Here is a 112146-nt window from a genome sequence, read left to right as displayed (position 1 = left end):
CTTGGCCGCTACCTGGGTGTAGCCGGGGCAACCCACTGCCAGGTGGTAGACGTGGCTGTTGCGGTTGCCCAGCACCGAGCCCGGCGCCCCCGCATTGGCCTGGCCCGGCTTGCCTGGTGCCTGGGCGGGCGCCGCTTGCGCCACGCCAACCCCGCTGGGTTTGTAATCAGCCGTCCACTTGCGCTGGCCGCTGACGAAAGGGTTGGCATGCCCCATGATCGCGGCGATGCGGCGGTCGCGCTCCTTTTCCCACGCTGACACCGGGTACTGCTTGTCCCAGGCCATCAGCACTTGTTGCTGCTGGCGCGACATGTTCAAGCGATAGCGGTCGTACATGTAGAACGTGGTACGCGCCACCAGGCCTTTGACTTCGTCACGGGGCTCGGCGGCACGCTGGGCGAAATCCACCTTGGTGGTGCACTGGCCGTATTCGCCGGCGTTGCCGCTGACCATGCCATAGTTGAAATTGCTGCGGTCGCCATTGACCTCACCCACGGCTGGGTACAGGTTGAACAGGTCGGCCTCCATGGCGCGGAACACCGGGTCGCTGTCCACGCAATGCTCACGCCCACCGTTCTTCCAGCATTGGCGCTGGTTGCCGAAGGTATAGGCCGGCACGATGTGTTCCCATTCGGTGCGCTCGGCGCGATTTTGCTGCTTGCGCGTCTGATAGCCGCACGACGCCGCATCGACCCGCCCACCGGACTTGCCGACCCAGGTCCATTTGCAGCCGCAATACAAGTCGCCCATGGCGCTGCTGGCTTGGTCCAGGTACACCTTCTGCTTGGCCACGACCTTGGCCTCGGTGAAGGTGGCAGGGGGTGTGGCCCACGCGGGCAAGCTAAAGGAAAACAGTAGAGTTACGGCATAAAGCAGTGATTTCATGAGAGAAAATATTCAAATGCGAGGACGCGCATTGTAATACTTTCATCGTCATTGGCCAGCACGCCGGGCATACCCGGCGAGCTGGCAAAGGCCCACGCTACTTGAAGCCTGCCACCGCGTGCGGGATATACGGCGCCTGCAGCCGTGCCACTTCATCGGCGCTCAACTGCACCGACAGCGCGGCCAGCGCATCATCCAGATGGGCGGGTTTGGAGGCGCCGACGATCGGTGCGCTTACGCCGTTTTTGCCCAACACCCATGCCAGCGCGACCTGGGCCATTGGCACACCCCGTTCGCCGGCAATCTGCTCGACTACATCGATGACCCGGCCATCTTCGACCTCGGTATCTTTATAGAACGACTGCCCGGACAGATCGCTACGGGTGCGGTCGGTCTGCTGGCCGTTGGGGCGGGTGAGGCGGCCGCGGGCCATCGGGCTCCAGGGCAACAAGCCCACGCCTTGGTCCAGGCACAGCGGGATCATCTCGCGTTCTTCTTCGCGGTACAGCAGGTTGAGGTGGTTCTGCATCGAAACTAAGCGGCTCCAGCCGTTGCTGGCCGCCACCTGCTGAGCCTTGGCGAACTGCCAGGCATACATCGACGAAGCGCCGATATAGCGCGCCTTGCCAGCCTTGACCACGTCGTGCAGGGCTTCCATGGTTTCCTCGATGGGCGTGTGGTAGTCCCAGCGGTGAATCTGGTACAGGTCCACATAGTCGGTGCCCAGGCGCGCGAGGCTGGCGTCGATGCTGGCCATGATCGCCTTGCGGGACAAGCCCTGTTCATTGGGCCGGTGGGTGCCTTGCCCCATGTTCGGTGGGTAGAACACCTTGGTGGCGATGACCGTTTCTTCACGGCGCGTGAAGGCCTTCAGCAGTTTGCCGACGATCACTTCCGACGTGCCGGCAGAGTAGCTGTTGGCAGTGTCGAAGAAGTTGATGCCTTGCTCGACGGCATGGCGAATGATCGGCCGGCTGGCCTCTTCGCCCAAGGTCCAGGGGTGGGTGCCGGCATCCGGTTCGCCGAACGTCATGCAACCCAGGCACAGCCTGGAAATATCCAGGCCGGTGCTACCCAGCTTTACGTACTGCATCGTGATCTCCTTGGAAGGGGAAGGAATGAACCCAGCCTGCGGCTGGTGCTGACGGTAGTGAGTTGAGCAATGGGGGGAGGTTCATCGAACGCCGTGTGACGGTGAACCTACCCCTGCCCAGCGCCGCTGCCGGGTCAATGACCGCCACGCATCCGCCGGGCGACCAGATAGATACCCAGCCCGACCAGCGCGGTAGCCGCGCCGATGTAGCCGGTGCTGGTCCAGCCCATGCCGGCGGTAATCGCCATACCGCCCAACCAAGGCCCCAGCGCATTGGCCAGGTTGAACGCGGCATGGTTCGACGCTGCGGCCAGGCTCGGCGCTTCATGGGCAATGTCCATCAAGCGGATCTGCAACGGTGCCGCCAGGGCGATCATGGTGCCCACCAGGCCGATGCCCAGCAGCAGGCTCCAGAGCGCCTGCGCGGCGACGGTGAAGAACAGCAGCACGCCGATCGACCATACCAACACCAAGCCCACCGCACGGAACTGCAACCGGTCGAACAGCTTGCCGCCTGCAATGTTGCCAACGATACCGCCCACACCGAAGGCCGCCAGGCCGAACGGAATCCACTGCGGCGCGACCTGGGTCACTTGCAGCATGGTCGGCGCCAGGTAGCTGAATACGCAGAACATGCCGGCAAAGCCAATGGCCGCGATGCCCAGTGCCATCCACACTTGCGGCAGGGCAAAGGCGCGCAGTTCCTTGCGTGGGTCGCTGCGCACCTCATCGTGCGGCTGGGGCACGAAGCGCCAGACCAGGCCAATGGTGCACAGGGCGATCACGCCGACCAGCACGAAGGCCGAGCGCCAGCCAAAGTACTGGCCGAGGAAGGTGGCTACAGGGTTGCCTAGCAGCATGGCCAGCGTCAGGCCCAGCATCACCCGGGCCACGGCCCCGGCACGCTGGTCCTTGGCAACCATGCTCGAGGCCACCACCGCGGCGATGCCAAAATAGGCACCGTGGGGCAGGCCGCTGATGAAGCGGAAAGCCACCAGGCCGCTGAAGGACGGGGCGAGGGCGGTGGCCAGGTTGCCCAGCGCATACAGCAGCATCAACAGCAGCAGCATGTGCTTGCGCAGCAGTTTGGCGCCCAGAATCGCCAGGGTCGGCGCACCGACCATGACCCCCAGTGCATAGGCACTGATGGCGTGGCCCACTTGCGGTTCGCTCAACTGCAGGTTGCTGGCAATGTCGGGCATCAGGCCCATGATGGAAAATTCACCGGTACCGATGGCGAAGCTGCCCAGCGCCATGGCGGCTTCCATCTTGGCGACGGCGCTTTTGCTGGGCGACGGGGGGAGTTGCTGGACTGACATCTGAATCCCTTGTTGGGCCTGTATTGAAACATGCTGAAACGTTCAAGGCGGGATGATAGTCAATCGGTGGGCGTAACGTCGAGGCAACGCCGCCGCTCAAATCAGGGGCCAGGCCCCGGTCAGCGCTCCAGGTAATGCGTTTGCGCGGCGAAATCGATGAAGCGTTTGCTGGCCAGCGACAGGTATTCCCCTGAACGCCAGCACAATCTGAAGCTCATCTGCTGTGCTGGCCGGAAGGGCACGCCGACAATGCCCGGTGTACGCTGCTGCACCGAGCGCAGCAGGGTGGCCACGCCCATGTTGTCCAGTGCTGCCTGCACCACCAGCGAGACGAAATTGCTCTGCAGGGCCACTTGGTAGGTAATACCGTGTTCGGCGAAAAATGCGTCCAGCAGGTGGCGCTGCACGAACGTCCGGTCGAATACCACCATGTCGGTGTTGCGCAAGTCTTCGGCGGTGAGAAATGCCTTGCCGGCATAGGGGTGGTCGGGGTGCATGCACGCCAGCATCTCGTCGCTGCCCAGCAGGATCGACTCCTTGTCCTGCGGCACGCGCCGCGATTCCAGCAACGCCAGGTCGATTTCCCGTTGTTCGAGGCGCTGGCCGATGTCGGCGGCGCTGCCCTCGAACACGGTCATGGCGATACCGGGGTACGACTGACGGAACGCGTTCATCAAGCCTGGCACGTAGTGCAGGCCGAACATCGGCGGGATACCCAGGCGCACTTCGCCGCGCTTGAGGTCAGCCATGTCGCGCAGCTCCTGCCGGGCCACATCCATTTCGCGCAGGGCCGAGGCAATGCGTGGCAGAAACTGCTCGCCTTCGGCCGTGAGCAGCACCTTGCGGGTGGTGCGGTTAAACAGGGTCACACCCAGCTCTTCCTCCAGCCGGGTAACCGCCATGCTCAACGCAGGCTGGGCAATGTGCAGGTGTTGCGCTGCTTTGGTGAAGCTGCCTTGGCGGACGATTTCGACGCAGCAACGCAGTGCCTTGAGGTTCATTGGGGCGTAAGACCTTTCCTAGTCAGTGCATTTATAACGAACTGTGATGCCACGCATCATAACAATATATTTATTATTATTAACCAGAGGGCCTACGATGCGCGCCACTGAGACCCCCTGCAACATCTCAGTCACGCAGCCGATCTCGCTGCAATCCCCCAAAGATTTTGAGGTAGTACCCTAAATGGCCAAGGCCGCCGATGTCGTTGTGCAATGTCTGGAAAACGAAGGTGTCGAGTATGTATTCGGCATCCCTGGCGAGGAAAACCTCGACCTGCTCGAATCCCTGCGCAAGTCGAAGATCAAACTGGTACTGACCCGTCACGAGCAGTCTGCAGGCTTCATGGCGGCTACCTACGGCCGCCTGACCGGCAAGACCGGCGTCAGCCTGTCGACCCTCGGCCCGGGTGCCACCAACCTGGTAACGGCCAGCGCCTATGCCTACCTGGGCGGCATGCCGATGATGATGATCACCGGCCAGAAGCCGATCAAGAAGTCCAAGCAGGGCCGCTTCCAGATCATCGACGTGTGCGGCATGATGGACCCCATCACCAAGTACACCCACCAGTTCGCTTCGGCCGACAACATCCCTTCGCGCATGCGTGAAGCCTTCCGCCTGGCTGAAGAAGAAAAGCCGGGTGCCGTGCACCTGGAACTGCCGGAAGACATCGCCGCCGAGCAGACCGACGCGCTGCCGATCCCGCGCAGCCTGCACCGCCGCCCACTGGCCGAGCACGTGGCCATTGAAGCTGCCATCGAGAAGTTGCGCACCGCACGTAGCCCTATTCTGGTGATCGGTGCCGGCGCCAACCGCAAGATGACCGCCAAGGTCCTCAAGCAGCTGGTCGATAATACCGGTATCCCATTCGTCACCACCCAGCTGGGTAAAGGTGTGGTTGACGAGCGCAGCCCGCGCTTCCTGGGCAACGCCGCACTGTCGTCCGGCGATTTCGTGCACCGTGCGATCGAAGCGGCGGACCTGATCGTCAACATCGGCCACGATGTGATCGAGAAGCCGCCGTTCTTCATGGTGCGTGGCGGCACTGAAGTCATCCATATCAACTTCCGTTCCGCCGAAGTCGATGCCGTGTACTTCCCGCAGGTTGAAGTGATCGGTGATATCGCCAACGCCGTGTGGCAGATCGCTGAAGGCCTGGGCGACACTTCGCACTGGGACTTCACCCGCCTCATGGCGATTCGTGAAGCCAACGAAGCGCAGATCGCCGAAGGTGCCGACGATGACCGCTTCCCGGTCTACCCACAGCGCCTGGTGGCCGACATTCGTCGCGTGCTGCCGTCCGAAGGCATCGTGGCCCTGGACAACGGCATCTACAAGATCTGGTTCGCCCGTAACTACAAGGCGCACAAGCCGAACACCGTGCTGCTGGACAACGCCCTGGCGACCATGGGCGCCGGCTTGCCATCGGCCATGGCTGCACACCTGGTCTACCCGGATCGCCCGGTGATTTCGGTGTGCGGTGACGGCGGCTTCATGATGAACAGCCAGGAGCTGGAAACCGCCGTGCGTCTGGGCATGCACATCACCGTGGTGATCCTGCGTGACGACGGCTACGGCATGATTCGCTGGAAGCAGGCCAACATGGGCTTCACCGATTTCGGCCTGGACTACGGCAACCCGGATTTCGTCAAGTATGCCGAAGCCTACGGCGCCAATGGTCACCGCGTGGAAAGCGCCGACGGCCTGCTGCCGCTGCTGGAGCACTGCATCAAGACCCCAGGCGTGCACGTGATCGACTGCCCGGTCGATTACAGCGAAAACGACCGCATCCTCAATAGCGAGCTGCGTGAGCGCGCGCTGGCGGTCTGAGCCTGGGCAGCCCACCTTGGTGGGCGCGTCCTGGCGCCGTGAAAGGGCCAGCGCAATGCGGCCCTGAGTCTCCAGCTGACGCTTTGGGGCTGCCTGCAGGGTGGCCCCAATCATTTCACCGGCAGGTCGCTGCGCTCAGCCCTCAGCCCGAGGGCCCCGCCAAGCAGCAGCGGACAAGCGCTCGACAAAGAAATCGGCCAATGCCTGCACCTTGCGTGGCCGACTCCGCGCCGAAGGGGTGACGAAATACAGGCCGCCCTGGGTCATGCTCCATGCCGGCAATACCCGTTCCAGGCGACCATCGGCCAGGTAGTGCGCCGCAATGAACTCTGGCAGTTCAGCAAGCGCGACACCTGCCAGCAACGGCGCCACCAGTGCATCTGAGTTGGTGACCCGCAACGGTCCTCGCGGTGTTACATCCTGTTGCGTGCCATCGGCGTGGGTAAAACGCCACACCTGGCTGCGGGCGCGGTAGGCGTAGCTCATGCACGCATGCTCGGCCAGTTCGCGCGGGTGCGCAGGGTGGCCATGCTTGGCGAGGTACCCGGGTGCCGCCACCAGGTACTGGGTCACTGCGCAGATATGCCGCGCCACCAGTGAAGAGTCGGGCAGGGCGGCAATGCGCAACGCCGCGTCGAAGCCGTCAGCCACCAGGTCTACGGTAGAGTCGGACAAATGCAGGTCCAGCTCCAGGCCGGGGTAACGTGCCAGCAATTCTGGCAACAGCGGTGCCACCCAGCGCAGGCCGAACGACATGGGGATCGCCAGGCGTACCAGCCCGCGCGGTTGCACCGACCGTTCCAGCGCTTGGCTCTCCATCTCTTCGGCCTGGCGATACAGCGCGCTGGCCTGGTCCACCATGCGCTGGCCAAACTCGGTCACCGACAGCTGGCGTGAGGTGCGGTTGAACAGGCGCCCACCCAGGCGCTCCTCCAGGCGGGCCACGGCCCGGGAAACAGTCGGCACCGACACGCCCATGGCCCTGGACGCCGCAGCGTAGGAGCCTTCTTCTGCGACTTTGGCGAACATCGCCAAGCCTTCGAAATCCGGAATTCTTGCCATTTCAATTCTGCAATGATGACTTTCAAATGATTCTATTTTGAAATTACCTGCAGGTCGATACGCTTCTCCTCACAGTCACTCACCCACACTGACGGGAGAAACACCATGAGCAACAAACTCGAAGGCAAAGTCGCACTGGTCACTGGAGGCACCACCGGCATCGGCCTGGCCACCGCCAAACGCTTCGCCGAGGAGGGCGCGCATGTCTACATCACCGGGCGGCGCCAGGCAGAGCTGGACAAGGCGGTGGCGCTGATTGGCAACGCGACAGGGGTGGCAGTCGATTCCACCCGCCTGGATCAGCTGGACCAGCTCTATGCCCGGATCGGCCAGCAGCATGGGCGCCTCGACGTCCTGTTCGCCAATGCAGGCGGCGGCAGCATGCTGCCACTGGGCGAAATCACCGAAGCGCACTACGCCGACACCTTCGATCGCAATGTGAAGGGCGTGTTGTTCACGGTGCAAAAGGCATTGCCGCTGCTGTCGCACAACGCCTCGGTCATTCTGGCCGGCTCGACCGCGGGTAGCTCGGGTACGGCGGCCTTCAGTGTGTACTCCGCTTCCAAGGCCGCCGTGCGCGCGTTGGCCCGCAGCTGGATCCTCGACCTGAAGGACCGCGGGGTACGGGTCAATACGCTCAGCCCTGGTGCCACCCGTACGCCCGGCCTGGTGGAGCTGGCTGGCCCGGACGCCCAGCAACAGCAGGGCCTGCTCGATTACCTGGCCGCCCAGGTACCGCTGGGCCGGGTCGGCGAACCGGTGGAAATTGCCAACGCTGCAGTGTTCCTGGCCAGTGACGATGCCAGTTTCGTCAACGGCGCCGAGTTGTTCGTCGATGGGGGGCAGGCGCAGATCTGACGGGGGGGCACCCTCGCGCTAGCGAATGGGCCGCCTGTCTCCGGAGGAGTACAAATGTACTCCTTGAGCAGAAGCGCTTGAAGCGGGGTGGGATCAATGCTCTCATCCCGCGCCTGCGCTTATGGGTTTTGAACGATGAACCGTCCGCTGTTTGTTTCTCTCGATGGCCCTAAAGGCACCGGCAAGACCACCTTGCTGGAGGCCGTTACGCAAGCCCTCAGGCTGGGCGGGCACAAGGTGGTCCGCCTGTGCGAGAGAAACAACGATCCCTACCGCGGCGATACCATGGCCGTGGTCAACAGGCTGGCTCGCAACCCTTGCCTGACGCTGGAGCATGAGGTTTGCCAACGCTTTGCCGACAGCCGTGCCTGGATTTCCCGAAACGTGCTGCCCCGGCAACCGGCCGGCAGCATCATCCTGATCGATCGCTGGTACCCGTCGGACGCAGCCTTCCGCCGCAGCGTGCCGTTCGCGCAGATCCTGCAGTTGAACCTTGAGCGCGGCGTGCAGGTGCCTGACCTGCACGTGGGCGTGGTCACTGCCGCCGAAACCTCCTGGGCCCGGGCGGCTGCGCGCACCCGCGGGCTGCGCAGTACCGTCATCCACACCCTGGATGAACAGGTAGCCTGCACCGAGGCGTTCGAACGTGCGGTTGCCGAACAGGGCTGGGTGCTGTGCCGTAATGAAGGCACCATCGAGCAGGCGAGCTGCCAGATAGTGGCTGAAATACACGCAGTGCTGCGGCAGGTGTAAGGGTCCACCGAGGCGGTATCTGCGCCTCGTGCTCGCGGCGGATGTGCAACTTGGCTGCCCGCTGGCACCACCCGCTGAACGCCTGCTTGGCGCTAGAAGAACGTATAGCGCCCACCGACCTCCACGGTGCCGAGCTTGCGGCTCACCCTGTGCATCGAAGCGAAAGAGCGTCAGGAACGCCAGGAGCGGCCTATTCGGGAGGACTGACCACCAGCGTTGCCCAGCGCTGCCGGCCAGCGCCCCAAGCCCGGCTCAAAGGCTCAGGAGTTCGGCCACGGGGAACTGGTTGGTTGTTTTCATCTCGCGCAATGACAGGTTCGACCTGATACTTGCCACGCCGGGCAGCTTGCGCAGCACCTTGTCGATGAAGCGGCTATAGCTGTCCAGGTCCCGAGCGACAACTTGAAGCAGGAAGTCGGCTTCGCCCGTGGTGTTGTGGCAGCTCAGCACCTGCGGAGCCGCCGCGATGATCTTTTCGAACTTTGCAGTCGCCTCTTCGCTGTGGTCGGTGCAGGAAATCTGCACGAACGCCATCACCCCCAAACCCAGCTTCTTGCGGTTGAGTATGGCCTGGTAGCCCTCTATCACGCCGCTCGCTTCCAGCCGCTTCTGCTTCCTCCAGCATGATGCCTCACTCAGGCACACCTGCTCGGCCAGCTTGACGTTCGACAGCCTGCCGTCACGTTGCAGCCTGTCTGCTATTGCAATGTCTACTTTGTCCAGTGCCTCGGCCATGCGCAAATCCTTCAGAATCAATGAGCTTTTTGAAGGTTTATTTCACTTGTGCACCCATGTCAACCGAACTCTGAAAGGTAATTTCAGGCGGTTTCTTCATACTGATAGGCGCCGAAAGGCGCTGCTCGGGCGCTGCCGGAACCACGACTCATCCAACCGTTTTCAGCAGGGGTAAAAGTCATGAAAGCTGTCGTCTACGAAGCCTTTTCTCAGCCACCGCGTTTGATGAATATCGCCGATCCAAGCCCGGAGCGGCATGGTGTGGTGATTGAAGTCAAAGGCACAGGCGTGTGCCGAAGCGACTGGCATGGTTGGAAAGGCCACGATCCGGACATACAGCTGCCCCACGTTCCAGGCCATGAGCTGGCAGGCGTGGTCGCTGCCGTAGGCGGCGATGTGACCCAGTGGAAGGTGGGTGACCGGGTAACCGTTCCGTTCGTAGGCGGCTGTGGCGCCTGTGCGCAGTGCCACAGTGGCAATCAGCAGGTGTGCCACACCCAGTTCCAGCCCGGTTTTACCCACTGGGGGTCTTTCGCTGAGTACGTGGGTATCCATCAGGCGGACCTGAACCTGGTCGCCCTGCCTGAAGCCATGGACTATGCGACTGCAGCCAGTCTGGGTTGCCGCTTCGTCACTTCATTCCGCGCGGTGGTGGACCAGGGCAGGGTCGGCGCAGGCCAGTGGGTCGCGGTGCATGGCTGCGGTGGCGTGGGCCTTTCGGCGGTGATGATCGCCCAGGCCATCGGTGCCAATGTGGTCGCAATCGATATCGCGGATGACAAGCTGGCACTGGCGCGGGCACTGGGCGCCGTGGCAACCATCAATGCCAGTCAGGTAGCGGACGTGACGGAGGCGGTGATGGAAATCACCCGGGGCGGCGCACATGTGTCGCTTGACGCATTGGGCCACCCGACCACTTGCTTCAACTCCATCAACAACCTGCGCCGTCGCGGCCGGCATGTACAGGTCGGGCTGATGCTGGCAGACCACGCCCAGCCTGCGATCCCCATGAGCAAGGTCATTGCCCATGAACTGGAGATCTACGGCAGCCATGGCATGCAAGCGCATCGCTACGATGCCATGATCGAGATGATCAGTTCGGGCAAGCTGGCCCCTGAAAAGTTGGTGGGCAAGACCATCAGCCTGGCCCAGTCCATCGACGCGCTGATGAACATGGACCGCTTCGATACCGCGGGTGTGACCGTGGTCACCGAGTTCTGATGCGCCAGCAACGGTGGCTGGCATTGGCTACTGCCGACGCTGGTCGTAAATCGCGGACAAAAGATAGCCCGCTGCTAGACGGGCCAATGGGAACTGCTATCACACGTAGGGATGACTCAACGATCGCCCATCGCTTGTGAAAAATGAGTCAAAAAAAGGTGCCGAGCTTGTGATCCCGCTGGGTGGCGTATGGGGCCCCATTGACATGGGCGTGACCGTTCGGTGCACTAACCCGTGAGCCCGGCCTGGAAGTGAGCGGCAGCGCGCTGGTACAGCAGCGCTGCCATCTCGGCCCTGGTTTCAACGGTAATGGCAGCCGCATGCGGGGAGAGAATGACGTTGGGCAGGGTGGCGAGGCGGCTGTCGACTGCCGGCTCGCTGGCGAATACATCCAGCGCCGCGGCTGCGATGACGCCTTGGCCCAACGCCTGGATCAGGTCATCTTCCGCGACCACGGAGCCGCGCGAGATATTGATCAGCGTGCCGGTGCTGCCTAGCGCCTGCAGCACCCGGCTACCGACCAGCCGGTCGGTGGCGGGGGTTGCAGGGCAGCACAGCACCAGCACATCACACCAGGCCGCCAGTTGCTCGATGTGATCGAAATAGGCAAGCCCGGCTGCCGGTTTTGGCCTGGGCGTGTGGTAGCCCACCTCAAGCCCCAGCCCCTGCATGCGCTGGGCCACCAGCGTGCCTATCTTGCCCAACCCCACAATGCCGACTTTGCTGCCACTGACGCGGCGGGTGGGCGTGAAGGCTTCCTTGCCCCACTGGCCGGCCCGGACGAAGCGGTCCGCCTGGGTGACCCTGCGCTTGGCTGCATACAGCAAAGCCACGGCGTAATCAGCGGTGTCTGTGGTAACCGCGTCGGCGGTATTGAACACCTCGATGTGCCGTGCTGCCGCTTCAGCCAGGTCGATACGGTCCAGGCCGGCACCGTTGCACAGGATCAGCTGCAAACGCGGCAACCGGGCCATCTGCTGAGCACTGGCACCGACCATGCTGGTGGTCACGGCCACTTCGATCTGCTCGGGCGCTTCGGCCTGCGCGATGGGGCACACCTCGAAGCGCGCCCGCAGGCGGCGCTCCAGCATGTCGGGGATGGGCCCGAGATTGACGATGGTCGGCATGTTCAAGGGTCCTTACAGGTAGGTTTCGCCTTGCCGCAGCAGGCATCAGTGCCCGCAATAGGTTGGCATGCGTTTTTCCAGGAAGGCAGTCATGCCTTCTTTCTGGTCTTCGCTGTCGAACAGTTGCACGAAGGCGCTTCTTTCAAGCTTCAACATGCTATGCAGGGGGGCGTCCTCACCGGTGGCCAGCAGTGCCTTGATCGCCCGCACGGCCAAGGGCGGCTGAGCGGCGATACGCGCGGCGATGGCACATGCGCGCTGCAGTGCAGCGCCTTCGTCACACACTTCGGAAAGCATGCCGGCATTGAAGGCCTGTACAGCGCTGAGGGGTTCACCTGTGAGGGTGAGCAACGCCGTGCGGTACTTGCCGATGGTGCGCAGCAGGCGCTGGGTGCCGCCTGCGCCTGGCATGATGCCAACGTTGATTTCCGGCTGGCCGAGGCGCGCCGTGCGCGAGGCAATAATGATGTCGCAGGCCAGGGCCAACTCACAGCCGCCACCCAGGGCGTAGCCCTCGATCGCGGCGATCACCGGCTTTTCGCAGCGGTCGACGACTTCGAACAGGCGTCCGGTTTGCAGGGCCGTGTTGAGTGGGAGTCATGTCGCGCATCTCGGCGATATCTGTGCCGGCGACGAAATAGCCACCTGCACCGGTGATCACCAGGGCATGCACGCGCGGGTCGCCTGCCAGTGCCTCTACGGCCTCGGCCAGCAGCTGTTTGATTTCCAGGTTCAGGGCGTTGCGACGCTCTGGCCGGTCGAGGGTGATGATGGCGTAGCCATCTGTGTGAATCTGCTGGTGAACGGGGTTTGTCGAAGTCATGTTCGGGCTCTATTCAGCGTGGGTTCCAGGGCGTGTTGGTCAGTGCCTTGCGGCGCAGCAGCGCATTGGCGCGGTAGCGGCCATCGGGGCAGGCGCGGGCCAGGTTGTCCAGCACGGTGACCACGTTGTGGTTGCCGAACGCGTCGGCCCAGGCCAGCGGGCCCACCGGGTAGTTGACCCCCTTGAGCATGGCGAGGTCGACCGCCTGCGCGGTGGCGATGCCTTGGCTGACGGCCTGCGCCGCTTCGTTGGCAAGCATGCACAGCGTGCGTGTCACGACCATGCCCGCCACGTCGTCGATGATGACCACCTGCTTGCCCAGCGCCTGGAAGAAGCCAACCACGCTATCCAGGGAGGCGCGCCTGCAGGTGTCGGCGCCGCTGAGCACGACCAGGGAGGCTGCTTCAAGGTGGGTGGAGGCGTCGAACAGCACGACCTGATCGAGTTCCTGGGCGGTCGCCAGCGCGAGGGCAGTCAGCCCGAGGCTAGGGCGTACCTGCACGCCGTCGACCATCAGATAGCCGTCGCCGTTGTGCCTTTCGATGTGGCAGCCACGTTCCTCGGCCAAGCGCCGAACGGTTTGGGCCCCAGGAAAATCGCCAAATTGCTGGACCAGCGTCGGTTGCGGGCAAGCGGCTTCATAGGTGATGCCATCGGGCGTCGAGCCCGGGTCGTAGCGGTAGAAGCCGCGGCCGGTCTTGCGGCCCAGCCACCCTGCGTCCACCAGTGCTTTCTGGGTGAGCGAAGGGCGGTAGCGAGGGTCCTGGAAGAAGGCGTCGTAAATGCTTCGCGTCACCGCAAAATTGGTGTCGTGGCCGATCAGGTCCATCAGCTCCAGCGGCCCCATGCGAAACCCGCCTGCATCGCGCAACGCGGCATCGATCACTGCAGCAGGCGCCACCTGGTCTTCCAGGCCCAGCAGGGCTTCGGCGTAGAACGGGCGGGCCACGCGGTTGACGATGAAGCCTGGCGTTGACTTGCACTCGACTGGGCATTTGCCCCACTGGGTGGCCAGTTCGCTGACCTGGGCTACCACGGTTGTGCAGGTGGCTTCGCCTTTGACCACCTCGACCAGCGGCAGCACCGTTGCCGGGTTGAAGAAATGCATGCCGACCATGCGCTGCGGCCTTTGCAGGGTTGCCGCGATCGCCGTGATCGAAATGGAGGAGGTGTTGCTGGCGAGGATGGTGTGCTCGCCGACCACTGCTTCGAGTGCGCTGAACAGTTGTTGCTTGATTTCCAGGTTTTCGATGATGGCTTCCACCACCAGTGCGCACGCCGAGAGTTCGCTCAACTCGGCTGCCAGGGTCAGCCGGGCCAGGCATTCGTCCCGTTGCCGGGCAGTCAGGTGCCCGCGCTTGACCCATCGATCCAGCGAGGCGGTGACGCTTTCGGCGCCCTGGGTCAGCGCTTGCTGGCGCGTGTCGTGCAAGTACACGGTATGCCCGGCTCGCAAGGCCACGGCGACGATGCCCGCACCCATCGTGCCTGCCCCTATGATGCCAATGCTGGCTGTTTTGCTCAGTGCGGTGCTCATGCCTGATACCCGTGTGACAGTGTGCGAATGATGCCAACACTGTACGTACACGAGGCCTTAAAGGTCAATAGGATGACCTATAGAATTAACTGCCAATAGACCTTAAAGGCTAATAATGCAAACCTATGGTTTATGCGATACTGCCGCCGCGCGATCAAGGTATGCCCCACGGGCTCACAGACGAGACGAATTGATGAAAGACCTAGATGCATTGGCCAGCAAGTCAGGCATTGATTTCAGCCGCAGTGGCGTAGCCCGCTACATCCAGCTGGCCACGTTGTTCCGCCGCAGGATCGAGCAAGGCTTGTGGCCGGTAGGCGGGCAGATACCCACGGTGGATGACCTTGCCGCGGAGTGCAGCGTCGCACGCGCAACGGTGCGTCAAGCGCTGGACATCCTCGAAGAGGACAAGCTGATACGGCGCTTCCGTGCCAAGGGCACCTTCGTCATCCAGCAGCCACAAGAGCAGATGTGGTGTGAAGTGCCCACCGACTGGTCGGGCCTCTTGCTGTCACCGGAAGGGGTCACGACAGAGGTGCTGTCTTTCGACGTCAAGGCCCAGCCTGTCAATGTGCAGCACAAGATCGGTGAAATGGCACCGGAGTACCGGTGCTGGCGGCGCCGCCATCTGCGCGAAGGCAAACCGTATTACATCGGTAACGCATTCATCGATGCGCGGCTGGTGCGCAAGATTCCGGCGAAACTGCTTGAAACCCACACTACCTTGCGAATCCTCAAGGACCTGCCCGGCCTGACGCTGAAGGAAGTGCACCAGACGATCACCATTGGCACGGCAGACCTGGCGACTGCAGAGGCGCTGGAGATCCCGCTCAATGCCCCGGTTGCCTATTGTTACCGGTCTGCCATCGATGACCAGGGGCGGTTGGTGTTCGTCGGGGATGGGGTATACCGAGGTGACGTGGTCAGGCTCGACGTCAAGGTCAGCGTATGACTGGCGGGATGACGCTGCATTGGTCGCCACTGTCGCCGTTCGTGCGCAAGGTCATGTGCGTGATCCATGAACGCCGGCTGGCAGGCCAGGTGCGCTGTGTGCGCACCAAGGTCTCCCGGTACGTGCCCAATGCTGCGCTGCTGGCGATCAACCCGTTGATGCGCATTCCAACACTGGAGCTGGGTAACGGCTCGGTGTTGTTCGATTCTGTGGTGATCTGTGAATACCTCGATACCCTCGGGCACGGCCCGGGGCTGTACCCGCAGCAGGCCGACAGGCGTTGGCAAGCCTTGCGCTGGCAGGCGTTGGGCGATGGCTTGTGTGACACGCTGATTGTATGGCGACATGAACGTGAGCGGCCCGAGGCTCAACAGCAGCAGGACTTCCTGCACGCCAGCGCACTCAAGCTCTCATCGACCCTGCAATTGCTGGAGCATGAGGTGGCGCAACTGGATACGGTTGCCTACGGTATTGGCCATATCGCGATCGGCTGCGCCCTGGGCTACCTGGCGGTTCGCTTCGCCGACGTGTCGTGGCATGCCAGCCACCCCCAGCTTGCCCAATGGCAGCAGCGCTTCGAGGCGCGCGAATCCAGCCAGTTGAGCGCGCCTGCGCACGCCTGAGAAAAAATCATTGCCCGGGGGATGGCAAGCGCTTTTCAGATAGGTCTATACTGAAAAGGTCATAAAGTTAGCACATAGGATCAAAAGTGACCTTTGTCTCTACTCCCCACCCGGCAAGCCAAGCGATGACCCTGCACTGGTCGCCGCGCTCACCGTTCGTACGCAAGGTGATGATCGTACTGCACGAAACGGGTCTGCTCGACCGCGTCACCTGCGTGCGCAATGTCGTGGGCATGAACCAGCTCAATGATCAGGTCATGCTGGATAACCCCTTGAACAAGATTCCTACGCTGGTGCTGGCTGACGGCCGCAAGCTCTACGACTCGCGTGTCATCTGTGACTTTCTCGATGGCCTGCACAATGGCACCAGGCTGGTCCCGGCCGACCGCGCCCGGTACCTGCAAGCCATGACCTGGCAAGCGCTGGGTGACGGTTTCATCGATGTGCTGTTGCTGTGGCGCAACTGGTACAACGACCGTGGCTTGCCCCACGACTGTGCCGACGACCCCTTTCTCAATGCCTTCAACGCAAAATGCCACGCCGTGCTCGCCGCCCTGGAAGCCCAGGCAGCCGAGCTTGAAGCCGCACCCTTCGGGCTAGGCCATATCGCCATCGGTTGTGCGCTTGGCCAGCTGGATTTTCGCTGGTCATTCATTGTCTGGCGCCCTGGCCACCCGGCCCTGGCGCACTGGTATCAGCAGTTCCAGTCGCGCCCCGCCGTGGTCGCGACCGCAATTCGTGATGACAACGCGCCGAGCGCCACCTAACTCTGGAGTCCATAACATGGCAGGCCCACTTTCACATATCCGCGTTCTCGATCTGAGCCGGATCATGGCAGGCCCCTGGTCGGGACAGGTTCTGGCTGACCTTGGTGCTGACGTAATCAAAGTCGAGCGCCCCGAGGTCGGGGATGACACCCGTACCTGGGGGCCTCCCTTCCTGAAAGACCAAGCAGGCAACGCGACGAAAGAAGCCGGCTACTACCTGTCGGTCAACCGCGGCAAACGCTCGGTCACCGTCGACCTGGCGGACCCGGCCGGGCAGCAGGTGGTCAGGGAGCTGGCGGCCGCGTCGGATATAGTCCTGGAGAACTTCAAGGTCGGTACCTTGAGCCGCTACGGCCTGGGTTATGACGATCTCAAGGCGGTAAAGCCGGATATCATCTACTGCTCCATTACCGGGTTCGGGCAAACCGGACCCAAGCGTGACAACGCCGCCTACGATTTCATGATCCAGGCCATGGGCGGCCTGATGAGCGTGACCGGGGAGCGGGACGACCTGCCGGGCGGTGGGCCACAGAAGGTCGGTATCCCGATCGTCGACATCATGACCGGCATGTATGCCACCGTGGCGGTGCTGGCTGCACTGGCGCACCGCGAGCGCACCGGTGAGGGCGAGTATATCGACCTGGCCATGCTGGATGTGCAGACGGCGGTGCTGGCGAACCAGGCCATGAACCACCTGGTATCGGGCAAGACCCCGCAGCGCGCTGGCAATCGCCACCCGAACATACAGCCACAAGATGTTTTCAAGTGTGCCGATGGCCACATCGTGCTGGCGGTAGGCAACGACGGTCAGTTCCGGCGGTTCTGCGAAGCGATTGCAGTGCCAGCACTGGCCGACGACCCCCTGTATGCCACCAACCAGGCCCGGGTCGACAACCTGCCGTCCTTGCTGCGCCTTATCGCCGAGCGGCTTGCCGAGCGCCCGCTGCAGGAATGGCTGAGCGCGCTGGAAGCAGCCAAGGTGCCGTGCGGGCCGATCAACACGGTGCCCATGGTGTTCGCCGACGAGCAGGTCCAGGCCCGAGAAATGCTGCGTCAGCTGCCCCACCCACTGGCGGGCGTGGTACCGCAAGTGGTAAGCCCGATTCGCATGCGCAATGCCAGCCTGGATTTCAACCGTGCACCGCCGCTGTTGGGCCAGCACACGGCTGAGGTGTTGCGTGAGCTTGGCATCACGATCCCTGTTCCATCCGCCGCCTCGCAGGAGTGAGTCATGGCCAGAATTCCGCTGTTTGATGCCCGCACCATGTCCGAGGCGCAGGCTGAAGTTTATGAAGCCGTTGTCCGTGGCCCCCGCGGGCGCCTTGTGGGCCCTTTGCGGGCCGCCATGCATAACCCGGTGCTGGCTGACCGCTGGCAGCGCCTGGGCGAGGTACTGCGTTACGACACGGTGCTGCCCAAACGCTTGAGTGAACTGGCGATCCTGGTCACTGCGCGGCGCTGGAATGGCCAGCTGGAATGGCATATTCACGCCGACGACGCAGCCAAGGCCGGGTTGCAGAGCACGATCATCGACGCCATTGCAGCAGGGGAGGCACCGGTGTTCGACGACTCGGAGGCCTGGGACATTTATACCTTCGCCCGGCAGATGCAACTGCATGGCGACGTTCAGGAAGACGTGTACGAGCGCATTCATGCGCGCTGGGGCACGGTGGGCGTGGTCGAATTGTCTTCGGTGATCGGCTACTACACCTTGGTTGCCATGACCCTGAACGTGCACCGTATTCCGTTGCCCGATGAGGTCAAGGCGCCCCTGCAAGTGGCAACCGATGCCCAGTGCGGCTTACCGCGTTTGACAGAGCCGGCGCCGGCGGTTTTCCAGGCTGGCGCACACCCTGCGATGGGGGAGCGTTGATGGACACCATTGAACCGCGCATGCCGGCGCACACCGCTCGAAGCGTGCCGGCGGGTGCCTGTGACGTGCACTGCCACGTCTTCGGCCCGCTCGATACCTTTGCCACCGGCCCGGCCACGTATGCGATTCCATTGGCGGCGCCCTCGGTCTATCGCCAGATGCTGGACAGCGTCGGCCTGGACCGGGGCGTGCTGGTGCAGCCGGCACCTTATGGCACCGATACCCGCGCCCTGGTCAATGCCCTGGGTGAGCTGGCCGGCCGGGCACGGGGCGTCGCCGTTGCCGATGCGAGCATCAGCGACGCCAGCCTCGACACCTTGCATCAGGCGGGTGTACGCGGTTTGCGCTTTATCGAGATGCTCGACCCCAGCAGCGGCAAGCGTTACGCCGGCAGCATAGGCGTCGATACCCTGTGCCAATTGGCGCCACGCATGCGCGAACGGGGCTGGCACGCGCACATCTGGGCCAAGGCCCAGGACTGCCCGCGTGTCTTCGAGACGGTCAGGCATCTCGATATGCCGATCGTGTTCGACCACATGGGGCAATTCGATGTGGCGGCCGGCGTGGAAGGTGCGGCGTTCCAGCAGTTTCTGGCCCTGCTCGACAGCGGCCAGGTGTGGGCCAAGCTGTCGCTGTGCCGGGTGTCCCGTCAGGCACCTGCATACGCCGAGCTGCAGCCATTCCACCAGGCCCTGGTGAACAAGCGGCCAGACAGGCTGCTGTGGGGGTCTGACTGGCCCTTTGTGCGCATGGCCGAACAATCGCCGGACGTCGGCCAGTTGCTGGACGTGTTCATGAACTGGGTAGGGGACGAAGCGATCGTTCGTCAGATCCTGGTGGACAACCCTGCTCATCTTTTCGGTTTCGACAGTAAGGAAAGCGCGTGATGCAAGATTTGAAGCTTGAGATCAACGAGGGCGTGGCGGTCGTCACGCTGGACCGTGCACCGGTGAACGCAATCACCTTGGCCCACTACCAGGCTATCGGCGAACTGTTCACCCGCCTGGGAAACGACCCGGCGGTCAACTGCGTGATTTTCACCGCTGCCGGTGATCGGGCCTTCTGTGCTGGCCTGGATCTGCACGAGTTCCTTGCCGCGACCGTCGATGAAGACCCTGCGCGTGCGGCAGTCGTGCGGCAATGTTTCGCGGCGGTACGCCAGTGCGCCGTGCCGGTGATCGCAGCGGTGAACGGCCCTGCGTTGGGTGCCGGAACCGTGCTGGCGGCAGTCTGTGATATCCGCCTCGCCAGCGAACGGGCAAAGTTCAGCATGCCGGAGATCAACGTCGGCCGCTGTGGCGGCGGCGCGCACCTTGGGCGTTTGATCGGGCAGGGCAACCTGCGCAAGATGTTCTTCACCGGGCTGCCGATCGACGCCGCAGAGGCGCTGCGCATTGGCCTGGTCGAGGAGGTTCTGGCGCCTGAGGCGCTGATGTCGCGGGCCCAGGAGCTGGCCCGGCTGATCGCGAGCAAGAGCCCGCTGGGCTTGCGCATGGGCAAGGCGTCGCTCAACGAGATCGAGTTCATGCAGGTCGAAGACGGCTATCAGGTCGAGCAGGGCTTCAGCACCCGGCTGATGGCGACCGAGGATGCCCGTGAAGCGACCCGGGCTGTGGTGGAGAAGCGCGTCCCGGTGTTCGTCGGGCGCTGATCAGGCGGGGTGGCGCAAAGGGAGATCAGTGATGATCTCCCTTTTTTCGTCATGCTTACCGAGGTAAGCCATCAGCCCAATCGGCAATGGCGTTGGCGGTTTCCAAGGGCTTCTCCGCCGGCAGCGCATGGCTTGCATGTGGGATGACCTTGATCGTTACCCGATCGCCGAACTCCTCCTTGGTTTCCATGCGCGAGCGCTCGGGCCGGAAGGGGTCGGCGTCAGCCTGCAAGTCCAGCATCGGGGCGCTGCCGCCTGCCCAGTAACTTTCCTTGGGGGTATTGCCACGTGCCTCCCGCTGGCTTTGGGTGACCTGCGGGTGCCACCCGGTCAGCCAGGGGCGCGGATCATTGCCTTCGGCGAAGAAGGCCAGGCGCAACGCGGCGAGTTTTTCATCCTCGGGCGTTTGCTCGGCGTTGATCCGGGTGATGGCATCGGACAGCTCGCTGGGCCACTGGCGTGCGCCACCGGCAAGCAGCACGATCCCACGCACAGCCTGTGGGTGGTCGCTGGCGATGGTCTTGGCGATCCACTGGCCGTACGCATGCCCGGCAACGATTGCCGGGCCGCCTTCGGCGGCGATCACGTTGGCGAAGTCGTCGCCGAAATCGTGGAACGTCACGTTTTTCATCGGCCCTTTACTGCCTGCCACCCCCCTGGGCTCGGGCAAGACCACGCGATAGCCGCGGCGCACCAGTTGCTCGGCCAATGGGGCGAATTCGGCGCTGCCGCGACCAGTGGAGGCCAGGATCATCACCAGCGGCCCCTGGCCCTGTACCGAGTAGGCGATGGTGGCGTCGGCATGCTGGATGGTACGGTGGGCGATGTTGTCCTGCGACCAGGCGGCCGGGGCGAGCGCAATTGCGCACAAGACACTCAGAGGGGCGACTAATTTCGACAGTTTCATTGAACACCTTCCGGTTGGGGAGAAGCCCCTGCCCCCCACCCGCCAGAGCGTGGCCGGCGTGGGGGAGGGTGGAATGAGCTGGATCAGAACTTGAAGCTGTAGTCGACGATCAGGCGGTCCTGGTCGCTGTTGCGCTGGTAATTGCTGCGCAGCACGCCATGGCGCCAGCGCACGGCGAGGTCCTTGAACGTGCCGCTTTGCACCACGTAGCCGATATCGGTATCCAGTTCCCGCTCGCGGCCATCGTGCTGCACCCCGACGACGTGGGCGTTGTCACTTTTCACATAGCGCACGGTCAGCATCAGCCCGGGAAGGCCGGCAGCCGCGAAGTTGTAGTCATAGCGCGCCAGCCATGAAGCCTGGTTCTGCTTGGCGAAGTTGGTCAGCATCATTTCGGTGTGCAGGTAGGTGGCTGTATTTTCCAGCTGCGGGTATGCGCCTTTGCCATCGACCTTCTGGTAGCCGGCCTGCAACGTGTGGCCGTTCCACTCGTAGCCGAACAGCCCGCTGTACACCCGGTTGTCGATAGCGCCGGCGTCGCCAGCGCCGGCTTCCCGGGAAGCGAACAGCCTGATGTCGCTGACCAGGCGCCCCGGCCCCGCCGGCAACTTGCCTTTGATGCCGACGAAGTGTTGGCGGTAGACGTCTTCTAGCTCACCGATGTTGTAACTGAGCACCACATCCTTGCCCAGCGCGTAGTCTGCTGCGGCGTATTTGAAGTCGCGGTTGTCGGTGCGTGGGTATTGCCCGTTGGCGTAGGCGATACCGATGCCCTGGTAATCGGTGGAGTCCCGGTGGCGGGCGCGGTCGAGCCTGCCGGCGCGCAGGGTCAGCCCGGTGATCGAGGTGTTGGTGACCTGGGTGCCGCGGAAGTCCTGAGGGAACAGCCGGGTGGTGCTTGGCTGCAACACGCCCAGGCTCGGGTTGATGGTACCGACCAGCACTTGCGTGTCCTGGTACAGCCTCACCTTCGCGGTGAGGGCCAATTTGCTGTATTCGTCCTGTGACTCGCGGGCATAGCTGGGGCCACCCGGGCGGCTTTCGGCGTTACGCGGCAGTAGACCAGAGCCGCTTCGCTGCGGACTTGAGTCGAGCTTGAGGCCGTACATCAGTGCTGCATCCAGGCCCAGGCCAATGTCGCCTTCGGTGTAGCCGGACTGGAAGCGAAAGGTCAGGCCCTGGGCACTTTCTTCGACGCGGTTCTGGCCGCTGCCATCGCGGTAATCGTTCTGGAAATAGAAGGTTCTGGAGTCCACCGAGGTCTTGCTGTCATCGAGAAAAGCGGCTTGTACGCCTGACGACACGGCGAGGGTAAGTGTGGTCAGCGTCAGCAGCTGCCGGTTCAGGTTTGTTGTCATTGTTACCTGTCCTATGTGGGGGCGTTTCTATCGGCTGGCATCGCGTCAGCCCACCACAATTACCGGCGAGGACGGCCTAAAAGTCAATAGGCTATAAAAATGACCTATTGACTTTTAGGTCGTGCAGCGGTCTCATGGGATCACAGCAAGCGCCCAGGGCTTGGCTGATAGCCGTACACTGAGCGGCACGCTCGTGTGACGGCAAAACCGATAACAACAACAGGGCAACCCACAATGATCACAGCGCGCGAAAGTGCAGATGCCGTCCAGGCTTACACCGACGAACAGTTCGCCCAGCGGACGTTCGCCCGTGTGAAATGGAAGATCCTGCCACTGCTCATGATCTGCTATGTCTTGGCACTGATTGACCGCAACGTCATCGGCTTCGCCAAGCTCGGCTTCATGACTGACCTTGGTTTCGGCGAAATGGTGTACGGCATCGGCGCCGGCATTTTCTTCGTCGGCTATATCCTGTTCGAGATCCCCAGCAACCTGATGCTGCAGCGCATCGGTTTTCGCAAGACGGTGCTGCGCATCATGATCATGTGGGGTATCGCCTGTGCGGCGTTCTCCATGATGCAAAGCGAAACCATGTTCTACATCCTGCGCTTTGCGCTGGGTGTGGCCGAAGCGGGCTTCTTCCCGGGGGTGTTGCTGTTCCTCACGCTGTGGGTGCCGCGTAACCGCCGAGCCAGCGTAACGGCGATGTTCATGGCTGCGATCCCTATTTCCGGCATGATCGGCGGGCCCTTGGCGGGCGGCATCATGCAGCACCTGGACGGTTTGTTCGGCCTGAAGGGTTGGCAGATACTGTTCCTGGTCGCCGGCCTGCCGGCCTGCGTGATGGGCGTTGCCACCTACCTGTTGCTGGACAACTCGCCCAAGGAAGCCAAGTGGCTGTCCGAGCAGGAGCGCCAAGTCATTCTCGACGAGTTGGCGGCAGATGACACCAGCAATGCCAACGAACACCATTCCCTCTGGGGGGCGTTCAAGGACAAGCGCGTGTATGTGCTGGCGTTCACCGCACTCGCGGTTTTCAGTGGCGCAGTGGCGGCTGCATTCTGGGTGCCGACCATCATTCGCAAAACGGGCATCACCGACCTGTTCCATGTCGGCCTGCTGTCGGCACTGCCGTTCATGGTGGGTGTGATCGCGCAGTACCTGGTGGGCAAGCATTCGGACAAGGTCATGGAGCGCCGCTGGCATGTGGCGATCTGCTTGAGCATTTCGGCGCTTGGCTGGTTGACCCTGGCCATTCTGCAACCCAGCACCACTGTCTCGGTGATTCTGCTGATCGTCGCCACCGCATCGGTTCTGGGTGCGACCGGTCCGTTCTGGACATTGCCCGGCAGCCTGCTGACCGGCAAGGCAGCAGCGGGCAGCATCGCCCTGGTCACCACACTGGCCGGTGTCGGTAACGTGTTCATGCCGGCGCTGGTGGGTGCACTGATCGATCTGACCGGCAGCATGGCCGCATCCCAGGCCGCCTATGGCGTGCTGATGCTGACCGGCGCCGCGATGATCCTGCTGGGCACCCCGGCTGAAGCCGGCAAGCCCGTCGTTAAAGCCCACTGACGAGGAAGTGTTCCTGGGCTGTGCCCGGTGAGGACAACCGCAATCGGGCAGTTGCCTGCGGCGAAATGGTGTTGGCCATTGCCGTTGGGGTCGAGTCGATGTCCAGAGCACCGTTTGTAATGGGCAAGGCTGAGGCAGGGCGGCCGGCGCGGCTTGGCCACGATGTGCGTTGGGGTCGGCCAGGGCCTGGTGCTGGCCTTTGAACGCGTTTGACGCAACACCTCAAGCCAGGCTTGCCTGGCTTCTTACAAGAACAATGCTGAGGAGCCTGTAATGGGTACCATCTCGTCGGACTTGCTACGCCAAGTGACTGCCGAACTCTATGAGCGCTCGCTGAAGAAAATCCCTGAAGACACCAAGCGCGCGCTTGCCCAGGCGAAGGCCGTGGAGCGCAATCAGACCGCAAGCCAGACCCTGGACATCATGATCGCCAGCGCACGCGCGGCGGAAGAGGAAAATCATTTTGTCTGCTCCGACTCGGGCGTGCCGGTGTATTTCGTCAAGGTTGGCACCAAGGTCAATTTCGATGGGCCGGTGAAGCAGGCCATCACCGATGGTTTCAGCGACCTCGTCGCCACCATCCAGCCACCCATGCTGGCCCATGTGACCAACCCACTGACCCTTGAGCGTGGCTACGCGGGCAAGGACATGCCCATCACCACCTTCGAATTGATCGATGACGCTGACTACGTCGAGATCACCTGTTCACCCAAAGCCCTGGGCTCCGGGCGCTGGGCAGCACTGGAAATCTTCACCTTTCCAAGCCTTGAGGACATCGAGCGGTATGTCATGGGAGTGGTCCTCAAGGCTGGCCCTCAGCACTGTCCTCCGGTGGTGATCGGTGTCGGGATTGGCGGCACCTTCGACTACGCCGCGAAACTGGCCAAGCAGGCCATGCTGCGCCAGATCGGAACATCCAACCCCGAGCCAGTGCTGGCGGACATGGAAGAACGCTTGCGCCAAGCCGTCAATGCCACAGGGTTCGGCCCCATGGGTACCGGGGGGGATAGTACGGCCATGGCGGTGCACGTGGATTACGCGTCCGGCCATGGTTTCACGCCGGTGGCGGTGTGCTTCAACTGCTGGATCAACCGACGTCGTTCCGCCCGGATCCACCCGGACGGTCGCGTCGATTATTTCGAGTGAGGAACGCCCTATGAAGCGGCTTCAAGCGCCATTTGATGAAAACGCTATCCGTTCCCTTCGTGCCGGCGACCTGGTGGTGGTTGACGGCGACGTGGTGATCACCGCCGGCCTGCCCACGCACCAGCGGTTGATGCACTGCCTGGAAAGCGGCGAGGCCCCCCCTGTCGAGTTGCGCGGCCAAGCGCTTTTTCATCTTGGGGGCTACAGCCAAGGGGAGGGCGAGCGTTTCGAGATGCTCTACATCAACCCCACGACCAGCACCCGGTTCAACCCGTACATGCCAACCTTGATCGAGGGTTTCGGCCTTCGGGTGGTCGGCGGCAAAGGTGGCCTGGATGAACATAGCGTCGAGGCAATGAGGAAGGTCGGGTGCGTATACCTGTCCTTCCTGGGTGGCGGCTGCACCTTGCTGTCCCGGGCGATTCAGCGGGTTGTCGAGGTCGGCTGGCCGGAGATGGTCACCCACTATCGGCTTTCACGTATCAATGTGAACGGCCTGGGGCCGGCAGTGGTTGCCATTGATGCGCAGGGGAACAGTTTGTACGCGCAGAATGCGCAGACAGCCGGCTCCCACTCAGGGGAAGTGTTGGCAGGCCTGCACGCTCAGGCTCGGCAGGAGAAAACTCAGCTTTCCTAGCATGGCCAAGAACCGCCTGGCACCAGCAGCCCGCAGCCGGCGGTTCTGCTGGGGCAGGCGGCGCAGCGCCAAGGCGGGATCGGGCAGCGGCAGCCAACGCTAGTGGTGCAAAAAGTTATGGTATAACATAAATCAGCGCAGCACTGGCCTTTGGCCTTGCCGCGCATTTGTCTGCCATACAACAACCCATGCCCGACTCAGGACTATCCATGCGATTCCCCCAAGCATCGTTTGCCATTTTCACGGCAATGTTCACACCTGACCTTGTCGCCGGACAGACCGGCACCTCGACCATCACGCTCGGTGACGTGAACATCACCCAGACCACCGGCGTAGCCTTGAGCACCGAAAACGTGCTGACCTCGGTCGACGTTCTTGGCAGCGACCAGGTGCGCGACAAGAACGTGATGAACAGCTGGCAGCTGTTGGGGCAGATGCCAGGCATCCAGTTGACCGAAACCGGGCAAGGTGCAGAGTCTGGCAAGGTCAGTTTCCGTGCGTTCAACGGCGAGGGCTACATCAACGGCATCAAGACGTTGATCGATGGCGTGCCAAGCAACGTCAACAGCGGCAACCAGCGCTTCATCGACATGATTTTCCCGTTGGACATCGAATACATCGAGGTGGTGCGCGGTACCAACGACCCGCGTTATGGGCTGCACAATATCGGTGGAAACATCAACTTTGCCACACGCCAGGGCGGCAACTATGTCGATAGCCGTGTGACCTACGGCAGCTTCGATACCCGTGAAGTGCAGTTGGCGGTCGGCCACGAGGAGGGCAACTTCGCCCAGAACTACATGCTTGCCAAGCAGGACAGCAACGGCTACCGCGACCACAGCAACTCGAACAAATATGCGTTGGGCGGCAAATGGTTTGTCAACAACGATGACCAGACCTTCCGTGTCGGGCTGATTGCCCGGCTTTATCATCACCAAGCCCAGGAGCCGGGCTTCCTCACCCGTGACCAGCTGCACGCCAGCCGCACCCAGTCACCTGCCAAGAACGGCAATGATGGTGACGACCGCGACATGAAGCAGGTGAGCGTGCACAGTGACTGGCAGCTGGCCGACGACCTTAGCTTGAGCAGCAAGCTGTACTACAACAGCTACAACGATGACCGCACTGTCACCTTCACCGATTACCGGCCTGGCAACGCACCTCGCCAGCGACGCCAGTGGGACGAGCAGCAGCGCGGCATGCTCAGCAACCTGACCTGGCGCGCCAACGATTTGCTGACGCTCGATGGCGGCATCAACTACGAAGAGCAGGACAACCTGTACCGTCGCCTGCGCTACAACTACGGTGTGCCAACCGACTTCGACGCGCCGCCGGCGCGCGTGCAAAATGACGACTCTTATACCCTGCGCAATATCGGCGGGTACGTGCAGGCGGTCATTCAGCCTACCGATGCGCTGAAGATCATCCCGGCCATGCGGGTGGATAAATTCTCCGGCAACACCGAGGTGCTCGGCGGCGCCAAGGCCTCCCTGCAGGACTATGGCTGGATCCGCCAACCCAAACTCAGCGTGATCTACAGCCTCACCCCCGAAATCGACGTTTACGCCAACTGGGGGCGCACCTTCCAGGTGCTCACCGGGTCCGCGGAACCGGCTTACCTGCTGCCCGGGCAGGCCTCGTACAACCCGTCCATCAATACGGGCAAGGAGGTTGGGGTGAAATTCCAGCCGTTCCCGGGTGCCCAGGCGCGGCTTGCGCTGTGGCAGCAGGATGCGACTGATGAAGTTGCGAACATGCCCAGCACCGGCACCACGGTGGGGCTTGGCGAAACCCGCCGCCGTGGCGTGGACATGCAGATCAGCGCACAGCTGGATGAACAGTGGACGGTCTGGGCGTCCCACGCGGTTCAGGAAGCGAAAGTGGTCAAGGGCCTGGCTGCCAACGGCCAGTCTTTGTCAGGAAAAGAGGTGTTTTCCACCCCACGCTACATCAGCAATGTGGGCGTAGAGTACCGCTACAATGACGACTGGAAGTTCGGCGCGCAGGGGCGGGCACAGGGTAGCTACTACATCGATGAGCTCAACGAGCAGGGTAAGTACGGTGGCTTCGTGGTCGTGGATGCCAGCGTGAGTTACCGGATCACCCCGTCCACCAGCGTGGATCTGCAGGTGAAGAACTTGCTGGGCCGCGAATATGAATATGTCTGGTACGACAACTTCTTCTGGGGCGGCAACGACCAGCCCATGTTCTCGACCGCCCCAGGCCGTTCGGCATTCGTGTCGTTGAACATGAGCCTGTAACAGGCTGGCCGTGCTACAGGCGAGCGTCTGCTCGCCTGCTCGGGGCCACCGCGGCCAGCCCGCTTTGCCATCAGAAGTCGAACGTCACGCCGGCATAGAGTGCACGCCCGTCACCGGGGGCGTGCAGCGAAGCGTGCGCCCCATCCGGGTCGTACCAGGCGTACGCGTAATAGCGATTGGTCAGGTTTTTCAGTTGCAGGTCCACGCTCATCGACGCACTGACCTGGTAGGTTGCCCCCAGGTTCAGCAACACATAGCCACCGTAGGTGCCTTGGGTGTTCTCGCGCTCCAGGTAGTAGTGGGTCTGGCCGTTTGCCCAGGCGCTCAGTTGCAGGGCAGGCGTGGCCTGGTAGTTGATGCCGGTATTCCACAGGTGGTGCGGCACATGGTCGATCTCTTTGCCTTTGCTGCCAGGCAGGGCGCTGCTCGGCTCAAGGATCTTCGAGTATTGCCATGAGTACGACATCCACATCTCGGTGCGTTCGCTCGGGTGCAGGTTGACCTGCAGGTCGTAGCCCCAGCGCCGTGTCTCACCAACATTGTCCGACTCCCCGCTGGGGTCGTTCAGGCGACGGCTCACTTCGCCAGAGGCGTCCTGCTGCCAGTAGGCCACGCGGCCATCGACCCAGCTGGCCGGGGTGAACTTGATGCCGGTTTCCCAGCCTTCGTTGATCGAAGGGGCCAGGTCCTCATTGCGCGGCGGCACCTTGTAGGCTGCGGCGCCGGTCCCGACCTGGAAGGTGCGGCCCCAGTTGGCGTAGACGCTGGCAAACTTCCATGGCGAATAGACAATGCTGAGCTTGGGCTGCTTGATCAGCCCGTAGTCGTTGATGTCGTAGTCCTGCCCGGTCATCTTGTTGGTGAAGTCACCGCTGATCTTGTCCACCCGGTAGGCCGGCACGATCTTCAACGATTGGAACGGCTCGATCTGCGCCTGCACGTAGGCACCGACCGTGTTGAAGTCGAAGTTCTGGTCGCGTGTCTGCCCCTGGCGTACACGCTCCACGGTGCGATAGCGCTCGCTGCGGTTCTGTTGCTTCTGCACATCGCTGCCACCTTCCAGCGCGAAGGCATGCAGCCAGTCCACCTGTGGCCGCCAGGTCAACGAGGTAATGGCACCGTACTGGTCTTCGTAGGTGTCTCGTTCCTGTTGCGAGCTGGTACGCCAGTATTGAGTCCAGCGACGATCGTCGAAGGTATTGAGGTAGGTCTTGGCCGACCACGACAAGGTGTCGGCCAGGTCGCTATCGAAGTGCACGCTGACTTGGTTCATCCGCCGGGTACCCTTGTCCGTGGCGTTGTAGTCATTGCTCATGCGTGGATGATGGCGGGCGTCATCCTCGGTCAGGTAGCCCGCCTCCTGAGCCTCTGACTCGTAGTGACGGGCAATCAGACCAAGGCGGTAGCTGCCATCGTCTGGGGTATAGAACCATTTGCCGCCGAAGCTGTAGCGCTCGGTATCGGCATGGTCACGGTAGCCATCAACCTGCTGGCGAGCGAAGAAGTAGTTCTGCGTCCAATTGCTGGTCTCGATGCCCTTGGCCAGTTGCACCTCACGCGTATTGAAGCTGCCGTAGCGCAGGCGCGCCTTGTTGTAGTTGCCCCCGGTGCGGGTGTGGATATTGACGTTACCGGCGATGTTGTTGAGGCCGTAGCGTGGATCGCTGGTACCACGCACCACCTCGATGCTGTCGATGTCCATGGGAAACACCGAGTCGATGAAGGGCATGTTGCCGTCGTTGGTGTTGCTGGGGATGCCATCGATCAGCAACTTCACGGCGTTCACTTCGCCTTCGCCATTGAAGCCGCGAAACGACAGCTTGCCCGAGGTGGTGCCCTGGTTGAATTCGGTCAGCAACACCCCGGGCGCGCGCCTGAACAGCTCCCAGCTGTAGGCCACCGGCATTTTCTCGAGGATGTCGCCGCCCAGGATATCCACCGAACTGAGCACGCTGCTGGTGGCCAGCGGGCCGCTTTCGGTACTGGTCACGTTGACCGCGCCAAGGGTGAGGGTGGAGTTTTCAGCAGGCAGTGTTTCGGCCACGGCCAGTGTCAGGGGGCTGAGGCTGAACAAAACGAGCACGGGCAAGGCAGCACGTGCGGTACAACGCAACGCAGGCATGGAAAGTTTCCTGGCTAGACAGTCGGGCAGGGCTGCGCACCGCAGGTCACGGGGCAGCCGTTGGCAATCAGCGACGGGTCAGGCCAGGGGGGAGGCGCGGGGGTTGAGCTTTGGCCACTGCTCACGCGGCAGTGGCAACCTGTGGCTGTCACCGAGCAGAAGCGCATCGGGCCAGAACCGCGGGAACAGGTGGCGATAGTAGTCGCTGGCCAGCAGGCTATGCGCGGCATGACCACAGCAGCAGTCGCCCGCCTGGTGTTTCGTGTCCGGCTGTTCATCGAGTTGTGGCAACTCGGCCTTGAGCTGGGCCAGCAGTGACTTGGGCAGACTCTGTGCACCGTGCAGGCTGCAAAAGCTGCCGAGAATCAGGGATTGGCTGTCGACGCGGGGTGTTTGCAAGGCACGGTCGAGCGGCATCGCCAGCAGGTTGAACAGCACGGCGAAGCAGGCGAACAGACAGAGATGCGCACGCGCTCTTGAAAGCATGAATCACCCATGAAAACGTCGCGCGCATTAAGCCGTATCGGTGACGGGCAGTTCAAGTTCCGTGACGCGCTATTTTGTCGCATGCGCTAATGACCGCTGTCGTGTCTGGCGCCATTACAGAACTTGCGCAGGGCTGGAGCTCATTGTCATTTGGGTTTGAACTTGAACCGCGTTAGGATTCTCTAACTAGCACCCCACCCACTTCGGAGTAAGTACATGTCGCGTCTGGCAGAGTTTCGTCAGCTTGAACAAAAACTGGCCCAGCAATTGGCTGAACTTGAAGCGCTCAAAGGCTCGTCCGAGCTGCAAAAAGAAATCGAGTTTGAGACAAAACTACGCGACCTGCTCGCCGAATATGGCTACAGTCTGCGGGACATCATCAATTTGCTCGATCCGCAGGCCAACCGTCAGTCCGCACCTGCTGCCACAGCGAAAGCACCGCGTCGTGCCCGACAGGTCAAGCAATACAAGAACCCGCACTCTGGCGAAGTTATCGAGACCAAAGGCGGCAATCACCGCCAGTTGAAAGAGTGGAAGCAGCAATACGGCGCTGATGAAGTCGAAAGTTGGGTCGCCCGCTAACTCGTACCGCGCACAACTTATCAAGTGGGGCCGCTCTGTGCCCCATCGCCGGCAAGCCAGCTCCCCCAGGAACAGCATAGCCCTCAAGCATTGCACGGTCCTGTGGGAGATTCTATGGTTTCTGGCAAGGGTAGCCGCAGCATCTTCAGCGCCTGTGAGATCGAGCGCCGCCCGCGCGGCGCTTCGCGGGTAAACCCGCTCCTACGTTTTTTTCGGGCCAGTATTGCCTGTGACAGGCGCGCGCGACCGCCTTGTTTGTACAACGCGATATCGTGTCGGGCGCCAAGGCGTTCGCGCGCAAATACCACAGGCATAATTGGCCCGAAACAAATGTAGGAGCGGGTTTACCCGCGAAGCGCCGCGCGGGCGGCGCTCGATCTCACAGGCGCTGCATATCTTCTGACAAACACCTGTCAGCCCTGATGCGATCCCTTTGAAAGCTGGCTTGCTGGCGATGGGCTGCGCAGCAGCCCCATTGGGTGTTACTCACACTCAAGTGAACTACCCGCTAGCGGTGGTGCACAGCTTCCCAGCGAGATACAAGCCCATTACAATCGCGATGAATTCCTATTCTCGTTTTCGCGTGGGTTACAAGATGTCCGGATCGGTGACGGAAACGACGCACCATCAACACCTGCACAGGCTGTATCAGGATCACAACGGTTGGCTGCGTAGCTGGTTGCGCGAACGTTTGAGTAATTCGGCGGATGCTGCCGATCTTGCCCAGGACACATTCGTACGGGTACTGGTCGCGCGCACCGCCCATTCGCTGCAGCAACCCCGTCATTACCTGGCGACCATCGCGCGCGGGTTGGTCATCGACCTGTACCGCCGCCGCAGCCTGGAACAGGCGTACCTGCAAGCATTGGCGTCCAGGCCGGACGTTCATGCACCCTGTACCGAGACCCGGGCAATCATTCTGGAGAGCCTGCTGGCCATAGACCGCATGCTCGACGGCCTGGGGCTGCGTACACGGCAGATATTCCTAGCGGTGCAACTGGATGGGCTGACGTATGAAAAGGCAGCCGAGCGTTTCAATGTATCGGTCAGCACCGTGCGCAAGCACCTGGCCAAGGGCCTGATGCACTGCCTGTTGATGGACGGCGAATGAACCAGGTGCTGGCCCAGGCGGTTGAATGGCATGTTCGCCTCAATGACAGTAGCGCCAACCAAGCCACTCGCGCGCAATGGCAGGCCTGGCTGGATGCCGACCCCGCGCATGCACAAGCCTGGCAGCGTGTAGAACGGTTGCAACACCGGTTGAGCCTGGCACCCGCCGGCGTGGTCTCCACCACCTTCGAGCAGGCACGGCAGCATAGAAGGGCGGTACTCAAACAGCTGGCCGTGCTGCTCGGGCTCGGTGCAACCGGCTGGGCAGGCTATCGGGCTTCGCCCTTCGCCGCCGACTACAGCACGGGCGTCGGCCAACGCCAGCGGCTGACGTTGGCCGATGGCAGTGCACTGGTGCTGGATACCGCCACACGGGTGGATGTGCTGTTCGATGCCCAGCAACGGCTGATCGTGTTGCGCCAAGGTGCCATTCTGGTCGATACCGCAAAAGATCCTCGCGCCCTGAGCGTGCAGACTGCGCAGGGGCGTGTCGAGGCGCTCGGCACCCGATTCACGGTGCGTCAGGACGATGGCACTACCCGGGTTGCCGTGCAAGCGCATGCCGTGCGGGTCAGGCCGCAACTGGGCCTCGGCCAGGCACTGCGCGCCGAAGCGGGGCAGGCGGTGAGCTTCAGCGCAACCACCATAGGCCCCCTGCAGCCAGCGCCAGAGCAGGGCTCTGCGTGGTCGCGCGGCATGCTGGTCGTCGTGGACTGGCGCCTGGATGCGGTACTGGCCGAGCTCTCCCGCTATCGCCACGGTGTGCTGAGCTGCTCGCCTGATATCGCCGGCCTGCGGCTCTCCGGCACTTTTTTGCTCGACGATACCGAGGGCGCGTTGGCCAACCTCGAGGCCTCACTGCCTGTTCGGGTCCGCCGCCTGACCCGTTACTGGGTAAGGCTGGAGCGCCAGGCGGCATGACGGTAAATTTTTCTGCATAGAGGGGTAACAGATTTTCATTCCTGTTTCGGCTCTACCTGCATGTGCGCATCAGACGCACCCATTGCCAACGCTGACAGGAAACTTTTCATGCAAGTACGCCCCCTCTTTTCTGGCCTTTGCGGCCAACCCACAGCACGGGCCCTGTGCTTTGCTGGCGCGGTATTGGCGTTGACGCCTGCCTGGGCCAAGCCGATCGACTATGACATCCCTGCGGGCACGTTGGCCGCCACCTTGAGTCAGCTCGCTGCCGCCAGCGGCGTGATGATCACCTTCAGCTCGGAACAAACAGCGGGCTTGAGCTCGCCAGGGCTGCACGGTAGCTACGAGGTGGAACAAGGTTTCGCCCATGTGCTTCAGGGCAGCGGGTTGCGCATTGTGCAGGCTGGCGAAAAACGGTTCGTACTCGCCAGCATGGAAGCCGGCGGGGCCCTGCAGCTGGGCGCTACCACCATCGATGCAGCGGGCCTGGGCGCCATCACGGAAGGGACCGGCGCCTACACCACGGGTGCCACCAACGCCGCCACCAAGCTTGCCTTGTCATTGCGCGAGACCCCGCAAACGGTCAGCGTGATGACGCGCCAGCGCATGGAAGACCAGCAACTCACCACACTGAGCGATGTGCTGAAACAGACGCCAGGCCTTTCCGTGCAGAACATCGACAGTGAACGCGTGAACATCTATTCGCGTGGGTATGCCCTGGACAGTTACCAGTTCGATGGCATCCCGACCACCTTGATCGTGCAAACCAGCGCAAGCCCGCAGAGCCTGATTGATACCTCGGTCTATGACCGGGTCGAAATCGTCAGGGGCGCCACCGGTTTGATGACCGGTGGCGGCGACCCCTCTGGCAGTGTCAACCTGGTCCGCAAGCGGCCAACCGCCGGGTTCCAAGGCTCGGTCAGTGCCGGCGCAGGCTCGTGGGACACGTATCGCACCGAGGTGGATGTGTCTGGCCCGCTGACCGCCGATGCGCGCTTGCGCGGCCGCGCCGTCATGGCTTACCAGCAGGGCAATAGCTTCATTGACCACTACCAGCAGGAGAAGCAGACCTATTACGGCATTCTGGAAGCTGACGTTACCGACAGTACGCTGCTGACAGTCGGTTTCGACTACCAGAAGAATGACCCGCGTGGCGTATCCTTCGCCAGCTTCCCGTTGTTCTACAGCGACGGCGGGCAGACTGACTTCCCACGCTCCATCAACGCCGGGGCACGCTGGAGCTATCGCCAGCAGAACACGCTCAATACTTTCGCGACCCTTGAGCACGGCCTGGCCAACGACTGGAAACTGAAGCTGGCCGTGAACAACATGTACAGCACCCGGGAATATTCGCTGGCTTCGCTCAGTGGTGGGGCACCTGACCGTGAAACAGGTGAGGGCGCCTACCTTTACGGGGGAGATGGCTATGGCGCCCAGCGGCAATTGGGTCTCGACGCCATGGCCCAAGGGCCGTTCCAGTTCCTGGGCCGCGAGCATGAACTGGTATTGGGCCTGAGCGCTTCGCAGTTTAACGACTACAGCGACCCGGACGATGACGACCTGGAGATGCGCCCGGCCAATATCCATACCTGGGACAACGACACCGAGCGGCCGACTTCGGTCGGTAAACTGATGAATGACGACACCACGATTCGCCAGGATGCGGCGTACATGGTTGCACGCTTCAAGCCGGCGGACGATCTGTCGCTGATTGTCGGTGCGCGCGTGGGTGACTACAGCTACAAGAAGAAAGCCATCTACAACCCGCCTTACACGCGTTCGTCCAGCACTGCCGAAAGCCGTGAAAGCGGCTTCGTAACGCCTTATGCCGGGGTGGTGTATGACCTCAACGACATTCATTCGGTGTACGCCAGCTACACGACGATCTACAAGCCTCAAGCCCTACGAGAGCAAAACGGCAGGAACCTGGAGCCGAGGCAAGGGGACAACTACGAAGTTGGCCTGAAAAGCGAGTTCTTCGACGGCCGCGTCAACACGGCCATTGCCCTTTATGAAATAAAACAGGACAACCTAGGGGTTCCCACGGGTGAAACCGTGGAAGGCACGGTGCGCGAGTCGGCCTACCGCGCGGTGGCCGGCGCGAAGACGCGCGGTATCGACATGGAGATCTTTGGCGAAGTGCTTCCCGACTGGCATGTCAGCGCGAGCTACAGCCATAGCGTTACCAAGGATGCCGACCATGAGCGCATCAGAACCGAAGCACCGGCTAACCTGATAAAGCTCTGGACGACCTACCGTCTTCAAGGGGACCTGAACCCATTGACCATCGGCGGGGGCCTGAACTGGCAGAGTGGCATGAGCCTGACGACGAGCCAGGGCAAGGCAACGCAGGAACAGTATGCCGTGTTCAACGTGATGGCGCGTTATGATATCACCCGGCAGCTGAGCGCTTCTGTCAACGTCAACAACGTGTTCGACAAGCAGTATTTCAGCGCCCTGGACCCGACCTTCTTCACCGGCTACTACGGTGAGCCACGCAATGTCATGTTCAGCACCCGGTACGCTTTTTAACGCGGGGAGGGTGCAGGCCCGCCGACGCCTCAGGCCAGCCTTTGCAGATAGCCCGGCGCGTCAGGTTCGGGCAGCACCGACAGCACCTTGAGCCGCTGCAAGGTCCGTTCGCGGGCCTTGCACAGGTGGTCACGCAGGCATGAACAGGCAGTGTCGACGGTGCCGTACAGCAAGGCTTCGAAGACCAGGCGGTGCTCCACCAGCATGGCTTCGTCATTGCTGGACTGCAGGGCTTCGTGCAAGACCCGGCCAACATTCATGGGGATCTGGCATTGGCGAATGACTGCTGCCATGCGCGTATTGGCCACGCCGGCGATGCAGGTCACATGCAGGTCCTGCTCGAGCTGTTCGATGTCGGCGCGCTTCACATCACGGCCGGCGGCCTGCGCACTGACTACGCGGTGCAACATCGCTTCAAGATCACTGCGGCTGACATGCTCGACGCCTTGGCGCAGGGCATCTGGCTCCAGCAGCATCCGTAGCTCGTAATCGTGCTTGACCGCCTGGGCCGTCAGCGGGCCGGCGAGCCATTGCGAGTACGGCTCTTTTTCCACCAGCCCTTTGTCGCGCAATCGCATCAACGCTTCCCTGACGACATTCCGGCTGACGTTGAGTTCTTCGGCGGCACTTTGCTCATCGATCCGGTAATGACCAAAGACCATGAACCGCACGACCGTCTGGGCAAGGTGGTCGTAAATTCGCTCACCTATCGGGCGGTAATCGATCAGGTCCTCTTGTGGCTCCAGCCCCAGGAGCTTGCGCGTGAGCGGTGCGCGCAACGGGGTTTCGCTGGTGCCCTGGGGGTCGACGAGAAAGCCCCGGCCCTCGAAGCGGCGGATCAGCCCTTCCTCATGCAGCAGGTTCAGGGCCTGACGAACCGGTACCCGGCTGGTGCCGAACAGTTCTGCCAAAGGCCCCTCCACCAGCACCAGCCCTGGCGCCGTCTGCCCTCCCAGAATCGCATCGCGCAGGGTGTTACGGATGATCTCGTAACGAGAGGCCGGGCGGTCTTCAAGGGGCTGGGTAGCAGACATCAGAGGGTTCTCGTGAAGCGTGGGAGGCCAGTTTCGCACAAGCGAAGCGAGATGTGACCGGTCGCCGGTGACACCGCTGTGAACGGTTTTGGGGCAGGCTGTTACCGAACACCCCAAAATGTATCATCCAGTAAAACATACATTCCAAGATGCGAGTCTGGACTTGGGTATCGCGCGCCATCGCCAACCCTTGGCCAACGCGGCGCGGGGACTTTTCTATAAACCGCTTCACAAGGTTGGCACGACGCATGCTTACGTAAATGTACTTATCAAACAAATATACATTTAAGAGGTTTTGCCATGCTTGCCGATGCGCTTTCCCTGGCCAAGCAATTTGCCGCGGGAACCCACGACCCTGTCACTGCGATGGAAGCGGCGCTGGTGAGCGCTCAGCAGGTGCCGGCTGCATTCATCACCCTGTGCGAGGCGCGGGCGCTGCGCGAAGCGGCTGCGGCCAGGTGCCGCTGGCAAGCCGGGCAACCGTTGTCTGCCTTCGATGGGGTACCGGTAGTCTGGAAAGACCTGTACGACCTGGCCGACCACATCACCACTGCAGGCGCGAAGGTGCGCTTGCACGCGCAACCGGCGCCGCGTGATTGTGCACTGGCCACGGCGCTCAGCCGGGCGGGCATGGTCAGCGTGGCAAAGACCAACCTCAGTGAGCTGGCGTATTCGGGGCTGGGCCTCAACCCCCATTTCGGCACACCAACCAACCCGGGCTTCGCCGGCGCCGCACGCGCGCCGGGTGGCTCGTCATCGGGGTCGGCAATTGCGGTGGCCCAAGGTGTGGCCCCTATCGCCATGTCGACCGACACTGCCGGCTCCATCCGGGTGCCGGCGGCGTTCAATGGATTGGTCGGCTACCGCAGCAGTGCCAAGCGGTACTCATTCGAGGGGGTCACCCCCCTGGCACGGTCCCTCGACTCGCTGGGGCCCATTACCCGTAGCGTGCGCGATGCCATCGTCCTCGACAACCTGCTACTGGGCGACCACCTTGGCATGCCGCTAGACGCCGTTGCCCTGCCCATCGCCGGGCTCAAGCTTTGCGTGGATGCGCAGTTGCTGGGCGATGCACGCATTCAACCAGAAGTCAGGGCCAACCTTGTTGCGGCACTAGAGCGGTTGGCGGCCGCTGGCGCGGTGGTCGAGCACAAAGCTGTCCCAGCCTTCCAGCAAGCACTGGACGTGATCGAGCAGATCGGTTGGCTGGGCGGCGCCGAGGCTTTTGCCCTTTACCAAGGGCTGCTCGACAGCCCGCAGGCCGAGCAACTGGACCCCCGTGTGCGCAAGCGGCTGGAGGGCGCCCGTGCCTACCCAGCCAGCAAGCAAGTGCTGCTGTACCAGGCTGCCGAAGCACTGAAAGCACAGATCGCACGCGAGCTGGACGGGGCATTCCTGGTAACCCCGACCGTCGGCCATGTTGCGCCACTGCTGGCACCGCTGGAAGAGGACGCTGAGCTATTCGTTGCCACCAACCTGGCAACCCTGCGGCTGACCATGCCGGGCAGCATGTTGGACATGCCTGGCGTTGCGTTGCCAAGCGGCAAGGGGGAGGCAGGGCTACCTACCAGCCTGCTGCTTTCGAGTTCGAGTGGGAACGACAAGGCCCTGCTGCGAGCTGCGTTGGCGATCGAGCCTTACGTGTGCGTCGGGCTTTGAGTCAGCCCATCGGGCAGGCAGCGGCGTACCTGCAATCAATTGAATAACCAAGAGGTCGAGATAATGACAAAAGAAATTTTTGTATCGATTGGCGTCGACGTGGACGCGGTAGCCGGTTGGCTGGGCTCCTACGGGGGTGAGGACTCGCCCGACGACATCTCGCGCGGTCTGTTTGCCGGGGAAGTAGGCGCACCGCGGCTTCTCAAGCTGTTCAAGAAATATGACCTGCGCACAACCTGGTTCATCCCGGGCCATTCGGTGGAGACCTTCCCCGAGCAGATGAAGGCGGTGGTTGAAGCGGGGCATGAAGTGGGCATTCATGGGTACAGCCATGAGAACCCGATCGCGATGACGCCGGAACAGGAAGAAATCGTTCTGGACAAGTCGATTGAAATCATCACCCGGTTGGCAGGCAAGCGGCCCACGGGCTATGTGGCGCCGTGGTGGGAGTTCAGCAACGTTACCAACGAACTGCTGCTGAAGAAGGGCATCAAGTACGACCACAGCCTGATGCACAACGACTTCCACCCTTACTACGTTCGAGTGAAGGACAGCTGGAGCAAAATCGATTACAGCCAGCACCCCGATACCTGGATGAAGCCCTTGGTGCGCGGTGAAGAGACCGATCTGGTCGAGATCCCGGCCAACTGGTACCTCGATGACTTGCCGCCGATGATGTTCATCAAGAAATCGCCCAATAGCCACGGCTTCGTCAACCCGCGCCACCTTGAAGAGATGTGGCGTGATCAGTTCGACTGGGTCTACCGGGAGAATGACTACGCGGTATTCCCCATCACCATTCACCCCGATGTGTCCGGCCGGCCTCAGGTGCTGCTCATGCTCGAACGGCTTATCGAGCACATGAAAAGCCACCCAGGTGTGAAGTTCGTCACCATGGACGAAATCGCCGACGACTTTATCCGGCGCCAACCGCGCAAGCGTTGAGCCACTGCTTCGGTTAGCACGTTTTCAAGCGGATCAAAAACAAGAGAAGCGCCGATATGACCACTACGCAAGCCACCACCACGGCTCCTGTGACCGAGCCTGGTACCTGGAAACCGGTACAGCTGGAATCCAGAGATGTCAGATACGCAACCTGGATTGCTTTCTTCGCCTGGGTTTTTGCAGTTTACGATTTCATCTTGTTCGGCACCCTGCTGCCGGTCATGGGCGGGCATTTCACCTGGAGTGAAGCTGAACAGGCGGAAATTGCCACGTGGGTAGCGGTCGGCGGCGCTGTCGTGGCCTTCATTGTCGGGCCGCTGGTGGACAAGATCGGGCGCCGTGGCGGGATCATCTTCACTATTGGCGGCACCGCACTGTGCTCTGCGCTGACAGCAGTGTGTGCCGGCATGGGCAAGGGGCCTTTGATTGCCGTGCGTTCGGTGGCAGGGCTGGGTTACGCCGAAGAAGGGGTCAACGCTACCTACCTGACCGAGGTGTACGCGGCGTCGACCGACCCGAAACTGATCAAGCGCCGCGGCTTCGTCTACAGCCTGGTGCAAAGCGGCTGGCCGGTAGGGGCGTTGATCGCAGCAGGCCTGACGGCATTGTTGCTGCCGCACATTGGCTGGCAGGGTTGCTTCATCTTCGCCGCTGTACCTGCGCTGGTAGTCGCCATCCTGGCGCGCAAGCTCAAGGAAAGCCCCCAGTTCCAGGTGCATCAGCGCATCCACCAGTTGCGCAAAGCGGGCGAAGAACCTGCCGCACGCAGCCTGGCGCGCGAGTACAACGTCGATTACGACGAGCACGCCAAAGCCGGTGTCGCTGCTGCCTTCCGTGGGGCGGCCCTGCGACCGACCGTGGTCTTGAGCCTGGCGATCCTGCTGAACTGGTCGGCTATCCAGGTGTTCAGCGTGCTGGGCACGTCGGTGATCGTGAGTGTTCACAAGCTGTCGTTCGAGAACTCCTTGTGGATCCTGGTGTTGTCCAACCTGGTGGGCTTCATCGGCTACCTGGTTCACGGTTGGCTAGGGGACCGGATTGGCCGGCGCAATACCGTAGCGCTGGGCTGGATGTGTGGCGGCTTGGCGTTCTTCGCCATGATCCAGGGCCCCAGCGACCTGGTCACGGTCATCGCTTTGTACAGCCTTGGCCTGTTCTTCCTGACCGGCCCTTACTCCGCCATGTTGTTTTTCATGGGCGAGAGCTTCCCCACCAGTATTCGTGCCACAGGCGGCGCCATCGTGCATGCCATGGGGCCGATCGGCGCCATCGTCGCCGGGCTGGGAATTACCAGCGTGTTGTCCACCGGCGGTGAATGGCACAGCGCGGCGCTCTGGTTCGGCGCGCTGCCTTGCTTCCTATCGGGCTTGATCATGCTTGCTGCCCGACATGTCGAACCTCTTTCAGTCAAATAACCAGGAGTTGCACACATGTCTCGACCCGTAGCATTGGTCACTGGGGCTGCCAGTGGCATTGGCCAGGCGGTCGCCGTCGCGTACGCCCGGATGGGCGTGCGCGTGATGGGTGGCTACCTGCCCGCCGACCCGCATGACCCCGCTGAAACGCAGCGCTTGGTCGCCCAGGCCGGCGGCGAATGTTCGATGATGGCGATGGACGTTACCGACAGCGCTTCACTGGACGCCATCGCCGCCGCGGCAGTCGAACGCTTCGGTCGGCTCGATTATGCCGTGGCCAACGCCGGGCTTTTGCGCCGGGCGCCGCTGCTGGAAATGTCGGACGAGCAATGGAATGAAATGCTCAACGTCGACCTTACCGGCGTGATGCGCACCTTCCGCAGCGCAAGCCGCCACATCGGTGAAGGCGGCGCACTGGTGGCCATTTCGTCGATTGCCGGTGGCGTGTATGGCTGGCAGGACCACGCGCATTACGCAGCGGCCAAGGCTGGGGTGCCCGGGCTGTGCCGCTCCCTGGCGGTGGAGTTCGCCCCCAGGGGCATCCGTTGCAACACCATCATTCCCGGCCTGATCGAAACCCCGCAATCGCTGGACAGCAAAAATTCCCTGGGTGCCGAGGGCCTGGCCAAGGCGGGCAAGGCGATCCCCTTGGGGCGCGTAGGGCGCGCCAGCGAGGTTGCTGACCTGGTCTGCTTCCTGACTGGTCCCGCGTCGAGCTACATCACCGGCCAGAGCATCGTGATCGATGGCGGCCTTACCGTGCGCTGGCCTGAATAGGAAATTGCTGCGCCGCAAGCTCGCCTTGCGGCCGCGAGGAGAACAAGCATGAAACCATTGCAGAACCGCCGCGCCGTCATCACCGGCGCGGGGAGTGGCATCGGCGCGGCCATCGCCCATGCCTACGCCGATGCGGGCGCGCTGCTCGTGTTGTGTGACCGCGACCCCCAGCGTTTGGCGGTGGTCGCGAACCAATGCCGCGACCGCGGCGCGCAGGTGATCGAATCTGTCGCTGATGTGGGTAGCCGGGAGGGTGCGCAAGCCGGTGTAGATGCGTGCGTCGCAGCGCTGGGGGGCATCGATGTGCTGGTCAACAATGCCGGCATGCTGACCCAGGCCCCCTGTGTGGACCTGACCCAGGAAATGTGGGATGAGATGCTGCGGGTGGACCTGACCAGCGTGTTTGTCGCGAGCCAGCGCGCGCTGCCGCACATGCTGGAGCAGCAGTGGGGGCGCATCATCAACATCGCCTCCCAGCTGGGGATCAAGGGCGGGGCACAACTGGCTCACTATGCGGCAGCCAAAGCCGGCGTGATCGGCTTCAGCAAGTCGCTGGCACTGGAGGTGAGCAAAGACAATGTACTGGTCAACTGCGTGGCGCCAGGGCCGATTGAAACCCCGCTGGTGGAGGGCATCAGCCAGGCGTGGAAGGTTGCCAAGGCCAAGGAGCTGCCGTTGGGCCGCTTCGGCAAGGCTGAAGAAGTGGCACCGATCGCTGTGCTGTTGGCGAGCGAGCCTGGCGGCAACCTGTTCGTCGGCCAAACCCTTAACCCCAATTCCGGCGATGTAATGCCTTGAGGTGAGCCATGTGTGGACTTTGCGGCCTGATCGGTGAGGATGCGCACTGGAGCGACCCCCTGGACACGAGCCTCCCCGGCCGCCGCGAGCGCTTGCGGCGTATCGCCGCGATCAATCAGGTGGTAGCACCCTTCAGGCTCAAGGTCAGTGACGTGCAGGGGGCGTCGTATCTGGTGCAAGGCCCTACCGGCAAGCAAGGGGTTGCCTCGGGCTTGGATCAGCTCTGGCAGACCGCCGAAAGCATACTGGGGCGCTCCCTTGACCCCCTGGATCCGCGAATCCTCGATCACCTGGAGGCGTCGGCATGAGCCTGCAGATCAATGTGCTGACGGGTTTTCTGGGCAGTGGCAAAACCACCTTGCTCAAGCGGGTGCTGGCCAATGCGGACATGGGCGACACGGCGGTGCTCATCAACGAGTATGGGGAGGTGGGGATCGATGACGTGCTGGTGCAGGAAGTTGCCCCCGACACGGTATTACTCCCGAGTGGGTGTGTCTGCTGTTCGGTTAGGGGGGATCTGAAGCAAGCGCTGATCGACCTGCACGGCAAGCGTGCGCGCGGGGAGGTTCCGGCTTTTCGCCGCGTGCTTCTGGAAACCACGGGCCTGGCCGATCCCGCGCCCATTCTTGCCACGCTGCAGCGAGACCCACAACTGCGCGGCCGCTATCACGTGGGCCTGATGGTGACGGTGGTCGACGCCCAGCACGCCCTGCTTCAGGAGCGGATTCACCCCGAGTGGCTGGGCCAGGTCACGGCTGCCGATCGGCTGCTGGTGAGCAAGGCAGACCTGGTCAGCGCTACGGTGCTCGACCCGTTGCTGGCACACTTGCAAGCCCTTAACCCGACCGCATCGATCGCGTTGGCGAGCACGGTCGGGCAGGGCGATGAGCAGCTTCTGGGCGAGGGGCTGAGAAGCCTGGAGCCCGATGAGGAGGTCGCCAAGTGGCTGCTTTTTGCGCCCACCCGGCAGCCGCACCACGGCGGCGCCCAGGTGTGTGCACTGGAGTACGAAACACCGTTGGATTGGCTTGCCTTCGGGGTTTGGTTGTCGATGCTGCTAAGATGCCACGGAGACCGAATTCTGCGGGTCAAAGGGATCTTGAATGTGATCGATGCTGAACAACCTATCGTCATTCACGGCGTACAGCACTGCCTGCATCCGCCCATGCATCTGCGCCAGTGGCCTGGGCAGGCGCGGCGCTCGCGCCTGGTGATCATTGTGCGCGATCTGGATATCCAGCTGCTGCGCCGCTCTTTTCAGGCTTTTTTACAGCGCCTGGGGCGTGCGGCATGAGTGGCCCGGTCACGTTGCGGGTATTGGGCACATCGGTCACCCTACTGGAGCCCATTCGCTTGCGCGCGGAGCAAGAACTGGGCATTCGCATCGAGTACCAGATCCACGACGTGCAGACCGTTCAACGCATTGCGTTGATGCACCCTGAACGCTATGACCTGTACGACCAATGGTTCCATAGCATGGATTTTGTCTGGCCGGCCGGCGCCATCCAGCCCATCGACATCCGCCGGGTCGCCTTGTGGGAGGAGATCAACGACCTGCCCAAGCGGGGCCGGCTGCACGCTGGGGATGAGCTAGCCGGCGGCAGCCTGCCCTGCGACCGGCTGTATGTTCAGCATGACCGGACCCTGGCCAACTGCCCGACAGACTGGATCAGCATGCTGCCGCTGACCCACAACGCGGACAGCTTTGCGTACAGGCCGGACCTTCTGCCGCCGGGGTTCGGCGTTGAGAACGAGAGCTGGTCGTGGTTGGTTGACCCCAACTGGTGTGGGCATGTGGCGTTGCAGAGCGATGCAGCCATCGGGGCGTTGGACGCTGCACTGGCTGTGCAGGCCAAGGGGTTGGCCACGTTCGATGTGATCGCGAACCTGCGCCTGGACGAGATCGACCAGCTTGCGGCAGTGCTCATCAAGCTTCAGCGCCAAGGCCATTTCGCCGCGTTCTGGTCTGATGACCGCGACGCAGGCAAGCTGATGCTGGGCCCCAAGGTGCACATCGAGAGTGTCTGGTCGCCTGCCTTGATGCAGCTGCACCGCGAAGGCATTCAGTACCGCCAGGCCGTGCCCAGGGAGGGGTACCGTGGCTGGTTTGGTGGCCTGTCGTTGTCCCGTGCCGTTGAGGGTGGGGTGAAGGATGCGGCCTATGCCTACCTGAACTGGTGGTTGGCAGGTTGGCCAGGCGCGATGATGGCCCGGCAAGGGTTCTACATTTCCAATCCACTGCGCGCGCGCGATCACCTGTCGGCGGCTGAGTGGGATTACTGGTACGAGGGCAAGCCAGCCCGCGAGCAGTTGCTGGGCAGTGATGGCGAACCGCTGATCGAGCCTGGGCAGCTACGCGAAGGGGGCGCCTACGCCGAGCGTGTGGGCCGTATCAGGGTCTGGAACTCAGTGATGGATGAGCATAATTACCTGGTGCGCAAGTGGGCTGATTTTTTGCGGGCGGGCAAATGAGCCGCTCGCAAACCGGCGCCAAATACCCACGCACACCGGACGGGCGCTATTTCGTTGTCAACGGCCAGCTCTGGCGCTGCAGCAATCCCGGGCTTTCAGACGAAGCGCGCCAGCACCTGGTGCGCGCGCTGATGGAGGCAAGGCGAGCGGTGAAGCAGGCGAAGGCCTGCGAAGATGCAGCCGCTTTAGGGCGGGCTCGGGCAGCGGTCAATTATGCCAAGGTTGCATTAGGCGAGCGTGGGCCGGTGTGGTGGGATGACGGTAGTCCTGATTACAACCGTCACAAGGCTACCAACACTCCTTATGCAGCCTGGTACGACCGGCTGGTCGCGCAGCCGTGAAGGCCTTCCACCGCGCGGGCAAGGCCGCGAAGGGCGCCAGCCTTCAGCGCCGAACCGATCTGATACCGAGCCTGGCGCTTGCCGGCGCTCGGTGAACTTTTACCAAGGTGGACGACTAGATGCTTTTCGTGGTGCTGCTTGGGGGCAAACACCCCCAGGCAAAGATTGAGGTTCACGACATTGTGTTTGCAGCCGCGGATACGCTGGAGCAGGCCTACCCGCAACTACGGGACGGTTGGTTTGGCAGCCCCAAAGGCGTGCACATCGATGCCTGGATGGCCGTCGATGGGGTAGACAGATGGCGCATCGAGCTCAGCCCGCTGGCGCCTTCGCCTGAATCCCTGCGGCTCTATTTCATCAATTTGGGCGGGTACGACGCCCAGGCTTTTGGCGAGGCGCACGACTATCTGCTGGTGGTCGCGAAGGACAAACGAGAGGCCATGGCGAAGGGCAAGAAACAGGCCAGGGCGCATTGGTCGCAAGCTCACAATGATGCAGTGCTGGATGTTGACGACTGCCTGCCCATTGACCAAGTGGGCGGGCGTTTCGTGCACCTTGTCGAGGGGCCGCATGCCGGGTTGCGCCGACGGAATCAATACATTGTCCTTTGATGACGGTAGCGGCGGTCATCGTGGTTACTGAGCCATGGGCCATTTCGTCTGCGGGCTACCCAATTGAGTTTTTCCCGCATCTGCCCCTCACACGCATGAGTCACAAACCGCTGTAGGCGGTATGCCACCTACCGCTATCCCCATCAGAACGCCTGGATTGCTACCCAAGCGCAACCCAGGCGGCATCTGCCAGCCAATGGACCGATGGCCCTGCGGTATCGCTCACCTGTCTCGGCGTTGGAAATGGCCCACCACAACCCCCGCGAGCAGCCCGATAACCGCTGCACTCAGCAACAAGACGGCTTTGTCTTTCGGGGTTTTGCAGCCACCCAATAGACTAGGCTGCGCCGGGCCTTTGATAGGCGAACCGCTCAATGGCTGTGGCTGCGCGGCAGAGAAAACGGCGCCGTGTGTCGGCGCCGTGATGGGCTGATCGGCCGCGATAGGTGAGAGCTGAAGGGATGTACCGTCCACCAGGTTCAAGGTCAAGTTGCTGATAGTGCCGGCTACCCGCCCAGGGAAAATAGGCTCCCCTGCAGCATCGAGATTATCGTAGATGAACCGGTCACCTTCCAGCCAGCCGACAGCCGTCAAAAGCTCTGGGCCGAGGTAATACTTGCCGTCCTGAAAAAAGCCGGTGAACGAGTGGGCGCGCTCGATGTTTTCAACGCAATACCGTTCACCTGGCTTCATGCCTGTCGTTTGATCGATCATGGTGCGAGCTCCGTGAGGTTTATACGTAGTCAGGGCCCAATGTGCCAGGAGCCGCGCCTGGAACAAGGATCACCTTGCGGCAGTTGTCCTCTTTCTGGTCAAACAGCTTGTAGCCCATGGCTGCTTCCTCCAATGCAAGGCGGTGGGTGACAATGAGCTCGGGCTGCAGCCGGCCTGCTTCTATATGCTCAAGCAGCTCGGGCAGATATTTTTGCACATGGGTTTGCCCCATCCTGAAGGTCAACCCCTTGTCGAAGGCATCACCGAACATGAACGCGTGAATGAAGCCCGCGTACACCCCGGGCACGCTGACGATGCCACCACGACGCACAGCGGCAATGCTCTGGCGCAGGGCCTTGCCGCTACTGCCTTCGAGTTTCAAGGCCGTCATCACGGTTTCTGTAGTGCTGCCTTTGGCTTCAAACCCCACGGCGTCGATGACCGCGTCCACGCCACGCATTCCGGGCGTCTGGCGAATGATGCTATCGGCCGGGTCGTCATCATTCTGGAAGTTGATCGGGATGACACCGTAGGCGTCCTGGGCGTAGGCCAGGCGATAGTCATTGTCGTCGACCATGAACACGGTGTGCGCGCCAAGCATTCGCGCGCAGGCGGCACTCAGCAGCCCTACCGGCCCTGCGCCATAGATCGCCACCGATGAACCTTGGCCGATCTGCGCGTTCATGACCGCTTGCCAGGCGGTAGGCAGAATATCGGAAAGAAACAGGACCTTGTCATCTGCAAGGGTCGTAGGCACTTTGAATGGCCCGACGTTGCCTTTGGGCACCCTGACATAGTCGGCTTGGCCTCCTGGGATCCCGCCATACAAGTGGCTGTATCCAAACAGCGCTGCGCCGGGTGGGATGGCCTTTTTATTGATGATCGATCCGCGGCCGGTATTGGTCGTTTCGCAGGCGGCGAATAGATCGTGCTGGCAGAAGAAGCAACTTCCGCAAGCGATCACAAATGGAATCACTACGCGGTCGCCAACTTGCAGGTTCGTTACGCCTCTGCCGACGTCCTCCACGATGCCCATGAATTCGTGGCCGAAAATGTCGCCGTGTTCCGTTTCCGGGATCTTGCCTCGATAGAGGTGAAGGTCTGATCCGCAGATTGCAGTAGCGGTCACCCTCAGAATGATGTCGTCTGGGTCCTGGAGAACAGGGTCAGGGACAGTGTCAACCCTGACATCGTTGGCGCCGTGATAAGTCAGTGCTCTCATGGTCTTGCTCCTGCATTACAGAAATTGGGGTGTATGCAGGGGAAGGCAGTAGGGCGAGTAAAGTTCAGACCAACCGGTTCAGTGGTGGCCTAATGTATGCCCGGCGGGCGCGGCAACCCTACTCAATGCTGATTCCTGGCATGAATGTTTACCGCTGGAGACACGCAAGCCGAAGGTGTTGTAGAACAAGGTCACCGGTATCAGGCGTGCGAAACCTGCCTAGACGACCTGATCTGCTTCCGGCACGGCACGCGCAAGATCCTCAGCATCTGGCCAAGCATGCAAGAGAATGACAGGCACCGATTTGGCGGCGGGCACTTTGCTCCGCTTGGCATGGTGCCATAGGGGCACTAGGGCGTTGGCCTCTGGGTAGTAAGCGGCGGCGCAGCCCACCGGTATGTCGTAGGCGATGATCTGGAAAGGGCCTGCCTCGCGGCGTACAGTCGGTTCAACAGCTGTACGCAAGCGAACCCACCCCCCCGGTACGAAGCCCAGGCGAACGATATCGTTGCGGTTGAGGAACACCACTTTGCGCGTGCCCTTTACGCCCCTGAAACGATCGTCGTAACCGTATACCGTGGTGTTGAACTGGTCATTGCTGCGGAGCGTCATCAGTTGCAGGACATCACGGCCGGCTTCACCTGTCAGTAAGTCGTCATCTTCGTCCAGCGTGGCTGGCGTAATGAATTGAGCCTTCCCAGAGGGCGTGGCCCACTGGCGACGAGATGCGCCGAGCGGGCGGTGAAACCCGCCGGGCTCCCACATCCGCGTCTCGAAGTCATGGAAAATACTTGGATAAACCTTGCTGATGGCTTCACGAACCAGGGCATAGTCGTGCTTCCAGTGCGCCCAGGGAATGGCGATTCTGTCGCCCAGCGTCGCAAGGGCCAACTCTGCGATAATCGCCAATTCCGACCGCAGCTGTTCTCCCGCGGGCTCGGCGTGGCCGCGCCAGGCGCGGATGCAGCCGGTGCTGTCTTCAGTGGTATAGGTCTGTTCAACGCCAAGCTGCCGGTCGATTTCGATTCTACCCAGGCAGGGCAGCAGCCAGGTGTGTTCACCCGGGACCAAGTGGGTGCGATTGAGCTTGGTCGCGATCTGCACACTAAGGCTAAGCTGCGCCCACGCGGGTTCCATCCGGCTGGTATCGGGCACGGCACGCAGAAAGTTACCGCCAAGCCCGATGAACCCCTTCACACTGCCATCGAGAACGCCCTCGCAGGTATCGACCGTTGCCCGGCCCTTGTGCTCAGGGATCTTGAAGCCGAACAGCGACTCGATCTTGTCTGAGGGTACTTTCGCAGGGTCTTCGGTGATGCCTACCGTGCGTTGGCCCTGAACGTTCGAATGCCCTCTGACCGGGCAGATACCGGCCCCTGGTTTACCGATATTCCCGCGCAGCAAGAGCAGATTGACCAGCATTTGCACGTTAGCTACCCCGTGCCGATGCTGGGTCATGCCCATGCCATAGACGATCATCACTTTCTCGCTGCGTGCATAAACGGTGGCCGTGGCCTCCATCGCGCTTCGGCTCAGGCCGGACCGTTGCTCCAGTTCAGTCCATGGGTATCGTCGCACCCGCTCCATGAAGTGAGCGAGGCCTTCTGTATGCTGCGCGAGAAAATCGTGATCGAGTACGGACGGTTGGCCGTTGCTTTTGGCCCTTTCCTCCATTTCCAGAAGTGCCTTGGCCACCCCCATGACGGCAGCGGTGTCACCGCCGATGGCCACTTGGTGGTACTGAGTGCTGATGACTGTGGATTGCGGACCGAGCATCTCAGTGGGGGACTGGGGGTTTACAAAGCGCTCCAGCCCACGTTCCCGGATCGGGTTGAAGGTGATGATCGGGACGTTGCGCTTGCGCACCTCCTGAAGCGGGTGAAGCATGCGCGGGCTGTTGCTGCCTACGTTTTGCCCGAAGAACAGAATGCAATCGGTATGCTCGAAATCGGCCAGTGTGACCGTGCCAACCGGGACCCCGATGCTTTCCTGCAGGCCAACCGAGGTGCTTTCGTGGCACATGTTGGAACTGTCAGGAAGATTGTTCGTGCCATACGCACGGGCGAACAACTGGTAGATGAACGATGTTTCCAGCGAAGCGCGCCCTGATGCATAAAAAACGACTTCGTCGGGGCTGAGTGCGCGCAACTGCGCGCCGATGGCTTTATAGGCTTGCTCCCAGGTCACGACCTGGTAGCGATCAGTGTGCTTGTCGTAACGCATTGGGTGGGTTAACCGGCCATGCTGCTCCAGGTCGAAGTCCGACCAGCCGCGCAACTCGGTCAAGGAGTGGGCCCTGAAGAAATCGGGCGAGGTGCGTCGTGACGTCAACTCCCATGCCGTGGCCTTGGCACCATTTTCGCAGAATTCCAGGGCGTGAGGGTCGCCTGGCTTGGCCCAGGCACAGCTCACGCAGGCGAAACCCTTGGGCTTGTTCAGCTTGAGCAGGGCGGTTGTGCCTTTGATCAGTGCCTGCTCGCGCCAAAGGATATTCAGCACGGAGTGGGCGGACCCCCAGCCGCCCGCTGCAGAGGTATAAGGCCGAAAATGTGATGTGCCATGGATCATCTTCATGTCGACCTCGGCTTGCCATTTAGTGTGTCTAAACGCTACGAGTATTAAGGAGCCTCTAAGTTCGAAGCGATTCAAGGGGCGGCTGGGAACCCCGCGCACGCTGCAACGCGGGGAAGCTGAGGGTGGGCGCTCACGCGCCCCTGATGCCCAGGCCCTCGCGCCCTGGCACCGACAAGTTGGCTTCTTGCGGCAATGCGGTGACCTTGATCGCCCGCACCGGTACCGCGAATTTGGCGCCCACTTTGGAAAAGCGCTCGAGCAGGTGGAAGTTAATCGCCTGCTGGATGTCCATGTACAGGTTGTAGCCCGGGTCCTGGACGATGTACACGCACTCGAACTCCAACGCTTCCTTGCCAAAACCACGCAAATGAGCACGGTCGAAGCGCACCTGCGATTGCGCCTTGATAGCCTCCTCAACGATGCCAGGGGCTTTTTTCACGGCCTCCGTGGGCGAGTCGTAGGACAGGCCAAACTCGAACACAATGCGGCGTTCCTGCAGGCGTTTGTAGTTCTGGATCGTGCTGCTGATCATGCTGGCGTTGGCCATGACGATCTGCTCGCCACCCAGGCTGCGGATGCGTGTGGTTTTCAAGCCCACATGTTCAACGGTGCCCGCCAACGGGCCAATGACGATGAAGTCGCCTACCTCGAAGGGTTTGTCCACGGCGATTGACAGGGAGGCGAACAGGTCGCCGAGGATATTCTGCACGGCCAGCGCCACGGCGATGCCGCCGACGCCAAGGCTGGCGACGAACGCAGTGATGTTGACGCCCAGGTTGGACAGCATCGCCAGTACCACCACCGACCACAGCAGCACCCGCGCCCCCCACGCCGACAGGGTGGCCAGTGCGCTGGCCTGGGTAAGACCGTCGGTGCGTTGACCGGCGAAGTAGCGATCCAGCCCCAGGCCGATGGCGCGGTTGGCCCACAGCCCGATTTGCAGGGCGGCGACCACGAACCACAGGCTGCTGACCCGCGTCAGCCAGCGTTCGGGCAGGTCGAGCATGCTCAGGCCTACCAGCAAGGACGCGAGCAGTAGCAGGAAATTGCTGGTGCCGGCCATCACCTTGGCCAGCACATGGCTGAGCACGCCGTCGTGTTCGGCCCAGCGCCGGATGCGGTGCAGCAGGAAGCTGATGGCGGCGCGGGCGACCAGGAAGGTCGCGATGGCCACCACCAGGGCCAGCAGCCAATTGAGTATGGAAATGCCGAACAAGGTAGTCTCGGTGAACAGGGCTATCAGGCGGTCATTCATGAGCAGTGGGTCTCCTGGGTGACTGGATTGATATGACGGTCTTTTCATGGGATGCCCTGACGGCGCCATAGGTCGATCGGATTTCAAAAACCGCACGGCGGCATGCTCAGTGATAGGTATGGGCCCCAGCGCGCCGAGGGTAGCTGCGATGGAACAACAAGTGCACCTGGCGACTCCATTACAGCAACGGCGAGCCTTGGAGTGCCATGATGATCCACGTGGGATGCGCGGGCTGGAGCTTGCCGCGCCAGTACGCCGCGGCGTTCTCGCAGCCGGGTAGCCACCTGCAGCGCTATGCCGCGCGGCTGGGTGCCGTCGAGATCAACAGCTCGTTCTACCGGCCGCACCTGCCGGCGACCTATGCCCGTTGGGCTTGCGCTGTACCGGCGGATTTCCGCTTTGCGGTGAAGCTACCCAAGCACATCACCCACGAGTTGCAACTGGAACGCTTTGAAGCAGCGCTTGATGCGTTTCTTGGGCAATGCCAACACCTGGGTGACCGCCTTGGCTGCCTGCTCGTACAATTACCGCCATCGCTGGCCCATGATGATGGCCGCGACCGGCGTTTCTTTGAACGCCTGCGCCAGCGCCATACCGGGCCGGTGGCGGTCGAACCCAGGCACGCCAGTTGGCAAGCAGCGCAGTCGATGCTGGTCGACTTGCATATCGCTCAAGTGGCGGCGAGCCCTTCGCGTTTTGGCACCGACGCACAACCCGCGGGCTGGCCAGGCTTGGTCTACTGGCGCCTGCACGGCGAACCGCGCATCTACCGCAGCGAGTATTCCCAACAATACCTGCTACAGCTGGCTGAACGGCTGCGGCGCAGCCACGCTGCCGGTGTGGCAACATGGTGCGTCTTCGACAACACGGCTTCGGGTGCTGCGCTTGGAAATGCGCTGGCGCTCGAAGGGTGTCTGAGTTAGGGCATTCTGCGGTCGTCGCAATCATCTTGCCTATTGCGTATTTTTTGGCTTCAGCTAACTTGTACAAAAACCTGTACATGAATGAGGTGTTGTACATGTATTGCGAGTGGCCTCTGACACTTTACTTTGACGGGGCCTGCCCATTGTGTGCAAGGGAGGTCGCATTTCTGCGCAGGCGTTGCACGGCAGCAAAGCTCATCCTGGTCGATATCGACAGCGATGAGTTCGATCCCACACCGCTGGGCCTGACGATTGAGGAACTACGGTCCTGTTTGCACGCAAGGTTCGCGAACGGGCAGTGGGTCACCGGCTTGGACGCGACCCTGTGGGCCTGGCGTGCTGCTGGTTTGGGTCTTTGGGCAGCACCCTTGGCGTGGCGCCCGTTGCGTCCAGTGCTTTCGGTTTTTTACAAATTGTTCTGTCGCTTGAGGCCAAGTCTGGCCTGGTTACCCCATCCCGATGGCGGGCAACGTTGCAAAGGTGAGGCCTCCAAATGTCACATTCGCTAGCCGAAAACTACCGTGAAATCCTTGTTGGCGTGGGTGAAAACCCGCAGCGCGAAGGGCTCCTGGATACGCCTCAGCGTGCTGCCAAAGCGATGCAATACCTATGCAATGGCTATACCCAGAGCTTGGGTGAAATCGTCAACGGGGCGCTGTTCGAAAGCCAGAATGACGAGATGGTTGTCGTTCGCGACATTGAACTGTACTCGTTATGCGAGCACCACATGTTGCCGTTTATTGGGAAGGCTCATGTCGCGTACCTGCCAACAGGGCGAGTACTAGGGCTTTCCAAAGTAGCGCGCTTGGTGGACATGTTTGCCCGCCGTTTGCAGATTCAGGAAAACCTGACCAGGCAGATTGCCTGTGCCATGCAGGAAGTGACCGATGCGGCAGGGGTTGGGGTGGTTATCGAAGCCAAGCACATGTGCATGATGATGCGTGGTGTAGAAAAGCAGAACTCGGTGATGATTTCCTCGGTCATGCTAGGCGAATTCAGAGACTCCCCGACGACGCGGCATGAATTCCTCACGCTGATTGGCCGACACAGCTGAACTTTCGTTTTGAGCCGTGGAGGAGGGCGCACCCATGGGTACAGTGTTCGATACGTTATCTCCGAGCCGCTTTACAATCTTGGGCTACGGTGGCTTGCTGCCATTTCTGGGCCTGGCACTGCTGGTTTTTTTTGGCGGTGAGTATCGAGACAACCTGGCTGAAGCGTTGGTTGGCTATGGGGCCGTGATACTGAGTTTTGTCGGAGCCCTGCATTGGGGCTTCGCGATGACGTTGCCGGCCTTGCCTGCTATTGAGCGACAACAGCGGCTTGTGTGGAGTGTCATGCCAGCCCTGATCGGCTGGGTTGCCATGTTGTTACCGGTGTCATGGGGCTGTTGGGTACTGGCTTTAGGATTTACCGTGCACCTTTGGCAAGACCGTAAACTGGCCAACTTCATGCCCGGCTGGTATATGCCTATGCGGGTACGTTTGACGGTCGTGGCGAGCTTGTGTCTGGTATTGAGTGCCATCGTCATGGCGTTCGGAAACTGAAGTCACAGAAGAAACAAATAGCAAAATTTTCCCCCTTGCAACATTTTCGCGCTGGATAAAATCTGATGGTGTGACGCCGGGCCCCTCTGACGGTAAGTAGCCGCCATGTCGGAGTCATAGTTGTTAAACTACGACTAAATAGGAGGGGCTCATGTCCGCCCTTAATACGTATCTCTCCCAAGACGTGCTTGGCACTGATCTCTGGCTGTGGCTTTCATTCTTCGCTGTCGTGTTGACGCTGCTGGCGCTTGACCTAGGGGTTCTCCATCGTGGGAATCGAGAAATCGGTGTCAAGGAAAGCCTGCTCCTGTCAGCTGGCTACATCAGCATGGGCCTGCTGTTCGCTGTCTGGGTGTATTTCCAGAAAGGCAGCGACGCAAGCATGGACTATGTGACTGGCTTTCTGATCGAGAAGTCGTTGTCCATGGACAACGTGTTCGTTATTGCCCTCATTTTCAGTTTTCTTGCCATTCCCAGAGAATTTCAGCACAGAGTGCTGTTCTGGGGGATCATGGGTGTCATTGTATTGAGGGCCATCATGATAGGCCTGGGCGCCGCGCTGATTACGCAGTTCAGTTGGATTCTCTACTGCTTCGGCGCCTTCCTGGTATTCACGGGTGTGAAAATGCTGTTCGCTCGCGTGGACCATGAGCCCGACCTGGAAAACAATCGCTTCGTCAAATACCTACGCAGTCATCTACGTGTGACTAACGAGTTGCACGGTCAGCACTTCCTTGTTCGTGTACCTGATGCCTCCGGCAGGCGGGTATTATGGGTGACGCCGCTGTTTCTCGCGTTGATTCTGATTGAGTGCGCCGACTTGGTGTTCGCTGTTGACAGTGTGCCAGCGATCTTTGCCATCACGCAGGACCCCTTCATTGTCTATACGTCGAACATTTTCGCAATACTCGGTTTGCGCGCACTGTATTTTGCATTGGCTGCGATGATAAGCCGCTTCGCCTATCTCAAATACGCCTTGGCGCTGGTACTGGTTTTCATAGGCGCGAAAATATTCCTGCACGACATTGTTGGCAAGGTGCCTGCCGAAATTTCTTTAAGCGTTACAATTGGCCTGCTGATTGGCGGCGTGTTGCTGTCACTCTGGAAAACCAGAACGCCGGTCAAGGTTTAAAGGCTTGCATCGCGCTCGGCAGGGCGGGTGAGGTGGGCTGGTCGATGCTGCTTGCTGCCATGATCCTGTTCGTTCAGATATTCAGCGACCTCGTGTTTCAGCCAACTCGAGAACACTTGCTGCTTTGTTTCCGAACGCTCACGGTTGGGCAATACCAGCCAATAGGGGTAGGGATAGGGCGCGATCACGGGGGAGAGTTGAACCAACTCCCCTCGTTGCATGGCGTCGTGCACAAGGCTGCGGCGCTCCAGGGCGATCCCCTGGCCCAAACGTACGGCTTGGAGTACCAAGTTGGAGTCGTTGCTGCACAGGCCGATGCGCGGCACTTCCCTATCCAGCCCAGCGGCTTGACACCAAGGTTGCCAAGATTCCATGTTGAAAATTATGTTGCTGCCGATGATCTCTTCAGGGGTCTGAGGGTGCACCCCACCGTTGAAGTGCGGGGCGGCAACCACCAGCGTCTCGTCATGAAAGAGCAAGTGCTGCTCCACCCCCTCCCAGTCGCCCTTGCCCATGCGGATCCCGACGTCGACAGATTCCCGCGCCAGGTTAGATAGCGCGAGACTGGCCTGCAGCCGGACGCTGATATGCGGCTGTAATTGCTGGAAACGTGGCAAACGGGGCAACAACCAGCTGAAACCGAATGAAGGGAGAACGGCGACCACCAGTTCCGTTGATTTCGGTTGTGTCTTGATCAGCCGCGTGGCTTCGGCGATTGCGCCCAAGGATTCGCGAATCTGCAACGCATACAGTCTTCCGTCTTCACTCACCCGCAGGCCCCGCCCCTCACGGACGAACAGGGTGACGCCGATCATGTGTTCCAACACCTTGATTTGCTGGCTGATGGCTGAGTGGGTGACGTGCAGTTCCTTGGCGGCTGCGGTTACGCTGCCCAGCCTCGCAACCGACTCGAAGCAGCGTAGGCAGGTGATCGGGGGAAGATTCGACATGTAAGCGACTCTTACACATAGCGGAAAAAAAAACTGATTTATAAGTGGCAAGGCTCTCATTAATGTAAGGGACGGTAAAGTCTTCGGCTGGAAAGCCGGCCGGCGCCATAGATGATGTGCCGCAGCTCATTCGTTCACATGGCCGCTGCCTCGGCTGCTCAAACGTCGGATAACGGTATTAGCGGTCACCATCAATCAAGGAGACTATCGATGAAACTCATTGGGATGCTGGATTCACCTTACGTTCGCCGGGTAGCTATTTCCCTGGACCTTCTGGGTATTGAGTTTGAACATGACCCACTGTCGGTGTTTAGCACGTTCGAAGCGTTTTCCAGGGTCAATCCGGTGGTCAAAGCGCCGACTCTGCTGCTCGATGACGGCTGCGTACTGATGGACTCGACGCTGATCATCGATTATTTCGAGAGCCTCAGCACACCCCAGAGCAAGTTATTGCCAAGCCAACCGCAGGCGTTGGCCAGCGCTCTGAGTAGAGTGGGGCTGGCGTTGGCGGCATGCGAGAAGACGGTGCAGATCGTCTATGAACATAAGCTTCGACCGGCGGAAAAGGTTCATCAGCCCTGGGTTGAACGCGTCACCCGTCAGCTGCTGGCGGCGTGCACTGAGTTGGATAAGCAGTGGGCGGCGCAGGCGTCGCACGGCCTGCGCCCGGACCAGGCCGGGGTCACCAGTGCAGTGGCCTGGTCGTTCATGCAGTCGATGCTGCCCGACGTAGTCAAGGCGAGCGATTTCCCGGCCCTCAATGCCCATGCGGCCCGCCTGGAGCAGACAGATCTGTTCAAGCGTTATCCGATTGCCTGAGCCAGGGCGGAACGGGCCGGGCTCAACTTCGCCAATCGCCCCTCCCCAAAATGCCGGAGCATGCAGAGCACCGCATTTCCAGGGGTAACCGTACAAGGCCCGCCAGGGCCTTTTGGCTCCAGCGCTGAAGTCCAGTTCATGGACGATTCTGCTGCCCGTTCATGCTGCCTCCCGATGGCCTGATCGGTAACGGGTGCAGCCGTTTTAACGTGGCCAACCGGTTCGATTCTGACAATGGTCAAATTCAACGCTGGTGGCGGTTTTCTGACCTGCATCAAGCGCCAGCGCGGTTGGGCGGGGAACATCGCCTGTATCCCCCCAGTGGCGCAAGCTCGGAGGTTCATCATGGGTCAATACCGAAAACTGCTGGTGCTGCTCACCGAGGTCGATACGCATTCAGCGGCGTTGCGCAGGGCGTTGGCCCTGGCGCACCTCAGTGGCGCCAGCGTGCATGTGCTGGGTCTGTTCGAGCCGACCGAGGAGCACCTGTTGCGCGAGGAGCGCCTTAGCGAGGCCGACATCAAGCGCCAATACGAACACTATCGAGTCAAGCTGCAGAGCCTGGTCGCGCATCATCGTGGCAGTGGCATCACGCTGACGGTCGATAGCCTGAACGCCGACGATATCCGTAGCATGGCCATTGACTACATAAGCGAACTGCAGCCCGACATGGTGCTCAAGGACAGCGAGAATACCTCGGCCCTGGCGCGGCTGTTCGGCACGCCGCTGGACTGTGCCTTGATGCGCAGCTTGAAGGTCATCACCCACTTCGTGCCGTTGAACGCCGTTACGCTGCCGCGACGGATTCTGGTTTGCGTGGATACCACGTTCAGCCAGGTGCCTGCGGTACAGGAACCCTTCAACCGTGGGCTCATCCGCGCCGCCCAGGCATTGGCGGTGCAGTGCGACGCGTCGTTGCACCTGTTGTCCGCCTACCACCTGGCCGGGGTGTTTGCCGCGGACATGAATGTTACCCAAGCCTGGCTCGAAGAGATGCGTGGAGCGCAGCAGGAACCCTTCGAGGCCTTGGCCGACGCTGAGGGCGTCGCGCCGGAGTGCAGGCATTTCATGGAAGGCGGCCCGGTGCAGGTCATCCGTGAACAGGTGGTTGCGCTGGGTATCGATGCGCTGGTGATGGGGGTCGTGCAGCCCAAAGGGCTGGCAAAGCTGTTGGGCGATACCACCGAGCGGATTGTCAGCCACCCACCCTGCAGCGTGCTTGCGGTCCACCCCGATGTCGCCGAGCAGTGGGAGCCTTGAACCATGCAACTCACCTTTCTTGGCGGCACGGGGACCGTGACCGGTAGCAAATTCCTGCTGACCTGCGACAACTCACGGGTACTTATCGACTGCGGGCTGTTCCAGGGTTTCAAGCAACTGCGCCTGCGCAACTGGGAGCCGCTGTCGCCGGCCCTGCGTGCCCTCGACGCAGTGGTGCTGACCCATGCCCATCTCGACCATAGTGGCTATCTCCCGGTACTGGTGCGAGAGGGCTACCGCGGGCCGATCTACGCCACCCCGGCTACCTGTGCCCTGGCGCAGATCCTGTTGCTGGACAGTGCGCGCCTGCAGGAAGAGCAAGCCGAGCATGCCAATCGCCATGGCTACTCCAAGCACACGCCAGCGCGACCGCTCTATACCGAGCAGGACGCCAGGCAGGCCCTGGCCCTGTTGCAGCCCGTGGAGCTGCATCATCCAGTGCCGATCGCCAATGGCATGGAGCTGTTGATGCGCACCGCCGGGCATATCCTCGGCGCAGCGACGGTGCAGATCACTGCCGAAGGCCAAACCGTGCTGTTCTCGGGGGATCTGGGGCGCCCTCAGGACCCGATCATGCGTGCGCCTGAGCTGGTCAGGACCGCCGACGTGCTGCTGATAGAGTCGACGTACGGTGATCGCCAGCACCCAAACGAATCGACTGCACAGTATCTGGCCACGGTCATCAATGAAACATTGCTGCGCCATGGCATCACCCTGGTACCATCGTTTGCCGTTGGCCGCGCCCAGCTGCTGATGTATTACCTGTACACGCTCAAGCGCGACCGGCTGATTCCGGATATCCCCGTCTACCTGAACAGCCCGATGGCCACCGACGCCACCGCCCTCTACCAGCAGTACCGCAGCGAACACCGGCTGACTGCAGCCGAGTGCGCCGGCATGTGCCAAGGCACGCATATCGTGCGCACGGTGGATGAGTCCAGGCACTTGGACCAGCTACGCGAACCCGCGGTGATCATTGCCGCCAGCGGTATGGCCACCGGTGGCCGGGTGCTGCACCACCTGAAGGCACTGGCCCCCAATCCACGCAACAGCATCCTGTTCTCGGGCTTTCATGCTGGAGGCACGCGGGGGGCCGATATCGTCGCCGGTGCCCACAGCGTGCGACTGCACGGCGAAGATGTGCCGATAAGGGCCCAGGTGCACGCCATGGAGAACCTCTCCGCGCACGCCGACGCCGACGAAATCATGGAGTGGTTGCGCGGTTTTACCCGGCCGCCGCGGCAGACCTATGTCATTCATGGCGAGCCGCACGCTGCCGACACTTTGCGGCGGCGCATCCACCTCGAACTCGGCTGGCAGGTCTTCGTGCCGGAGTATCAGGAAACCGTCGCCATCGACCCGGTGCGCTAGCCGGGTGCGGGAGGTGAGTCCTTTCTGGAGCGCAACGGGGTGCTGCGCCTGGCCCTGTTCGACACGCCGCTGCAGGAAGTGAGCGGCCTGAAGGCGCTGCCCCCCGCGGATGAGCAGCGTTGCCTCGCGCAGTTCGACCTGGTGCCCGATAAGGGGCGCGCTGTCACGCCTTGAAACCCCGGGCGTACCGATCCACATGCCGGCCCCCCCGCCACTCGGCCTGGGCGGCGACGGCGATGTCGAAGCCGTGCTGTTTGATGAGGCGTCTTTTTTGAAGGGCCGTTGATGGGGTAACTCCCGTAGTTGAGCCGCCGCACCTTGAGCCGTGAGGGTACGGCGGCCCAGGGTCAGATCAGGGAGAGCCGGTGAATGACCTGACTGGGATCATCCGGGTCAGCGGCAGTGGTGAACCCCGCCGCCTTGGCCAGGTCGCGCATCGCATGGTTGGCGGCCGCGTCGACCGAATACATCGCCCGCAAGCCCTTGGCCCGGGCATGATCAATCAGGTGCTTGAGCAGCAGGCGCCCCAGGCCTTGGTGCTGCCAGCAGTCCATGACGGTAACGGCACATTCGCATTCGTCCTTGCCACTAGCGGTGGCGTAGCGGGAAATGCCCACCTCCTGCAATTCACCATCCACATGGGCGAGGGCGACGTAGGCCGCCTGGCGATCCTGGTCGACCTTCATGAGCTGGTCGAGCATGGCTTCACCGGGTTCCCTGACCTGGCACAGGAAGCGCAAATGCCTTGATTCAGGGGATAGCCGTTCAATGAAGGCTTTTTCGCGTTCACGGTCCTGGGGCTGCAAGGGCCTGATCAGCACGTGAACGCCGTTGTCCAGGGCTTCGATCCAGTATTCCCCCGAAGGCTTGGGGAACATAGGGGTTATGTGCATACGGGAAGTCTCGGCGGGCGTCATGGCAATGTCCTCTGGGTCTAGTGAACAAGGAAGTACAGTGTCGGCAGCAAGGCTTGCGCTGACTTGACACTTGTCAATTGCTTCACTTGGGCAATGATGCAAAGGCACAAGCCCGACCTCATCGAACATGGCCAACACCTGCCTGAAGTTGCGCACTGACTTCCAGGTGCCTGACCCAGCCTACTTGGGCTTCCAGTACTTCTGCATTTCCAGGAACAGGAAAGACGCGGTCCAGGTGATCAGCACCAGGCCCGTCAGAGCCTGCAGGCCGGTGAGGTACTTCAGGTGGCCGGTTGGCGCGATGTCACCGAAACCTATGGTGGTATAGGTGGTGAAGGAGAAATACACGCAGTCGAGGAAACTCCCGTCGAAATTGCCGCTGAGCGTGCCCCAGCCTGGGGCGTGGGCCATCAGGTAATAGGCCAGGGCAAAGCACCACACTTCCACAGCGTGGGCCAGCAGTGCGCCGAATACACCTGCCACGATGCGAAAGCGGCTCCAGAGTTTGAGCCGAGGGAGCCAGTCATTGAGGCGCAGGAGGCATTCGTAATGAATGATCACCACCAGGATCACCACCAGCATGTTGATCAGTGTCACACCGAGCATGGCAGGCACCTTGGCCAGGAAGTACTACGGCACCCAGCTTGTTCAGGCGTACCGCATCGGCTCTGGTAGCGGATAGGTGAGGGGGCAAGTACCATGAGTCTTTGTTTCTACCCTTGTGTCTTCGAGCGCGATTGATAAAGGTCAAACTCGGTGCACAGCTGCTGGCGGTTGACAAACGGGCGGCCCAGGCTCAAACCGAGCTGCAGCAACTACGCCAGCAAGCCCGGCGCAAGTAGCCCCCATGCGCTGTCGATTGCAGCGCCGTCGCGCGCACGCTTATTCAGATCAAGCGCCGGCGGTGAGGTTAGCCGAATGCTGCCAGCAGGGGTCAATCGCGCCCGGCGAATCCCAACTCAATTAAAAATTGACTGGCGACTCAAGAAATAGTGGCCTTTGTCGATAATTGCTTATTCAGCGCACGTGGAGCGAAAAAATTGTTCAACCGCAAACTCAAGAAAACGCTGCAGGAGCAGAGTGCGGAGCTCCATCTGCTACGTCAGCAGGTCGAGCAAATGGACAGAGGGATGCTTTCCATAAGACTTGATGCTCAGTTTCGGATCTGTGCAGTCAATCGTTTTTTCTTAGAAACCTTGGGGTATTCAGGCGATCACCTGCATGACCGTCCGCTTTCGGAGATTGTTCCGCCTTACGTCAAAAATCTTCCTTGCTTCCACGCGTTCAATCAAGCTGTGGCCCGGTTCGAGCCCGTCAGTGACGAGTACCGCTACCTGCGGGCTGACGGTACTCTTGCATGGTTGAAAATCTACTGGCTTCCCATTCGAAACCAGGACGGGAGCTTGGCTCATGTTCAGGGCTACGGCAGTGAGATCACTCGTACCGTTGAGGAGTCCAAGGAGAACCAGGCTTTGATTGAAGCGCTGGTGAGGTCAACGGCTGTCATTGAGTTTAGATTGGATGGCACCGTGATCACGGCGAACAAACAGTTCCTGGATGCCATGGGCTACTCACTGGGCCAGATCGTAGGCAAACATCATCGCTTGTTCTGTTCGGCACAAGAAGCGGGATCCGATGAGTACGTCAATTTCTGGAAGACGCTTAACCGTGGGGAATATGTGGCGAATCGGTTCAAGCGAGTGGACGGGCGTGGGAACGATATTTGGTTAGAGGCCACCTATAACCCGGTGCATGACACTGAAGGTAACTTAGCCAAAGTCGTGAAATTTGCGAGTGTCGTCACCGACCAGGTAGCTCGAGAACAAGAGGTTAAAGATGCCGCTGGCGTTGCATTTGATGTGTCGCAACGAACGGACTCTAGTGCCGAACACGGCGCTGTCGTGGTAACCCGAACGGTAGATACCATGCGGAGTATCGCTGAGCAAATGAAGCTAGCAACCGACAGCATCGAGGCGCTTGGCAAGCAATCTGCATTGATCAGTTCAATCGTTCAGACCATTGGTGGCATTGCGTCGCAGACCAACCTTCTTGCCTTGAATGCGGCGATTGAAGCAGCACGTGCCGGAGAACAGGGGCGGGGCTTCGCTGTGGTTGCTGATGAAGTCCGAAAACTCGCAGGCCATACGAGCTTAGCGACCGAAGAGATTATGAACGTTGTTCAGCAAAACCAGGCGCTCGCTACTGAAGCCGTCGCCGAGATGTTCAGCAGTCGGGCGAAAGCCGAGGAAGGCCTGGTACTGGCCAATCAGGCGGGTACTGTTATCCTCGAGATCCAACAGGGGGCAAAGCAAGTCGTGGAGGCTGTTGGCCGCTTCGCTAATGAAGTGAAATAGCCTCACCTTTTGAAATGGATCGCATGAGAGGAGTGGCCTCCATGCACGCCATAATCGGTGCGCTCATGGCTTGTAACTATCTGAATAGCTGCAAATCCATTACACGTTGAACGGTAGCTATGGAATAAAGCCGCAGCCAGGGTAATCTTGCCTGTCAGCGCCTCGTTCGTTGGGGCACAGCCACGTTCTGAAGGGGTCAATACGGGAGGGCTGAGCCTAATGCCATTCCGTTAAGTAATTTGGGGCCGCTTTGCGACCCTTCGCGGGCACGCCCGCTCCCACAGGGGATCGCGCATTTCTTGAGTTCAGCAGCAAACGTGTGGGAGCGGGCGTGCCCGCGAAGGGCTGCAAAGCAGCCCCAGTAAAGCTTAACTGACAGGCATTTGCGTCCGCCAACGGATTTGAGGACAGGATAACGGGCTTGGCTTCTGTCTTTGCTGATGGTGGCATGGTTAAGCGTTCCTCAGCCGGTAGTTATCCGGCTTTGGCTCAGACTCTGATCCTTGGCCTTGGCATATGGCACGTCAGTCGCTCACACAAGATGGCAACCTTGGAGCTCGCGCTCAACGCCCGAGTAATAGCGTATTTCTGGTCGTTTGCTTTTGGCGGCAGACTCTAGGAAGGAAGTGTAGACGGCCAAGAATCGATGCAGTGGCTGACCCAGCGTGAAGGCGCGTAGGTTGATTGAGACCGTTGCGGGATTTTGCCGATCGTCGTGGGAGCAACACACCTAGCGTGGTAGGTCTAAAATGCAAACATCGCTTACTCATCACTGCATCAGTCGACAGTCAGGGGTCACAGACGGAGTGAGTGATTGAGATTCTAGAGGTCGATCCAAGGCAGCAGCATTATGGTTTTCAAGGCAGGCATTCAGGGATGGCGGGGCTCCTGAAGCTGAGAAGGTACCTGAGCTGTGTAGTGCAAATGCTTGAATCGCCTAGTGTATGGTCAATTCGCACAAATTATGGTTTTCGGGTACTGGTGACATCATCCTGATATTTAGCAATCCAGTGGATTTAACATAATATGCATTATGCGCATCTTTGTATGGAGATGCCGCGGCGTGGGTGGGCAGATTTGAAGCCAGGCCCCTGGCCTCGTGTGACGATTGCGAAACTGCGGCACTAGAAATTTTGAAACCTGGGAATCCCTCGGAATACGCGAAGATTTAATGGGTTACGGAAAGAAATGGTTCTCTGGGTTTACAGTACTCGTGTCCCATAGCTTCGAAAAACGCTGTAAACCTGGGAATCTGGGTCAACCTCCAGAAAATTTCGCGTCGTCCAATTGGTACGCTCGCGTTCTGGATAGTCGAAAAGAACCTCAGGATCACTCAGTCGCTCATCGAAATTTGTAAGCCAAGCGTGAATGTAACTGGCGCGTCAGGAGAAAAGCTGGTGCTGACGTTATTAAACATATGATTTTCTCGTCCTAAAACGCGGCACAACGCTTAAAAATAGAGGGAGTTATCGGAAATAGCGGCCTCTAATATCTGGCTGCAATCGTCAGTAAGGCGTCTAAGTCAGTATTCTGGGTAACGCGCGAAAACATGGGGCAATGTTAGAAAAATTTTTAACCTTGGCACTCGACCAGCTCCGAAAATGTCAAATCCGATGCGGTCCGCGACCATTGCCCAGTGGACCTAGCGAACAGCGACTTTTAACCGATACAGAGCCGTTGTTACCCGTCAGACGGCCTTGTGCAGTGATCCCGTGAGATGCTTGAACTGCTCTGCTCCTCTGCACGCATGGCTTTGCGACTGTAAGGAGTAGTGTTTTATTTTGCTGTGACAGCTTTTATCTTTTTGGCGATATTAAATAGTGCGCTGGCCGTTCAGCAGTAGAAGCTTGCATTGAGTTGGTCATCTGCTACCCTTCGCCAACTTGCACTCTGGTAAGTCTTAGTGTTAACTACACTAAATATCCATTTAGTTGAGTTATAGGTGTGGCTTGTCAAGAAAGTGACCTTTGCACTCCCCCCAATATCCGATAACTTCCAGACCCGGATATTGCAAATTCCTCAGCGCCATCCTTTGTTCAGGTTGTCCCATGTCATCGTCACCACATCCGCTCTTCGAAAGTTACCGGCGCTTCCTGGAACTGAACTTCCAGCAGCTGACCGAAGAACAGCCGACGGTGCGAGACTACCTAGCGACCTTCCCCGAGTCGCTCAATGCGGCCGAGGGCTATGTCGCGGCGCGCGGCTTTCTGAAGTCCTACGCCGGGAATGAAGCCACCTTCAACTCTTACCGCACGCATGTCGAGCGTTTGCTGCTCTGGTCGCTGCTGGTGGCTGAAAAACCGCTGCTGGCCCTGCGGCGCAGCGATGCCGAAGCCTTTATGGAGTTCTGTCTCAAGCCTGCACCATCCTGGGTGGGTCCCATGGTGAAGTCGCGATTCCTGCGAATCGGCGGCCGGCTGAAAAGCCACGACGACACTTACCAGGTCAATCCCGCCTGGCGCCCGTTCAGCCAGACCGCGCCCAAGCGTGACAAACACCTGGACGAACCCGCAGTGCCGGGACGGCGCCGATACAAAATGGCCCAGGGCTCGGTGGCGCAAGTGTTTGCCGTCTGCGGCAACTTCTATCAGTATGCGATGGATGAGGGTTTGACCGAGGCGAATCCGTTCCGCGCCGTCAAACAGAAAGGTATCTATAAGCAGCGCAACACCCAGGAAGTGTCCGGCCGCGCCCTCACCCGCCTGCAATGGGACTATGTGATCGAGACGGCGGAAGAATTGGCCGAGGAGGATCCGGTCCACGAACGCACCTTGTTCGTACTGGCGTCGCTCTTCGCCATGTACCTTCGCGTGTCTGATCTGGTGGGCCGGGATAACTGGCAGCCGACCATGGGCGACTTTCGCCGGGATAGCAACGGCAACTGGTGGTTCCATGTCATCGGAAAGGGCAACAAGGCGGCGAAGATCAGCGTTCGCGACGAATATGTGGAGTGCTACTTGACGCGCTACCGCCGGCACCTGGGGCTGTCTCCCCTGCCCTCACCCCATGAAACCCATCCGCTGCTGTCCACGCTGCACGGCCGCAGTGGCTTGTCCAGTCGCCACCTACGCCTGCTGCTTCAGCAGGTCTTTGATCGAGCGCTGTTTAAAATGACGGCTGAGAGACGCCATGAGGACGAGATCGACAACCTGCGCTCCGCCTCGCTGCACTGGTTGCGTCACACCTCCGCGACATTCGACGCACCGTTTCGAGAAATGAAGGACCTCCAGGCGGACTTGCGTCACAACAGCCTGAGCACTACGCAGAACACCTACTACAACTCCCTGGACGAGCAGCGAGCGCATTCGGTTAAGCATCTAAAGCTGAAGTAAGCTGCCTCTAGCTTGCTCAACGCTAAAAGCTACGTAACTTTTCCCTTCAGTTCAGAGCAGTAGAAACGAAATCTTTCCTAAAAGCCGGAAAAATTATCTTCTCCGTTTAACCATTGTTGCGCCCCAAGTATGATGTTCTCCATCTGTTCTACTGCATGTTGCTCTGCATCACCCTCGTCATATGCAAAGTATGCTCCCCAGCTATCATCGCCATCCCTCAGATCTTTCACGCGCTTACTGAGCGTGTCTTCGCCGAGCATGCGCGTTAGATAGTCAATCTTAAATGGCTTCATTCCTCCAAATTTCAAGTGTGCCAACAGGCTCTGCATAAATAAACTGCATTGGCTTTCTAGCTCTGTTACGCTATTTTTTGAATACAATACGGGAACAAGTCGCTTCCTGTCATTACGTACATACTGAGTGTACGCAAATGCTTTTCCGATGACGCACGCACATGTTAGATGATGGAATGGGTGATGAATAACCTCTCCTGGACCTCCTTCCATTTGGGAGTTTATATCCGTATAAAAATCAGAGATTATTTTATAGATCGCCTCACTCTTTAATGAGCTTTCAAAGGAAAAAATACCTTTGAAGAAAGGAGGTTCGTTGTCATCAAAATATGAAGCCAAGCCTATAAGCTCAAGAGCTGAGTGGAGGCTTTTTGTTGTCAGATTTGTTTTTACCTCAATAACGGCGCGCACCGCTTCGGGCGGAACAATTACCAAGTCTCCCTCCCGAAAAATTGGAGCGTAGTCTATTCGGTCGTAAATCAATATGTCTATTTGCTTGGATAGACCATATATGAAGCCTGTTGCGATGTGGTAGCGCTCCGGAAGATGTTTTTTTAGCACGTTTTGCAGGAGGTTCTCGCGATATGTTCCGACTGTAGGTCCGTGGCTTATAATGCATCTGACGCGCTCACTCAATGACGCTAGCTCGGACGCAATCGTGGCAGAGAACTGCCGTTGTTTCTCACGTGCTGCTTGGGTTGGTGAAAACGATAGCGTAACCTTCGTGCCTTTTTGAAGAACTTGAATTTTGTTTGAAGCAACTAGGCAGCGCAAGATCCATGGCGCATGCTCGTCTTTGAATTTATACTTTTCTTTCCTTGCAATAATTTCTTCAACAACACTACCCAGCGGAAGATTTTTGTGTTTTGCTAAAAGAGCGCAAACCAAGTCTCCGACCATGCTCATGGACTCCGCAAGTCGCTCTTCCTTATTCGTTTTAAAAAGCACAAACGGATAAGGCCACAGGGCATGTTGCTCACTACGTGGAATTGTCCTACTGTTATCCTTGCCGAACAATTCGTTAAATGACTCTAACGTGATAATGTCTTTATTTATATTGCGAACTCTATACACAGTTGTTTGATCCCAAGGATCTAAGCTGTAGATGTATGCGCCAGAAAAATTTGGCTCCATAAAAACCTCAATAGAAAATAGTGTGCGCCAACTGGAAAGTACTAGAAATCATTAGGCATCTTATAGTCCGATGGGCAGCTCTCCGTTGCACAGATAATCCAGCAGTTCCTCAGAGCCTAAGACTGACCGGTAAAATACTGCCTCCCAGCAATTTACTGAGTTTTGTTACGCTGCAAATAAAAACATGCTGATAAACATCCTAAGCTGGCTCTCCTGCCCTCCTTGTCGAAGGTCGTGAGCAATTTTAAGAAGGTGCGTATACTTGGTCGTGCAGTAACTTAAGAAGCGCTTCTGGATATTTACGCCGGATGCGTGTTCCTTTACAAGCGACACAAAGGCTAAAGGTATATCTTCCTCAAACTCGAACACAAACGTAGGGCTTGAAAAATCCCCTTCAAATTTTACTTTGTAAAAGCTGAAATCGATATTGTCGAAGTAGCTATGAATAAACTTCTTGCTACCACCCTCTGTTAAGTAGCTAGTGCCTTTTTCCTCCTGGCATGTACTGCACATAGGGGTCAAATTCGCTAGAAGAACTGCGAATTCTGGGAAAGATGTCTTGGGCAAGTAATGATCTAAGGTGCCGGGTACGGTATGTGATCCGCAGCACGGGCAGAAGATCAGGCCGTGATCTCGCCGTAGCGACGACAACAAGCTATATTGAAACTGCGTTTCTTCTGGAGAGTAGAGATTTACTAAAGAAACTTTCCTTGCGTCGGCCTCCTCCTGAGAACTTGTGTAGTTTCTCAAATTTAAAGGGCTAGCTGTCATCGGACATCCGCCGCTAGAGATGTAAATTTCTGAAACCAGTAGCCAGTCCGGCTTTAGCAAATTATAAAAGTCCTTGTAACTTCTTCGCTCATCAGCAAGACGAGAGATGACTGCGAGCGAGTCTGTATTAGGAATTGGAATTCTGGCGACCATGAGTGCCCTCATAATTTAGTATCTTGACAACCAATTCTTCATTGACCTCTTTACCCAATGCGGCGATTAGCTGCCGGGGGTCGTCAAGCGCATCCAATTTAGCGGTCAGCCAGGTTTCGAAAGGCTTAGAAAACGAGTCATCACCAAATACGTATGTAGAAATTCTTTGCATATCGCCACCGAACGTTTCGAATGGAGGATGCACGATATCCAATCCGTCCGTGAGATTGCGAAATACATGTACGCATTTGGCTGGGGTTTCGCGGGCGATCGATAATGAGTGGGTAGCTAGCACAGCGCACGAGTTGAACGCTTGATTGATTTTCTTTAAAAGACCGATGAACTCTACCTCCAGCTTCGGATGCAAAAAAAGTTCGGGTTCATCAATGATGACCATTGAATCCTTCTTGATCTCCCCTACTACGTTAATGACTATGTAGCAGAAAAGCCTTTGACCCGAACTTAATGACACGCGCCTCCCTTCTTTCAAGAAAACTACGCCTTCAGTTTTCTGAATATTAGGCAATGCTCGCTCTACTTGGCTGAAGGTTTTCGGGATAATGTATCTGCGACCATCTATTTCACGTATCAGGATCGTTTCGAATGGGTTTGCGGAAAATCCTTCATCTAACTCAAATGCAAGCTCGTCGAAAGATATCGCTCCTGAAAGGATCTCGCATATGATGTCGACTTTCCCAATCCAGGTCTCTAAGAAATCGAAAGCATCGTCATCCTCAAATGCTTTGGTTAAAGACTCTACGGAATCTTTCGAGGGCAAATTTCTGTTGATACCAATCCTCTTTCGCCCTTCCTCTTCGATCTGATGCCTAAAGCCGAAATATCGATAAGCATCTTTGTCTTGAAGCTGCGTACCGTCTAGGTCTAGAGTAAACTCCTCAAATGGGCTATACGACACCAGGATGAGTTTTGAAATGTTTGGGTGATTACTGAATGGTTTCCAGCCGTTTAGGGACAATGGATCTCCGGTCCCGACGCCAAGCCAGTACTCCACCAAGGTCTTGAGACTATAGGACTTGCCAACGCCATTCGGACCAATTAATACGTTGATGTCGTAGGGAAGTACAGTTGAGTTAAAAGCAAAATCTATTGGCTGCATCGTGCCGTTCTGGCGGGGCAAGTACAGGCTAAAATCATTAATCTTTTTTGGCGCTGAATGCTCAAACACTCTCCAGCCATCTTGGAAGGCCTTTTTCGCACCAGCTTCTCTCATAAGAGAATTGGACCAGCCTTCAGATTGAAGGATAACTTGAAGCGCGGCTCTGTCTTCGGCGTTACTATTGCTCTGCAATAATCCTGCATCTCTAGTGAGTGCCAATATACGCTTCGACTCGTCCACGCCAACCGCGCTAATGAGGACCTCGTATAGGACAATGTCGCTAGGTATTGACACATAATTTGTCCCAGGTGGCGGGAAGACCCCATTCCAACCCGCGCTGACCAAATCATTGAAGTGTTGGTAGGTATTCTTTACTCCTGGCACTAAAATTTTTAACGCAAACTCATACAGGCAGATGCCATCTTTGAAAACGGCAGAATTAAAGGTGGTGCCAAATCCAAAATCGTCCCAGTTATTATAGGAAAGTACTAGCGCATTAGGTACTCCAGCAATTGCCAAAGGCGACTGCTTCCAGGTTCGGCCGGTTTGGTATATTACATCCAAAGCTTGCTCCTCCGATAAGTTTTTCAGTACGTTCTCGGCGTTTTGCTTTCTTGAGCCCGAGGTGATACTGGTTAAGCCCTACTGTGACCTATTAAAAATATTACAGCTGAATGGAAGCGGGATGTCTATCACATAGCGATCAAATTAATGAGCGCGTTGCAATTGCCACTCTATCTGTCGGCGTGCCGTTGATATGATATCGCTGAACAGAAGGTGCTTCACATCGGGCTCCATCTGAATCACGGGGAAATCACCAATTTTCCCACCGATCACTAAAACCTTAACCGGTTTCGCCGAATAATCTCTTAAATGGTGCCGATAGCGCGTGGCCTGCTGATAGTCATCATAGGTAAGTGGATGTGCTGGCCGTTTGAACTCAATCAGCAGGAACTCGCCCGTTAAACTCTCATTCAGCAGCAAGTCTGGACGGGTAGCTGCATCGCGCCCGTTATAGGTTTGGTTCAGCAGGTCCTCGACTTGACGCTTAAGCGTAGTATTTGAGCTGAACACAGTGAATGCAGCGCCGAGGATCCAGAGGTTATATTCGATAGCTCGGTGGACAGTAATTTCCAGGCAGGATTTGTCCTTGATCAGCTGCTCTAGCTCATCGAGGAACTGCAAGCGAGCTTTCGCTTGATCAACAAGGATGGCCATATCAGCCAGACCAAAACGCTCTAGGGCATCAGCCAGGTTACTGACGTCACCACGGTTCGCCTCTGCCAGATGCTCCATGATCAAGCGATACTCACTGCGCTCTACCGCCTCCAAGACCACATGCGCGAGCGCCTGCACCTTATGGGCTGGCTCGTCGTAGTACTTTTTCAGGACTTTTTTGATAGCCCGATCAGCATACTCGCGCTTGTGCTGTGGCAGCTTCTGTAGCCGTTGATCCATCGCCTTCTTCAAGCGAGCATGAGCCAGCCGCATCTCCATGCCGTGCGTCGCACGCAGAGCGTCAAGCAAACACTGCCGCACATATGTGATGACCTGAACGTAGGCCTCGCTGTTCTCAATCACGGAATCCCAACCTGCGGTGACATATTCCATGATGCCGTTAGCTTCGATTTCTCCGTAGAGCTTCTTCAAAAGACGGGTCGGGACCTCATCGCTGTTTTCAAGACCGAAATACCCAGGTTTTCCAACCGCCTTGCCATCCACTAGCAGCGTGATGCCAGGACGACGCAGCCCGCTTTTTTTGCTGCTGATGGTGAAACGCAGAACAACCGGACCAGCGTCAGGTAAGGTCGCTGAAAGCTCCTGGAAATCACCGTCGAGGTCATCAATATCTAGAGGCTTGCCGTTGATGATGATCTTGAAGTCTTTTTGCTGCCCGTACTCCATGATCAGTTCTTGACGCAGCCTATCCGCATTAGGGTATCGCAGGCCTTGGCGTAAGTGCGTTAGCGTCACCGAGGTGCCATGATCGTCCGTGCTACATTCTCTGACATCCAGTGGCAATGCTAGGCTCTCAATACCCGAGGCCGAGTTGAGGTCTTTCACGTTGAGCGTGAAAGCTATTTGCACTCCACGTGCTTTCGTGCTCAAGGTCATCGTCGAAGCACACATCAAGCCGGCGAATTTCCCTATGCCCTTCTTGCCTTTGATCATCCGCCGTTTCTTAGGCGTGCGACCACCAGCCCTCACGCGCCGATCTGACGCGATTTTCATGTACTGAAATTCGAGTTCTTGCCGCGTCATACCATTCCCATCGTCCTGCACAACGATTGGGGCGTCACTCAGGGGCGCTGGCAAGTCGATCGTCACGATCTCAGCATCAGCATCCCATGCATTGTCGATCAGTTCCTTGAGAGCTTTCTCGGTGGTTGAATAATCTTGCCCGAGCAGGGTTGCTAGCCTTGGGTCGACCTGAAAATTCGCCTGTTGCATTCCCTTGTCCATTCTGGAAGGTTATTGGTCCCGAACACTGCTCCAGTACTTTTCTGGCGCGCGCGAATAGTGGCCAAATCATGGCCGCAGAGAGGTATGTTAGCGATTACGATCACGGTAGACCAGCGAGTGGTCTGCCACGGGCTACGTCCGTGTAGGGGACAAGTCGGATCGCACCACCGCTCCCGCATAGATAGAATTTCGCTGCTAGGGCACAGGCTTGGCTGGATGGCAATTCAGTGACAGCTTCGATCGATGACTGCCGGTCGCCAACGGCCGCTATCGACCTGGGCTGTGTGAAAACCCAAGCGAATCTCTGAAGAGCGCGAGCGTACGTGGAGTCTGTAAAAGCTTGGCTATTCAGCTAACCCAGACTTCGCGCAGGAGCGCGAAATCCTGGTCATTTTATAATCAGTCGGAACGCGCCGAACGTTTTCACACAGCCTGGATCCCAAGCGGCCCTCTTTATTGCAATTGCAATACTCAATGGGCAAAAAACCGCTCAGGATTTCTAACCCGATTGCGATCAGCACCGCAGGCAACACGTAGTGGCCATAGCGTTCAACCTTTGCAGCCAGTGGTGGCAATTTCAGTAAGGCATGACCAAGGAAGCACCACAGCGCTGTCATTAACGCAAAGACGATGAAATAGGTAGGAATCACACCGGGGTCAGAAGCAAACAGGGGTACGTAGACGCCCGTGTTATCGCCCCCGTTTGAAACGGTCATCATCGTGATGTAGGTGAATGCAGCTTTTGACCCCATCAACCCAGGAGTGGCGTGTTCGTCGGCCTCATCAGGTCTGGTGAGCAGCATCAAACCCTTGTAGACCCCCAGCACCTTCCAGACGTCATCACAACCGATGATCGGACATGATCGGGCATCTCGGGAAAATGGGTTCAAGCATCAATACATAACACCTCGCACGCGTTATACCCACACGCAGAATTTTCCGGCTTCGATCGTAGGGAGCGACATCGTCGCGCCAGATCAGCGACGAGCGAAACTCCTTCGCCCCCTGCCTGATACTCTCTCGGACCAAGATCACCGCATCGAACTGTTTCCCCTTCGATTTGTGGATCGTCATGACGTGAATGCCCTGCGTGTCATCTCCTCCTGCGAGCAACTGATCTTGAACCAGCGCCGTGTCCAAACCGATGCGTGCCGTGGTGTATGCGCCAGTACTCATCCACATCTCAGATAGAGCGGCACTGATCCGCTTGCCGCGATTGAAAGCGATCAGATAGTCGAGTGCGCCCGCTACCTGCTTAAACTCATTCACGCCGGTTCGGTAAAGAAGGGTCTTCACCAAAATCCAATCTCTGCCCGGATCTCCCGTAAGCTCCAGCTCTGATGCGCCCTCTATGAGAGCTTCAGCACTCTTGGCGACCTTGGTCTTTGCGGGCGTGCCGGCAACGATGGTGGCGGCCCATTTCATATAGTTGGCAGCCTCTTTGAGTGCCGTAGCGCTTCCGCCAGATCTTCGTACTGAAGCGAGCAGTTGTAAGCATGTGGCCACGTCGGCCGCACGTTGGTCGCGCAGTTTAGGCTCTAGCAGAAACGCCGCCAGTCGAGCGGATAACAGAACCGAGGCCTCATCAAATAAAACCTTGTGAGGTATGGGCGTCGCTCCGCCGTTGAGGGCTGCCGAGATCTTCGCAACCCCACTGCCGGTGGTCGCTAGTATCGCCATATTCTCTACCCGCAGACCTTCAGCTTTAGCTCCCCGGTAGAAACGCGCGAGCGCTACTCGCATCCACTGAGCAGCATCATGTCGAGGATCGTACATCTGGCGGCCAACCCCGACGTATGGTGCCCTCCTTGGCGTCTTCGCCAAGATATCATTGCCGAACAGTGTGATCTCAGTCCCAGGGCTGCGGTTGTTGTCGGAGCCAAGGTCGATAAATACAGGCGCGAGAACTGCTTTGATATGGTCGATTCGCTCTGGACCAACACCCTCTAGATGATCGAAAATTTGCTGATCAAGATCGCCAAGGCAGATGATCTGGCAGTGACCGGCAAGCCTCTCGATACAGCTCCAAGCTGCGTCACCAGTATCCTGTGCCTCATCGACGATGATCACCGGATGAGTGTTTGCTACCAGTTCCCGAAGCAACTGGCATCGCTCAAGCAACTCACTGCACTTGGGAGCAAACCAGTCAAAGCAGATCCTGCCCTCCTCTGCAAACAGTCGCTCCCGCTCTTCCTGCCAAGCTAGCCAATTCGCGCTTGCCGGCTCACCCTTTTTTGGGGCCTTCAACCCACCTGATAACGCCTTCTCATCCTGGGGTAGTAGTATTTTGAGCTTGCCTTTGGGGGACCCAAGCAGGTATCCGTGGCTCTTGAGCAAGGACCAACAAAAAGAGTGAAAGGTTTGCAGACTCAGCTGCGATTGTACGCTTTTATCGACCAGAAGATTCGAGGCCTGTGCAACCCGAGCTACAGCCGCCCTTGAGAAGCTCAGAAACAGAATCGACTGACCTGGCTGTAAACCAGCGCCGATGATTTTCGTAGCCTTTTGGAGAGCAACGGTCGTCTTTCCACTGCCAGGCCCACCGACGATCAGAAGGTGGCCGTCCTCGTCTAGAATCGTCTGCCGCCGCTCACAGATGATCATAGGGCGCCTACCAGATCCTCTTCGTCCTCTTCACCTTCTTCCTCAGGCGGATTGTCACCGGGAACCCCCACCGGGCCAGGCTTCGGGAAGTCGTTGTACACGCGCGTAAGGAACTGCGTTATTCCTGGAGGCAGCTCGTGAATCGAGCACAGATCGATCAATCGCGCTGCATACCCGTTCCCTTTGTTGCTTTTAAGAGCCTTCAACATATTGGCCCTGACGCCATCATCACTCGGACGCTCAGCAGGAATTCCTAGATTGCCTTGATCACCAGACGCTCGTATCGCGCAGAGGAAGGTCCACTGATGGTCTACCGGCGTCTGCTCCACTAGCAACTGCTCGATGTTCGGTTGAGGTATTTCGTAAGGCACATCGAACGCGTCCGCGAACTTCTGATTTTCCTCCGGCTTGCGAGGTTTGAAGTCGTAGAAAGCGTAGGTCCGCAGCCCAAGGGCTTTAAAAAAAGCCCCGAAATTAGGGAGGGAGCCATCACCTTCGACCGGGAAGATGGTGATGCCAGCCAAGTCCAAGGCAAACCGTTCCGGGTCAGCTTGCTCCATTTTCTCCGCTACTGCGGACAGCGCACTGTGTTCGGTAATGCCCTCAGCAACGATCACCCCTGGACCAAGCATTGCCTCGGCCAAGCCCCTCCTGGCGTGACGCTTGTACATTTTCCCTTTAAGGGTCGTGCCTGCCGAAACCGTCGTCGATTCAACAGTCGCTTCACCATTACGCCGCAGGATGATGATCTGGGATGGGTCGAACCTCTCGATCACGTAAGGTGAATGTGAAGTCACAAAGCACTGGGTTGTTTCCTCTAGGAGGTACTTTGCAATGCGACGCTGTGTGTGGGGCGGGAGAGCTATCTCTGGCTCCTCCATCGCAAAAATGACGTTGTCTTTTTTTACCTCAGCAATGAAGGACAGCAACGCCAATACAAGAGTGTTCAGTGTGCCGGTGCCGACATGCTGGAACGGCACAGGTTTCTGATCCGCCGTGATGGAAAGGAAGAAAGACATCGTCTTGCGCAGATGCTCACGGGTCAGCTGCGATACGAACAGTTGAGTGGCCTGTCCAGCGCCGCCCACGGAAATGTATTGAGTGAGTCTTTCCTCGATGGAGTCGAGCACTGGGCGCAGATCGGTAGCATCAGAATCGATCGGAGGATTGAGTTCGCGAAGCCGCTTGATCGACTTCTCCCACAATCCGGTTCGGACACCTTGCAGGCGTAGAATGAGATCGAGCAACGAGCCCCGCTCAAGGCTTAACGCGCGCGAGCCTGTCCGAAGGGTTCTGAGATAGAGGAACCCGAACAAGCGCTTAACTGGCTTTCTCACGGGCTGAAGCTCGCCTTCGTCCAAGCTGGGGCTGTACGTAAAGAACGTGTTAGCTTCGAACTCATCCTCCTCTGGATTGTAGATGGCTTGGGTTTCAATCCTCAGGCACCGGACCACTTCGGGAGGGTTCGCCATATCCGCCTCACCTGGCTCCAGCAGCCGGTGTTCCTGCACGTTCCACAGCTCGGTGTGAGCCCCGCAGGTGCGCTCAATCTCGCCACTCAGATCTACCAGCATCACTTCAACCCTGATTTTTATCGGGGTCGCGCCATCGGCCTCAAGATACTCGGCATTGTAGAAATCGAACTCCTGGACTGGAGGGAAACGCGAAAGCCTATCGGGGCTTAGAACGAGGTCCAGCGCCTCGCAGATCGTGCTCTTACCGACGTTGTTCCCACCTACCAACAACGTATGTCCCTCAAACCAGAGGTCCGCTGATTTCACACCACGGAAATTCTCAATCTTGAGATTGATGACACGCATAATCGCAATTCCCTATGCCGGCTAGAAACTTAAGCTTGGCTCATCCGACCAAAGCTGCCTAGCCGGTTACGTGGAAAAATCGCAATCAAGAATTTCTGCTGCCACAGCCAGCAAGACCTTGCGAGGCAACCGCAGACTCGGTTGGTCAAAAAATCCAATTTGAACCCGCTAGTGTCTGGTCATGCAGCGATCGGAACAGCGTCCCGAGAGGTAGTCTAAGCCTTTTTACGTCTCAAAGCCCGGAGCTATGAGTACTGGATGCCCCTGACAAACGCGAGCGGTAGCTTGCGATCCGGCCCCAACGTGAATCGGATTTGTTCATACTCAAGCTGCCAAAGATGCGCGCTCCAGGTAGCGATTCGAGCACTTTGCGCAACGCAACTGCTTTGCCAGCGAAACATGAAAATCTAACGGCAGTAACATTAACTATGAATCATCCACGCTGTACCCCCACTCCTTCATTAGTTCGTCCAAAGCTAGTGAGATTCTCGATTCCGCCATCAATTCTGCTGGCGTGTAACTAAGAGCCACAGCAACTGCCATGCCGAACTTGTCCAGATCCGAAGGAGCAAATGGCCAAATCTGGATGTTCATAACGGCTGCGTCAAAAGGCTGGCACCGCTCAACTCTCTCAACAACACCGTTTATATCAAACCAATCGGCTATAGAAAGTGCATAGGTCTTCTGATACCCATCCGCAATCATAGTGTGTGAACTCAGGTAGGAATCACCAGCAGCTATGAGACGAGGATCACTAAAGCTCCTGACACTGAAAGACATCAATCTCGGGGATGAGACAACGCTTCGTACCAGATCAAAATCTACCATGCTTTGTCGAAATTCCCAGTCCAACCTCTGACGAAGGTAGGTCTCTAGCCCAGGATAACTGGCCATAACCGTGTGTGAATGGTAAAGCGCCTTGAGTTTCACACCACTACCCCACTCTCCAATCGTCGAATCAGCATATAGACTTGCTCACATCCTTCGCTCGAAGTTAAAAGTTCAAAGGCGCGCTGGCCACCTAGCCCGAGACAGTCCTGGTTGACCCAGCTGACCGAGTTATCCTTGAAGAACCAAAGCAAGAGCGCCACACATTTTACGTAGTTCTCGATGTAACCATTGTTACCATTGATTACTGAGTCGGACTCTTTTATCTCCCGGTGTAGATGACAACGGGTGCGTAGCCATCCTTGGTGCTCATCCATGCTCCCTTGAGTCATGGGCGCTTTCAAGCATCCAGCCTGGAAAGTGAGTCATTGAATGGTGCATCTTGATGGTGACTGCCGCCGAAGGTAGCTCATTCTTGAACGCTAGCGTGCAAACGTGAGCGTTAGCGATCACGGATGAGCTATCCCTAGCTCACCAGATGAGCTACCCTGCCCTTATTATATGACCTCAAGGAATAACTACGCTAAATATCCATTTAGTTGAGTTAACGTTGTAGTTCACCAATATACTGGCCCTTCCCCGCAAATACGTCAGCCACGGTTCGTGCCCTCGCCCGCTCATCCCTTCTTGGCTACCGGCCAGCAGCCCTGAGCTTCGCTCTCAGTCCCGCGGCTCACCACCATAACGCCTGCACGCGTCCCGCCATACCCGCAGCCACCTTTCCACGCCTGGCAAGCCGGTGGAACGTTTCTGCAACCTCCCGGGTCGCACAACAAAGACGCAGCCAACTGCGTGAACCCTGACCGTGAGGACCTTCCATGAGCGCGCTCTCTTCCAATGGGGCTGCAGAACACCCCATCTGCCTGACCCTCAATGGTCAGCCCCGAACCCTGGCTGTCCACCCGTGGACCACGCTGCTCGACCTGTTGCGTGACCAACTGGACCTGGTAGGCACCAAAAAAGGCTGCGACCACGGCCAATGCGGCGCCTGCACGGTGCTGCGCGACGGCAAGCGCGTCAATGCTTGCTTGACCTTGGCCATCATGTGCGACGGCGCAGACTTGGTCACCATCGAGGGGCTGGCCAGCGGCGATTTGCTGCACCCTATGCAACGCGCCTTCATCACCCACGATGCGTTTCAGTGCGGGTACTGCACACCTGGGCAGATCTGCTCTGCCGTCGGGCTTGTGCGTGAAGGACGTGCCGACTGCCGTGAGGCCATTCGTGAGCAGATGAGCGGCAACCTTTGCCGCTGTGGTGCCTATGGCAACATCGTCGCAGCAATCGAAGAAGCCCTGCCGCTGATGGCAGACCCGGATCAACCACAACGGGGGGCGAAGCCATGATGCCCTTCAGCTACCACAAGCCTGCGTCAGTCAGCGAAGCCGTGAGCCTGGCTGGCGATAGCGCGCGCTTTATCGCCGGGGGCACCAACCTGGTCGACCTGATGAAGGAGAACGTGGTGCGCCCCGAGCGCCTGATCGATATATCCGGTTTGGCGCTGGATGGGCTGCACCCCACTGCCAGCGGTGGGGTCATGATCGGTGCTCTGGTCAGCAATGCCGACCTGGCCTGGCACCCCATGATCGAGCAACAATACCCATTGCTGTCACAGGCTATCCTGTCGGGCGCTTCACCGCAGTTGAGAAACATGGCCAGCACCGGCGGCAACTTGCTCCAGCGCACACGCTGTTACTACTTCTACGATACTGGCACCCCCTGTAATAAACGTGAACCCGGCAGCGGATGCCCTGCTCGCAGCGGCCGCAACCGCATACACGCCATTCTCGGCGCCAGTGAGGCCTGTGTGGCCACTCATCCGTCCGACATGTGCGTAGCACTGGCAGCACTCGAAGCCGTGGTGCACGTAGAGGGACCGGCTGGCAAACGCCAGATCCCCTTTGCAGATTTCCATCGCCTGCCCGAGAACAATCCGGAGCGTGATAACCAGCTGGCAGCCGATGAGCTGGTAACAGCTGTAGAGCTGCCGCCGCCGCTGTTCGAACAGCATTACCGCTACCTGAAAATTCGAGATCGAGCCTCCTACGCGTTTGCGCTGGTGTCGGTCGCTGCGGCCTTGCGGTTGGATGGCGATGTAATTCAGCACGCCCGCCTGGCGCTGGGCGGTGTAGCGCACAAACCATGGCGCGACCCGGGTGTGGAAAGCCTGCTGGTTGGCCAGGTGCCTTCCGAGGCGCTGTTCGATAAGGCCGCGCAGGCGCTGCTTCAGGGCGCACAGCCGCTGAGCCACAACGGTTTCAAAGTAACACTGGCGCAGCGTGCAATCGTGCGTGCATTGACTGACGCGGCGCACAGTGCCGCTGGTGGGGGGGCATGACCATGGTCAACAGCAAATCTGTAGTCGGTACCCCACTGGACCGCGTGGATGGGGTGGCTAAAGTCACCGGCCAGGCACGCTATGCGGGCGAATACCCAAAAGACGGCCTGCTCCACGGCAGCGTGGTGTCCAGTACCATCGCCCGCGGCCGCGTAGTGCGCATCGACGCTACCCAGGCGCTGGGCGTACCCGGCGTTGTCGCGGTGCTCGACCATGGGCATCGTCCGCATATTTCCAGTTATGACGATGACTACAGCGACGCCGATGCAGCAGAGGGCGCACCCTTTCGGCCCCTGTTCAACGATCGAGTGCTGTACAGCGGGCAACCCCTGGCGCTGGTGGTGGCGCACACCCTGGAGGTGGCCCGGTATGCAGGCTCATTGATCCGGATCGAATACGCCGAGGAACCTCACGAGACAGACCTGGGCGCTACCAAGGCGTCGCATGTGGCGCCGGCGGAAACACCGGCCCCGCGTGGCGACTTCGCTGGCAGTTTCGCTGGGGCACCCGTGCAGGTCGATGCCACCTACCTGACTGCCAACGAGCACCACAACCCGATGGAGCCCCACGCCTCCACCGTGCACTACAAGCCCGACGGCAGCTTGGAAATTCATGACAAGACCCAAGGCACGCAGAACTGCCAGGACTACCTGCACAAGGTGTTCGGCCTGCCCAAGGCCCAGATCCGTGTGCACGCAGCCTTCGTCGGCGGTGCCTTCGGCTCGGGCCTGCGCCCGCAGTACCAGCTGCCCCTGGCAGTAATGGCGGCGCTGCATCTTCAGCGCTCTGTGCGCGTCACCCTGACGCGTCAGCAAATGTTCACGTTCGGCTACCGGCCCCGCACTGAACAGCGTTTGCGCCTGGGCGCAGGCGCAGATGGGCGATTGCTGGCAGTCGGTCACGATGGACTGGGGCAGACCTCGCGCTTCGAAGACTTCACCGAACACCTGGTGGAGTGGAGCGGTATGCTCTACCAGTGCGACAACGTTGAACTCAACTACCGACTCGCCTCGTTGGATGTGTACACCCCATTGGACATGCGCGCCCCTGGGGCCGGTTCTGGGGTGGTCGCGCTGGAATGCGCGATGGATGAGCTTGCCTGTGCCGCAGATATCGACCCCGTAGAGCTGCGCCAGCGTAATTTTGCCGCCAACAATGGCAACGAGGGCAAGCCCTACTCCAGCAAGGAGCTGCTGGCGTGCTACCAGCAAGGCAGTGAGCGTTTCGGTTGGCAGCACCGCAACCCGCAACCGCGCAGCATGCGCACTGGCAACCAGTTGGTCGGTTGGGGAATGGCGGGCGGCGTCTGGGAGGCCATGCAGATGAAGGCCAGCGCGAAAGCGCGCCTGGATGCCCAAGGCCACCTCACCGTCAGCAGCGCCACCACCGATATCGGCACCGGCACCTACACCGTCATGACCCAGATCGCAGCCGACGCTGCGGGCGTCAGCGTGGAGGATGTCACCTTCGTACTCGGTGACTCGTCCCTGCCCACCGCCCCCCTGCAGGGCGGGTCGTTCACGGTATCGTCGGTAGGCTCGGCTGTGCGCCAGGCTTGCCAGGTGTTACGCACAAAGGTGCTGGAGCATGCCCGCAATATGCATCCGCAAGTGGCGAGCGCAGCGCGGGAGGAGATCGTCTTCGCCGGTGGCTACCTGCACGCGGGTAGCTATCGCGTGGCCCTGGCAGATATCGTCGCCAGTGCCCCCGGCGCTGAGTTCGAAGTGCAAATCGACGCTGAGCCTGGTGCAAGGCGCCAACCGTTTTCCACGGCGACCCACTCGGCCGTGTTTGTCGAGGTCCAGGTTGACGAAGACCTCGGCATGATCAAGGTCACCCGAGTAGTCAGCGCCGTGGCGGCGGGCCGGGTCGTTAACCCGAAGACTGCACGCAGCCAGATCCTGGGCGGCGTGGTGTGGGGTATCGGCATGGCTCTGCACGAAGAGGCCTTGACCGACCATGGCCTGGGTCGCATCGTCAATCACAACCTTGCGGAATACCACATCCCGGTCAACGCGGACTGCGGTGATATCGACGTTATTTTCGTTGAGGAGCACGACGATGTCGTCAATGAGCTGGGGTCGAAGGGTGTGGGCGAAATTGGCGTGGTCGGCGTGGCTGCCGCAGTGGCGAACGCCATCTACCACGCCACCGGCAAACGTGTGAGGGAGTTCCCGATCACACTCGACAAGGTGCTGTAACCCGAAACCCGTGAGAAGCATGCGATGGGCGAGGCTGGATCGCCCATCGCGGCGCACCATCAACACCATTAACCAAGACCTGGAGGATGATGCAATGAGTACTGCACTGCGCATGGGCGGGGGCAACGCCCAGGACGACTGGCCGGAGCTTGAGCCAGAAAAGCGTAACGACCAGGTCGATGACCCGGATACCGACCCGAATGTGGGCGATGACGACGATCGCCCGGGTGTACCCGCCAGCGATCCGGAGTCCGGGGCCTGAATCGTTTACTGCCAGCGGGTTAAGGGGAGCGGCTGCAGTCCGCTGCCCTTGTTTCTCAGTTGAATCGGCAATTGGAACTGGGGCCATCTGCGGGCGGAGGGAGCCACGCCAGCCCGAGCGCTGCCGTTAGACAATTGCCGCAGGGTCGCCCACCGAGTGATTCGGTTTGCTTCCTGACAGACGCCAGCTCACCCCAGTAATCCCATACCGTTCGGCCATCGGGCGGCTGACCTTCCTGATCTTTTCACGCCCGAATTTGGGGATTATGCCAATGCCCGCATCGCAACTCGCCCAATGCCAGGCTTCGGCATTGTCCAGGCGGTCCAGGCGAATGATGAAACTGCGCGGCTGACCATGTAGTTGGTAATCAATGATGAACAGCTGTGGGGCAGGCATCGCAGGGGCCTCCTCTTCTCCATGGATGACACCCTGATTGATCGGGGCAGGACCAGAAGATTCAAAAAAATATCGATCGACGGGCACCAGCGGCGCCCGGGCGGCGTGCGCCTACGGGCACACTACCGTTCGCGCAGTACCTTCACTCGCTGCGAGTGCCGTGGCTCTTCTGGCCACCTTTGCGTCCGGCTTCCGATGCCCGCTGGCGATCATTGGCGAAGTTGCCGCCCGAAGCTTGGCCGCCTTTGTGCCCAGCGCGCGATGCACGCTCACGGTCGTTGGCGAAGTTGCCCGGGTTTGTTTCTTTGGTACCGCCGCGCTGGCGGGTACGTTCCTGATCTTGCGCCATGTGGTTTCTCCTTGCGATAAATACGCGGTTGCGCAACCTGTGCGTTCATGCAGTGCACGCACGGAAGGTTGCCCATGTTCATATTCCGAACCTGCAATCACCCGCTTGTCTCACACGCTTCACGGGCAGCTGACCGGCGGCCTTAAACACGCCCAGGCCAACTATTTGTGCCCCATTTGCAGGGAGGCCGCACTTTATCGCGCATGCAGCAGTCACAACTGCAGGGTAGCGGCCTATAATCGCCTCACTATCCAGGTGTGACTGTGCAGTCACGCTCCGCCTGTAAGGCTCTTGTACAAGGCTCCGTCAATGAAGTCCTCGCCCAAGCAACCCGCCTCGCCGCAAAATCCTGCACTCAGCCCAAGCCATTTGGACTTTCCGGTGGTGGGCATCGGGGCCTCCGCGGGCGGCCTGGAAGCCATCTGCACGCTGTTTCGGCACATGCCCAGTGACTGCGGCATGGCGTTCGTGGTGGTGCTGCATCTGTCGCCGGATCATCAAAGCGTGGCCGACCGGATCATCCAGGACACCACGCAAATGCCCGTGCGCCAAGTCACCGAACCGGTGCCGATCGAGCGCAACCACGTGTATGTCATCTCCCCGGCCAATCGCCTTTCCACCAATGACGGCTACCTGCGCGTGACCCCCGCCAATCGCCGCCGTGGCGACCACGTGGCCATTGACCTGTTCTTCCGCGACCTGGCCGACGTGCACAAGGACCATGCATTCTGCGTGGTGCTGTCGGGCACCGGCGCCGACGGTGCCGTGGGGCTGTCGCGGATCAAGGAGCAAGGCGGCGTGACCCTGGTTCAAACCCCGGACGATGCCCAGTACGACAGCATGCCCCGGGCTGCCATCGAAACCGGCATGGTCGACCTGGTGCTGCCCGTGGCCGAGATGCCACAAAAGCTGCTGGAGCTGTGGCGTAACGCCCGGCAGGTCCGGCTGCCGGAAATCGAGGATGACACCCTGCCCCCGGCGCTGGGCACCCGCGTTGGCGACGCCCAGGCCAGCGAGCCGCTGCTGGAGGAGATCCTCCTGCAGTTGCGCAGCAACACGGGGCACGATTTCCAGCACTACAAGCGCGCCACCGTGCTGCGACGTATCGAACGTCGCCTGCACGTGACCGGGCAAAGCAACCTCGCCGGCTACTTGCACTACCTCGAGCAGAACCCCGCCGAGTCCACGGCGTTGCTGGCAGACATGCTGATCGGCGTGACCAACTTCTTCCGCGACCGCGAAGCCTTCGAGGCCCTGGAGCGGCATGTGCTGCCGCAGCTGGCCAGCGAGCATGACCCGGTCGACGGCCATGACGAGATCCGCGTCTGGTCGGCCGGCTGCTCGACCGGCGAAGAGGCTTATAGCCTGGCCATGTTGATCTGTGAGCAACTTGCACTGGAGCAGCGCAACCGCAAGGTCCAGGTGTTTGCCACCGACCTCGATGCTCGTGCCATCGGCATCGCGCGCACGGGCGTGTATTCCGAGGCGATCGTGACCGATGTGCCGCCCAGCCGGCTGCGCCAGTTTTTCGTCAAGGAAGACCAGCATTACCGGGTGCGCAAGGAGGTGCGCGAAAAAGTGTTGTTCGCGCGCCACAACCTGCTGTCGGACCCACCCTTTTCGCAAATTGACCTCATTGTCTGCCGCAACCTGTTGATCTACCTCGACCGCGAAGTGCAACGCGACATCCTGTTGATGTTCCACTTTGCCTTGCGCCCCGGCGGCCATCTTTTCCTAGGCTCGTCCGAGTCAGCCGACGTGGTGGGTGAACTGTTCGCACCGGTGGACAAGCGTAACCGGATCTTCCGCGCCCGTGACGTCAGCAATGCCGGGCGCCGGGCCGAGCGGCAGGTGCCTGGCAGTACTGGCGCCAGCCTGCCATTGGACCCGTTGGCCAAGGCCAAGCCTGGGCGCAAGCCCTCTTATGCCGAGCTGCACCACCGCGCCCTGGCCATGCGCATGCCGGCCAGCCTTATCGCGGATGTGGACGGCAATATCCTGCACATGAGCGAAAGTGTCGGGCGCTTCCTGCAACTGGGCGGCGGCGAGCCCAGCCGCAATTTGCTTGGCCTGGTGCTGCCGAGCCTGCGCCTGGCGCTGCGCAGTACGCTGTTCCAGGCGCGCCAAGGCACCGAAGCGGTCACCTCCAGGCCGGTCGACCTGGGCGATGGCCAACAGCCGTTGCAGGTGGAGATCACCGTGCAGCCTTACAAGGACGACGGGCACAACGGCGATTGCCTGCTCGTGGTATTCGAGCAGCGGGCGCCTGACCCTTCCCTGCCACTGCCGGGCGTCATCCGCCAGACCGACAGCATGGTCCTGCACAACCTGGAACGTGAACTCCAGCGTACCCGCCTGCAGCTGCAGGAAACCATCGAGCAGTCGCAGGTATCCAGCGAGGAACTCACGGCTTCCAACGAAGAAATGCAGGCAATCAACGAAGAGCTGCGCTCGGCCAGCGAAGAGCTGGAAACCAGCAAGGAAGAGCTGCAATCCATCAACGAGGAGTTGCTCACCGTCAACTACGAGTTGAAGAACAAGGTGGAGGAGACCGACAAGGTCAACGACTACCTGAGCAACCTGATCGCCTGCACCGAAATCGCCACCGTGTTCGTCGACCGCAACCTGCATATCCGCTGGTTCACGCCGCGCGCCACCGACCTGTTCAACATTTTACCGGTCGATACCGGCCGCTCATTGCTCGACATCACGCACCGCCTGGACTACCCGGCCATGGCCGATGATGCCCGTGCCGTGGCCCAGGGTGAGGCCGTGATCGAGCGGGAAGTTGGCGGCCAGCGCGACCACTGGTACCTGGCACGCCTGCTGCCCTACCGCTCCAGCGAGCAGAAAATCGACGGTACCGTCTTGACCTTCATCGACATCAGCAGCAGCCACGCTGCCGAAGAGCATGTGCGCCTGGGCGAGGAACGCTTGAGCAAGCAGCTGGCGGAATCGCAAACCACCAGCCACATGAAGGATGAGTTCTTCGCCATCATGTCGCATGAACTGAAGCACCCACTGAACCTGATTCAGCTGAACGCGGAAATGCTCCGCCGCCTGCCCTCGATCAAGCAGATCGGCACCGCCAGCAAGGCGGTAGCTACCATCTGCGAGGCGGTTGGCAGCCAGGCCAGGATCATCGACGACCTGCTGGATGTGGCCCGCATCCGTACCGGCAAGCTCAAGCTCAAGACCGAGCCGGTAGACCTTGGCGCCATCCTGCGCGGCATTCACGCTGTGGTGGTGAGCGAGCAACACCCCTGCCTGGTGCGCCTGGAGCTGCCTGCCGACGGCTTGCCAGTGATGATCGAGGGCGATGTCACGCGCCTGGAGCAGATCATCTGGAACCTGCTGAACAATGCCCTGAAATTCAGCCCGGCAGGCAGTGAGATACGCCTGGTGTTGAGTCATGACGAGCAACAGGCACGCCTGCAGGTGATCGACCAAGGCGTAGGCTTGAGCCTCGACAGCCTGGAGCACATCTTCGACCTGTTCAGCCAGGCTCCCCAACTGGCCAACCAGAACCGTGAAGGCCTGGGCATCGGCCTGTCGTTGGTGCGGCAGTTGGTCGAAGCCCAGGGCGGCACCGTGCAGGCCAGTTCGGCCGGTTTGGGCATGGGCTGCACCTTCACCGTTCGCCTGCCCCTGTGCAACGTGCAGTCCCCGCCTTGCGCCGACCTTGCAGAACATTCCAGGGAGGGCCGGCTGCAGGGCGTGCGCGTGCTGCTGGTGGATGACTCGGTCGAGGTATTGGAGATCATGCAAGAGCTGCTGGAAATGGAAAACGCCAGCGTGCGCGCCTTCAGCCGCCCCCGCGAGGCGCTGGAAGCGGCCTCGGGTGAGGAGTTCGACATCATTCTCTCCGACATCGGCATGCCAGTGATGGACGGCCATGCCTTGATCAAGGCGCTGCGCAGCCATGCCCATCTGCGCCACACCCCAGCCATTGCCCTCACCGGCTACGGTGCCAGTGCAGATCAGCACAAGTCGCGCCAGTCCGGCTTCGACCGGCACCTGAACAAGCCGGTCGGCTACGACGAACTGGTGGAGGCCATCGAAACCTTGAGCGGCACTGTGCCGTACTGATGGCCGACCGGTATGAACCTCAGGCGTGCACGCTCCACTGGTTCATGTCCAGCGTGATCGGCATCTCGTCGATGGCATGGATCACGCCACTTTGCAGAGCCTCCTGCGGCCCCAGAATCCGCGGGTACGCCATCAGGTAGCGCGGTACATCCAGCACCTCGGGCGCACCTTGTGTGCGCTCGGCCACAATCTGCGCATACAGCTGCAGGTCGTAATCCAGGCTCATCGCATATTCCGCCATGCGTGAATGGTCGACCGAGCCATGCAAGGTCCAGTGAAACGGGTGGAACAGGAACTTGCTGTAGCTGCATGCCGTGCGCCACTCCCCGGCCAGGAACAGGATATTACCCATGGACTCGACGGTGCCCAGGTTATGCGTATGCACCGGCACCGGTAGCGCCCGCAGGAAGTTGTACAGGGTAAAACCGTAGCTGCACTCGCCGCCCATGGTAGCGATGTTCAGTTGCAGCACCTCGGCGCCCTGCTGCAACGCCTTTGAGCAGGTATTGATCATGTTGCCGCAGGTCGATGAATTGATCGGCCCGGTGAAATGAATGATGTGTCTGGCCATGCTTGCCTCCAGCGTTGGCAGGTCAATTCCTGGGCTTGCGCGCCTGGGCGCTTACCCGGTGGAATCGTCTGCGCCGGCAAAGTTCAACCTGTCAGGACCGCTCCCGTTGGTCAAACGCGGTGAACCCTTGGCCCTCTGCGCCAGTCGCACCTTCACAGTAACCGAACAAGGAACCGGTGATGAGGACGACAGCGTGAGCGATATCCGCATCGGCATTTCCGGGTGGCGCTATGGCCCCTGGCGCAAGGACTTCTACCCCAAAGGCCTGCGCCAGGACGATGAACTGGCGTTCGCCTCGCGGGCCGTGAACAGCATCGAGATAAACGGCTCGTTCTACAGCTTGCAAACCCCAGAGCGTTACCTGCGCTGGCGTGATGAAACGCCGGATGGCTTCGTTTTCGCAGTCAAGGGGCCACGGTACATCACCCATGTGCGGCGCCTTAAGGAAATTGAAGAGCCGGTGGCCAACTTCTTCGCCTCCGGTCCATTGCTGCTCGGCGACAAGCTTGGGCCTTTTCTGTGGCAGTTTCCACCGAACATGAAGTTTGACGAAGAGCGTTTTGCCCGGTTTTTGCAGTTGCTGCCACGTGACCGCAAAGCTGCGCGTGAATGCGCCCGGGGCTGTGCCGAACGGCTGCGCGACAATGGCGGCCTTGCAATCACCGGTAATGTACGTTTGCGCCACGCGGTGGAAATACGCCACGAGAGTTTTCTTTGCGAGGCGTTCATCAAGCTGCTGCGCAAGCACCGTGTTGCGCTGGTGGTTGCGGACAGTGCCGGCAAGTGGCCGCATGCCGAAGATGTGACCGCCGACTTCGTGTACATGCGCCTGCACGGCGACGTGGAGCTCTACAGCAGCGGCTATACCGCGCGCGCGTTACGCCGCTGGAAACAGCGCATCCTGCACTGGAGCCAAGGCAGTCAGGCAGACGACGCGCACCTGATCGTGCCGGGGCCGCCACCCCGGCGTGCGGCCCGTGACGTGTACTGTTACTTCGACAATGACCAGAAGGTCCATGCACCCTACGACGCCCGCCGCTTGCTGCAGAAGCTGTCGCTGGACCATGAATTGATGACCGAACCGGGCGTTGTGCCGGAGGTGGCCTTGTGAACGAACCCATGACTGCTTTGCCGCGCAGCACCGATCAGTCCACCGCCGTGCGCCGCTTGAACGTACTCACGCTGAACGTGCACAAGGGGTTCACCTTCTTCAATCGCCGCTTCATCCTGCCTGAGCTGCGTGAAGCGGTGCGTGCCACCGGCGCAGACCTGGTGTTCCTGCAGGAAGTGCATGGCAGCCATCAGCAACATGCCTTGCGCCACCCGGCCTGGCCTGATACCCCGCAATATGAATTCCTTGCCGACAGCATGTGGCCCCAGTTCGCCTATGGCCGCAATGCCGTGTATCCGCAAGGTGACCACGGCAACGCCTTGCTGTCCAAATTTCCCATCAAACGCTTCAACAACCTCGATGTGTCGGTGCAAGGCAAGGAACAACGCGGCCTGCTGCATTGCCAACTCGAGGTCCCAGGGCACGCCCAGGTGCACGCTATTTGTGTGCACCTGGGCCTGCGCGAAGCGCACCGGCAAAGCCAGATCCAGCTGTTGCTCGACCTGCTGGCCAGCCTGCCGCCGCAAGCCCCGGTCATCGTCGCCGGCGATTTCAACGACTGGCGCCTGAAGGCAGACGCCGTGTTGGGCGAGCACCTGGTAGAGGCCTTTGGCGAGCGCTTCGGCACCCCGGCACGCAGCTTCCCGGCGCGTCTGCCGCTGCTGCGCCTTGACCGCATCTACCTGCGCAACGCCATGCCGAGCGCCGCCCAGGTACTGTCGAATTACCCGTGGTCGCACCTTTCCGACCACGCACCATTGGCCGCGGAGATTCACCTGTGAACAGACCTTGGGTAGAGGGCAACAACGTAAAGTTGCTGATCAACGGCGAGCAGTATTACCCCTGCGTGTTCGAGGCCATGGCCCGTGCCCAGGAGGAAATCCTGCTGGAAACCTTCATCATTTTCGACGACAAGGTCGGCCGGCAACTGCAGCAGGCGCTGATAGATGCGGCGCGCCGCGGCGTGCGTGTCGAGGTGGTCGTGGACGGCTATGGTACCGGTGACTTGCCCGCGCCATTCATCGCTGCCATGACAGATGCCGGGGTGAGTTTCCACGCCTTCGACCCGCAGCCGCGCCTGGTGGGCATGCGTACCAACCTGTTCCGGCGCCTGCACCGCAAGATCGTGGTCATCGATGGCGAGCGGGCCTTCATTGGCGGCATCAACTACAGCGCCGATCACCTGGGCGACTTCGGCCCCATGGCCAAGCAGGACTATGCCGTCGAGGTAACCGGGCCGGTGGTGGCACAGGTGCATGCCGCCAGCAAGCGCCTGATGTCGCCGGTGCTGCAGGAGCCAAGCGCCGTGCGGCCGTTGACCGAGCCCGCCGGGGCCACCACCGCCGTGCTGGTAGAGCGTGACAACGGCGTGCGCAGGACAGCCATCGAAAGCCAGTACCTGCAGGCGTTTCGCGGTGCCAAAGAACGTATCGTGGTGGCCAATGCCTACTTCTTCCCCGGCTACCGGCTACTGCGCGAGTTGCGCAACGCTGCCCGGCGAGGGGTGGCTGTACACCTGATCCTGCAAGGGCAGCCAGACATGCGCTGGGTCCGTGCGCTGTCGCGGTTGCTGTACAACTACCTGCTGCGCGATGGCGTGGTCATTCATGAATACTGCAAGCGGCCCTTGCACGGCAAAGTGGCGCTGGTGGACGACGAGTGGGCGACCGTGGGTTCCAGCAACCTCGACCCGCTGAGCCTGTCGCTGAACCTGGAAGCCAACCTGTTCATCCGCGATCGCGCTTTCAACCAGCTGCTCGGCGAGCACCTGCAGTCACTTGCGCACGAGCAGTGCAAGCCGGTGACCCTGGAACGCATGATCCGTGGCTACTGGTGGCGGGCACCGCTGATATTCGCTTGCTTCCATGCGGCGCGCCATTTCCCGCGCATCGCCGGCTGGTTGCCGGCACACCGCCAACGGCTGCGCTCGCTGCAGCCAGACGTCGAGGCCCCGGCCGGCGACCTGCACGAGGGCAATACCTGATGGCACGGACAACCTGGCAAACCTGGGCCAAGCGCGTATTGACGGTGGCGTTCCTGATCCTGATCCCTGTGCTGCTGTACCAATTGGCCCGCAACCTGGACTGGAACGAAGTGCGCCAGTCGCTGCTCGCTTACAAGCCTGGAACGCTGGTGGTGGGCCTGGCAATTGCGGTGTGCAGTTACCTGACGTTCGCCAGCTACGACTTGCTGGCCCGCGCCTACACCGGTCATCAGTTGCCCGCCCGGCAAGTGCTGCCGGTCGCCTTCGTGTGCTACGCGTTCAACCTCAACTTCACCACCTGGGTCGGCGGGGTTGCCTTGCGCTACCGCCTGTATGGGCGCCTGGGGCTCGATACCCCTACCATCACGCGCATTCTCACGCTGGGCCTGCTCACCAACTGGATGGGCTACATGCTGCTGGCCGGCAGTGTGTTCGCCCTGGGTCTGGTCGAACTGCCGGGCAACTGGGCGGTGGGCACCACAGGGCTGCGCCTGATCGGCGTGCTGTTGCTGGCGATTACCGCGGCGTACCTGCTGGCCTGTGGCCTGGCCAAGAAGCGCACGTGGCGCTGGCGCGAGCACGAAGTCACTTTGCCAACCCTGCGCCTTGCACTCTGCCAGGTAGCGCTGGGGGCCAGCAACTGGGCATTGATGGCGCTGCTGATTTACTGGTTGCTGCCGGGCGACGCCTTCTACCCCGCGATCCTCGGGATCCTGTTGATCAGTTGCGTGGCAGGCGTGGTTGCACATATCCCGGCGGGCCTGGGTGTGCTGGAAGCGGTGTTCCTCGCCCTGCTGCACGGTCAGATGGCGCAGGGCACGCTGGTAGCCGCGCTGTTAGGCTATCGCACCCTGTACTACCTGATACCGCTGGTGGTTGCGATCGTGACTTATCTGGTGCTTGAGAAGCGCGCCAAGGTCATGCGCCAGCGCGACAATTCGGTGCAAACCTGATGGTGCGGGGCAGGCGCGGTTAACGTCGGCGCGGCCTGGTGCCGCGCCAACAAGGCCACCTCAAGGGGAAATCGGGTCGCTCGCCGGGAAGGTTTCATCCAGCGCATTGTCTACGGCATTCTCGTCCGGTTTTTCGCTGCAATGGCACCCTTGCATCCTGCATGCCTCGCCATGGCCATGGCCGTTGGCGCAGGCCTCACAGCAATAGGCCTTGCCGTCACGCTGCAAGGCATTGGCATCCACGGTGCAGGAACAATCGGTACAGGCACAACGTTGCTGGTTCATGATCTGCTCTCCTCGTCATCGATCACATCATCGGTCCAGGGTTCGCCGTCAAGCGGCGCGGAACGTGCCAGTTCGGCTTCGTCCAGCCCAAAGCCGCCACCGATTTCGTCGGCATCCACTTCACGCAGGTCCATGTCAGCCGGGCCGTCGCCGCCGCCGGGCTCGTGCGGGTCACGGGCGCCGGTTTCATCCAGCAGGGTGTCCGGGCTCAGGTCGTCGTAGGTGACGTTGTCTTCATGCAGGCTGTCGCTCAGCGCTTCGCCACCCGTCATGCCGCTTTCGGCAACACGCTCTGGTGGGAATTCGCGCTCGATCTCGCTCGCCGGGCGCTCATCCCCTACCCGTCCATGGCGTTCGTCCAGGCGCTCATCGAAGTCCAGTTCGTGCACGCTGCCCATGCGGTCCTCGGTGTCGTCGATCTCGGTTGGGGTATAGGGCTTGGGATCTTCTGTTCGGGCCATGTACGTTCTCCGTCAGTTGGCTGCATTCGGTCGACTGCATCCGGCGGCCGAAGATTCAGAGTTTTTTGAACTCCACGCGTGCCCGGCGCCTCCCAGCTCTACAGAGAGCGATTCGCCCGGAGCCGGACATGGCCAAGCCCCTGCAGGAATACGCGCGCAAGCGCGACTTCAACGCAACGCCCGAGCCCAGTGGCAAACGCAGCCGTGGCAAAAAAGCCCATGCGCTGCAGTTCTGCATTCAGAAACACGACGCCAGCCACCTGCATTACGATTTCCGCCTGGAGTTGGACGGTACGTTGAAGAGCTGGGCGATCCCCAAAGGCCCGTCGCTGGACCCGAAAGTGCGCCGCCTGGCCGTGCACGTCGAGGACCACCCGCTGGACTATGCCGATTTCGAGGGCCATATCCCTGAAGGCCACTACGGGGCGGGCGATGTCATCGTGTGGGATCGCGGCATCTGGGAGCCGGAGGGTGACGCCCATGAGGGTTATGCCAAGGGCAAGCTCAAGTTTCGCTTGCAAGGCGAAAAACTGTCGGGGGTGTGGAACCTGTTCCGCACTCACCTGGCTGGCAAGAAAGAACAATGGATGCTGGTCAAATCCCACGATGCCCAGGCCCGAAGCGAAACCGAGTACAGCATCGTCGACGCGCAGCCCGACAGTGTGCTCAGTGACCGCACCCTGATCCCCCGCAAGCCGGCAGCCAAGCAAACCGCCGCCAAGCAGCGGGCTACCCGCAAGCGGCCCGGCAAGGCCCGCCAGGCCGCATTGCCGAACCAGTTGCAGCCACAGCTGGCCACCTTGGTGGACACGCCGCCCCAAGGCGACTGGCGCTATGAAGTCAAGTTCGATGGCTACCGCATCCTGGCCCGCATCGAGGGCGACGATGTGCGGCTATTCACCCGCAATGGCCATGACTGGAGCAGCAAGATGCCCCGCCAGATCGCGGCACTGCGCGCGCTGGGCATCGATTCGGCCTGGCTGGATGGCGAAATGGTAGTGGCCGACGAAAATGGCGCAGCGGACTTCCAGGCGTTACAGAACGCCTTCGACACCGAGCAGGACGAGCACATCACTTACTACGTGTTCGACCTGCCCTTTCTGGGTGGCCAGGACCTGCGTCAGGCGCCGCTACAGGATCGCCGCGAAACGCTGAAAACCCTCCTCGATCACGGCGCGTCAGACGTACTCAAATATTCCGCCGACTTCGACGAACCGGTCGACGCCCTGCTGGCCAGCGCCTGCCGCCTGGAACTCGAAGGGCTGATCGGTAAACGTGCAGACAGCCCCTACAGCGGCCGGCGGAGCGCGGACTGGATCAAGCTCAAATGCAAGCAGCGCCAGGAGTTCGTGCTGGTTGGCTACACCGACCCCAAAGGCAGCCGCAGCGGTTTCGGGGCCCTGCTGCTGGCCTTGCACGACCCGGACAGTGGCGAGCTGCGCTATGCCGGCAAGGTTGGTACCGGCTTCACGGCTGCCACCCTGGCCAGCATCCATACCCGCCTGCAGCCACTGGAAATTGCCAAGCCCGCCGTGGCCCGCCCGCCCAGCGGCGCAGAAGCCCGGGGTGTGCACTGGCTGAAGCCGCAGCTGCTGGCTGAAGTGGCGTATGCCCAGATGACCCGCGACGGCATTGTGCGCCATTCGGTCTTCCATGGCCTGCGCGATGACAAGCCCGCCACCGCCATCGACCTGGAACGCCCCATGCCCACCAAGACCACGCCCCGCCGCAAACGCGGCAAAGCAGCGCCCCTTTCGGAGGACCTGCATCTTACCCACCCTGACCGGTTGATCGACGCTACCACGGGCATGACCAAGCGCGATGTGGCCGAGTATTACGCCGCCGTCAGCCAGTGGTTGCTACCCCAGATCCAGCACCGCCCGGTGGCATTGGTGCGCGCACCCGATGGCCTGGCCGGTGAGCTTTTCTTCCAGAAGAACGCCAGCCAGCTGCACCTGCCCAATGTGCTGGAATACGACAAGGCCCAGGCCGGCCAGGCGGCCATGGTCATCAACCGCGCCGATACCCTGCTGGGCGCGGTGCAGATGAACATGCTCGAGCTGCACAGCTGGAACGCCACTGACAAGGACTTCGACAAGCCCGACCGCTTCGTGCTCGACCTCGACCCTGACCCGGCGCTGCCCTGGAAGGCCATGCTGGAAGCCACTCAACTCACCCTCACCCTGCTCGACGAGCTTGGCCTGAAAGTGTTCCTCAAGACCAGCGGCGGCAAGGGCATCCACTTGGTAGTACCGCTGACCCGCCGCGCGGGTTGGGACGAGGTCAAGGCTTTCAGCCATGCCATCGTCGAGTACCTGGCCAAGCTGTTCCCGGACCGCCTCAGCGCTGTTTCAGGGCCCAAAAACCGCATCGGCCGCATCTTCATCGACTATCTGCGCAACGCTAGGGGGGCAACAACCGCGTGCGCCTATTCCCTGCGTGCGCGGGAAGGCCTGCCGGTGTCGGTGCCCATCTGGCGGGAGGAACTGGCCACGCTCAAGGCCGCCAACCAATGGAACATCGCCAACCTGCCCGCGCGCCTGGCGGAGGTTGACGACCCGTGGGCGGACCTGGGCAAGGTCCGCCAGTCCATTACCGCGCGCATGCGCAAACAGCTGGGGCTTGCCTAGTGGCCACGCATCAGGAGACCCGCCCATGAGCATCGTCCAGGACTTCAACCTGACCCACTTCGACCGCCTACTGCGTACATTCGGTGATCGTCAGCAACCCCTCAACCTCGACACTCAGTTGCCTCAGCTGATGCAGGCGTTGCAGGCCGACCACCTGGACCTGCTGCCGTTGCCAGGCCAGGGCAATACCTTGCGCCGTTGGCAGACGTTGGCCCGCGTGGCGGGTTGCGACCTGTCCCTGGCCAAACTGTATGAAGGCCACACCGATGCCCTGGCGATTCTGGCGGAGTGCGCAGCTGCGCATTACGTGGCAGAAGGCATTTGGGGCGTGTGGGCCGCCGAGCCACCTGATGCCCGCGCGGTCATAACCTCCCGCGACGGCGACAGGGTACGTTTGCAAGGCACCAAAGCCTGGTGTTCCGGGGCGTTGCAGATCGACCGGGCACTGCTCACGGCCTGGGATGAGCAGGGTCAGCAGCAGTTGGTCGCCATCGAACTGTCGCAGCCTGACCAGGGGCTGAACATCGAGCACTGGCAAGCCGTGGGCATGGCTACCACGGCCAGCGTCGAGGTCACCTTCGATAACACCCCGGCAACGCTGATCGGCAAACCTGGCCAGTACCTGGCGCGCCCTGGTTTCTGGCACGGCGGCGGCGGTATCGCCGCGTGCTGGTATGGTGCGGCCGAGGCCCTGGCCGACTACCTGCGCGAGTATTGCCGCAAGCCGCGGCCCGACCCACATGCCGATGCCCACCTCGGGGCGGTGGACGCCGCTTTGTATGGTGCGCGTGCGGCGCTGCGTGAATGCGCCGCCTGGGTCGACCGGCAGCCGGGTGCAGATGCCAGTTTTGAAGTGCGGCGCACCCGCGCCCAGGTTGAGCAGGCCGTGGAGCAGGTCATCAGCCATGTAGGGCGGGCGCTGGGTGCCACACCGTTCTGCCGCAACAGCCACTTCGCCCGTTTGAGCGCCGATTTGCCGGTGTATCTGCGCCAGAGCCACGCGGAGCGTGACCTGGCAGCGCTGGGCCAACAGCTGGCGCAGGTGCCGGCAGGGGCGTGGCAGCTATGAGTGTCAACTTGATCCAGGCCAGCAGCGGCACCCCTTGGGCCGATTGGCAACAGGCCGCCCACCTGGCCCGGGCCACTTGGCTCGACCCCGCCCGGCTCTGCCCGCCCGGGCGCCGCCTGGTGATGATCGCGCCCCACCCGGATGACGAGATCCTCATGGCAGGCGGCCTGCTGAGCCGTTTCAAAGGCCGTGAAGCCGACTTGGTGCTGATTTCCGCAACCGATGGTGAAGGCAGCCACCCTGGCTCAACCCAGTGGAGCGAGCATCGCCTGCGTCGCCAACGCCCCCAGGAAAGTCGCCTGGCCTTGCAGCAGCTTGACCTGGACCCGAGCCGCGTGGACTGGCGCCGGCTCAACCTCAAGGACGGCCAATTGCCGCGAGAGGAAGCGTTCCTCGTCAGCCATCTGACTCAATTGTTGCGCCCGGACGACCTATTGATGGCTACCTGGCGCAATGACGGTCATTGCGACCACGAGGCCGTCGGGCGCGCCGCCGCCCACGCGGCATTGGCGCGGCAAGTGCAACTGGCCGAGGTCCCGGTCTGGGCCTGGCACTGGGCGCAACCCGACGACCCTCGCCTGCCCTGGCCCCGTGCCCACCGCCTGCAGCTGGATGAAGCCCGGTTGGCGCGCAAGCGCAAGGCCCTGGCCGCCCATGCCAGCCAGTTGCAGGCCGACGGTGAGCGGCCGCCGGTGCTACCGGCAAACCTGCTGGATTGCCTGCTGCAACCTTTCGAACTGGTGTTCCTTTGACTGGAGTTGTCATGAGCCTCGACCCACAGTATTTCGCCGACTTGTATGCGACCAATGAAGACCCGTGGGCTTTTCGCACCCGTTGGTACGAGAAGCGCAAGCGCGAGCTGGTCATGGCCAGCCTGCCCCGTCAATGCTACCAGCGGGTATTCGAACCAGCCTGCGCCAACGGCGAGTTAAGTGCACTGCTGGCCGAACGCAGCGGGGAACTGCTATGCCAGGACCTCGATCCCACCGCCGTGGGGCTGGCCCGCGAACGCTTGGCTCAGGTGCACAATGCGTCTGTGGAACTGGCGCGGCTCCCGGCAGACTGGCCTGGTGGGCGCTTCGACCTGATCGTGCTGAGCGAGGTGGGCTACTACCTGGACCCCACCGACTGGCTGCAAGTCATCGAACAAGCGGTCGCCAGCCTGTCTTACGACGGCGGCCTGCTGGCATGCCACTGGAAGCACCCCATTGTCGGTTGCCCGCAGGATGGGCGTGAAGTGCATCGCATGCTGGCCCGCCACCTGCCCCTCTACAAGCAGTTCCAGCATGATGAAGCGGACTTCGTGCTCGAGTACTGGTCAGCCCAGCCCAGTGTGGTCGACCTTGACGAGACTTGCCCATGATCGCCGTCGTGATTCCGGCCCATAACGAAGCCCGCCGCCTCGGCCGTTGCCTGCGTGCGGTGCTGATCGCCGCCGTGCAGGCACAGCAGGCTGGCCATCGGGTCGAGGTGCTGGTCGTGCTCGACCGCTGCAGCGATGGCAGCGCCGGCGTGGCGCGGCGTTTTGGTGTGCAGGTGCTGGAGGTGGAGGCTGGCAGTGTTGGCATGGCCCGGCGGGTGGGCGCGGCGCACATGGTCGACCGTGGTGCGCGGTGGCTGGCCTGTACCGATGCCGACAGCCGGGTACCGGGGCACTGGTTGTTGTCGCAACTGGCCTGCAGTGCCGAGGTTGTCTGTGGCACGGTACACGTCGAGTACTGGCAGCCGTGGCAGACGGCCGCCCTGCGCCAGCTCTACCAAAGCCGCTACGAGCAGCGCGAGGGGCACCGGCACATTCATGGCGCCAACCTCGGCGTGTGCGCCGACGCCTATGCGCGGGTCGGCGGCTTCCAGCCCTTGGCCGCCCATGAAGATGTGCAACTGGTCAACGACCTGCAAGCCAGTGGCGCGCAGATCGTCTGGACGGCCCGGCACAGCGTAGCCACCAGCAGCCGCCGCGACAGCCGCGCCCGGGAAGGTTTTGGCGATTACCTGGAGGGGCTACAGGCTCTGGTTTGATCGAAGCGCTTGTGGGGCCTCGATCAGGAGGCCTTGCGCGGCTTTTTCGCCGGCTTCTTGCCGCCGAGGCTGCGTTTTAGCAGCTCGGTAAGGTCGAGGATATCCGCACCTTTCTCGGCGCTGGCGGCCTTGCCTTTCTCGACCGTGGCGATCTTGCCCTTGCTGGCCTTTTCTTCCACAAGGTCCAGAATGGTCTGGCGGAAGGCGTCATGATAGTCCTCGGGCTTCCACGGCCCGCTCATGTCTTCGACCAGCCGCTTGGCCATGTCCAGTTCGCGCTTGTCGACCTTGGTGTCGGTCACACTGCTGTCCAACTCCAGGGTCTCCAGCCCGCGCACTTCCTCGGGCCAGCGCAAAGTGATCATCACCAGCGCGTCATCCAGAGGGCGCAGCAGCGCCAGGTGCTGGCGAGTGTGCAGCACCACCGTAGCCAGCGCCACCTTGCCGGTTTTTTCCAGGGTCTCGCGCAGCAATGCATAGACTTTGCCGCCGCGCCGGTCGGGGGTGAGGTAATACGGCGTATCGAAGTGCTGCAGGGGTATCTCGCCAGCTTCGACAAAGGAAAAGATATCGATCGTCTGGGTGGCTTCAGGGCGAGCCTTGCGGATCTCCTCCTCGCTGATCACCACGTAGCGACCTTTCTCGTACTCCACGCCTTTGACGACGTTGTCTTTGTCGATTTCCTTGCCGGTGACCTTGTTCACCCGTTTGTAGCCCACCGGCTCCATGCTGCGCTTGTCCAGCCAGTCAAAATCCACCCGTTCGGTGCGCACCGCAGTGTTGAGGGCCACGGGGATATGCACGAGGCCGAAGCTGATAGCGCCTTTCCAGATTGCCCGAGCCATGACACTGCTCCAAAGTTGCCTGTCGATACCAACAGTGACTGCGCCGGGTGGTGAAGGTTTAATGGGGTTGCTCTACGGTACCCTGCACCCGGCGATCAGGTCGCGCTGAACAGCACCCGCCTGAAGGCGTCGGCGGCCAGGTGGACCTGTACTGCCCAATCACCCGCGGCTTCGCTGCCAGCGTCATCGGAGATGTACTTCAGGCACACGAACGGAATACCTTCGCTGCGGGCGATCAAGGCCAGCACGTAGGCTTCCATGTCGACCACGTCGTAAGGCGCATCGCCGTGGTTGGTTTCGAAGCTGTCGCCACTGCCGCAGGTTTCCAGCGCCAGGCCGGGTATGGCCGCACCGTGTTCGAGTAGCACCGGGGTATTCGCCAGTGGCGTCTCGTAACGGGCGAAGCCCAACGGCGTCACATCCATGTCGCGCTGCACGAAACGGTTGCAGCACACGACAGCGCCTTTGCCGTGGCGCTGGCTGCCAGCAGAACCCAGGTTGACGATCAGCCTGGGGCGGCGCACAGCGATAGCCTTGGTCAAGGCGATAGCGGCATTGACCTTGCCGATACCCGTGAACACGGTGTTCACCTCGCGGAACACGTCCCCCGCTTCGGCTTCTAGGGCGAAGACGAACAAGGTGTCATCCAGGGAGATATCGGGGAATTGCGTGGTCAGCATCATGGCACGGATGGTCCGAGTGGCGGCAAGGGGCGCGCCATTGTCGGGCAACTCCGGCTAATTGCAAGTGCGCGGTACCACTTCTACAGCCGCGTAACCGTCAGGGCTACGGCGGCTATCCGTTCCACGGCTTCATAACCCGGCTCAGCCAGCTGTTCTCCGAACACATCAGGATCGATTTCACGATATACCCAAGAGCACGTGGGGCCTGCCAGGCGCAGACGAACAGCCTCGAGCAAGGGATCACGCCCGTCCACGATCGCCACACCGGTATACAACAGCAATGAGCCGCCCGGGCTTAGCCGCTCGCGAGCCTGTTCGACAATCCGCAACGACAACTCTGCCCCCAGAGGGCCTCCACCATGACGATAGGTGCGCTCGCCCACATCGAGCATGTAAGGCGGGTTGGCGACTATCAGGTCGAAGCAGCCGATGACATCATCGAGCAGGTCACTGCGCTTTACCGAAACATTGTCTACGCCCGCGAGCGCGGCATTGACGGCGGTGTAGCGCAGGGCAAGCGGGTTGATATCCAGCGCAGAAACCTGCGCATGGTGCGCCGCACGCGCGATCAGCAACGCGCCGATGCCGGTTCCACAGCCAATGTCTACGGCATGCTCAACCCGGTTGGGGGTGTGTCGCAGGTGGTCATGGATGACCTGGGCGAAGCGGTAGCTGTCTGGGCCGAAGAACACCGCGTCCGCGGCCTCGGTCGGGTAGGCGGAGTGGACCAGTAACAGGTCATCCAGCGTGGACCAGCGCACGGTGCTACGCCACATATCACCCGGCGCAGCAGTGAGGCCCCCCGCTTGGCTCAGCTGGGCCATTTGTTCGCCACTGAACAGTCCGGCGCTGAACGGCCGGCTCCAGCCGAACACATCCCGCAGCGTTCGTGCCTGCTCGCCTGCACACCGGGCCATAACCCGCGCGTGGGTGGCCGGTGTCACGCAGGTAAACCGATAGCCATCGGCGCGCAGGCGCCGGCCCAACTGCACTAATGCACCGTCACTGGCCAGGCGTTGAGGGTCGTTGATCATCAGCGCGGTTCCTCCTGGAACATGCCTGTGGCTTGCAGATAGGCACGAGTGGCCTGCAGCCCATCAGGCGTGGCGTGGTGGTTGCCGGCCATGCGTGCGATCAGCGCATCGATATCATACGCGTCGACCTCCACGGCCGCATCATCGGAGCCTACCGGCAGCTGCCAGCTCCCGGGGAGTACGCGCCGGACGCGCGACTGCCAACCTGCCGCGATCCAGTCGTGCCACAACTGCTTTTCATAGGCGGTGAACACGCCGTACATTGGCGCTGAAGGCCCTTCCACGAGTGACCACCAGCGGCTCTGTGCGGGCGCCTCGCCCCGCCGGATCCAGCCCTGCGCCTGCAGGGCCTGGAGAAATTGCGGCATGGCCCCAGGTTCAGCCAACCATTGGTTGATAGTGCGCCCCTGTAGCCGGCAACGGTCTGAGTGCATGAACTGGCCAAACTGACGCTTCTGCTCCAAGGCCTGAACCAGTGCTGTTTCCAGGTCGAAAAGGCTGATCAGGCTGGGGGTATCGAGCCCCAGGTCATTCAGGCGGTAGCCGCGCCGTACGCGCTGATAGAATGCGCAGGCGTCATGGGGGGGACAGAGCTGGCGTAAAGCCTGGATAGACAAGTGGGCATGGCCGCTGGCAGCGTTGTCGATCGTGACATGCAATTGGAAATACTGGCCGTCGATCCCCAACTCAGCGAGTTCGTAGGTGGTGATCAGCAAATGCAACGGCGGTTGTTCGTAACCGAGGTTGTAACCGATCAGCTCAGGGAGGAAGTCCTCACCGTAGCGGCCCAGTGCCAGCTGCAGTGCCCCCTGCAAATATCGCTCGTCTTCAAGCTGCAATGGCTCCAGGCAACCCAGGCGGCTCAGCAGCCGCTGATAGATCGCAACATGGTTACAGCGCGCATCACCGCCGCCCAATTCTTCCAGGTAAGTCCGGATCAACCCGTGGTAGCGCGGGTCTGCCCAATGCCGCAATGTGCTGTGCAACCACGCACCGTCAACCGCCTTGGTCGGTGCCACCTGCTGCAGGAACCATAGCGCTTGCGCGCGCGTGGCAAAATAGCGACGTGGCCCACCTTGCTGGCGTTGTGCCAAGTAGGCGGCAAAACCTTGAGCTACTTGCCCGGCGTGGCGCGCGCTCCAGGCTTCAAGCTCCACGGGGTCGGCTGGCAGGTCATCCGGCAAGTGTCTGGCACGCTCCAGTTGCTCATTCAACCAGTCGGCGCCAGTGATGTCAGTGCCTGCCAGCAAGGCTTGGTAACGCTGTTGCAGGCTGGTTGTGGCCAGTGAGGCCGGAACTGTCGCGGCGGTCTTGCGGGTCATGACCGTCATGCCGTTTTCCTCATGCGCGTTTATTGGCTGGGTTTCTGACCTGGCATAGGTTCAGGATCGGGCGCAGGTTGGGGCGCGGGTTTTTCGGCGGGCTGGTGCATCTGCAGGGACGATTTGGTGGTGTCGGCGTCGTCCTTGCCTGGGTGGCCATTGTCTCGATCGAAACAGCCCCCAACCAGCACCAGGGCGCCCGTCAGGGCGGCTACGGGTATCCATTGCATAACGACCTCCAGGTTTGCTTGACTGCAGTGCCGGTTGCCCGGCACTGCCAAGCCTCGTTTACGAGCGGCCACCTTTACGGCCTGATTCGCTGCTTTGGCCGCCGCTGGAATGTTGGCCGCCCTTGCGGCCTGCCTCGGAGGCTTTCTCGCGGTCATTGGCAAAGTTGCCCGAGTTCTTGTTACCGCCCTGGCTGCCTTGTTGATTGCCGGTACGGCTATTGTCTTTAGTGGCCATGGTCTGAAACCTCATATGATTTCGGGATGCACGGCATGAGCGCCGTACAGTACTTCGGAGTGCGGGCTCGAGAGGGGATTCGTTTCGATTGGCAGGCTTCGGACCGGTGGCATTAAATAAGCGGCAAGTCCTTATTTGGCGCGCCTTTCAGTCGCGCGGCGGATTATCCATATGGGCCTGACGGCGGCCAAGCCAGCCGCCGGTGGCCGCCCAGGCCACGGCCAGTACCGCGCCAATCAGCATGGCCAGTTGCGGGTGTTCCCCCATCACGTCCAGGGCACGCTTGAGCCAGCCACTGAGGGCGTCACCACCCCGGTACACCACCGTGTCGATGAAGTTCTTGGCCTTGTACTTGTCCTCGGCCGGCAACACAGTGAACAGCATCTCGCGTCCCGGGCGCACCAACGCGTACTCCCCTGCGCGGCGCACCACCATGACCATTACGAACACCGCGAACACGGGGGCCAGCGCCAGCCACAAGAAGCCCGCTGCCATCACCAGCGGCACGGCCATCAGCAATATGCCCACCCCCAGGCGACGCGCCAGCCGCCCGGTGAGGAAGACTTGCGTGAGGATGGCCAAGGCTTGAACAACGCTGTCGATCAAGCCGAATACCTGCGTTTGCCGGGTGGGGTCGGTGAAGGTCTGGCTGACGATGCGTGCCTGCTCGAAGTACAGGAAGGTACTGACACTTGCCAGCAACACCACGAACAGCGCGATGCCCAACAGATAAGGCGAGCGCAGTACCGCAGTGGCACCGGCCAGTGGGTTGCCGCCCAGCGGCCTTGCGGCACCACGCTCGGCATGCGCTGGCAACGGATGCTGCTGTCGCCAGCGCTGCAGGAACAGGCTTGCCCCGACGCTGCCGAGCAGGAATACCGCCGCCAGCAGCAGCAACCCGGCATGGCCCAGCGGCGCCACCAGTAGCGTACCCAGGATCGGCCCGCTGAGGCCACCCAGGCTGGCCCCGGCGGCCAACAGGCCGAACAGGCGCTTGCCTTGGGCCGAAGAGAACAGGTCGGCGAGCACGCTCCAGGCCAGCGAGATGGTCAGCAGGTTGAACACCGAAAGCCAGATGTAGAACACCCTCGCCGTCCACAGGTTTTCTGGCGAGCGGGTTATCAATACGGCGAACAGCAGCAGGTTGCTGACAAAAAAACCATAGGTACAAGGCAGGATGAACCGGCGTTGCACGCCGCTGGCAAGCCAGCCGAACACTGGCAGGCATGCCAGGCTGGCGATGAAGGTACCGGTGAACAACCACTGCAGGTTGTCCACGCCACCGGCAACGCCCATGGTTTCGCGTACTGGGCGCAGCATGAAATAACCGGTGAACAGGCAGTAGAACAGCAGCAGGCCGGCGATAACCGCCGGCCCTTCGCCAGGCTGTAGGTTCAGCCCTTGATCCAGGCGCCGCCGCCAGGCACTCATGTGCTTAGCTAAATTGATTGATCAGCGCCTGTTGCTGCGCCTGGGTAAGCAGTGGGCCCTGGCCAGCCTTGAGCTGGTCGAGCTGGCGGTCAGGTCGACCGGTCGCAGGGATTACTGTCGTCACCGCCGGGTGGCTGATGGCGAACTTGAGAAACAGCTGAGCCCAGCTGCCGATGCCTGCTTCAGCGGCCCAGCCGGGCAAGGGCTGGTCTTTGACGCGGGTAAACAGGCGCCCATCATCGAACGCGCGGTTGATCAGCACCGCTACGCCCCGCTCCTGGCACAACGGCAGCAATTCGCCGGCGGCCTGGGGGGCGCTGACTGAGTAGTTGATCTGGATGAAATCCAGCGCCTCACTGCGCACCAGCTCGGCGACTTCGGCGTGGCCACTGTTCAGGTAATGGGTGATCCCCACATAGCGGGTTTTGCCCTGCTGCTTGAGTTCGCGCGCATAGGGCAGTTGGGTTCGCCAGTCACGCAGGTTGTGCACCTGCAACAGGTCGACCTTGTCGGTGCGCAGCCGCTTCAGGCTGTCAGCCCATTGCGCTTGGGCTTCAGCGCGGCTGTCGGCGGCAATCTTGGTGGCAATGAAGCAGCGTGAATGCCAGCCCCCCTCCTCCAGCAATTGGCCAAGAATGCTGTCGGCGCCACCGTAATTGGGCGAGGTGTCGATCACCCGCCCGCCACCGTCGAAAAAGGCCTTGAGCACTGCCTGCAGTTGCTGGTAGGCAGCCGAGCCGGCTTCTACCTCGAAACTGCCGGAAGTACCGGCGCCAATCACCGGCAGTGCTTCACCGCTAGACGGCACGGCGCGGGTCAACATGCCTGCCGGCGTGGCTGCGTGCAACCAAGGGGCGCTGGCCAACAGGCCCAACGTAGCGCCCACGCGTAGGACATCACGACGTGCATACATGGAAAAGCTCCCGTCATTCCAGGGAAACTTCCAAGGCTAGCCGCTCTACCCGGCGCGCGTGGGCGTTTCTGTGTCTGGATGTTTTTACCTGGCCTGCAGCAGCGGGGTCAGGTCGACACCGGTGGCGCTGATTGGCGGGCACCAGTAGTAGCCGCCGCTCAGGGGGCGGCTGAAGCGGTACAGGCCGTCGATGATACCGTCCTCCAGGCCACTCATGCGCCGCAGTTGCACTTCGAAGGCATCGAAGCTGCGGCCCAGGGCAACGAAAGCCAGGCCGGCACCGCGCTGATCGGCCCATGATACCGAGCGGCGCACCATGAAGGCCTCGGGCTCGAAGCTTTCCTGGGCAGTACGCTTGACGTGTGCCGACTCGGGCGCGTCGTCGAGTTCTTCGTTGTCACTGAGGCGGCGGCCCATGATGTTGTCCTGGTCGGCCTGGGGCAGCGACTTGAAGTACGCCAGGTCGTGCTTCCACAGCTGAAACGCAGCAAAGCTGGAACCATCGGCAGCGATCGCTGCCTGCACCGCATCCTCGTCCACCGGGTTTTCCGTGCCGTCTTCGTAGCCGGTCAGGTCCAGCCCACCCCGGTGCAGAAACCCGTCAACACTGTCGGCCAAGCGCAGGGCTGGCGCCAACGCCTGCTCCAGTGCCTGGGCCCGCAGCAGCAGGTCGCCGCGTTCGTTACCACGCAGCCACAGCCACAACGCGTGCTGAGTGCTGGGGTTCTCTACCGCCGCATCCAGCAGCGGGAAGGGACGCAGGCCAGGTACTTCACGGCCCAGGGCCTTGGCCATGGGCGCGCCTACGCCGAGGATCACCTGCACGCCATCGACCTGCGGTAGCAAGGCATCGAGGGCGGCAGGCAACGCCTCAGGCGATTGCAGGGTGAAGAACAAGTGGCGGGCGTGGGCCGGCACCGGGGTGGCAAGCAGACCTTGCTGGAACGGCATGACAGGCTAATCCTCGAAAAAGGCGGCATGCTACTGCGCCTGCGGGCCTGCTGCAACGCGCCATGCAGGGCTGATGAGGGCTGTCCTTGGTAACAAATAGTTACCAAGAGCTGGCTTTTTGCAATTATCTATCCATCCCGGTCCACCTAGACTGCATCGGATCCTTCACCCGAGAGACTGCCGATGACCGCCTCGCCCCTGCTCACCGCCGTTCTGCCCCTGGCCTTGGGCATCATCATGCTGGGCCTTGGCCTATCGTTGACCTTGGCCGACTTCGCACGGGTGGTGAAATACCCCAAGCCCGTGGTGGTGGGCCTGGCCTGCCAGATTCTGCTGTTACCGCTGGTGTGCTTCCTGATCGCCAACGGCTTTGGCCTGGAGTCGGCGCTGGCGGTGGGGTTGATGCTGCTGGCCGCTTCGCCGGGTGGCACTACGGCGAACCTGTTCAGCCACCTGGCACATGGCGATGTGGCGCTGAACATCACCCTCACAGCGGTCAACTCATTGATCGCTATCCTGACCATGCCGCTGTTGGTCAACCTGTCGTTGAGCTGGTTCATGGCGTCGGACCAGGCCATACCGCTGCAGTTTGCCAAGGTCATGCAGGTGTTCGCCATCGTCCTGCTGCCGGTGGCGCTTGGCATGCTGATTCGCCGCTTTGCCCCAAAGTTTGCCGCGCGCATGCAAAAGCCGATGAAGCTGGTGGCGGCATTGTTTCTGGCATTCACCATTGTCCTGGCGCTGGCCAAGGACTGGCAGACGGTGGTCGAGTACGCGCCGGTCGTGGGCCTGGCGGCGCTGTTGTTCAACCTGTTGAGCCTGGCGGTGGGGTACTGGGTGCCGCGCCTGCTCAACATCCCCAAGCGCCAGGCCATCGCCATCGGCATGGAAATCGGCATACATAACGGCACGTTGGCGATTGCCCTGGCCCTGAGCCCGTCGCTGCTGAACAACCCGACCATGGCAGTGCCGGCAGCGCTGTACAGCCTGATCATGTTCTTCACCGCCGCCGGTTTCGGCTGGTGGGTCAGCCGAGGGCACGCCGTGGCGCAGCCTGAAAGCGGCACCGCCAGGTAACGCCCAGGCAGTCAGCGCCGGTTGCGCTTGCCCCGCAGTTGCTGTTTCAACACCTTCAACGGCGGCGCGTAGAAAAAACCGAACGACACCCCTCCGGTGCGCCCCTTCACTGCATGGTGCAGCCGGTGCGCCCGGTACAGGCGTTTGAGGTAGCGGTTGACCGGCCGTGGCCGGCGCGGCCAGTGCCGATGAAAGAAGCCATCATGGGCCAGTACATACAGTACGCCATAGCCCGCCACGCCACCGCCCACCCACTGCAGCGGCGCATGGCCGCCCTTGCCCAGGGCGATCAGGGCGGCGGCTACCAGCGCCAGCGCCAGCAGGTAGAGGTCATTGGTTTCGAGCATGCCCAGCTGTGGCTCATGGTGCGAGCGGTGCAAGCACCAGCCCCAGCCATGCATGATGTACTTGTGGGCCAGCGTACCTACGCCCTCCATGGCCACCAGGGTGCCGAACAGCACGGTCAGATTGAGCAGCATGGAACGGTCCGGGTGATCGCATAGGGTGGCGCAAGGTTACCGGCTGATGGCTTTTTTTTCCATGTGGCAGGCCCGGCTGCTGGGCATTTGCCGATTAAGGCATTGTCATCTTTCCCCACTTGACCGGTATTGCCGCGGGGCGTATGTTCCGCGTCGCAATTTAGCCATCCCAACAGGAGACCCGCTTTGGACAGTAGCCCCAGTCGCTTGCGACAGGCCCACGTGGCGCGCTAGCTCGGCAGTGTCCTGCACTGTCTGGCCAGCCTGGCAAGACGGTGGTTTCTTGTAACCCCGCTTCACCTCCCTCCCCCCGTGGTCCTACGCATCTTTCTGGTTTTTCAACCGCGCCCAGTGAAGGCGCTCATGCGGGCGTGTGCCCGTGGAAGAGGTGAGCTATGGATTGGAACGTTTTTCTGCTGCGCGTGGGTGTCGCGCTGCTACTAGGGGCGCTGATCGGCGCCGAACGCCAGTTGCGCCAGCGCCTGACCGGGCTGCGCACCAACGCACTGGTCAGTACCGGGGCCTGCCTGTTCGTGCTGATGACCCAGGCAGTACCCGGCATGGCCGCTGCCGACGCTTCACGCGTTGCCGCCTATGTGGTCTCGGGCATTGGTTTTCTCGGGGGCGGGGTGATCATGCGCGATGGCTTCAATGTGCGCGGCCTTAATACCGCCGCCACCTTGTGGTGCACGGCAGCGGTCGGTGTCTTGTGCAGCCTGGGGCTGTTGCTGGAGGCCGCGCTGGGTAGCCTGATGGTGCTGTGCGCGAACATCCTGCTGCGCGACATCGCCCAACGCCTCGACCGCCAGGGCATTGTGCCTGCCAGCGAGGACGAGCAGCATTTCGAGGTGCGCATCGTCTGCCGCGCCGAGGACGAAATTCAGGTGCGCAGCCTGATGCTGCACAGCCTGGCCGACCCGCAACTACGCCTGCAGTCGCTGCAAAGTGCCGACCTGGACAACCCGGCCAGGCTTGAGGTGCGTGCAGAGTTGTTGGGCACCGCCCAGGCACCGGCGCAGTTGGAGCGCCTGGTCAGCCGGGTCAGCCTGGAAAAGGGCGTTAGCTCAGTGCGTTGGCAACTCCAGCAACACGTGCTGGCAGCAGACTGAGCGCCACCGGGGTCGCCGCCGGTGGTGAAAAAGATTAAACCTTTGCCCTGCCACGGCCCTCAACCGTACGCGACACTGAGGTCGCGCCAAGGTTTAAGGAGTGCAGCATGAGCAGTCTCTTCATCAAGCGTGTCGGGTTATCGATGGTGCTGGGCCTGGTATCGGCCCACACGCTGGCAGCCAGCTCCGATGATTTCGTCGATGCAGCGGTCGAATCTGGCATAGCCGAAGTGGTCACCGGCAACCTGGCCCAGGAAAAAAGCCAGAACGCAGAGATCAAGACCTTTGCCCAGCAAATGGTCACCGACCATACCCAGGCTAATCAGCAACTCGCCGACATCGCCCGTAAACTGGATATTTCCGTACCCGACGACGCGGCGATGACTGACAAGGTCAAGAAGATGATTCTGGAATGGCGTGACGACTCGTTCGACAAGTCTTACCTCAACAACCAGGTCGATGCGCACGAGAAAGCGGTCGAGCTGTTCAAGAAAGAAGCTGCGTCCTCCGACAAGGCTGAGCTGAAGGCCTTCGCCAGCGAAACCCTGCCTAAGCTGGAACAGCACCTGGAGCACGCCAAGGCACTGCAGGCCAAACACGCTAAGTGAACGTGAGGTTCGATATGAGTAACGATGCACTGAAAAGCGAAGTACTCACCCGTCTGCTGCATGCTCACCCGCAGGGGCTGGGCAAGGAAGTGCTGGACAACTATCGTGGCGAGAAGGCCGTTGCAGGTATGCTCAAGACCCTGCAGGACGCTGGTCTGATTCATGATGGCAGCGTGGTGGTCAGCGATGACCACCAAATCAGCGTCCAGTACCCCATCAAGCTGTCGGCGGCCGGTGTGGACGCCGCCAGGCAAGCCGAGGGCTAAACGCTGGTAAACCGGGGGTTTTGCGGAGCCTGGCCTTACAGGCCCGGCAAATTCCTCGGTAAACCCGCCAGCCCATTTCGCTCAGCTGGCGGGCTTTTCTGCCTGGGATTTCTACTTCTTCTCCACATCCCTGGGTGGCTTGGCGGGGCCCTGCGGGTCAACCTGTGGATCGTCGAGGTCCGGTGAATCCGGGTCGAAACCCAGCTCACTCTTCTTGTCCGCCTGCTCCGACGAGTGCGGCCCCTGTTTGTGCGGTGGATGTTTATCAGGCATGGCGATATCTCCTTGAGGTGTTTAGGGAAGAAAGCGCTGCTTCGAAAAAGTTTGATTAACCTGCTGCTTCGGCCACCAACGCCCGGCACTGCGCCAGCGCCTCGTCACGCTCGCGCAGTTGTTCCTCGAAGTATTTCAACTGCCGTGCTTGCTCGGCACACAGCTCGCGCCGCTGTTCAAGGCTCTGTGCCTGGGTATCCAGTTGCCGGCGCATTTCCTCACTGGCGCCCTGCGCCTGCGCCAGGATCGTGCGCAAACCCTGGATCTGCGCATCACGTTGCTCCAGCAACTCCCCTTGCGCCCGGCATTCGCTGGCCACTTGGCGGTGCTCGCCCAGCAAACGTTCGTTATCGCGGTGCAGGCGGGTCAGCTCGTCCTGCTTGACGATCATGCCCTGCTGCAATTGGCGCATTTCCACCTGCAACTGCTGCAACTGCGCCTCGTGCCGCCGTTGTTCCTGCTCGCGCTGCTCACGGCTAGCGCTGCGGTAATGCTCGAGGGCGTCGCGGGCATGGCGGTGCTTGTCTTCCAGTGACTGGATCTGTTCGTCCTTGTCTGCCAGACGCAGCTGCAGTTCGCCCAGCGACTGGTTGAGGCTCGCACTGCGTAGCTGTTCGGCCTGCAACGTGCTTTGCGTGGACAGCAGCCGCTCGGATTCGGCAGCCAGTGCCGCGGCATCGATCTGGTGCTGCTGGTGCGCGGCCGCCAAGGCTTGCTGCGCGATTTCGAGCTGCGCCTCCAAATGTTCACGCTGCTGGGTAAACGTGCTTTCGGCCTGCTCGATGGTCAGATCGGCCTCGTCCTGCAACTGGGTCGCCAATTGCCCAACCATGCGGGCCAGCACCTCACTCAATGCAACGCCACCTTCCGAGGCAACCGGCTGCTGGCCGTTCAACTCTTTCAGGTAGCGGTGAATGGTGGTTTTCGAGCCGGTATTGCCCAGCTCGATACGAATGGCATCGATGCTGGGGTTTTCGCCCCGGGCGATCAGCGCCTGGCGTGCCTGCTGCACCACCACCTTGTTTATACCACCCCGGGCCATGTGTGCTCCTACGATTTCGTACTGTAATATGTAGCATGTAATTACGTACTGATTATGCCAATCATGGCGTTGGCCGGCAAAGGTTTTCTCACATGGAATAATCACGGCTTATCGCATGTGAAGGGTAAATTCGTGCGATTGGTAGTACTTGTAGTGGTACCAGGCTCGGCAACCACCCGCCTTGTGTCCCAGGCGCTTTGCCGCCACCATGAACGTCCGGTTCCTGCCCCTGCGAAAAGCACCCGATACCAATGACCCTGGATAACTACAAGGCAATTGCCGACAGCATCGCCCTGTTGCTGTACCCGCACGCGGAAGTCATCGTCCACGACCTGCGCAGCCAGACGGTGGTGCACATCGCCAACAACTTTTCCCAACGCACCTTGGGTGACGACTCGGCGATCGATCATGAACTGGGCGACTTGCTCCAGGGCACGAACCTTGGCCCTTACGAGAAACTCAACTGGAACGGCCAGAAGGTCCGCTCGATCAGCACCCTGCTGCGCAATGCCCAGGGCGAAGCCGAGCACCTGATGTGCATCAACCTGAACGTGTCGGTACTGGAGCAGGCCCGTGTTGCGCTGGATGCGTTTTTCCAGATGAGCCGGCTGGTTCCGCAACCGGACGCGTTGTTCCGTAACGACTGGCAGGAGCGCATCAACACCTTCCTGCATGGCTGGCTGCAGGCGCGCAACCTGTCACTGCAAACGCTGCGCATGAAGGACAAGCGCAGCCTGGTGCAGGCACTGCATGCAGAGGGCGCGTTCCAAGGCCGAAGTGGCGTGGACTATGTGGCCAACGTACTGAGCATGGGGCGCGCGACCGTGTACAAGTACCTGAAAGAGCTCAAGGCCCTTTAAACCCACTGTCGCTGGCTTGCCGGGATGAGCACGGCGAGGCATGCGCACGCCCGCTTGTGTCGAATAGAATAAACGTCTACGGTAGACGGATATTCCATATCTATGCAGGTTTACAGCATGGCAGCCACTCCCGCTCTTGCGCCCGTTACCGATGCCACCCATTTGGATGGGCTTTTTCGGTCCATAAAGGATGCCCATACGGCACTACGCCCTGCCGTCAGTGTGACGCCACTGACCCGCAGCGCCCGCCTCTCGGAGCAGACCGGTTGCGATGTACTGCTTAAATGCGAACACCTGCAGCACACCGGTTCGTTCAAGTTTCGCGGCGCCAGCAACAAGATCCGCCTGCTGCCAACCGAACAGCGGGCTGCCGGGGTGATTGCCGCATCTTCGGGCAACCACGGGCAGGCCTTGGCAATGGCCGGCAATGCTGCTGGGGTGCCGGTAACGGTGTACAGCGCCGCTTCAGCGTCGGCCTACAAGCTGGCAGCGATGCGTGCCTTGGGCGCCGAGGTCATCTGCCTGCCCACCGACCCGTTGGGTGCAGAACTGGAGGCCGCCAGGCAAGCGCGGGTGCGGGGTGTGCCATTTGTGTCGCCGTACAACGACCTGCAGGTCATCGCAGGCCAAGGCACCCTCGCAATGGAGTTGTTCGAGCAG

General features: G+C 60.6%; 107 protein-coding genes and 3 pseudogenes (2 of these 110 only partly in view). 62 read left to right on the top strand and 48 right to left on the bottom strand.

The window, feature by feature from the left end; translation table 11 throughout:
• From GEV39_RS12300 to GEV39_RS12285, 4 genes are all read right to left on the bottom strand, one after another.
• Positions 1-885: the 5' portion of an endonuclease gene (locus tag GEV39_RS12300; RefSeq protein WP_054913492.1), read on the bottom strand. 72 nt of this gene lie to the left of the window's left edge; only the first 885 of its 957 coding nucleotides appear in the window; its start codon is at positions 883-885; the stop codon falls past the left edge of the window.
• 97 nt (positions 886-982) lie between these two features.
• On the bottom strand, positions 983-1978 hold the full coding sequence (locus GEV39_RS12295; RefSeq protein ID WP_173889310.1) for an aldo/keto reductase: 996 nt from the start codon (positions 1976-1978) through the stop codon (positions 983-985).
• A gap of 134 nt (positions 1979-2112) precedes the next feature.
• The gene (locus GEV39_RS12290) at positions 2113-3297 is read right to left on the bottom strand and encodes an MFS transporter (RefSeq protein WP_173889308.1); all 1185 of its coding nucleotides are present in this window, start codon (positions 3295-3297) and stop codon (positions 2113-2115) included.
• Positions 3298-3416: 119 nt separating this feature from the next.
• On the bottom strand, positions 3417-4298 hold the full coding sequence (locus GEV39_RS12285) for a LysR family transcriptional regulator (protein WP_009682269.1): 882 nt from the start codon (positions 4296-4298) through the stop codon (positions 3417-3419).
• Between the two features lie 184 nt (positions 4299-4482).
• On the opposite strand from GEV39_RS12285, the gene GEV39_RS12280 reads away from it, so the two are divergent.
• The gene (locus tag GEV39_RS12280; RefSeq protein WP_054881147.1) at positions 4483-6126 is read left to right on the top strand and encodes an acetolactate synthase large subunit; all 1644 of its coding nucleotides are present in this window, start codon (positions 4483-4485) and stop codon (positions 6124-6126) included.
• A 135-nt stretch (positions 6127-6261) separates the two neighbouring features.
• Here the strand turns inward: GEV39_RS12280 and GEV39_RS12275 are convergent, their stop codons facing one another.
• The gene (locus GEV39_RS12275; protein ID WP_173889306.1) at positions 6262-7188 is read right to left on the bottom strand and encodes a LysR family transcriptional regulator; all 927 of its coding nucleotides are present in this window, start codon (positions 7186-7188) and stop codon (positions 6262-6264) included.
• 105 nt (positions 7189-7293) lie between these two features.
• On the opposite strand from GEV39_RS12275, the gene GEV39_RS12270 reads away from it, so the two are divergent.
• Together GEV39_RS12270 and GEV39_RS12265 are read left to right on the top strand one after the other, a co-directional pair.
• On the top strand, positions 7294-8046 hold the full coding sequence (locus tag GEV39_RS12270; RefSeq protein WP_173889304.1) for an SDR family NAD(P)-dependent oxidoreductase: 753 nt from the start codon (positions 7294-7296) through the stop codon (positions 8044-8046).
• A gap of 135 nt (positions 8047-8181) precedes the next feature.
• Positions 8182-8799, top strand: a complete 618-nt coding sequence (locus GEV39_RS12265) for a dTMP kinase (protein WP_173889302.1) — start codon at positions 8182-8184, stop codon at positions 8797-8799.
• Positions 8800-9051: 252 nt separating this feature from the next.
• Here GEV39_RS12265 and GEV39_RS12260 read toward each other — a convergent pair whose 3' ends face one another.
• Positions 9052-9534, bottom strand: coding sequence for an Lrp/AsnC family transcriptional regulator (locus tag GEV39_RS12260; protein WP_173889300.1), 483 nt, complete (start codon positions 9532-9534; stop codon positions 9052-9054).
• A gap of 180 nt (positions 9535-9714) precedes the next feature.
• Between GEV39_RS12260 and GEV39_RS12255 the strand changes: the two genes are divergently transcribed.
• A complete protein-coding gene (locus GEV39_RS12255; RefSeq protein WP_173889299.1) occupies positions 9715-10755 on the top strand; it encodes a zinc-dependent alcohol dehydrogenase family protein in 1041 nt (346 codons plus the stop codon).
• Positions 10756-10982: 227 nt separating this feature from the next.
• On the opposite strand, the gene GEV39_RS12250 is transcribed toward GEV39_RS12255, so the two are convergent.
• Genes GEV39_RS12250 through GEV39_RS12240 form a run of 4 tightly spaced genes read right to left on the bottom strand, consistent with a single transcriptional unit; the run spans position 10983 to position 14242 of the window.
• Positions 10983-11882 (bottom strand): 2-hydroxyacid dehydrogenase, encoded by a 900-nt coding sequence (locus GEV39_RS12250; protein WP_173889297.1) that lies wholly within the window; start codon positions 11880-11882, stop codon positions 10983-10985.
• 45 nt (positions 11883-11927) lie between these two features.
• Positions 11928-12413 carry an enoyl-CoA hydratase-related protein gene (locus tag GEV39_RS26415; RefSeq protein WP_349306030.1) on the bottom strand — a complete coding sequence of 162 codons (486 nt, stop codon included), beginning with the start codon at positions 12411-12413 and terminating at the stop codon, positions 11928-11930.
• Positions 12370-12705, bottom strand: coding sequence for an enoyl-CoA hydratase/isomerase family protein (locus tag GEV39_RS26410; protein ID WP_349306029.1), 336 nt, complete (start codon positions 12703-12705; stop codon positions 12370-12372). Before GEV39_RS26410 ends, GEV39_RS26415 begins: the two co-directional genes overlap by 44 nt.
• Positions 12706-12718: 13 nt before the next feature.
• Positions 12719-14242 carry a 3-hydroxyacyl-CoA dehydrogenase gene (locus GEV39_RS12240; RefSeq protein WP_173889295.1) on the bottom strand — a complete coding sequence of 508 codons (1524 nt, stop codon included), beginning with the start codon at positions 14240-14242 and terminating at the stop codon, positions 12719-12721.
• A 193-nt stretch (positions 14243-14435) separates the two neighbouring features.
• Between GEV39_RS12240 and GEV39_RS12235 the strand changes: the two genes are divergently transcribed.
• The 7 genes from GEV39_RS12235 to GEV39_RS12205 all read left to right on the top strand — a co-directional run bounded on the left by GEV39_RS12235 (position 14436) and on the right by GEV39_RS12205 (position 20108).
• Positions 14436-15194: a GntR family transcriptional regulator gene (locus GEV39_RS12235; RefSeq protein ID WP_082416100.1), complete on the top strand. Its 759-nt coding sequence runs from the start codon at positions 14436-14438 to the stop codon at positions 15192-15194.
• Positions 15191-15817, top strand: a complete 627-nt coding sequence (locus tag GEV39_RS12230; protein ID WP_218581704.1) for a glutathione S-transferase family protein — start codon at positions 15191-15193, stop codon at positions 15815-15817. Before GEV39_RS12235 ends, GEV39_RS12230 begins: the two co-directional genes overlap by 4 nt.
• 86 nt (positions 15818-15903) lie before the next feature.
• Positions 15904-16584, top strand: coding sequence for a glutathione S-transferase family protein (locus GEV39_RS12225; RefSeq protein WP_218581703.1), 681 nt, complete (start codon positions 15904-15906; stop codon positions 16582-16584).
• Positions 16585-16600: 16 nt separating this feature from the next.
• Positions 16601-17812: a CaiB/BaiF CoA transferase family protein gene (locus GEV39_RS12220; RefSeq protein WP_173889293.1), complete on the top strand. Its 1212-nt coding sequence runs from the start codon at positions 16601-16603 to the stop codon at positions 17810-17812.
• Positions 17813-17815: 3 nt separating this feature from the next.
• Positions 17816-18457: a carboxymuconolactone decarboxylase family protein gene (locus GEV39_RS12215; RefSeq protein WP_054911572.1), complete on the top strand. Its 642-nt coding sequence runs from the start codon at positions 17816-17818 to the stop codon at positions 18455-18457.
• Positions 18457-19344: an amidohydrolase family protein gene (locus tag GEV39_RS12210; protein WP_173889291.1), complete on the top strand. Its 888-nt coding sequence runs from the start codon at positions 18457-18459 to the stop codon at positions 19342-19344. Before GEV39_RS12215 ends, GEV39_RS12210 begins: the two co-directional genes overlap by 1 nt.
• Positions 19344-20108: an enoyl-CoA hydratase-related protein gene (locus GEV39_RS12205; protein WP_173889289.1), complete on the top strand. Its 765-nt coding sequence runs from the start codon at positions 19344-19346 to the stop codon at positions 20106-20108. Before GEV39_RS12210 ends, GEV39_RS12205 begins: the two co-directional genes overlap by 1 nt.
• 55 nt (positions 20109-20163) lie before the next feature.
• On the opposite strand, the gene GEV39_RS12200 is transcribed toward GEV39_RS12205, so the two are convergent.
• Positions 20164-21015, bottom strand: coding sequence for an alpha/beta fold hydrolase (locus GEV39_RS12200; RefSeq protein WP_173889287.1), 852 nt, complete (start codon positions 21013-21015; stop codon positions 20164-20166).
• A gap of 83 nt (positions 21016-21098) precedes the next feature.
• Positions 21099-22373 carry an OprD family outer membrane porin gene (locus GEV39_RS12195; RefSeq protein WP_173889285.1) on the bottom strand — a complete coding sequence of 425 codons (1275 nt, stop codon included), beginning with the start codon at positions 22371-22373 and terminating at the stop codon, positions 21099-21101.
• A gap of 234 nt (positions 22374-22607) precedes the next feature.
• Here GEV39_RS12195 and GEV39_RS12190 point away from each other — a divergent pair, with 234 nt between their 5' ends.
• The 5 genes and pseudogenes from GEV39_RS12190 (at position 22608) to GEV39_RS12175 (ending at position 27992) form a co-directional block, all read left to right on the top strand.
• Entirely contained in the window at positions 22608-23948 is a 1341-nt protein-coding gene (locus tag GEV39_RS12190) for an MFS transporter (protein WP_173889283.1), read from the top strand.
• 44 nt (positions 23949-23992) lie between these two features.
• A pseudogene (locus GEV39_RS26100) lies at positions 23993-24085 on the top strand (hypothetical protein); the annotation flags it as partial.
• Between the two features lie 136 nt (positions 24086-24221).
• On the top strand, positions 24222-25094 hold the full coding sequence (locus tag GEV39_RS12185; RefSeq protein ID WP_173889282.1) for a fumarate hydratase: 873 nt from the start codon (positions 24222-24224) through the stop codon (positions 25092-25094).
• Positions 25095-25104: 10 nt separating this feature from the next.
• Positions 25105-25731: a fumarate hydratase C-terminal domain-containing protein gene (locus GEV39_RS12180; RefSeq protein ID WP_173889280.1), complete on the top strand. Its 627-nt coding sequence runs from the start codon at positions 25105-25107 to the stop codon at positions 25729-25731.
• A gap of 209 nt (positions 25732-25940) precedes the next feature.
• Positions 25941-27992: a TonB-dependent receptor gene (locus GEV39_RS12175; RefSeq protein WP_173889278.1), complete on the top strand. Its 2052-nt coding sequence runs from the start codon at positions 25941-25943 to the stop codon at positions 27990-27992.
• Between the two features lie 70 nt (positions 27993-28062).
• Here the strand turns inward: GEV39_RS12175 and GEV39_RS12170 are convergent, their stop codons facing one another.
• Positions 28063-30114, bottom strand: coding sequence for a TonB-dependent receptor (locus tag GEV39_RS12170; RefSeq protein WP_173889276.1), 2052 nt, complete (start codon positions 30112-30114; stop codon positions 28063-28065).
• A 78-nt stretch (positions 30115-30192) separates the two neighbouring features.
• A complete protein-coding gene (locus tag GEV39_RS12165) occupies positions 30193-30600 on the bottom strand; it encodes a DUF2946 family protein (protein ID WP_173889274.1) in 408 nt (135 codons plus the stop codon).
• A 216-nt stretch (positions 30601-30816) separates the two neighbouring features.
• Between GEV39_RS12165 and GEV39_RS12160 the strand changes: the two genes are divergently transcribed.
• The 4 genes from GEV39_RS12160 to GEV39_RS12145 all read left to right on the top strand — a co-directional run bounded on the left by GEV39_RS12160 (position 30817) and on the right by GEV39_RS12145 (position 35745).
• Entirely contained in the window at positions 30817-31182 is a 366-nt protein-coding gene (locus GEV39_RS12160; RefSeq protein WP_009684832.1) for a histone-like nucleoid-structuring protein, MvaT/MvaU family, read from the top strand.
• Between the two features lie 595 nt (positions 31183-31777).
• On the top strand, positions 31778-32293 hold the full coding sequence (locus GEV39_RS12155; RefSeq protein WP_173891698.1) for a sigma-70 family RNA polymerase sigma factor: 516 nt from the start codon (positions 31778-31780) through the stop codon (positions 32291-32293).
• Entirely contained in the window at positions 32290-33213 is a 924-nt protein-coding gene (locus tag GEV39_RS12150) for a FecR domain-containing protein (protein ID WP_173889272.1), read from the top strand. Before GEV39_RS12155 ends, GEV39_RS12150 begins: the two co-directional genes overlap by 4 nt.
• Before the next feature lie 108 nt (positions 33214-33321).
• Positions 33322-35745 (top strand): TonB-dependent siderophore receptor, encoded by a 2424-nt coding sequence (locus tag GEV39_RS12145; protein WP_173889270.1) that lies wholly within the window; start codon positions 33322-33324, stop codon positions 35743-35745.
• Positions 35746-35774: 29 nt separating this feature from the next.
• On the opposite strand, the gene GEV39_RS12140 is transcribed toward GEV39_RS12145, so the two are convergent.
• Positions 35775-36779, bottom strand: coding sequence for a GntR family transcriptional regulator (locus tag GEV39_RS12140; RefSeq protein ID WP_173889268.1), 1005 nt, complete (start codon positions 36777-36779; stop codon positions 35775-35777).
• A 300-nt stretch (positions 36780-37079) separates the two neighbouring features.
• Between GEV39_RS12140 and GEV39_RS12135 the strand changes: the two genes are divergently transcribed.
• From GEV39_RS12135 to GEV39_RS12090, 10 genes are all read left to right on the top strand, one after another.
• Entirely contained in the window at positions 37080-38438 is a 1359-nt protein-coding gene (locus tag GEV39_RS12135) for an amidase (RefSeq protein WP_173889266.1), read from the top strand.
• Positions 38439-38501: 63 nt separating this feature from the next.
• Positions 38502-39383, top strand: coding sequence for a polysaccharide deacetylase family protein (locus tag GEV39_RS12130; RefSeq protein ID WP_173889264.1), 882 nt, complete (start codon positions 38502-38504; stop codon positions 39381-39383).
• Between the two features lie 56 nt (positions 39384-39439).
• Complete coding sequence (locus tag GEV39_RS12125) at positions 39440-40798, top strand: MFS transporter (RefSeq protein WP_173889262.1); 1359 nt, start codon at positions 39440-39442, stop codon at positions 40796-40798.
• A gap of 15 nt (positions 40799-40813) precedes the next feature.
• On the top strand, positions 40814-41575 hold the full coding sequence (locus GEV39_RS12120) for an SDR family NAD(P)-dependent oxidoreductase (protein WP_173889260.1): 762 nt from the start codon (positions 40814-40816) through the stop codon (positions 41573-41575).
• A 48-nt stretch (positions 41576-41623) separates the two neighbouring features.
• Entirely contained in the window at positions 41624-42373 is a 750-nt protein-coding gene (locus GEV39_RS12115; RefSeq protein ID WP_173889258.1) for an SDR family NAD(P)-dependent oxidoreductase, read from the top strand.
• 8 nt (positions 42374-42381) lie between these two features.
• On the top strand, positions 42382-42681 hold the full coding sequence (locus tag GEV39_RS12110; RefSeq protein WP_173889256.1) for a hypothetical protein: 300 nt from the start codon (positions 42382-42384) through the stop codon (positions 42679-42681).
• On the top strand, positions 42678-43667 hold the full coding sequence (locus GEV39_RS12105; RefSeq protein ID WP_173889254.1) for a CobW family GTP-binding protein: 990 nt from the start codon (positions 42678-42680) through the stop codon (positions 43665-43667). The genes GEV39_RS12110 and GEV39_RS12105 overlap by 4 nt, the downstream gene beginning before the upstream one ends.
• Complete coding sequence (locus GEV39_RS12100) at positions 43664-44845, top strand: ABC transporter substrate-binding protein (RefSeq protein ID WP_173889253.1); 1182 nt, start codon at positions 43664-43666, stop codon at positions 44843-44845. The genes GEV39_RS12105 and GEV39_RS12100 overlap by 4 nt, the downstream gene beginning before the upstream one ends.
• A complete protein-coding gene (locus GEV39_RS12095; RefSeq protein ID WP_173889251.1) occupies positions 44842-45186 on the top strand; it encodes a hypothetical protein in 345 nt (114 codons plus the stop codon). The genes GEV39_RS12100 and GEV39_RS12095 overlap by 4 nt, the downstream gene beginning before the upstream one ends.
• A 119-nt stretch (positions 45187-45305) precedes the next feature.
• Complete coding sequence (locus GEV39_RS12090) at positions 45306-45797, top strand: DUF1543 domain-containing protein (RefSeq protein WP_173889249.1); 492 nt, start codon at positions 45306-45308, stop codon at positions 45795-45797.
• A gap of 434 nt (positions 45798-46231) precedes the next feature.
• On the opposite strand, the pseudogene GEV39_RS12085 reads toward GEV39_RS12090, so the two are convergent.
• The 4 genes and pseudogenes from GEV39_RS12085 to GEV39_RS12070 form a co-directional block, all read right to left on the bottom strand.
• Positions 46232-46511 (bottom strand): annotated as a pseudogene (locus GEV39_RS12085) (SDR family oxidoreductase); the annotation flags it as partial.
• Between the two features lie 19 nt (positions 46512-46530).
• Positions 46531-47733 (bottom strand): zinc-dependent alcohol dehydrogenase, encoded by a 1203-nt coding sequence (locus GEV39_RS12080; protein WP_173889247.1) that lies wholly within the window; start codon positions 47731-47733, stop codon positions 46531-46533.
• 219 nt (positions 47734-47952) lie between these two features.
• Positions 47953-50307 carry an FdhF/YdeP family oxidoreductase gene (locus tag GEV39_RS12075; protein WP_173889245.1) on the bottom strand — a complete coding sequence of 785 codons (2355 nt, stop codon included), beginning with the start codon at positions 50305-50307 and terminating at the stop codon, positions 47953-47955.
• 130 nt (positions 50308-50437) lie between these two features.
• The gene (locus GEV39_RS12070; protein ID WP_173889243.1) at positions 50438-51562 is read right to left on the bottom strand and encodes a mechanosensitive ion channel family protein; all 1125 of its coding nucleotides are present in this window, start codon (positions 51560-51562) and stop codon (positions 50438-50440) included.
• Between the two features lie 209 nt (positions 51563-51771).
• Between GEV39_RS12070 and GEV39_RS12065 the strand changes: the two genes are divergently transcribed.
• From GEV39_RS12065 to GEV39_RS12045, 5 genes are all read left to right on the top strand, one after another.
• Positions 51772-52485, top strand: a complete 714-nt coding sequence (locus tag GEV39_RS12065; RefSeq protein WP_173891697.1) for a DUF72 domain-containing protein — start codon at positions 51772-51774, stop codon at positions 52483-52485.
• Between the two features lie 95 nt (positions 52486-52580).
• Positions 52581-52994, top strand: a complete 414-nt coding sequence (locus tag GEV39_RS12060; protein WP_173891696.1) for a thiol-disulfide oxidoreductase DCC family protein — start codon at positions 52581-52583, stop codon at positions 52992-52994.
• Complete coding sequence (gene folE, locus GEV39_RS12055) at positions 52979-53539, top strand: GTP cyclohydrolase I FolE (protein WP_173889241.1); 561 nt, start codon at positions 52979-52981, stop codon at positions 53537-53539. The genes GEV39_RS12060 and folE overlap by 16 nt, the downstream gene beginning before the upstream one ends.
• A 34-nt stretch (positions 53540-53573) precedes the next feature.
• On the top strand, positions 53574-54032 hold the full coding sequence (locus GEV39_RS12050) for a DUF3429 domain-containing protein (RefSeq protein WP_173889239.1): 459 nt from the start codon (positions 53574-53576) through the stop codon (positions 54030-54032).
• A 151-nt stretch (positions 54033-54183) separates the two neighbouring features.
• Positions 54184-55164, top strand: coding sequence for a TerC family protein (locus GEV39_RS12045; protein WP_173889237.1), 981 nt, complete (start codon positions 54184-54186; stop codon positions 55162-55164).
• On the opposite strand, the gene GEV39_RS12040 is transcribed toward GEV39_RS12045, so the two are convergent.
• Positions 55161-56114, bottom strand: coding sequence for a LysR substrate-binding domain-containing protein (locus tag GEV39_RS12040; protein ID WP_173889235.1), 954 nt, complete (start codon positions 56112-56114; stop codon positions 55161-55163). The genes GEV39_RS12045 and GEV39_RS12040 overlap by 4 nt on opposite strands.
• A gap of 210 nt (positions 56115-56324) precedes the next feature.
• On the opposite strand from GEV39_RS12040, the gene GEV39_RS12035 reads away from it, so the two are divergent.
• The 4 genes from GEV39_RS12035 to GEV39_RS26355 all read left to right on the top strand — a co-directional run bounded on the left by GEV39_RS12035 (position 56325) and on the right by GEV39_RS26355 (position 59738).
• Complete coding sequence (locus GEV39_RS12035) at positions 56325-56933, top strand: glutathione S-transferase (RefSeq protein WP_173889233.1); 609 nt, start codon at positions 56325-56327, stop codon at positions 56931-56933.
• Between the two features lie 345 nt (positions 56934-57278).
• A complete protein-coding gene (locus GEV39_RS12030; protein WP_173889231.1) occupies positions 57279-58193 on the top strand; it encodes a universal stress protein in 915 nt (304 codons plus the stop codon).
• A 3-nt stretch (positions 58194-58196) separates the two neighbouring features.
• Positions 58197-59564, top strand: a complete 1368-nt coding sequence (locus GEV39_RS12025; RefSeq protein WP_173889229.1) for an MBL fold metallo-hydrolase RNA specificity domain-containing protein — start codon at positions 58197-58199, stop codon at positions 59562-59564.
• 39 nt (positions 59565-59603) lie between these two features.
• A complete protein-coding gene (locus GEV39_RS26355; protein ID WP_283246108.1) occupies positions 59604-59738 on the top strand; it encodes a hypothetical protein in 135 nt (44 codons plus the stop codon).
• A gap of 173 nt (positions 59739-59911) precedes the next feature.
• On the opposite strand, the gene GEV39_RS12020 is transcribed toward GEV39_RS26355, so the two are convergent.
• Positions 59912-60481, bottom strand: a complete 570-nt coding sequence (locus GEV39_RS12020) for a GNAT family N-acetyltransferase (protein WP_173889227.1) — start codon at positions 60479-60481, stop codon at positions 59912-59914.
• Positions 60482-60661: 180 nt separating this feature from the next.
• Positions 60662-61087, bottom strand: a complete 426-nt coding sequence (locus tag GEV39_RS12015) for a potassium channel family protein (RefSeq protein ID WP_173889225.1) — start codon at positions 61085-61087, stop codon at positions 60662-60664.
• 386 nt (positions 61088-61473) lie between these two features.
• Here GEV39_RS12015 and GEV39_RS26530 point away from each other — a divergent pair.
• The 3 genes and pseudogenes from GEV39_RS26530 to GEV39_RS12005 form a co-directional block, all read left to right on the top strand.
• Positions 61474-62298, top strand: a pseudogene (locus tag GEV39_RS26530) (PAS domain-containing protein); the annotation flags it as partial.
• Positions 62299-62340: 42 nt separating this feature from the next.
• Entirely contained in the window at positions 62341-62835 is a 495-nt protein-coding gene (locus GEV39_RS26525) for a methyl-accepting chemotaxis protein (protein WP_502708016.1), read from the top strand.
• Between the two features lie 2048 nt (positions 62836-64883).
• Positions 64884-66167 (top strand): tyrosine-type recombinase/integrase, encoded by a 1284-nt coding sequence (locus tag GEV39_RS12005; RefSeq protein ID WP_173889222.1) that lies wholly within the window; start codon positions 64884-64886, stop codon positions 66165-66167.
• Positions 66168-66244: 77 nt separating this feature from the next.
• On the opposite strand, the gene GEV39_RS12000 is transcribed toward GEV39_RS12005, so the two are convergent.
• The 9 genes from GEV39_RS12000 to GEV39_RS26520 form a co-directional block, all read right to left on the bottom strand.
• Positions 66245-67594, bottom strand: coding sequence for a DUF6602 domain-containing protein (locus tag GEV39_RS12000; RefSeq protein ID WP_173889220.1), 1350 nt, complete (start codon positions 67592-67594; stop codon positions 66245-66247).
• Positions 67595-67759: 165 nt separating this feature from the next.
• Positions 67760-68518, bottom strand: coding sequence for a hypothetical protein (locus tag GEV39_RS11995; RefSeq protein ID WP_173889218.1), 759 nt, complete (start codon positions 68516-68518; stop codon positions 67760-67762).
• A complete protein-coding gene (locus GEV39_RS11990; RefSeq protein ID WP_173889217.1) occupies positions 68493-70199 on the bottom strand; it encodes an ATP-binding protein in 1707 nt (568 codons plus the stop codon). The genes GEV39_RS11995 and GEV39_RS11990 overlap by 26 nt, the downstream gene beginning before the upstream one ends.
• Before the next feature lie 144 nt (positions 70200-70343).
• Positions 70344-72086, bottom strand: coding sequence for an ATP-binding protein (locus GEV39_RS11985; RefSeq protein WP_173889215.1), 1743 nt, complete (start codon positions 72084-72086; stop codon positions 70344-70346).
• Between the two features lie 356 nt (positions 72087-72442).
• Positions 72443-72901, bottom strand: coding sequence for a cadmium resistance transporter (locus tag GEV39_RS11980; RefSeq protein WP_173889213.1), 459 nt, complete (start codon positions 72899-72901; stop codon positions 72443-72445).
• Between the two features lie 37 nt (positions 72902-72938).
• Positions 72939-74702: a UvrD-helicase domain-containing protein gene (locus GEV39_RS11975; protein ID WP_173889211.1), complete on the bottom strand. Its 1764-nt coding sequence runs from the start codon at positions 74700-74702 to the stop codon at positions 72939-72941.
• Complete coding sequence (locus GEV39_RS11970; protein ID WP_173889209.1) at positions 74699-76522, bottom strand: ATP-dependent nuclease; 1824 nt, start codon at positions 76520-76522, stop codon at positions 74699-74701. Before GEV39_RS11970 ends, GEV39_RS11975 begins: the two co-directional genes overlap by 4 nt.
• 426 nt (positions 76523-76948) lie before the next feature.
• Positions 76949-77302, bottom strand: coding sequence for a hypothetical protein (locus GEV39_RS11965; protein ID WP_173889207.1), 354 nt, complete (start codon positions 77300-77302; stop codon positions 76949-76951).
• A gap of 146 nt (positions 77303-77448) precedes the next feature.
• Positions 77449-77727 carry an antitoxin Xre/MbcA/ParS toxin-binding domain-containing protein gene (locus tag GEV39_RS26520; RefSeq protein ID WP_173889206.1) on the bottom strand — a complete coding sequence of 93 codons (279 nt, stop codon included), beginning with the start codon at positions 77725-77727 and terminating at the stop codon, positions 77449-77451.
• A gap of 501 nt (positions 77728-78228) precedes the next feature.
• Between GEV39_RS26520 and GEV39_RS11955 the strand changes: the two genes are divergently transcribed.
• From GEV39_RS11955 to GEV39_RS11940, 4 genes are all read left to right on the top strand, one after another.
• Positions 78229-78756, top strand: a complete 528-nt coding sequence (locus GEV39_RS11955) for a (2Fe-2S)-binding protein (protein ID WP_173889203.1) — start codon at positions 78229-78231, stop codon at positions 78754-78756.
• Entirely contained in the window at positions 78753-79748 is a 996-nt protein-coding gene (locus GEV39_RS11950; protein WP_173889201.1) for an FAD binding domain-containing protein, read from the top strand. Before GEV39_RS11955 ends, GEV39_RS11950 begins: the two co-directional genes overlap by 4 nt.
• 2 nt (positions 79749-79750) lie before the next feature.
• Positions 79751-81949: a xanthine dehydrogenase family protein molybdopterin-binding subunit gene (locus GEV39_RS11945; protein WP_173891695.1), complete on the top strand. Its 2199-nt coding sequence runs from the start codon at positions 79751-79753 to the stop codon at positions 81947-81949.
• 94 nt (positions 81950-82043) lie between these two features.
• The gene (locus GEV39_RS11940; protein WP_173889199.1) at positions 82044-82211 is read left to right on the top strand and encodes a hypothetical protein; all 168 of its coding nucleotides are present in this window, start codon (positions 82044-82046) and stop codon (positions 82209-82211) included.
• A 126-nt stretch (positions 82212-82337) separates the two neighbouring features.
• On the opposite strand, the gene GEV39_RS11935 is transcribed toward GEV39_RS11940, so the two are convergent.
• Both GEV39_RS11935 and GEV39_RS11930 read right to left on the bottom strand, forming a co-directional pair.
• Complete coding sequence (locus GEV39_RS11935; RefSeq protein ID WP_173891694.1) at positions 82338-82607, bottom strand: DUF6555 family protein; 270 nt, start codon at positions 82605-82607, stop codon at positions 82338-82340.
• A 142-nt stretch (positions 82608-82749) separates the two neighbouring features.
• Positions 82750-82956 carry a con-10 family general stress protein gene (locus GEV39_RS11930; RefSeq protein WP_173889197.1) on the bottom strand — a complete coding sequence of 69 codons (207 nt, stop codon included), beginning with the start codon at positions 82954-82956 and terminating at the stop codon, positions 82750-82752.
• 309 nt (positions 82957-83265) lie between these two features.
• On the opposite strand from GEV39_RS11930, the gene GEV39_RS11925 reads away from it, so the two are divergent.
• Positions 83266-87045: a CheR family methyltransferase gene (locus GEV39_RS11925; protein ID WP_173889195.1), complete on the top strand. Its 3780-nt coding sequence runs from the start codon at positions 83266-83268 to the stop codon at positions 87043-87045.
• Between the two features lie 19 nt (positions 87046-87064).
• Here GEV39_RS11925 and GEV39_RS11920 read toward each other — a convergent pair whose 3' ends face one another.
• Positions 87065-87616 carry an ATP-dependent Clp protease proteolytic subunit gene (locus GEV39_RS11920; RefSeq protein WP_173889193.1) on the bottom strand — a complete coding sequence of 184 codons (552 nt, stop codon included), beginning with the start codon at positions 87614-87616 and terminating at the stop codon, positions 87065-87067.
• Between the two features lie 193 nt (positions 87617-87809).
• Between GEV39_RS11920 and GEV39_RS11915 the strand changes: the two genes are divergently transcribed.
• From GEV39_RS11915 to GEV39_RS11900, 4 genes are read left to right on the top strand one after another with little or no spacing between them, the layout of a single operon-like run.
• The gene (locus GEV39_RS11915; RefSeq protein ID WP_173889191.1) at positions 87810-88727 is read left to right on the top strand and encodes a DUF72 domain-containing protein; all 918 of its coding nucleotides are present in this window, start codon (positions 87810-87812) and stop codon (positions 88725-88727) included.
• A gap of 8 nt (positions 88728-88735) precedes the next feature.
• Positions 88736-89509, top strand: coding sequence for an endonuclease/exonuclease/phosphatase family protein (locus GEV39_RS11910; protein ID WP_173891693.1), 774 nt, complete (start codon positions 88736-88738; stop codon positions 89507-89509).
• Positions 89506-90711 (top strand): cardiolipin synthase ClsB, encoded by a 1206-nt coding sequence (gene clsB, locus GEV39_RS11905; protein ID WP_173889189.1) that lies wholly within the window; start codon positions 89506-89508, stop codon positions 90709-90711. The genes GEV39_RS11910 and clsB overlap by 4 nt, the downstream gene beginning before the upstream one ends.
• Positions 90711-91664, top strand: coding sequence for a lysylphosphatidylglycerol synthase domain-containing protein (locus GEV39_RS11900; protein ID WP_054913143.1), 954 nt, complete (start codon positions 90711-90713; stop codon positions 91662-91664). The genes clsB and GEV39_RS11900 overlap by 1 nt, the downstream gene beginning before the upstream one ends.
• A gap of 60 nt (positions 91665-91724) precedes the next feature.
• Here GEV39_RS11900 and GEV39_RS11895 read toward each other — a convergent pair whose 3' ends face one another.
• Together GEV39_RS11895 and GEV39_RS11890 are read right to left on the bottom strand one after the other, a co-directional pair.
• A complete protein-coding gene (locus GEV39_RS11895; protein ID WP_173889187.1) occupies positions 91725-91949 on the bottom strand; it encodes a metallothionein in 225 nt (74 codons plus the stop codon).
• Positions 91946-92410, bottom strand: coding sequence for a phosphotransferase system, HPr-related protein (locus tag GEV39_RS11890; RefSeq protein WP_173889185.1), 465 nt, complete (start codon positions 92408-92410; stop codon positions 91946-91948). Before GEV39_RS11890 ends, GEV39_RS11895 begins: the two co-directional genes overlap by 4 nt.
• A 128-nt stretch (positions 92411-92538) precedes the next feature.
• On the opposite strand from GEV39_RS11890, the gene ligD reads away from it, so the two are divergent.
• The 5 genes from ligD to GEV39_RS11865 are packed head-to-tail and all read left to right on the top strand — an operon-like array spanning position 92539 to position 98128.
• On the top strand, positions 92539-95040 hold the full coding sequence (gene ligD, locus GEV39_RS11885; protein ID WP_173889183.1) for a DNA ligase D: 2502 nt from the start codon (positions 92539-92541) through the stop codon (positions 95038-95040).
• A gap of 25 nt (positions 95041-95065) precedes the next feature.
• On the top strand, positions 95066-96109 hold the full coding sequence (locus tag GEV39_RS11880) for an acyl-CoA dehydrogenase family protein (protein WP_173889181.1): 1044 nt from the start codon (positions 95066-95068) through the stop codon (positions 96107-96109).
• The gene (locus GEV39_RS11875) at positions 96106-96861 is read left to right on the top strand and encodes a PIG-L deacetylase family protein (protein ID WP_173889179.1); all 756 of its coding nucleotides are present in this window, start codon (positions 96106-96108) and stop codon (positions 96859-96861) included. The genes GEV39_RS11880 and GEV39_RS11875 overlap by 4 nt, the downstream gene beginning before the upstream one ends.
• 11 nt (positions 96862-96872) lie before the next feature.
• Positions 96873-97472 (top strand): class I SAM-dependent methyltransferase, encoded by a 600-nt coding sequence (locus GEV39_RS11870; RefSeq protein WP_029886191.1) that lies wholly within the window; start codon positions 96873-96875, stop codon positions 97470-97472.
• The gene (locus GEV39_RS11865) at positions 97469-98128 is read left to right on the top strand and encodes a glycosyltransferase family 2 protein (RefSeq protein ID WP_173889178.1); all 660 of its coding nucleotides are present in this window, start codon (positions 97469-97471) and stop codon (positions 98126-98128) included. Before GEV39_RS11870 ends, GEV39_RS11865 begins: the two co-directional genes overlap by 4 nt.
• Positions 98129-98151: 23 nt before the next feature.
• Here GEV39_RS11865 and ku read toward each other — a convergent pair whose 3' ends face one another.
• The 9 genes from ku to GEV39_RS11820 all read right to left on the bottom strand — a co-directional run bounded on the left by ku (position 98152) and on the right by GEV39_RS11820 (position 105772).
• The gene (gene ku, locus GEV39_RS11860) at positions 98152-98973 is read right to left on the bottom strand and encodes a non-homologous end joining protein Ku (RefSeq protein ID WP_173889176.1); all 822 of its coding nucleotides are present in this window, start codon (positions 98971-98973) and stop codon (positions 98152-98154) included.
• Between the two features lie 95 nt (positions 98974-99068).
• Positions 99069-99656, bottom strand: coding sequence for a 5'-methylthioadenosine/S-adenosylhomocysteine nucleosidase family protein (locus GEV39_RS11855; protein ID WP_173889175.1), 588 nt, complete (start codon positions 99654-99656; stop codon positions 99069-99071).
• Between the two features lie 80 nt (positions 99657-99736).
• Positions 99737-100690: a methyltransferase gene (locus tag GEV39_RS11850; protein ID WP_173889173.1), complete on the bottom strand. Its 954-nt coding sequence runs from the start codon at positions 100688-100690 to the stop codon at positions 99737-99739.
• Positions 100690-102021: an iron-containing redox enzyme family protein gene (locus tag GEV39_RS11845; RefSeq protein WP_173889171.1), complete on the bottom strand. Its 1332-nt coding sequence runs from the start codon at positions 102019-102021 to the stop codon at positions 100690-100692. Before GEV39_RS11845 ends, GEV39_RS11850 begins: the two co-directional genes overlap by 1 nt.
• Positions 102022-102041: 20 nt before the next feature.
• A complete protein-coding gene (locus GEV39_RS11840) occupies positions 102042-102242 on the bottom strand; it encodes a hypothetical protein (protein ID WP_173889169.1) in 201 nt (66 codons plus the stop codon).
• A gap of 58 nt (positions 102243-102300) precedes the next feature.
• Positions 102301-102477, bottom strand: coding sequence for a con-10 family general stress protein (locus GEV39_RS11835; protein ID WP_173889167.1), 177 nt, complete (start codon positions 102475-102477; stop codon positions 102301-102303).
• A gap of 147 nt (positions 102478-102624) precedes the next feature.
• Positions 102625-103908, bottom strand: a complete 1284-nt coding sequence (locus GEV39_RS11830) for an NTP/NDP exchange transporter (protein ID WP_173889165.1) — start codon at positions 103906-103908, stop codon at positions 102625-102627.
• 4 nt (positions 103909-103912) lie between these two features.
• Entirely contained in the window at positions 103913-104821 is a 909-nt protein-coding gene (locus tag GEV39_RS11825; RefSeq protein WP_173889163.1) for an aldo/keto reductase, read from the bottom strand.
• Positions 104822-104905: 84 nt separating this feature from the next.
• Positions 104906-105772 (bottom strand): Dyp-type peroxidase, encoded by an 867-nt coding sequence (locus GEV39_RS11820; protein WP_173889161.1) that lies wholly within the window; start codon positions 105770-105772, stop codon positions 104906-104908.
• A 183-nt stretch (positions 105773-105955) separates the two neighbouring features.
• On the opposite strand from GEV39_RS11820, the gene GEV39_RS11815 reads away from it, so the two are divergent.
• Positions 105956-106849 carry a bile acid:sodium symporter family protein gene (locus GEV39_RS11815; protein ID WP_173889160.1) on the top strand — a complete coding sequence of 298 codons (894 nt, stop codon included), beginning with the start codon at positions 105956-105958 and terminating at the stop codon, positions 106847-106849.
• A gap of 11 nt (positions 106850-106860) precedes the next feature.
• Here GEV39_RS11815 and GEV39_RS11810 read toward each other — a convergent pair whose 3' ends face one another.
• Positions 106861-107328, bottom strand: a complete 468-nt coding sequence (locus tag GEV39_RS11810) for a sterol desaturase family protein (RefSeq protein WP_173889158.1) — start codon at positions 107326-107328, stop codon at positions 106861-106863.
• Between the two features lie 395 nt (positions 107329-107723).
• On the opposite strand from GEV39_RS11810, the gene GEV39_RS11805 reads away from it, so the two are divergent.
• From GEV39_RS11805 to GEV39_RS11795, 3 genes are all read left to right on the top strand, one after another.
• A complete protein-coding gene (locus GEV39_RS11805) occupies positions 107724-108437 on the top strand; it encodes an MgtC/SapB family protein (RefSeq protein WP_173889156.1) in 714 nt (237 codons plus the stop codon).
• A 107-nt stretch (positions 108438-108544) separates the two neighbouring features.
• On the top strand, positions 108545-109045 hold the full coding sequence (locus tag GEV39_RS11800; RefSeq protein WP_173889154.1) for a DUF4142 domain-containing protein: 501 nt from the start codon (positions 108545-108547) through the stop codon (positions 109043-109045).
• Between the two features lie 14 nt (positions 109046-109059).
• Positions 109060-109311: a hypothetical protein gene (locus GEV39_RS11795; RefSeq protein ID WP_173889152.1), complete on the top strand. Its 252-nt coding sequence runs from the start codon at positions 109060-109062 to the stop codon at positions 109309-109311.
• A 111-nt stretch (positions 109312-109422) separates the two neighbouring features.
• On the opposite strand, the gene GEV39_RS11790 is transcribed toward GEV39_RS11795, so the two are convergent.
• Both GEV39_RS11790 and GEV39_RS11785 read right to left on the bottom strand, forming a co-directional pair.
• Positions 109423-109584: a DUF6021 family protein gene (locus tag GEV39_RS11790; RefSeq protein WP_173889150.1), complete on the bottom strand. Its 162-nt coding sequence runs from the start codon at positions 109582-109584 to the stop codon at positions 109423-109425.
• Positions 109585-109639: 55 nt separating this feature from the next.
• The gene (locus GEV39_RS11785) at positions 109640-110626 is read right to left on the bottom strand and encodes a DNA-binding protein (protein WP_173889148.1); all 987 of its coding nucleotides are present in this window, start codon (positions 110624-110626) and stop codon (positions 109640-109642) included.
• Positions 110627-110877: 251 nt separating this feature from the next.
• Here GEV39_RS11785 and GEV39_RS11780 point away from each other — a divergent pair, with 251 nt between their 5' ends.
• Complete coding sequence (locus GEV39_RS11780; RefSeq protein ID WP_173889146.1) at positions 110878-111486, top strand: helix-turn-helix transcriptional regulator; 609 nt, start codon at positions 110878-110880, stop codon at positions 111484-111486.
• Between the two features lie 117 nt (positions 111487-111603).
• Positions 111604-112146: the 5' portion of a threonine/serine dehydratase gene (locus tag GEV39_RS11775; protein ID WP_173889144.1), read on the top strand. Its footprint extends 459 nt past the window's final position; only the first 543 of its 1002 coding nucleotides appear in the window; its start codon is at positions 111604-111606; its stop codon lies beyond the right edge, outside the window.

The organism is Pseudomonas sp. NY5710 (assembly GCF_013305665.1).
Classification (GTDB): Bacteria; Pseudomonadota; Gammaproteobacteria; order Pseudomonadales; family Pseudomonadaceae; genus Aquipseudomonas; species Aquipseudomonas juntendi.
The sequence above is the reverse complement of the archived record's forward strand: the minus strand, read 5'-3'. Positions and strand labels throughout refer to the sequence as shown.

What these genes read in the sequence shown, in the direction of transcription:
- GEV39_RS12115 (WP_173889258.1), top strand. Translation starts at nt 41,624, where the DNA reads ATGAAACCATTGCAGAACCGCCGCGCCGTCATCACCGGCGCGGGGAGT.
- GEV39_RS12045 (WP_173889237.1), top strand. Translation starts at nt 54,184, where the DNA reads ATGTCCGCCCTTAATACGTATCTCTCCCAAGACGTGCTTGGCACTGAT.
- GEV39_RS12000 (WP_173889220.1), bottom strand. Translation starts at nt 67,594, where the DNA reads ATGGAGCCAAATTTTTCTGGCGCATACATCTACAGCTTAGATCCTTGG.
- GEV39_RS12070 (WP_173889243.1), bottom strand. Translation starts at nt 51,562, where the DNA reads ATGAATGACCGCCTGATAGCCCTGTTCACCGAGACTACCTTGTTCGGC.
- GEV39_RS12155 (WP_173891698.1), top strand. Translation starts at nt 31,778, where the DNA reads ATGTCCGGATCGGTGACGGAAACGACGCACCATCAACACCTGCACAGG.
- GEV39_RS11890 (WP_173889185.1), bottom strand. Translation starts at nt 92,410, where the DNA reads ATGGCCCGAACAGAAGATCCCAAGCCCTATACCCCAACCGAGATCGAC.
- GEV39_RS11880 (WP_173889181.1), top strand. Translation starts at nt 95,066, where the DNA reads ATGAGCATCGTCCAGGACTTCAACCTGACCCACTTCGACCGCCTACTG.
- GEV39_RS12160 (WP_009684832.1), top strand. Translation starts at nt 30,817, where the DNA reads ATGTCGCGTCTGGCAGAGTTTCGTCAGCTTGAACAAAAACTGGCCCAG.
- GEV39_RS12100 (WP_173889253.1), top strand. Translation starts at nt 43,664, where the DNA reads ATGAGTGGCCCGGTCACGTTGCGGGTATTGGGCACATCGGTCACCCTA.
- GEV39_RS11825 (WP_173889163.1), bottom strand. Translation starts at nt 104,821, where the DNA reads ATGTATGCACGTCGTGATGTCCTACGCGTGGGCGCTACGTTGGGCCTG.
- GEV39_RS11845 (WP_173889171.1), bottom strand. Translation starts at nt 102,021, where the DNA reads ATGACGGTCATGACCCGCAAGACCGCCGCGACAGTTCCGGCCTCACTG.
- GEV39_RS12090 (WP_173889249.1), top strand. Translation starts at nt 45,306, where the DNA reads ATGCTTTTCGTGGTGCTGCTTGGGGGCAAACACCCCCAGGCAAAGATT.
- GEV39_RS12270 (WP_173889304.1), top strand. Translation starts at nt 7,294, where the DNA reads ATGAGCAACAAACTCGAAGGCAAAGTCGCACTGGTCACTGGAGGCACC.
- GEV39_RS11920 (WP_173889193.1), bottom strand. Translation starts at nt 87,616, where the DNA reads ATGGCCAGACACATCATTCATTTCACCGGGCCGATCAATTCATCGACC.
- GEV39_RS12295 (WP_173889310.1), bottom strand. Translation starts at nt 1,978, where the DNA reads ATGCAGTACGTAAAGCTGGGTAGCACCGGCCTGGATATTTCCAGGCTG.
- GEV39_RS12280 (WP_054881147.1), top strand. Translation starts at nt 4,483, where the DNA reads ATGGCCAAGGCCGCCGATGTCGTTGTGCAATGTCTGGAAAACGAAGGT.
- GEV39_RS12120 (WP_173889260.1), top strand. Translation starts at nt 40,814, where the DNA reads ATGTCTCGACCCGTAGCATTGGTCACTGGGGCTGCCAGTGGCATTGGC.
- GEV39_RS12060 (WP_173891696.1), top strand. Translation starts at nt 52,581, where the DNA reads ATGTATTGCGAGTGGCCTCTGACACTTTACTTTGACGGGGCCTGCCCA.
- GEV39_RS12025 (WP_173889229.1), top strand. Translation starts at nt 58,197, where the DNA reads ATGCAACTCACCTTTCTTGGCGGCACGGGGACCGTGACCGGTAGCAAA.
- GEV39_RS12250 (WP_173889297.1), bottom strand. Translation starts at nt 11,882, where the DNA reads ATGCCGACCATCGTCAATCTCGGGCCCATCCCCGACATGCTGGAGCGC.
- GEV39_RS12175 (WP_173889278.1), top strand. Translation starts at nt 25,941, where the DNA reads ATGCGATTCCCCCAAGCATCGTTTGCCATTTTCACGGCAATGTTCACA.
- GEV39_RS11945 (WP_173891695.1), top strand. Translation starts at nt 79,751, where the DNA reads ATGGTCAACAGCAAATCTGTAGTCGGTACCCCACTGGACCGCGTGGAT.
- GEV39_RS12005 (WP_173889222.1), top strand. Translation starts at nt 64,884, where the DNA reads ATGTCATCGTCACCACATCCGCTCTTCGAAAGTTACCGGCGCTTCCTG.
- GEV39_RS12130 (WP_173889264.1), top strand. Translation starts at nt 38,502, where the DNA reads ATGACAAAAGAAATTTTTGTATCGATTGGCGTCGACGTGGACGCGGTA.
- GEV39_RS11995 (WP_173889218.1), bottom strand. Translation starts at nt 68,518, where the DNA reads ATGGTCGCCAGAATTCCAATTCCTAATACAGACTCGCTCGCAGTCATC.
- GEV39_RS12035 (WP_173889233.1), top strand. Translation starts at nt 56,325, where the DNA reads ATGAAACTCATTGGGATGCTGGATTCACCTTACGTTCGCCGGGTAGCT.
- GEV39_RS12065 (WP_173891697.1), top strand. Translation starts at nt 51,772, where the DNA reads ATGATCCACGTGGGATGCGCGGGCTGGAGCTTGCCGCGCCAGTACGCC.
- GEV39_RS11795 (WP_173889152.1), top strand. Translation starts at nt 109,060, where the DNA reads ATGAGTAACGATGCACTGAAAAGCGAAGTACTCACCCGTCTGCTGCAT.
- GEV39_RS12220 (WP_173889293.1), top strand. Translation starts at nt 16,601, where the DNA reads ATGGCAGGCCCACTTTCACATATCCGCGTTCTCGATCTGAGCCGGATC.
- GEV39_RS11955 (WP_173889203.1), top strand. Translation starts at nt 78,229, where the DNA reads ATGAGCGCGCTCTCTTCCAATGGGGCTGCAGAACACCCCATCTGCCTG.
- GEV39_RS12205 (WP_173889289.1), top strand. Translation starts at nt 19,344, where the DNA reads ATGCAAGATTTGAAGCTTGAGATCAACGAGGGCGTGGCGGTCGTCACG.
- GEV39_RS26410 (WP_349306029.1), bottom strand. Translation starts at nt 12,705, where the DNA reads ATGACTTCGACAAACCCCGTTCACCAGCAGATTCACACAGATGGCTAC.
- GEV39_RS12230 (WP_218581704.1), top strand. Translation starts at nt 15,191, where the DNA reads ATGACTGGCGGGATGACGCTGCATTGGTCGCCACTGTCGCCGTTCGTG.
- GEV39_RS12150 (WP_173889272.1), top strand. Translation starts at nt 32,290, where the DNA reads ATGAACCAGGTGCTGGCCCAGGCGGTTGAATGGCATGTTCGCCTCAAT.
- GEV39_RS12145 (WP_173889270.1), top strand. Translation starts at nt 33,322, where the DNA reads ATGCAAGTACGCCCCCTCTTTTCTGGCCTTTGCGGCCAACCCACAGCA.
- GEV39_RS11865 (WP_173889178.1), top strand. Translation starts at nt 97,469, where the DNA reads ATGATCGCCGTCGTGATTCCGGCCCATAACGAAGCCCGCCGCCTCGGC.
- GEV39_RS12190 (WP_173889283.1), top strand. Translation starts at nt 22,608, where the DNA reads ATGATCACAGCGCGCGAAAGTGCAGATGCCGTCCAGGCTTACACCGAC.
- GEV39_RS11985 (WP_173889215.1), bottom strand. Translation starts at nt 72,086, where the DNA reads ATGCAACAGGCGAATTTTCAGGTCGACCCAAGGCTAGCAACCCTGCTC.
- GEV39_RS11785 (WP_173889148.1), bottom strand. Translation starts at nt 110,626, where the DNA reads ATGGCCCGGGGTGGTATAAACAAGGTGGTGGTGCAGCAGGCACGCCAG.
- GEV39_RS12285 (WP_009682269.1), bottom strand. Translation starts at nt 4,298, where the DNA reads ATGAACCTCAAGGCACTGCGTTGCTGCGTCGAAATCGTCCGCCAAGGC.
- GEV39_RS11850 (WP_173889173.1), bottom strand. Translation starts at nt 100,690, where the DNA reads ATGATCAACGACCCTCAACGCCTGGCCAGTGACGGTGCATTAGTGCAG.
- GEV39_RS12200 (WP_173889287.1), bottom strand. Translation starts at nt 21,015, where the DNA reads ATGAAACTGTCGAAATTAGTCGCCCCTCTGAGTGTCTTGTGCGCAATT.
- GEV39_RS11815 (WP_173889160.1), top strand. Translation starts at nt 105,956, where the DNA reads ATGACCGCCTCGCCCCTGCTCACCGCCGTTCTGCCCCTGGCCTTGGGC.
- GEV39_RS11980 (WP_173889213.1), bottom strand. Translation starts at nt 72,901, where the DNA reads ATGCTGCTCACCAGACCTGATGAGGCCGACGAACACGCCACTCCTGGG.
- GEV39_RS12170 (WP_173889276.1), bottom strand. Translation starts at nt 30,114, where the DNA reads ATGCCTGCGTTGCGTTGTACCGCACGTGCTGCCTTGCCCGTGCTCGTT.
- GEV39_RS11870 (WP_029886191.1), top strand. Translation starts at nt 96,873, where the DNA reads ATGAGCCTCGACCCACAGTATTTCGCCGACTTGTATGCGACCAATGAA.
- GEV39_RS11790 (WP_173889150.1), bottom strand. Translation starts at nt 109,584, where the DNA reads ATGCCTGATAAACATCCACCGCACAAACAGGGGCCGCACTCGTCGGAG.
- GEV39_RS12215 (WP_054911572.1), top strand. Translation starts at nt 17,816, where the DNA reads ATGGCCAGAATTCCGCTGTTTGATGCCCGCACCATGTCCGAGGCGCAG.
- GEV39_RS12165 (WP_173889274.1), bottom strand. Translation starts at nt 30,600, where the DNA reads ATGCTTTCAAGAGCGCGTGCGCATCTCTGTCTGTTCGCCTGCTTCGCC.
- GEV39_RS12075 (WP_173889245.1), bottom strand. Translation starts at nt 50,307, where the DNA reads ATGAAGATGATCCATGGCACATCACATTTTCGGCCTTATACCTCTGCA.
- GEV39_RS12135 (WP_173889266.1), top strand. Translation starts at nt 37,080, where the DNA reads ATGCTTGCCGATGCGCTTTCCCTGGCCAAGCAATTTGCCGCGGGAACC.
- GEV39_RS12180 (WP_173889280.1), top strand. Translation starts at nt 25,105, where the DNA reads ATGAAGCGGCTTCAAGCGCCATTTGATGAAAACGCTATCCGTTCCCTT.
- GEV39_RS11805 (WP_173889156.1), top strand. Translation starts at nt 107,724, where the DNA reads ATGGATTGGAACGTTTTTCTGCTGCGCGTGGGTGTCGCGCTGCTACTA.
- GEV39_RS12015 (WP_173889225.1), bottom strand. Translation starts at nt 61,087, where the DNA reads ATGCTCGGTGTGACACTGATCAACATGCTGGTGGTGATCCTGGTGGTG.
- GEV39_RS12235 (WP_082416100.1), top strand. Translation starts at nt 14,436, where the DNA reads ATGAAAGACCTAGATGCATTGGCCAGCAAGTCAGGCATTGATTTCAGC.
- GEV39_RS12210 (WP_173889291.1), top strand. Translation starts at nt 18,457, where the DNA reads ATGGACACCATTGAACCGCGCATGCCGGCGCACACCGCTCGAAGCGTG.
- GEV39_RS11965 (WP_173889207.1), bottom strand. Translation starts at nt 77,302, where the DNA reads ATGTCTTTCAGTGTCAGGAGCTTTAGTGATCCTCGTCTCATAGCTGCT.
- GEV39_RS11975 (WP_173889211.1), bottom strand. Translation starts at nt 74,702, where the DNA reads ATGATCATCTGTGAGCGGCGGCAGACGATTCTAGACGAGGACGGCCAC.
- GEV39_RS12185 (WP_173889282.1), top strand. Translation starts at nt 24,222, where the DNA reads ATGGGTACCATCTCGTCGGACTTGCTACGCCAAGTGACTGCCGAACTC.
- GEV39_RS11840 (WP_173889169.1), bottom strand. Translation starts at nt 102,242, where the DNA reads ATGCAATGGATACCCGTAGCCGCCCTGACGGGCGCCCTGGTGCTGGTT.
- GEV39_RS12195 (WP_173889285.1), bottom strand. Translation starts at nt 22,373, where the DNA reads ATGACAACAAACCTGAACCGGCAGCTGCTGACGCTGACCACACTTACC.
- GEV39_RS12105 (WP_173889254.1), top strand. Translation starts at nt 42,678, where the DNA reads ATGAGCCTGCAGATCAATGTGCTGACGGGTTTTCTGGGCAGTGGCAAA.
- GEV39_RS11820 (WP_173889161.1), bottom strand. Translation starts at nt 105,772, where the DNA reads ATGCCGTTCCAGCAAGGTCTGCTTGCCACCCCGGTGCCGGCCCACGCC.
- folE (WP_173889241.1), top strand. Translation starts at nt 52,979, where the DNA reads ATGTCACATTCGCTAGCCGAAAACTACCGTGAAATCCTTGTTGGCGTG.
- GEV39_RS12140 (WP_173889268.1), bottom strand. Translation starts at nt 36,779, where the DNA reads ATGTCTGCTACCCAGCCCCTTGAAGACCGCCCGGCCTCTCGTTACGAG.
- GEV39_RS11810 (WP_173889158.1), bottom strand. Translation starts at nt 107,328, where the DNA reads ATGCTGCTCAATCTGACCGTGCTGTTCGGCACCCTGGTGGCCATGGAG.
- ku (WP_173889176.1), bottom strand. Translation starts at nt 98,973, where the DNA reads ATGGCTCGGGCAATCTGGAAAGGCGCTATCAGCTTCGGCCTCGTGCAT.
- GEV39_RS11925 (WP_173889195.1), top strand. Translation starts at nt 83,266, where the DNA reads ATGAAGTCCTCGCCCAAGCAACCCGCCTCGCCGCAAAATCCTGCACTC.
- GEV39_RS11780 (WP_173889146.1), top strand. Translation starts at nt 110,878, where the DNA reads ATGACCCTGGATAACTACAAGGCAATTGCCGACAGCATCGCCCTGTTG.
- GEV39_RS11855 (WP_173889175.1), bottom strand. Translation starts at nt 99,656, where the DNA reads ATGATGCTGACCACGCAATTCCCCGATATCTCCCTGGATGACACCTTG.
- GEV39_RS12050 (WP_173889239.1), top strand. Translation starts at nt 53,574, where the DNA reads ATGGGTACAGTGTTCGATACGTTATCTCCGAGCCGCTTTACAATCTTG.
- GEV39_RS12125 (WP_173889262.1), top strand. Translation starts at nt 39,440, where the DNA reads ATGACCACTACGCAAGCCACCACCACGGCTCCTGTGACCGAGCCTGGT.
- GEV39_RS26520 (WP_173889206.1), bottom strand. Translation starts at nt 77,727, where the DNA reads ATGGATGAGCACCAAGGATGGCTACGCACCCGTTGTCATCTACACCGG.
- GEV39_RS11900 (WP_054913143.1), top strand. Translation starts at nt 90,711, where the DNA reads ATGGCACGGACAACCTGGCAAACCTGGGCCAAGCGCGTATTGACGGTG.
- GEV39_RS12020 (WP_173889227.1), bottom strand. Translation starts at nt 60,481, where the DNA reads ATGACGCCCGCCGAGACTTCCCGTATGCACATAACCCCTATGTTCCCC.
- GEV39_RS11970 (WP_173889209.1), bottom strand. Translation starts at nt 76,522, where the DNA reads ATGCGTGTCATCAATCTCAAGATTGAGAATTTCCGTGGTGTGAAATCA.
- GEV39_RS12110 (WP_173889256.1), top strand. Translation starts at nt 42,382, where the DNA reads ATGTGTGGACTTTGCGGCCTGATCGGTGAGGATGCGCACTGGAGCGAC.
- GEV39_RS11830 (WP_173889165.1), bottom strand. Translation starts at nt 103,908, where the DNA reads ATGAGTGCCTGGCGGCGGCGCCTGGATCAAGGGCTGAACCTACAGCCT.
- GEV39_RS11800 (WP_173889154.1), top strand. Translation starts at nt 108,545, where the DNA reads ATGAGCAGTCTCTTCATCAAGCGTGTCGGGTTATCGATGGTGCTGGGC.
- GEV39_RS12260 (WP_173889300.1), bottom strand. Translation starts at nt 9,534, where the DNA reads ATGGCCGAGGCACTGGACAAAGTAGACATTGCAATAGCAGACAGGCTG.
- GEV39_RS12290 (WP_173889308.1), bottom strand. Translation starts at nt 3,297, where the DNA reads ATGTCAGTCCAGCAACTCCCCCCGTCGCCCAGCAAAAGCGCCGTCGCC.
- GEV39_RS12240 (WP_173889295.1), bottom strand. Translation starts at nt 14,242, where the DNA reads ATGAGCACCGCACTGAGCAAAACAGCCAGCATTGGCATCATAGGGGCA.
- GEV39_RS12030 (WP_173889231.1), top strand. Translation starts at nt 57,279, where the DNA reads ATGGGTCAATACCGAAAACTGCTGGTGCTGCTCACCGAGGTCGATACG.
- GEV39_RS11895 (WP_173889187.1), bottom strand. Translation starts at nt 91,949, where the DNA reads ATGAACCAGCAACGTTGTGCCTGTACCGATTGTTCCTGCACCGTGGAT.
- GEV39_RS12080 (WP_173889247.1), bottom strand. Translation starts at nt 47,733, where the DNA reads ATGAGAGCACTGACTTATCACGGCGCCAACGATGTCAGGGTTGACACT.
- GEV39_RS11910 (WP_173891693.1), top strand. Translation starts at nt 88,736, where the DNA reads ATGACTGCTTTGCCGCGCAGCACCGATCAGTCCACCGCCGTGCGCCGC.
- GEV39_RS12040 (WP_173889235.1), bottom strand. Translation starts at nt 56,114, where the DNA reads ATGTCGAATCTTCCCCCGATCACCTGCCTACGCTGCTTCGAGTCGGTT.
- GEV39_RS11930 (WP_173889197.1), bottom strand. Translation starts at nt 82,956, where the DNA reads ATGGCGCAAGATCAGGAACGTACCCGCCAGCGCGGCGGTACCAAAGAA.
- ligD (WP_173889183.1), top strand. Translation starts at nt 92,539, where the DNA reads ATGGCCAAGCCCCTGCAGGAATACGCGCGCAAGCGCGACTTCAACGCA.
- GEV39_RS12265 (WP_173889302.1), top strand. Translation starts at nt 8,182, where the DNA reads ATGAACCGTCCGCTGTTTGTTTCTCTCGATGGCCCTAAAGGCACCGGC.
- GEV39_RS11935 (WP_173891694.1), bottom strand. Translation starts at nt 82,607, where the DNA reads ATGCCTGCCCCACAGCTGTTCATCATTGATTACCAACTACATGGTCAG.
- GEV39_RS11940 (WP_173889199.1), top strand. Translation starts at nt 82,044, where the DNA reads ATGAGTACTGCACTGCGCATGGGCGGGGGCAACGCCCAGGACGACTGG.
- GEV39_RS11835 (WP_173889167.1), bottom strand. Translation starts at nt 102,477, where the DNA reads ATGGCCACTAAAGACAATAGCCGTACCGGCAATCAACAAGGCAGCCAG.
- GEV39_RS12255 (WP_173889299.1), top strand. Translation starts at nt 9,715, where the DNA reads ATGAAAGCTGTCGTCTACGAAGCCTTTTCTCAGCCACCGCGTTTGATG.
- GEV39_RS11875 (WP_173889179.1), top strand. Translation starts at nt 96,106, where the DNA reads ATGAGTGTCAACTTGATCCAGGCCAGCAGCGGCACCCCTTGGGCCGAT.
- GEV39_RS12095 (WP_173889251.1), top strand. Translation starts at nt 44,842, where the DNA reads ATGAGCCGCTCGCAAACCGGCGCCAAATACCCACGCACACCGGACGGG.
- GEV39_RS12275 (WP_173889306.1), bottom strand. Translation starts at nt 7,188, where the DNA reads ATGGCAAGAATTCCGGATTTCGAAGGCTTGGCGATGTTCGCCAAAGTC.
- GEV39_RS11950 (WP_173889201.1), top strand. Translation starts at nt 78,753, where the DNA reads ATGATGCCCTTCAGCTACCACAAGCCTGCGTCAGTCAGCGAAGCCGTG.